Consider the following 115,343-nt stretch of genomic DNA (forward strand, 5'->3'; position numbering starts at 1 on the left):
ACACGTACAGGTCATCCTGCAGGTAACCGCCCTTGAGGGAATTGATCGCGGTCAGTGTGCCCTTCTCGTCCTTGGCCAGATCGGTCGCGGCTTTGTTCAACAGCGCCATCGCCTGTTCCGCTGACGCCCGTGGCAGGTAGTAACCGACCGCCAGAATCCGCTGACCGACGCGCTGATAGAACACATGTTTGCGCTCGACCTTGCCGTCAGACCAGTTCTGCCAGCGGTATTCCGCCTGCTGGATGCCATTGCCCTCCGGCACTTTCAAGGCGTCCTTGAAGGCTTTCTGCAAGTCCGGCCCGAGGGTCTCGGTGACATCCCGCCCGATCAATGCCGCCGACGGCCCGCCACTGGCGAGCATCACGCCCTTGGTATCGACCACGAACACATAGCGATCCTTGTCGACAAACTCGCCCTGACGGCTGAACGCCGCAAAGGCCTTGTCGCCATTGTCGTGGTAGTAAGCCAGGGCTTTTTCCAGCAAGGCTTTGGCGGCCTGGCTGTCATCCTTTTCCGCCGTGGCGGCGTGAACCTGCCCCAGGCACAGCAATAGCATCCCGCCCAATAAGGCCAGTTTGTGCAAAACCCCCATAGCGCATCCCTCGTTCTTGTCGGTGTTTCAAGAGCGTAGACGGCAATGGGAGATACACCCGGTCCTGAAGCAGCGGTCGAGCCTTGGCGAGGCTGCGTCTGCGGTCTACCTGAAAGACCGCTGGGTAGATTTTACGACTGCTTCGCAGCCGGACGCCGCCTCGCTGGAGCTCGACAGCGGCTACAGGGGCCCGGGGGTTACTGGCGGGCGCGCAGTTGCTGCTGCAGGTTCTGGATCTGCGCCTGAAGGGTGTTGATGTTGCGGGTGACCTGGGCGCGGAATGCGTCGAACTCGGCGGTATTGGTGGAGCCTTGCGCTGCGGCCGGGCGGTTGTCCTGCTCGCTTTTGAGCACGATCATGTCTTGTTCCAGGCGCTCGATCGCGGCGCTTGGGTTGCCTTGTTTTTTCAGCGCGACGATATCGGCGCCGAGGCTTTTAAGCTGTGCGTCGAATTTGCTGCTGTCGTCCGGGGCGCTTTTCAGGGCGGTCAACTCAGTGCTCAAGGCTTTTAGCTGCGCCTGCAACTGAGTATTGGCCGTCTGATGCTCGGTGCTCTGGGCGGCAAGCTGCGCCAGACGTTTATCCAGGTCGCTGGTTTGTGCGGTCATTTGCGCCAGGCGCTTGTCCAGATCGGTGGTCTGACCGACAACACCCTGCTGCTGTTTGCTCTGATCCAGCAGTTTGGTTTCCAGATCCTTGATTTGCAGTTTCAGCGCTTCGCTGTCGCTGGTGACGTTGGTCTGGCTGGCGACGACCTTGCCGGAAATATCCTGCAAGCGTCCCGCCGCTTCCTCACTGATGCGCGCGAAACTTTCCTGGGTTGCGACCAGTTGTTGTTCCATCAACGAAATCTGCTGAAAACTCCACCAGGCCAGGCCCGCAAACGCAAAAAACAACGCGCCGACCAATGCCCACAGCGGGCCGGTGCTGGCGCTTTTGACCTTCACCACCGGCACTGGACGGGAATGCACGCTGGTACGGACGGTGGGCGGAAAATCATCATCGTCGAGGCTGTCGGCACGCAGGCTCGGGACATCATCGAAATCGTCGTTGGCATCGTTACGCATGGACATTGAGTCAACCTTTGTGGAACGCGGTGATGGCTTTATGCGGCGAGTATAAACCCCACTGCCGCACCGATTGACTCTCTATACCCCACTCGGTTCAGTACGGGCAGGCAGGTCCTGGCACGTCAGCGGATGTCCTGGGCCTTCCACCAACTGCAAAATTCATCGAGGGCGGCCCAGACACTGACTTTCGGATCGTAGTCCAGATAATGCCGGGCGCGGCTGATGTCCAAGGTGAAATTTTTGTTCATGACCTGCATGCCCAGTCGCGACAAGGTCGGCTCGGGGCGCCCCGGCCACAGCTTGCACACCCCTTCGTTGAGTGCCGCGACGGTGTAGCCCAGACCGTAGGAACGGTAGCGCGTCACTTGTGGGACTTGCATGTTGCGCATGACGTAATTGACCACGTCCCACAACGGAATCGGCGTTCCGTTACTGATGTTGTAGGCCTTGCCCAAGGCCGAGCCACTGGCGAGCAAACTGCTGAGCAACGCTTCGTTGAGGTTTTGCACGCTGGTGAAGTCGACCTTGTTCAGGCCGTTGCCGATGATCGCCAAGCGTCCTTTGCGCTGCATTTTCAGCAGGCGCGGGAAGATGCTCATGTCACCCGCACCCGTGACGAAGCGCGGGCGCAGGGCCAGGGTTTCGAGGCCGAACTCCTGGGCGCCAAAGACTTTTTGCTCGGCGAGGAATTTGGTGGCCGCATAGGGATGCTTGAAGCGCTTGGGCACTTGTTCTTCGGTCAAACCCAGATGATCACGGCCATCGAAGTAGATCGACGGCGACGACAAGTGCACCAAGCGCCGAACCCGCTGTTTCAGGCAGGCTTCAACCACGTTTTCGGTGACCTGAACGTTGCCTTGATGAAAGTCCTGATAACGCCCCCACAGCCCCACCGCCCCCGCGCAATGGACCACGGCTTCGACGTCTGAACACAGGTCGCGCGCCAGTTCCGGGTCGCTCAAGTCGCCCTGAATGAACTCGGCGCCACGGCGCACCAGGTGTTCGACGCTTTCGGCCCGGCGACCGTTGACCCGCACGTCCAGGCCCTGCTCAAGGGCGAAACGCGCAAAGCGTCCGCCGATGAAGCCGCTTGCGCCGGTGACCAGAATTTTCATGTAGTGCTCCACAAATGCAGCGGTGAGCTTCAAGCCACAAGCTGCAAGTTAAAAACGATCCGCAAGCGCTTCACTTGCCGCTTGCAGCTTGACGCTTACGGCTGTGTCCAAGGCACCAGCCATTGCTTCGACGAACGCACCAATTGATCGGTCAACAACCCCAGAAGCTGACCGCCATTGCGCCAATGATGCCAGTACAGCGGCACGTCGATGGGCTTATCTGGCAAAAGCTCCCGCAAAACACCGCGTTCCAGTTGCTCACGCACCTGCAATTCCGGCACCAGCCCCCAGCCGAGACCGGCCTCGGTCAAGCGAATGAAGCCTTCAGACGAGGGACATAAATGGTGTTCAAAACCGCCGTCGACCCCAAGGGAGGCGAGGTAGCGATGCTGCAGGAAATCGTCCGGGCCAAACACCAAGGCCGGGGTTTTCGCCAGTTGATCGGCGCGCACACCTTCCGGAAAATGGCGCGCGATGAACGCCGGACTGGCCAACGCCCGATAACGCATCGCCCCCAGCAAAACGCTGCGGGCCCCGGCCACCGGGCGTTCACTGGCGCAGACACAGGCCGCCACTTCGCCGGCGCGCATGCGTTTGAGGCCGACGGTCTGGTCTTCGACCACCAGGTCCAGCAACAAATGTTGTTCGGCACAGAAATCGCCCACCGCTTGCGCCCACCACGTGGCGAGGCTGTCGGCATTCAAGGCGATGCGCAGACGCTCCGGCAGCCCTTCTTCATCCAGCGCTGGCACCAGGGTTTGCAAGTCGCGCTCCAGCAAACGCACTTGCTGCACATGGTTGAGCAGGCGCCGTCCAATTTCCGTCGGCGCCGGCGGTGTGACCCGCACCAGCACCGGCTGGCCGACCCGCGCCTCCAGCAGTTTGATCCGCTGGGAGATCGCCGATTGCGACAAGCCCAGCACCTGCGCGGCCCGTTCGAAACCGGCCTGCTCGACCACGGCGGCCAGGGCAGAGAGTAATTTATAGTCGAACATCAGTTTTCCTAATGAGCGATCAGCATGATTGGTTTTTCTTATACAGGTTAGCAGCGGAGAATGCCCAGCAAGATCTCTTCAACAAGGAACACCGACATGGCTGGCGAAACTTCATTGGCAACCCTGCTGCGCAGCATGAGCCCGCAACTCAACGCCGGCGAATACGTGTTCTGTACCTTGCGAGACGGCAAGCTGCCAGTGGGCCTTGAGATCGTCGGCAGCTTTCGCGAGCAGGAAGGTCTGACCGTGATCCTGGAACGTTCCCACGCCCAACAGGCCGGTTTCAGTTTCGACTACGTCGCGGCCTGGATCACCTTGAATGTGCATTCGGCGCTGGAAGCGGTCGGCCTGACCGCCGCCTTCGCCACCGCATTGGGCAAGGCCGGCATCAGCTGCAACGTGATCGCCGGCTATTACCACGATCACCTGTTTGTCGGTCAGGCCGACGCCGAACGCGCACTCCACGTGCTGCGGGACCTGGCGGCCAACGCGGAGTAAACCTTATGTGGCAAAGCTATGTGAACGGCCTGTTGGTGGCCGCCGGGCTGATCATGGCGATCGGCACGCAGAATGCGTTTGTGCTGGCGCAAAGTCTTCGTCGCGAACATCACTTGCCAGTGGCGGCACTGTGCGTCGCTTGCGATGCCTTGCTCGTGGCCGCCGGGGTGTTTGGCCTCGCCACGGTACTGGCGCATAACCCGACCCTGCTGGCGGTTGCCCGTTGGGGCGGCGCGGTGTTTCTGATTTGGTACGGCAGCCAGGCACTGCGCAGGGCTTTCTCGAAACAGAGCCTGCAAAAGGGTGAAAACCAGACCGTGCGTTCACTGCGCGCGGTGATGCTCAGCGCCCTGGCCGTGACATTGCTCAACCCGCACGTTTATCTGGACACGGTGTTGCTGATCGGCTCCCTCGGTGCCCAACAAACCGAACCCGGCGCTTATGTGGTGGGCGCGGCCAGTGCTTCGTTGCTGTGGTTCTTCACCCTGGCGCTGGGCGCGGCATGGTTGGCGCCCTGGCTCGCGCGGCCAAGCACCTGGCGGATTCTTGATCTGCTGGTGGCGGTGATGATGTTTGCGGTGGCGTTTCAATTAATCGTCACCCCCTGAATATTCCAAAAGGCTCTGGAACCTCTATCCCACACAGTTGTTGCGTGGTTATGCCGCACCCCCGGTGCTATGATCCGATCCGATGCGCCGCAAAGAGTACAAACTCCCCGGCGCTTGTCTGGCCGCCCGTGATCGGCCTTGCGCTCACCGCAACTGACCTGATTAGGAGAATCATCATGGCTTTCGAATTGCCGCCGCTGCCTTACGCACACGATGCCCTGCAGCCGCACATTTCCAAGGAAACTCTGGAATACCACCACGACAAGCACCACAACACCTACGTCGTGAACCTGAACAACCTGGTGCCAGGCACCGAGTTCGAAGGCAAGACCCTGGAAGAAATCGTTAAATCTTCCTCGGGCGGCATCTTCAACAACGCCGCTCAGGTCTGGAACCACACTTTCTACTGGAACTGCCTGGCGCCAAACGCCGGCGGTCAACCTACCGGCGCACTGGCTGAAGCCATCAACGCTTCGTTCGGTTCGTTCGACAAGTTCAAGGAAGAATTCAGCAAGACTTCCATCGGCACCTTCGGTTCCGGTTGGGGCTGGCTGGTGAAAAAGGCTGACGGTTCCCTGGCCCTGGCCAGCACCATCGGCGCCGGCAACCCGCTGACCAACGGCGACACCCCGCTGCTGACCTGCGACGTCTGGGAACACGCCTACTACATCGACTACCGCAACGTTCGTCCGAAATACGTCGAAGCGTTCTGGAACCTGGTCAACTGGAAATTCGTGGCTGAGCAGTTTGAAGGCAAAACCTTCACCGCTTAAGATCGATGCCAGACAAAAAACCCGGCTTTTATGCCGGGTTTTTTATTGCCTGGAGAAATGTGTCGACTATTCGGGCGCCTTCGCGAGCAGGCTCGCGAAGAACGATAACGCGGTCTACGCCGGATCGACTTTATCCAAGGCCCGGTTCACCGCCAACTCCGCCAGCATGATGATCTGCTGAATCGCCAACACCGTATTACGCTGCGGGCCGATCAGGTTCGCGGCGAAATCGCTGGTCATGACGCTGGCAGAGGCCAGTGACTCGCAGGCCTGGGCCAGGAGGCTTTCGGTGTCCATGTTGGGAGCGATCATGTACATCGTGCTGGGGCGGCGGGGTTTTTCGGTGTATTGGGACTGGGGGATCGAGGTAATAGTCGAGTGCGCGTTTGATGGCTTCGCGGTCTCGCAGGAGAGCTTCGGATTGGGTTTCTTCGGCGTCTGGGTCGGTGGTGTTCAAGGGTGGATCGGGAATCAATTTGTCCATTGTATTTCTCCAGCGTTGGGGCCCCCACTTGCCGCTTCTCACACGGCGAAGAGGTGGCAGCTATGTGCGAGGTGAGAAGACCGGTTATGGACACCCGGCCGGACCGAAGTCCGCCCGCACACAGCCGCCATAACGCAATTACTGGCAGCGAGTAAGCTGGCGGCGATTATGCGTGTACAGACACTGGATGACCATAAGTTGCCGGGCTCTCACACCCGGTCGCTGAGTTTTCAGCGACAGCCAGAGGTTAGAGACAGGGCTTCCTACCCAGCAACCTGAAAAATGCGTGGGAAATCTCTGCGTTTTTTACACATCGTTCAACACAAAAAATGGAACGCGGAGCGTCCCCGGCGGCATTCCCACGCGGGAGCGTGGGAACGATCATTCGGTGTACAGCCGCCGCTTCTCACCACTCATCAGGCCGAACGTTAGCTCGCCTGCCGCTTTTGATTCACCCGCCCCCTCGGGAGGCTGAGTGGAGGTGTGCATCCGGGGAGTGGCGCGTAGCGCCGTTCGACGCAGTCGAACACGCTGCATGTAGGTCGTAGCGGCCGAGCCTTAGCGAGGGGCCGGACGCTCGGGGCGAGACCTTTTGGTTCCTTTTGGGTCGTTCCGCGTTTGCCAAAAGGGACTCGCTGTAAGAGCGAAACCATTAGCGGCCGTTACCGCAGAAATGGATATGTACACCACCCCCTTGCCCCAACGCCATAGCCGGCTACCATCAACCGAGAAGGAAAAATTATCCCAATCCCCTCAAGTTGAAGGACCCAACTACCGACACAGTACTAATAGGACAAACACCCCGGACAACAGCAAATCGGCCACGCCCACAGACAAAATCCCCTGTGAATAAATGTCCCTTTGACTGCCAACACGGGATTGCCAATACTCATGGCAACTTGATGCTACCCGCACGGAACAAGGAATAACCCTTTGAAGCTGGAACTCAAGAACAGCTTGTCGGTGAAGTTGCTCCGGGTCGTGCTCCTGTCGGCATTGATCGTCGGCGTGGTCTTGAGCTGTGCGCAAATCGTTTTCGACGCCTACAAGACACGCCAGGCCGTAGCCAACGATGCCGAACGCATCCTCGACATGTTCCGCGACCCCTCTACCCAGGCCGTCTACAGCCTGGACCGGGAAATGGGCATGCAAGTGATCGAAGGCCTGTTCCAGGACGACGCCGTGCGCCAGGCCTCCATCGGCCATCCCAACGAAGCCATGCTCGCGCAAAAAACCCGCGAATTGCAGCATTCCCACAGCCGCTGGCTGACCGACCTGATCCTCGGCAAGGAACGCACTTTCACCACCCAACTGGTCGGTCGCGGCCCATATAGCGAGTATTACGGCGACCTGAGCATCACCCTCGACACCGCCACCTACGGCCAAGGGTTCATCATCAGCTCGGTGATCATCTTCATTTCCGGCGTGTTGCGCGCCATGGCCATGGGCCTGGTGCTGTACCTGGTCTATCACTGGCTGCTGACCAAACCGCTGTCGCGAATTATCGAGCACCTGACCGAAATCAACCCGGATCGCCCCAGCGAACACAAGATTCCGCAACTCAAGGGCCACGAAAAGAACGAACTGGGCATCTGGATCAACACCGCCAACCAGTTGCTCGAATCCATCGAACGCAACACCCACCTGCGCCACGAAGCAGAAAACAGCCTGTTGCGCATGGCCCAGTACGACTTCCTCACCGGCCTGCCCAACCGCCAGCAATTGCAGCAACAACTGGACAAGATCCTGGTCGACGCCGGCAAATTGCAGCGTCGGGTCGCGGTATTGGTGGTGGGCCTGGACGATTTCAAAGGCATCAACGAACAGTTCAGCTACCAGACCGGCGACCAATTGCTGCTGGCGTTGGCTGACCGGCTGCGCGCTCACAGCGGTCGCCTCGGCGCCCTCGCCCGTTTGGGTGGCGACCAGTTCGCCCTGGTCCAGGCCGATATCGAACAACCCTATGAAGCCGCCGAATTGGCGCAAAGCATCCTCGATGATCTGGAAGCGGCGTTTGCCCTCGACCATCAGGAAATCCGCCTGCGCGCGACCATCGGCATCACTCTGTTCCCCGAGGACGGTGACAGCACCGAGAAGCTGCTGCAAAAAGCCGAGCAGACCATGACCCTGGCCAAGACCCGCTCGCGCAACCGCTATCAGTTCTACATCGCCAGCGTCGACACCGAGATGCGCCGCCGTCGCGAACTGGAAAAAGACCTGCGCGATGCGCTGGCCCGCGATCAGTTCTACCTCGTCTACCAACCACAAATCAGCTACCGCGACCACCGGGTGGTGGGCGTCGAGGCGTTGATTCGCTGGCAGCATCCCGAGCATGGCTTGGTGCCGCCGGACCTTTTCATCCCCTTGGCCGAGCAGAACGGCACCATCATTGCCATCGGCGAATGGGTGCTGGATCAGGCCTGCAAACAATTGCGCGACTGGCACGATCAGGGCTTCCCCGACCTGCGCATGGCGGTGAACCTGTCTACCGTGCAACTGCACCACGCCGAGTTGCCACGCGTGGTGAACAACCTGCTGCAAATGTACCGCTTGCCACCGCGCAGCCTGGAACTGGAAGTGACCGAAACCGGCCTGATGGAAGACATCAGCACCGCCGCCCAGCACCTGCTGAGCCTGCGTCGCTCCGGCGCATTGATCGCCATTGATGACTTCGGCACCGGCTATTCATCACTGAGCTATCTGAAAAGCCTGCCGCTGGACAAGATCAAGATCGACAAGAGCTTCGTGCAGGACCTGCTCGATGACGACGACGATGCCACCATCGTTCGCGCGATCATCCAGCTGGGCAAGAGCTTGGGCATGCAGGTCATTGCCGAAGGCGTGGAGACCGCCGAGCAAGAAGCCTACATCATCTCCGAAGGCTGCCACGAAGGTCAGGGCTATCACTACAGCAAGCCACTGCCGGCCCGTGAATTGAGCGCCTACCTGAAACAGGCCCAGCGCAGCAACGCGGCTATTTTGTAGGCCTGCGAAAGATGCAGCCTCGTTTCACTCGACAGCTCCCACAGGCACACGTGGTCCTGTAGCAGCTGTCGAGTGAAACGAGGCTGCGTTTATTTTTGATCCCCGCCCCCGTGCGAATAAGAAATATTTCCACCTGCACTCTTTACACATAATGCGAAAGATTTGCATTATGTCGCAGTTTTGCGCGCGTGAAGCGCCCTTCCACCCCTCTCGAAGCAGGATGTTCGCCATGATTCGTATGCCTCTGGCTACCGCCAGTCTGTTGGCCATCGCTATTTCCCTCGCCGGTTGTGGCGAAGGCAAGGACAAGACCGCCGCCGCGCCAGCGCCGACTCCGGCCGCCAGCACCGTTGCTGCGCCAGCTGCTGCCAGCAAAGTCGATGAAGCTGCCGCCAAAGCCGTTGTCGCGCATTACGCCGACATCGTCTTCGCCGTTTACAGCGATGCCGAATCCACCGCGAAAACCCTGCAAACCGCCGTCGACGCTTTCCTCGCCAAGCCGGACGCCGACACCCTCAAAGCCGCCAAGGCTGCCTGGGTCGCGGCCCGCGTTCCTTACTTGCAGAGCGAAGTGTTCCGCTTCGGCAACACCATCATCGACGATTGGGAAGGTCAGGTTAACGCCTGGCCACTGGACGAAGGCCTGATCGACTACGTCGACAAATCCTACGAACACGCACTGGGTAACCCGGGCGCCACCGCCAACATCATCGCCAACACTGAAGTCCAGGTCGGCGAAGACAAGGTTGACGTGAAAGACATTACCCCGGAAAAACTCGCCAGCCTGAACGAGCTGGGCGGTTCCGAGGCCAACGTTGCGACGGGCTACCACGCCATCGAATTCCTGCTGTGGGGCCAGGACCTGAACGGCACCGGCCCAGGCGCGGGCAACCGCCCGGCTTCCGACTACCTGGAAGGCAAAGGCGCGACTGGCGGTCACAACGATCGTCGCCGCGCTTACCTGAAGTCCGTGACCCAACTGCTGGTCAGCGACCTGGAAGAAATGGTCGGTAACTGGAAGCCGAACGTGGCTGACAACTACCGCGCCACCCTGGAAGCCGAACCGGTGGATACCGGCCTGCGCAAAATGCTGTTCGGCATGGGCAGCCTGTCCCTTGGTGAGCTGGCGGGCGAGCGCATGAAGGTGTCCCTGGAAGCCAACTCTCCAGAAGACGAACAGGATTGCTTCAGCGACAACACCCACAATTCGCACTTCTACGATGCCAAAGGCATTCGTAACGTGTACCTGGGCGAATACACCCGCGTCGACGGCACCAAAATGACCGGCGCCAGCCTGTCGTCCCTGGTGGCCAAGGCCGACCCGGCTGCCGACACCGCGCTGAAAGCTGATCTGGCCGCTACCGAAGCCAAGATCCAGGTCATGGTTGACCACGCCAACAAGGGTGAGCATTACGACCAGTTGATCGCCGCCGGCAACACAGCGGGCAATCAGATCGTCCGTGACGCCATCGCTTCGCTGGTCAAGCAGACCGGTTCGATCGAAGCCGCCGCTGGCAAACTGGGTATCAGCGACCTGAACCCGGACAACGCTGATCACGAGTTCTGATCAACGCTGGCCAAACAAGAAGGCGACCTTAGGGTCGCCCTTTTTACGCCTGTTTTTTGGGTGATGCTGATGGCCTCATCGCGGGCAAGCCACGCTCCCGCAGGTTCGGTGCAAAACCCTGTGGGAGCGTGGCTTGCCCGCGATGGCCGCGACTCGGTCTCAAGTCAAACCTTGCCCCACATCAAGTAAACGATAATTCCTCTTATTCAAACTCCCGTGCCCTGTTAGACTTTGCGCCCTTGTTTTGCTCGTCTCGCAGGATGTCTGATGCCCCCGCTGCTGCTTCGCTTGTCCGCACTGTTAATGGCCCTGGGCCTGAGTGCCTGCGATGACGCCCCGCGTTTTACCAAGGCCGAACCCGGTGAAGCCCGGTCCGGTGGCAGCGCGACCGTGCGCAAGACCGATCAGAACTCGTTTTCCCTGCCGTCCGCCAACCTGCCGCCATCACGGCGTGTGGACTTCAGCGTCGGCAACAGTTTCTTCCGCAGTCCGTGGGTCATCGCGCCGTCGACCACCACTGCTCGCGACGGCCTCGGCCCCCTGTTCAACACCAACGCCTGCCAGGGCTGCCACATCAAGGACGGGCGCGGCCATCCGCCACCGCCCGACGCGCCAAATGCGGTGTCGATGCTGGTGCGCCTGTCGATCCCCAACGCACCGGCCTATGCCAAGGTTATCGAGCAGCTCGGCGTGGTGCCGGAGCCGGTCTATGGCGGTCAGTTCCAGGACATGGCCGTGCCCGGTGTTGCACCGGAAGGCAAGGTGCGCGTCGATTACACGCCCGTTGCGGTGCGATTCAAGGACGGCACCGAAGTCGAACTGCGCAAACCGAGCCTGAACATCACACAATTGGGTTACGGCCCGATGCACCCCGACACGCGGTTCTCGGCGCGCGTCGCCCCGCCGATGATTGGCCTGGGTTTGCTTGAAGCAATCCCCGACGAGGCGATCCTGGCCAATGCCGAAGCGCAGGCGAAGGACAAAAACGGCATCGCCGGACGCCCGAACCGGGTCTGGGATGACGCCCAGCAGAAAACCGTCCTCGGCCGATTTGGCTGGAAAGCCGGGCAACCGAATCTCAATCAACAGAATGTGCATGCGTTTTCCGGCGACATGGGCCTCACTACCAGCCTGAGACCGTTTGACGACTGCACCGACGCGCAAACCGCCTGCAAACGGGCACCCAATGGCACCGGCCCTGACGGCGAGCCAGAAGTCAGCGACAACATCCTGCGCCTGGTGTTGTTCTACAGCCGAAACCTTGCCGTACCGGCCCGCCGCGATGTCAGCGCGCCCGAAGTGCTGGCCGGCAAAAACCTGTTTTTCCAGGCCGGATGCCAATCCTGCCACACGCCGAAATACACCACCGCCGCCAACGCCGCCGAACCGGAACTGGCCAATCAAGTGATTCGCCCGTACAGCGATCTGCTGCTGCATGACATGGGCGACGGCCTCGCCGACAACCGCACCGAATTCCAGGCCAGTGGCCGCGACTGGCGCACCCCGCCATTGTGGGGCATCGGCCTGACGCAAGCGGTCAGTGGCCACACCCAGTTTTTGCATGATGGCCGCGCGCGCAATTTGCTCGAAGCCGTGCTCTGGCATGGCGGCGAAGCGACGGCTGCGCAGCAACAGGTTTTGTCTTTCAATGCCGAGCAGCGCGCTGCGTTGCTGGCATTTTTGAACTCACTTTAAACACTTATAAAACATCGGGAGCCCGACATGTTCCGCCCCAAATTGTTGTTCACCAGCCTTGCCGCACTCGCACTGGGCGCCTGCTCACCGCAGGACCCGCAAGCCGTGACGTCGGCCGCTATCGCCAAATCGGTGATCCTGCCGACCTACACCCGCTGGGTTGAAGCCGACCGCCAATTGGCCGCCAGCGCCCTGGCCTACTGCGAAGGCAAGGAAAACCTCGACACCGCCCGCACCGACTTCCTGCACGCGCAGAAAGCCTGGGCCGAGCTGCAACCGCTGCTGATCGGGCCATTGGCCGAGGGCAACCGTTCGTGGCAGGTGCAGTTCTGGCCGGACAAGAAGAACCTGGTCGGCCGTCAGGTCGAGCAATTGGTCACCGCGCAGCCGCAGATCGATGCCGCCGCCCTGGCCAAGTCCAGCGTGGTGGTTCAGGGCCTCTCGGCCTATGAATACATCCTGTTCGACAGCAAGCCGGACGTCGCCAACGACGCACAGAAAGCCAAGTATTGCCCGCTGCTGAAAGCCATCGGCGAACGTCAGAAACAACTGGCCGAAGAGATTCTGCAAAGTTGGAACAACACCGACGGCATGCTCGCGCAGATGAGCAAATTCCCGAATCAGCGCTACGCCGATTCCCACGAAGCCATCGCCGACTTGTTGCGTGTGCAAGTCACCGCCATCGATACCCTGAAGAAAAAACTCGGCACGCCAATGGGCCGCCAGAGCAAGGGCGTGCCGCAGCCGTTCCAGGCCGATGCATGGCGCAGCCAATCGTCCCTGACCGGTCTCGAAGCCAGCCTCGCCGCGGCCAAAACCGTGTGGGAAGGCGTCGACAACAAAGGCCTGCGCGGTCTGTTGCCGAGTGATCAAAAGCCGTTGGCCGACAAGATCGATGCCGCCTACGCCGCCTCGCTGAAACTGTTCGCCAGCAACCAGCGTTCGCTGACCGAAATGCTCAACGACGATGCCGGGCGCCAGCAACTCAACGATCTCTACGACAGCCTCAACGTTGTCCACCGCCTGCACGAAGGCGAACTGGCCAAGGCGCTGGGCATTCAACTGGGCTTCAACGCCAACGACGGTGACTGATGAGGACGAGTGCCATGCTGCGACGTCAGGTTCTGACTTTAGGTAGCTTGCTGCTGGGAGCAGTGACACTGGGCGGCTGGACGCTGTTCAAGCAAAAGGACAAAAGCCCGCTGCTGCTGTCGGCGCGGGACGACACCGACGGCAAGCATTACGCCGTCGGTTATCGGCTGGACGGCACCCGGGTGTTTGCCACCCAGGTCGGCCAGCGTTGCCACGACATCATCAACCACCCGACGTTGCCGATAGCGCTGTTCGTGGCCCGTCGTCCGGGCACCGAGAGCTACCTGATCGACTTGCGTGACGGCACGTTGCTGCAAACCGTGACGTCGCTGCCGAACCGGCATTTCTACGGGCACGCGGTGATTCACAAGAGCGGCGACTGGCTGTACGCGACCGAGAACGACACGTCCGATCCGGGCCGTGGCTTGCTCGGTGTGTATAAGTTCGAAGGTGAGCGGCTGGTGCACAGCGGCGAGATGTCCACCCATGGCATCGGCCCGCACCAGGTGTCGTGGATGCCCGATGGCGAAACCCTGGTGGTGGCCAACGGCGGCATTCGCACCGAGGCCGAAAGCCGGGTCGAGATGAACCTCAACGCCATGGAACCGAGCCTGGTGCTGATGCAACGCGACGGCACGCTATTGAGCAAGGAAACCCTCGCCCAGCAGATGAACAGCGTGCGGCATCTGGGGATCGCCAGCGACGGCACCATCGTTGCCGGTCAGCAATTCATGGGGCCGTCCCATGAGTCGTCGGAGCTGCTGGCGATCAAGCGTCCTGGCCAGCCGTTCGCGGCATTTCCAGTGCCCGAGCATCAGTTGCAGGCGATGGGGCATTACACCGCCAGCGTCGCGGTGCACAGCGAACGGCGCCTGGTGGCGTTGACCGCGCCACGGGGCAACCGCTTTTTCATCTGGGACCTGGACAGCGGCGAAGTGCGCCTGGATGCGCCCCTGCCCGATTGCGCCGGGGTCGGCGCCGTGGCCGACGGTTTTGTCGTGACCTCGGGCCAGGGCCGCTGCCGCTACTACGATTGCCGCCAGACAACGCTGGTTGCAAAACCATTGGAGCTTCCGGCGGGGCTTTGGGATAACCACCTTCACCTCATCTGAGCCCGTTTCCTGTGGCGAGGGAGCTTGCTCCCTCGCCACAGGTTATTCATCGTTCGTTAGTCCCCTTGAGTGACAGGCGCTCCAAGGCCTCGCCTGTAATTTCTTCCAGTTGGAATCACCCTGCGACTCAGATAATGTGCCCCACTGTCTCACCTGATTTTCTCCAAGGAACTGGAAATATGCTGCGTCGCCGCATGCTGATCATGTTGGGTGTTGTTCTGCTGATCGTGCTGGTCCTGGCCGGTTATAAAGCCTTTTCCATCTACACGATGATTCAAGGCTTCTCCGCGCCAAAACCGCCGATCAGTGTTGCCGTGGCCACCGCCACCGAACGGCCGTGGCAAGCCCGCCTGCCCACCGTTGGCACGCTCAAGGCGTTGCAGGGCGTGGACCTGAGCCTGGAGACCGACGGCACCGTCGTCGACTTGCAGTTCGAGTCAGGGCAGAAGGTCAAGGCCGGTCAACCGCTGCTGCAGCTCGACAGCGCCGTGGAAAGAGCCTTGCTGGAAACCGCGCTGGCCGACCTCGGGCTGGCCCAGCTCGATTACGGTCGCGGCAGCCAGCTGGTCGGCAGCCAGGCGATTTCCAAAGGTGAATTCGACCGACTGTCAGCCGTGCAGAAAAAGAGCAAAGCCACGGTCAATCAGCTCAGGGCCGCGCTCAGTAAAAAGAGCATCGCCGCGCCCTTCAGCGGGACCATCGGCATTCGTCAGGTGGACGTCGGTGACTATGTCGCCACTGGCACCATGATTGCCACCCTGCAAGACCTCAGCAGCCTCTATGTAGACTTCTTCGTGCCCGAGCAGTCGATCCCGAAGATCGCCCTCGGCCAACCGGTGCAGGTCATTGTCGCGGCCTACCCGACGCGGACCTTCCCCGGCACCATCAGTGCGATCAACCCGAAAGTCGAAAACAGCACGCGCAACGTTCAGGTCCGCGCGACCCTGGCCAATCCTGACGGCACGTTGCTGCCGGGGATGTTCGCCAGCCTGCAAGTGTTGTTGCCCGACCCGCAGCCGCGCATCGTCGTGCCGGAAAGCGCGATCACCTACACGCTGTACGGCAACTCGATCTACGTCGTCGCGCAGAAAAAAGCCGAAGACGGCAGCCTGGAAAAAGACGACAAGGGCCAACCGATCCTGATCGCCGAACGCCGTTTCATCGAAACCGGTGAGCGTCGCGACGGGCTGGTGATGATTACCAAAGGTGTGCAGAACGGCGAAAAAGTGGTCACGGCCGGCCAGATCAAACTGGACAACGGTGCGCACATCGCGATCAGCGACGACAAGACCCTAGCCGAGAAGAACAGTCAGCCGCGCGCGGACTGATCAAGGAATCCCCATGGCTTTTACCGACCCGTTCATCCGCCGCCCGGTCCTCGCAACCGTGGTCAGCCTGTTGATAGTGCTGCTGGGCTTCCAGGCCTGGAGCAAGTTGCCGCTGCGCCAATACCCGCAAATGGAAAACGCCCTGATCACGGTGACCACGGCGTACCCCGGGGCCAACGCCGAGACCATCCAGGGCTACATCACCCAACCGATGCAGCAGAGTCTGGCGAGTGCCGAGGGTATCGACTACATGACGTCGGTCAGTCGCCAGAACTTCTCGGTGATCTCGATCTACGCGCGTATCGGCTCCAACAGCGACCGCTTGTTCACCGAACTGCTGGCCAAGGCCAACGAGGTCAAGAACCGGCTGCCTCAAGACGCCGAAGACCCGGTGCTGAGCAAGGAAGCGGCCGACGCCTCGGCACTCATGTACATCAGTTTCTTCAGCAAGGAGTTGAGTAACCCGCAGATCACCGATTACCTGTCGCGGGTCATCCAGCCGAAACTGGCCACCCTGCCCGGCATGGCCGAAGCCGAGATTCTCGGCAATCAGGTGTTTGCCATGCGCCTGTGGCTGGACCCGGTGAAGCTGGCCGGTTTCGGCCTGAGCGCCAGCGACGTGACCAACGCGGTCCGCCAGTACAACTTCCTCTCCGCCGCCGGCGAAGTGAAAGGCGAATACGTCGTCACCAGCATCAATGCCAACACCGAGCTCAAATCCGCCGAAGCCTTTGCTGCGATTCCGCTCAAGGTCGACGGCGACAGCCGCGTGCTGCTCAGCGATGTCGCGCGGGTGGAAATGGGCGCGGAAAACTACGACACCATCAGTTCCTTCGGCGGCACCCCCTCGGTGTACATCGGCATCAAGGCCACGCCGGGCGCCAACCCGCTGGACGTGATCAAGGAAGTGCGCAAGATCATGCCGGACCTGGAAGCCCAGTTGCCGCCGAACCTCAAAGGTGAAATCGCCTACGACGCCACGCTGTTCATCCAGGCCTCAATCGATGAGGTGGTGAAAACCCTGTTCGAAGCGGTGCTGATCGTCATCGTCGTGGTGTTCCTGTTTCTCGGGGCGCTGCGGTCGGTGGTGATTCCGGTGGTGACCATTCCGTTGTCGATGATCGGCGTGATGTTTTTCATGCAGATGATGGGTTACTCGATCAACCTGCTGACGCTGCTGGCGATGGTGCTGGCCATTGGGTTGGTGGTGGACGACGCCATCGTCGTGGTGGAGAACATTCACCGGCACATCGAAGAAGGCAAAACGCCTTTTGACGCGGCCATCGAAGGTGCCCGGGAAATTGCGATGCCAGTGGTCTCGATGACCATCACCCTGGCGGCGGTTTATGCGCCCATCGGTTTCCTGACCGGGCTGACGGGCGCGTTGTTCAAGGAGTTCGCCCTGACCCTGGCCGGGGCGGTGGTGATCTCCGGCGTGGTGGCGCTGACACTGTCGCCGATGATGTGCGCCTTTTTGCTGCGCCACGACGAAAACCCCAGCGGCCTCGCCCACCGCCTCGACCTGATTTTCGAAGGACTCAAGCGTCGCTACCAAAGCCTGCTGCACGGCACCCTGAACACCCGGCCGGTGGTGCTGGTGTTTGCGCTGATCGTGCTCTGCCTGATCCCGGTGCTGCTCAAATTCACCAAGTCGGAGCTGGCACCCGACGAGGATCAGGGCATCATTTTCATGTTGGCCAACGCCCCGCAACCGGCCAACCTCGACTACCTGAACACCTACACCGACGAATTCATCACCATTTTCAAAGCGTTTCCCGAGTACTACTCCTCGTTCCAGATCAATGGGTTCAACGGCGTGCAATCGGGGATTGGCGGTTTCCTGCTCAAACCGTGGAATGAACGCCACCGCACACAGATGGCGATCCTGCCCGAAGTCCAGCGCAAACTGGAGAGCATCGCCGGGTTGCAGATCTTCGGCTTCAACCTGCCCTCCCTGCCCGGTACCGGCGAAGGCCTGCCGTTTCAGTTCGTGATCAACACGGCCAATGATTACGAGTTGCTGTTACAGGTCATGGACCGGGTGAAAAAGCGTGCCATGGAGTCCGGCAAGTTCGCCTTCGTCGACGTCGACCTGGCCTTCGACAAACCGGAAGTGGTGGTCGATATCGACCGCGCCAAAGCGGCGCAGATGGGCGTGTCCATGCAAGACCTGGGCGGAACCCTGGCGACGTTGCTGGGTGAGGCGGAAATCAACCGTTTCACCATCGAGGGCCGCAGTTACAAGGTCATCGCGCAGGTCGAACGCCCGTTCCGGGATAACCCGGACTGGCTGAACAACTATTACGTGAAGAACAACAAGGGCGAATTGCTGGCCTTGTCGACCCTGATCACCGTCACCGACCGGGCGCGACCGCGACAGCTGAACCAGTTCCAGCAACTCAACTCGGCCATCCTTTCCGGGGTGCCGCTGGTCAGCATGGGTGAAGCCCTCGACACCGTGCGGCAGATCGCCCGGGAAGAAGCCCCGGCGGGCTTCGCCGTCGACTATGGCGGCGCATCACGGCAATACGTTCAGGAAGGCAGTGCGCTGTGGGTCACCTTTGCCCTGGCGCTGGCAATCATCTTTCTGGTACTGGCTGCGCAGTTTGAAAGCTATCGCGACCCGCTGGTGATTCTGGTGACCGTGCCGCTGTCGATTTGCGGGGCGCTGATTCCGCTATTCCTCGGCTGGTCGAGCATGAACATTTATACCCAGGTCGGGCTGGTGACGCTGATCGGACTGATCAGCAAGCACGGGATCCTGATCGTCGAGTTCGCCAACCTGCTGCGCAAGGAAAAAGGCCTGACGGCTCGCGAAGCGGTGGAGGAAGCGGCGGCGATCCGGCTTCGCCCTGTGCTGATGACCACGGCTGCGATGGTGTTTGGCATGGTGCCGTTGATCCTTGCCACGGGCGCGGGGGCGGTGAGCCGGTTTGATATCGGGACGGTGATTGCTACGGGGATGTCGATCGGGACGTTGTTTACCTTGTTCGTGCTGCCGTGCATCTACACCTTGCTGGCCAAACCCGCCCCCAAAGAACACGTATAACTCCCCTGTAGGGGTGAGCCTGCTCGCGATAGCGGTGGATCAGTCGACTTCACTGGTGACTGGCACACCGCTATCGCGAGCAGGCGCACTCCTACAAGGGGATTTGTTTTGGGCAAAAAAAAGGCCTCGCACATGCGAGGCCTTTTATTTTGGCTTCAATCTGGTCAACTTTGCGGCCTCATTCCCTGGGCAAGCCCGAACATGAGCAACAGCAAATCATGGTCAGGTTGCGCAGCAACGGAGGCTTTGATAGCGCGTGGTAATGGACAGTGAGCATCGCTGCTCACTGAACTGAGGACCTGCGTGCGTGGCTGCTCCCAGGCAGCCACCGCCAATGAAGCAACTGCCAAGGCTCCAACTAAAAACAAACCTCGTGCAATTTCGAGTTTCATCGCTATAAACCTTTGATAGCGCTGCCAAACGCCGTCTCATAAAAGTAGACGAGTTTTTTCCAGTCCGCATCGCTGAATGACGAATGGCGACGCAGTTGCTTCATGTCATGCGCGGCCGCTTGGGAAGCGGTCATACGCTGTCGGCACTTCTCCAGATCGATCAAGGCGATTTCGACCTTGGCCGATTCGCCTTCGCCGGTCACTCGCAAGAACACGTGCTTGATGTAGATGCAGCTGTGCTGCCAACGCCCCTTGTGCATGCGGGCGAGGTTCTCGGCCAAATCCTTCAACACACGATCATTTACCGCCTCGCCATGGCGCTCGCGACCACCACCGGCGTACCAGTGTTCGATTTCCTCGAAGCCATCCAGCGACTTGGTCACCAGCAACGCGCGCCATTTGTGCACAGGGTCGCGCTGTGCGCCGCAGAAAACGATTTCAGGAACACGCACGCCAAGCTTGCGCAGGCCGATCAGTGCATCTTGCTCGCGCAACACAGTCGGACGGCCAAACGGATGCAGCCAGCTGCGATAGATGTGGCCGGTCTGGCGCTTGGCATAGAGCAGTTGTCCATCACTGCCCATGACGCGCTGCACGCCACTTTCCCCGCCACGGCGAACGTTGGGTTCTTCTACCCATTCACCACGCTGATTCCAGAAAAAGTCGAAGCGGTCCTTGGGAGCGACTTCCGTTTCTGCTGCACATTGCACTGCCATCCTGTTACCTCTTGCGTAATACGTAAACGCGCCACATGGCGTAGAGCGGTATAAAGTCCAGTTTTTCCTGGATGCGGAAACCCGCTTGCTCGAATTCTTTTTCTACCGTTGCAGCCGGTAACACAAAGCGGTTTTGGTAACCTTCCTGCCCACGCCGCGCTTCTGAACGCTTGCGTTTCCAGGCCTTGAAGTTGCCGTCCACCCACAACGAAATGATCACGCTGTCACGGGTGACACGTTCGAATTCGCGCAGAATCGCCAGTCGATGCTCGGCTTCACCGATGTGGTGCAACAAACGCATGCAGAAAATGCTGTCGACGGCGTTATCAGGCAAGGCGATGTCGAAGGCAGAAGTGTGCAAGGGTTGTACCCGTTTCACCACGTCGGCGGGTTGTGCCTGGCAAGCGATCTTCACCATTGATTCAGAGTTGTCGGCGCCGATGATTGCACGGTTAGCCTTTTCCGCCAGCATTGGCCAGAAACGCCCTGCACCGCAGGGCAGGTCGAGTACCAGTCCGGGCTCGCCGGCCATCGCCAGCGCCTTGCGTGCCAGCTGTACGTCGCGCCAGTGGGACAGTTTGCGACCGAGGCCATCCTGATGCTTTTGCAGATAACGCTTAGCGTGTTGATCGTCGTATTTTTCGGAAAAATCGAGTTTGATCGGGCCGTCCATCATCAGGTCTCCTGAAATGCTGATGTCACCAACCTTAGGTAGTCTAGTGTCAGAGTCAGGTCATTCATTTGTGAAAATTTCGTTGAGGGAAACCCCGAACTATTTCAAGGTTTTACAGGATAACAACGATAGCTCAGGGCCATCGAACTGCAACCGTTCACTCAACCAGCCTCCGATGCGTTTAACTCGACCTGAAAACGACAGCCATTGGGCTCCATGGTCGTCAGGCTGACGGTCCAGCCCTGGTTCTCACAAATCCGCTGCACCAGCGACAACCCCAGACCAAGACCCTCACCCCGTTTTTCCGAACCCCGCACGAACGGCTCGAACATCGCCTCGCGTTTTTCTTCGGGAATGCCCACCCCGCTGTCCTCGACCACAAACCCCGTGGCGGTGAGGGTCAGGCGGATGAAACCGTGTTCGGTGTAATGCAGCGCGTTGCGCAACAGGTTGCCCATTACCGCATGCAGGAGCGTTGCGTTGTAACGGGCAGATGGAGGGGGACCCGGTTCGAAAATCAGTTTCAGCCCCTTGGTTTCGATCGGTTCTCGCCACAGCGTGAGCAAGCCGTCGGCAACCTGTTTCAGGTTCTGCTGCGGCGACATGCTGGCGTCTTCACGCTGTGCACGGGCCAGCATCAGGAAGGTTTGCACCAGTTCACGCATCTCTTCACAGGCCCGGGCAATGCGTTCGACCTGGGCGTGGCCGCGCTGATCGATCCCGGGATTTTCCAGCAGTAATTCACAGGAACTGGCCAACACCATCAAGGGCGTACGCAGTTCGTGGCTGACGTCACTGGTAAACAGGCGCTCGCGGGTCAGCGCCTGGCGCAAACGCCCCAGGGTGGCGTCGAAGGCGACGGCCAGTTCGCCCACTTCGTCTGCGGCATAATCCGGTGCCAGCGGCGGCGCCAGCCCCAACAGTTGATCGCGATGGCGGACCTGGCGGGCCAGTCGTACCACGGGCGCCATGACTTTGCGCGCCAGGACCCAGCCGAGAAAAACCGCCAGCGCCAGGCTCAGGACGAAGCCGACCAGCACCACGGCAAACAGCACCCGCTCACGCTCTTCGAAATCGCTTTGGTCTTGAAGCAGCACATAGCGCCGACCGTCGACGATTTCGACCATGGCGTGATACGACAGCTGATCGCGGAAAACTTCGTGAAAACCCGAATCGAGGTTGCGCAGATCCTTGGGCAGCTCGAAATCCCCTGCCCCGCCACTGAAGTAGAACAGTTGATCCGGCTCGGGGCGGTGGCTCCAGTCCGACATGCTGTCCATCAGCAACAGACGCTGCAGATCGCCACCCAGTCCGGACGAAATCAGCTTTTCTTCCACCACGTGTACGGTTGCCACAATGCCCATGGCAAAGGCACCGGCCACCAATGCGCTCATCAGCGCAAAGGCGATGATGATCCGTTGAGCAAGGCTCTGCTTAAACTCCATCACGGCCCTCGGCCAAGCGATAACCCACACCGTGAACGGTTTGCAGCAATGGCTTGGCGAACGGCTTGTCGATCACCTGACGCAGTTGATGGACGTGGCTGCGCAGGCTGTCACTGTCCGGGCAGTCATCGCCCCACAGCGCTTCTTCGAGAATTTCCCGGCGCAGCACGTGCGGGCTTTTCTGCATCAGCACGGCCAGCAACTTCAGGCCCACCGGGTTGAGTTTCAGCAGTCGCCCTTCGCGGGTCACTTCCAGGGTGTCGAGGTCGTAGGCCAGATCGCCGACCTGCAACGTGCGACGGCCGCCACCTTGGGTGCGACGCATCACCGCCTCGATCCGCGCGGCCAGTTCAGACAGGGCAAACGGTTTGATCAAGTAATCGTCGGCGCCGGACTTGAAGCCTTGTAGCCGGTCGTCGAGTTGATCGCGGGCGGTGAGCATGATCACCGGCGTGTCGCGGCGGGCGTCTTCGCGCAGGCGTTTGCACAGGGTATAGCCGTCGATGCCGGGCAGCATGATGTCGAGCACGATCAAGTCGTAATGCTCGGTGGCCGCCAGGTGCAGGCCGGACAGACCGTCTTGTGCGCAATCCACGGTGTAGCCTTTGAGGCCCAGGTAATCAGCCAGATTGGCCAGGATATCGCGGTTGTCTTCAACCAATAGAATTCGCATGGGCACTCCTCGGTAACACAGTAACAGCCGTCTTGGCCCGCGCAGCTTAAGGCCAAGTGTGGCTGAGGACTAGGGTTTCGCTTCGCAGAATCAATTTGTGCACGCAAATGGTACGGTTGACACCTTTTTCACTATCGATTCACACCCTGGCAACAGCATCCAGGCGAGAATCCCGCGCTGAATGATAATAAGGAAGGTATACACAATGGACTTTTTCAGGACGGCGCCAATGCGCTTTCTCTTGCTGGTCACCGGTGCCTGGCTGGCGATTTTCTTTCTGACACGAACGGTGCTGCTCTTCACACACCTGGACGAGGCCGGCAGCGGCTTCCTGTCGGTGTTCGGCATCGGCTTGCTGTATGACCTGGGCTTTATTGCCTACGCGGCATTGCCCATGGGCCTCTACTTGCTGCTGTGCCCACCGGCGCTGTGGCGTCGCCGCGGTCATCGCTGGTTGCTTCAGGGCCTGCTGACGGTCAGCCTGTTCGCCATGTTGTTCACCGCAGTGGCCGAATGGCTGTTCTGGGATGAATTTGGCGTGCGCTTCAATTTCATCGCCGTCGACTACCTGGTGTATTCCGATGAAGTGCTGAACAACCTGCTCGAGTCCTATCCGATCGGCAAATTGTTGAGCCTGCTCGCGGTCCTGGCGGTCGGCTTGAGCTTCGTATTGCGTAAACCCTTCAATGCCGCGATGAGCGCCCCGTTGCCGCCGTTGCGCGGGCGTCTGCTGAATGCCTTGGGTTTATTGATCGTCGCCGGTTTGAGCCTGCAACTGCTCAGTCAGGATTCACCTCGCGCCCAGGGCGGTAACGCCTACCAGAACGAGCTGTCGAGCAATGGCCCGTACCAGTTTTTCGCAGCGTTCCGTAACAACGATCTGGATTACCCGCAGTTCTACAGCACGCTGCCGGCCGACGTTGTCGCTCAGCAGATTCGGGCCGAGCTCAGCGAGCCCAATGCACGTTTTGTCAGCAATGACCCGCAAGACATCCGCCGGGACATCGATAACCCCGGCACGCTGCGCAAACCCAACATCGTGCTGGTGACCATCGAAAGCTTCAGTGCCAAGTACATGGGCAGCAATGGCGACCAGCGTAACCTGACACCTAACCTCGATGCCCTGCGCCAGCAGAGCCTGTATTTCAACAACTTCTACGCCACCGGCACCCGTACGGATCGCGGCCTGGAAGCCATCACGCTGGCCATTCCGCCAACGCCGGGGCGCTCGATCGTCAAGCGCATAGGCCGTGAGAGCGGTTTTGCCAGCCTCGGCCAACAGCTCAAGGCCGTGGGTTACGACAGCGTGTTCGTTTATGGGGGACGCGGTTACTTCGACAACATGAACGCGTTCTTCAGCGGCAACGGTTACCGCGTGGTCGACCAGAGCAGCGTCGATGAAGCCGAGATTCACTTCAAGAACGCCTGGGGCATGGCCGACGAAGACCTGTACACACAGACGCTGAAACTGGCGGACGCCGACTATGCGAAGCAACAGCCGTTCCTGCTGCAACTGATGACCACGTCCAACCATCGCCCTTATACCTACCCGGATAACCGGATCGACATTAAATCCGGCAATGGCCGTGACGGCGCAGTGAAGTACACCGACTATGCCATTGGTCAGTTCCTCGATCAGGCACGCAAAAAGCCGTGGTTTGACAATACAATCTTCGTCTTCGTCGCCGACCACACCGCGGGCAGCGCCGGTAAAGAAGATTTGCCGATCACCAACTACCAGATTCCGCTGTTCATTTATGCACCGAAGTTGATCGAAGCCCGAGAGACGGCACAATTGTCCAGCCAGATCGACCTCGCCCCCACGTTACTGGGCTTGCTGAATCTGGATTACGAGTCGACATTCTTTGGTCGCAACCTGTTGCAGGACAATCCACTGCCGCCACGCGTGGTGGTTGGCAATTATCAACACCTGGGGTTGTTTGACGGCAAGGATCTGGCGATCCTTAGCCCGCGCCAAGGATTGCGCCGTCACGATGACGCGCTGACAGAGAGTCGCGAGTCCCGTGCCACGGCCAATGATCCATTGATCACCCGGGCGATTACTTATTACCAAACGGCCAGTTATGGCTTCAAGCAACAGCTGCTTGGCTGGAAGGCGCCCAAGGAGGGTGCCGGCCAAGTCAGCGAACGTTAACCGAATCGCCCCGGGCTGATGCCCCGGGGGTTTTTCCTTTGTTCAGGATCCACCATGTCATCAACCGTTGTCCGTCCTGCCTCACGCCCGCTCAATTTCTGGGTGTGCCTGGGCGTGCCCGCCGTCGCGGCGATCATTTTGGTACTGCTCGAACTGACGTCCCTGGACATGGACCTCGCCAAGCTGTTCTACGATCCAGTGGCAGGGGATTTCATCGGACGCCACAGTTACTTCCTGGAAGACATCCTGCATGACCGCGCCAAGCAGGTAGTCATCGCCTTTTCCGTGTTTGCGATCATCGGCTTTATCGCCTCTTTCTTCGTGGACAAGCTCAAGCCATTCAAACGGGAACTGGGCTGTCTGGTGCTGTCGCTGGGTCTGGCAACTTCTTTTGTCACCCCCATGAAAGCAGTGACGGCGGTGCAATGCCCATGGAGCCTTGAGCAGTTTGGCGGCCACGAGACCTACAGCGAATTGCTGAGCCCTCGCCCGCACACGAATAAACCTGGCCGCTGCTGGCCCGGTGGTCATGCCGCCACCGGTTTTACCCTGTTTGCCCTGTTCTTTGTGTTGCGTGACCGTCGTACGCGCATGGCGCGCGCGGCGTTTGTCTTCGCCTTCGCCTTGGGCTCGGTGTTCTCGATTGGCCGGATGATGCAGGGTGCGCACTTCTTTTCGCACAACGTATGGACTGCGATTTTCTGCTGGCTGATTTGCCTGGGATCGTATTACTACGTGCTTTACCGACCTGCTTCCAAAGTTGCGTCGATGGCCAAAGCGAAAACAGTCAACGCCTGAAACACAGATCAAAAACCTACAGGGATCACGCCGTACCTGTAGGAGCGTGGCTTACCCGCGAGGGCGGCGACGCGGTCTCCTGACTGGCCCGATATGAGGGGCAATAAAAAACCCCGCCTGCTTTCGCAGGCGGGGTTTTTTAGTACAGGGGTAAGGCTGGCTTACATCATGCCGCCCATGCCGCCCATACCGCCCATGTCTGGCATGCCGCCGCCAGCTGGTGCGTCGTCCTTGATCTCGGCGATCATGGCTTCGGTGGTGATCATCAGGCTGGCAATCGACGAAGCCGCTTGCAGAGCCGAACGAGTCACTTTAGCCGGGTCCAGGATACCCATTTCGATCATGTCGCCGTATTCGCCGGTCGCAGCGTTGTAACCGTAGTTACCCGAACCCTGCTTGACCTTGTCGACCACTACGCTTGGCTCGTCGCCGGAGTTGGCAACGATCTGACGCAGTGGCGCTTCAACAGCGCGACGCAGCAACTGGATACCAACGTTCTGGTCATCGTTGTCGCCTTTCAGCTCGGAGATAGCCTGCAGAGCGCGAACCAGTGCCACGCCGCCGCCAGGTACCACGCCTTCTTCAACGGCTGCACGGGTAGCGTGCAGGGCGTCTTCAACGCGGGCTTTCTTCTCTTTCATTTCAACTTCGGAACCGGCGCCAACCTTGATCACTGCAACGCCGCCGGACAGCTTGGCCAGACGCTCTTGCAGTTTTTCACGGTCGTAGTCGGACGAAGTGTCAGCCACTTGCTGACGGATCTGCAGAACGCGAGCCTGGATGTCAGCCTCAACGCCGGCACCGTCGATCACGGTGGTGTTTTCTTTGGACAGGATCACGCGCTTGGCATTACCCAGGTGTTCCAGGGTAGTGCTTTCCAGGCTCAGGCCGATCTCTTCGGAGATAACGGTACCGCCAGTCAGAACAGCGATGTCCTGCAGCATGGCCTTGCGACGGTCGCCGAAGCCTGGAGCCTTGACGGCTGCGACTTTAACGATGCCACGCATGTTGTTCACAACCAGAGTCGCCAGGGCTTCGCCTTCAACGTCTTCGGCCACGATCAGCAGTGGACGGCCGGCTTTGGCAACGGCTTCCAGTACTGGCAACATTTCGCGGATGTTCGAGATCTTTTTGTCGACCAGCAGGATCAGCGGACCGTCCAGCTCAGCAGTCATGGTCTCTGGCTTGTTGACGAAGTACGGGGACAGGTAGCCACGGTCGAACTGCATGCCTTCAACAACCGACAGTTCGTTTTCCAGGCCCGAGCCTTCTTCAACGGTGATCACGCCTTCTTTACCGACTTTTTCCATGGCTTCGGCAATGATGTCGCCGATGGAGTTGTCGGAGTTGGCCGAGATGGTGCCGACCTGAGCGATTGCCTTGGTGTCAGCGCAAGGCTTGGACAGGGCTTTGAGCTCTTTGACGATCGCGATGGTCGCTTTGTCGATACCGCGCTTCAGGTCCATCGGGTTCATGCCGGCAGCGACGGCTTTCAGGCCTTCGTTGACGATCGATTGAGCCAGAACGGTAGCGGTGGTGGTGCCGTCACCTGCGTCATCGTTGGCACGGGAGGCAACGTCTTTGACCAGCTGCGCGCCCATGTTTTCGAAGCGATCTTTCAGCTCGATTTCTTTGGCAACGGAAACGCCGTCCTTGGTGATGGTCGGAGCGCCGAAGCTCTTCTCGATGATCACGTTACGGCCTTTAGGGCCCAGGGTCGCTTTTACTGCGTCAGCCAGGACGTTCACACCGGCGAGCATTTTCTTGCGGGCGGAGTCGCCGAATTTAACTTCTTTAGCAGCCATGATCGATATTCCTTAAATACTTTGTAGTAGCGGGAAAATGAGCGGGGTATCAGCCTTCGATAACAGCGAGAATCTCGTTCTCAGCCATTACCAGCAGGTCTTCGCCGTCAACTTTCACGGTGTTGCTGCCGGAGTACGGGCCGAACACAACCTTGTCACCCACTTTAACGGCCAGTGCACGCACTTCACCGTTGTCCAGCACGCGGCCGGTACCGACAGCGAGGATCTCGCCGCTGTTGGCTTTTTCAGCAGCCGAACCTGGCAGGACGATACCGCCAGCGGTTTTCTTTTCTTCTTCGCTGCGACGGATGACGACGCGGTCATGCAGAGGACGAAGCTTCATTGTCGATCTCTCCTAATTGTGGTTTTCATCGGCCGGTGTATTCCCGGCGGGTTTAACAAATCCGGCGGTGCCGGGTGCGGCTCGACAAGCGAGACGCGGAAGTCTGTCTGGCGTGATCGCCAGAAACCTTGCGGTGACCGTTACATAAGGGCGCATAAGCTTATTACAAGGGCGGGGATCGAAATTTTTTACATCGATGACCCGAAACAGACACGGCACCCGAAGGTGCCGTGCAGGTGAAACGTTTTACTGGGGGTCGCGGTGTTCGAACTCGCCTTCGATCACATTGGGCTCACGGCCCAGCGGCTCGCGTGGAGCAGGACCGCCACGCGGCTGCAGGTCGTCGGCGAAGGCACGCTGACGGATCGCGGCTTCTTCGGCGCGCTGGCGCATTTTGTTGGCCAGCAGTCGACGGGAGATCGGCAGCAGCATGATCAGACCCAGCACGTCAGAGACGAAGCCCGGAAGGATCAACAGACCGCCTGCCAGGGCCAGCATCAACCCTTCCAGCATGGTCTGGGCCGGCAGCTCGCCGCGATTCAGGCTTTCACGGGCACGCAGCGCAGTGGCCAGACCGGCGATGCGCAACACGAACACGCCGAGCATCGAGCCGAGAATGATCAGCAGCAAGGCCGGGAAAAACCCGATGGCGCCACTGACTTTGACGAATACGAATAGCTCCAACACCGGGAACAGTACAAAGAGCAATAAAAAAGGGCGCATCAAATGGTTCCTCAACGCAAGAATGCCTTGCCAGTTAGCCTTAGATGACGTCGCCCTTTCGTGAATTCAAGCGTCGGCGACTTCTTTTTTGGGCCAATGCTCGGCGTGAGCCAGGAAAACCAAGGCTTCCCGGACTTGTGTCGGCGTATTACAAGGTGCTTGAAACGGCAACCAATACAGCGCCTGACCGATGCGTAAATGCATGCCTTCGGTGTCGATGCCGGCCAGTTGCGCCGGTTCGGTTTTCGGCAGGCCCGCCAGGTCGACGTAGTGCGCGATGGCTTTGGCGTGATCGGCATTCATGTGCTCGACCATGCTCACCTCGGCTTTGCCGGCAAACGGGTTGGCCAGAGTCAGGTGATCAACCCAGTGAATTGCGCCGAAGCCACCGATGTAGCGGTGACGCACGGGTTTGAGCACCCAGAAATCGAAATCGTGAGCCTTGTGATAGCTCTGCGATTCAGGGAAATAGCGGTAGTAACGCTCGGCGGCCGCTTCAATGGCCGCTTCGTCCTCGAGCTTTTCTGCTTCGGCAAGGTACGTCAGCCGACCAACGGCTTGCACGTCATCGGCCTCGCGCTCGCCCACGAACAGCGAACATTTCGGGTCTTTTTGCAGGTTGTGCGTGTGCTGGGCGATGCGGCTGATAAGGATCAGCGGCCGGCCCTGCTCGTCCAGGCAGTAAGGAACCACCGAGCCAAACGGGTACCCCGGCATCGACTTGGAGTGGGTCGAAAGCACTCCCCGGTATTCCTTGAGAAGCAATTCTCGGGCATTCTTGGCCGCTTCAACGCTCAATTTATGACTCCTTATATAGAATCCGTCGAAAAAACGGACAGGCGCCTGGGGATAAGTATCCAGTACGCCGTCGGGGCAGTTCTCATGTGCAGCCAGGCCACATCAGGCGCAGATCGAGAGGCCCTCTACTAGGAAACCACTCTGACCTGCTATTGGGGCATGCGAATGCAACTCACTGACAAAGTAATCATTATCACTGGCGGTTGCCAGGGTTTAGGCCGTTCGATGGCCGAGTATTTCGCAGGTAAAGGCGCGAAGCTGGCGCTGGTGGACCTGAACCAGGAAAAACTCGACGACACCGTCGCCGCGTGCAAGGCCAAGGGCGTCGAGGCGCGCAGCTACCTGTGCAACGTCGCCAATGAAGAGCAAGTGACCCACATGGTCGCCCAGGTCGCCGAAGATTTCGGTGCGATCCACGGCCTGATCAACAACGCCGGCATCCTGCGCGACGGCCTGCTGTTGAAGGTCAAGGACGGCGAAATGACCAAGATGAGCCTGGCCCAATGGCAGGCGGTCATCGACGTCAACCTGACTGGCGTGTTCCTGTGCACCCGTGAAGTCGCGGCAAAAATGGTCGAGCTGAACAACAGCGGCGCGATCATCAATATCTCCTCGATTTCCCGTGCCGGCAACGTTGGCCAGACCAACTACTCGGCCGCCAAGGCTGGCGTGGCGGCAGCGACCGTGACCTGGGCCAAGGAACTGGCGCGCTACGGCATTCGCGTGGCGGGCATCGCCCCGGGCTTTATCGAAACCGAAATGACGCTGGGCATGAAGCCTGAAGCGCTGGAGAAAATGACGGCCGGTATTCCGCTCAAGCGCATGGGTAAACCGGAAGAGATCGCCCATTCGGCGGCGTACATTTTCGAGAACGACTACTACACCGGCCGGATCCTCGAAATGGATGGCGGGTTGCGAATCTAAGGCAACACCCAAAACCCTGTAGCAGCTGCCGAGGCACGAGGCTGCGTTGTGTGTCCGCAGGACCGCCCTCGGGGGCCGCTGCGCAGCCCAACGCAGCCTCGTGCCTCGGCAGCTGCTACAACATCACCATCAGCGAATCAATCGTCGCTGATGGTGATGTTCGGCATCGCCGGCGACGCCGCTTCCTGCAACACGATCCGCGCGCCGACGTGGCGAGCGAGTTCCTGATACACCAACGCAATCGGGCTGTCCGGCTCGGCGATCACGGTTGGCTTGCCGCCATCGGCCTGTTCGCGAATGGCCATCGCCAGCGGCAACGAGGCCAACAGTTCGACGCCATACTGGTTGGCCAGCTTCACACCCCCGCCTTCACCAAACAGATGCTCGGCATGCCCGCAGTTGGAGCAGATGTGCACGGCCATGTTTTCTACAACGCCCAGCACCGGGATATTGACCTTGCGGAACATCTCCACGCCTTTGCGCGCGTCCAGCAACGCGAGGTCTTGCGGGGTCGTGACGATGACGGCACCGGCCACCGGGACTTTCTGTGCCAGGGTCAGCTGAATGTCACCGGTGCCTGGCGGCATGTCGATGACCAGGTAATCGAGGTCGCCCCATGCGGTCTGGGTGACCAGTTGCAGCAGCGCACCGGAGACCATCGGCCCGCGCCAGACCATCGGCGTGTTGTCGTCGGTCAGGAACGCCATCGACATCACTTCAACGCCATGGGACTCGATCGGCACAAACCACTTCTGATCCTTGACCTTTGGTCGGGTGCCTTCGGGGATGCCAAACATGATGCCCTGGCTCGGACCGTAGATGTCCGCGTCGAGAATCCCGACCTTGGCACCTTCACGGGCCAGCGCCAGCGCCAGGTTCGCGGCGGTGGTGGACTTGCCCACGCCGCCCTTGCCGGACGCCACGGCCACCACGTTTTTCACGTTGGCCAACCCCGGGATCTGCGCCTGAGCCTTGTGCGCGGCAATCACGCTGGTGATGTCGACACGGGCCGTCGTTACGCCGTCGAGGCCTTCGATAGCCATTTGCAGCATCTGCGACCAGCCGCTCTTGAACACGCCGGCGGCGTAACCCAACTCCAGCTGGACGCTGACACGATCACCCTGGATGTCGATATTACGTACACATCCGGCGCTGACCGGGTCCTGGTTCAGGTAAGGGTCGGTGTATTGGCGAAGGACGGCTTCCACCGCTGCGCGATTGACGGCGCTCATGGGCAACTCCGATAGCAAGACTGGAAAATCAGGCGGGTATCCTACGCCGGACATACATTTGTGGCGAGGGCGCTTGCTCCGGCTCGGCTGCGAAGCAGTCGCAATCAGGCAGACGCACTCCTTCCGCCGAAAACGGGTTGCAGGGTTTGGGGCGGCTTCGCCACCCAGCGGGAGCAAGCTCCCTCGCCACACACAAGCATTTTCACGCTGTTACTGCCTGTTCACAGGTTTGGGCATTCGATGCAACCGGAAACAGGCTGACGGGGTGAAAAATATGCGCCGGCGCTTTATAGTGGCCGACCTCCGTTTCATCAAGTAGCCGAGCCCCATGTCCGAGCCACGCAAGATCCTCGTCACCAGCGCCCTGCCCTATGCCAATGGTTCGATCCATCTTGGCCACATGCTGGAATACATCCAGACCGATATGTGGGTGCGTTTCCAGAAGCACCGCGGCAACCAATGCATTTATGTCTGCGCCGACGACGCCCACGGTTCGGCGATCATGCTGCGCGCGGAAAAGGAAGGCATCACCCCGGAACAACTGATCGCCAACGTCCAGGCTGAACACAGCGCCGACTTTGCCGAGTTCCTGGTGGACTTCGACAACTTCCACTCCACTCACGCCGAAGAAAACCGTGAGCTGTCGAGCCAGATCTACCTGAAGCTGCGCGACGCCGGGCACATTGCCCAGCGCTCCATCACGCAATACTTCGACCCGGAAAAGAAAATGTTCCTGGCCGACCGCTTCATCAAGGGCACTTGCCCGAAGTGCGGCACCGAAGACCAGTACGGCGACAACTGCGAAAAATGCGGTGCGACCTACGCGCCCACCGACCTGAAGGACCCGAAGTCGGCGATCTCTGGCGCCACGCCGGTGCTCAAGGATTCCCAGCACTTCTTCTTCAAGCTGCCGGACTTCCAGGAAATGCTGCAAGCCTGGACCCGCAGCGGCACCCTGCAAGACGCCGTGGCCAACAAGATCGCCGAATGGCTGGACGCCGGCCTGCAACAGTGGGACATCTCCCGCGATGCGCCGTATTTCGGCTTCGAGATTCCAGACGAGCCGGGCAAATATTTCTACGTGTGGCTGGATGCGCCGATCGGCTACATGGCCAGCTTCAAGAACCTGTGCGACCGTACGCCGGAACTGGACTTCGACGCGTTCTGGGGCAAGGACTCCACCGCCGAGCTGTACCATTTCATCGGCAAGGACATCGTTAACTTCCACGCCCTGTTCTGGCCAGCGATGCTTGAAGGCGCGGGTTTCCGCAAACCGACCGGCATCAACGTGCACGGCTACCTGACCGTCAACGGTCAGAAAATGTCCAAGTCCCGTGGCACCTTCATCAAGGCCCGGACGTACCTGGATCACTTGTCGCCGGAATACCTGCGCTACTACTACGCGGCCAAGCTGAGCCGTGGCGTCGACGACCTCGACCTGAACCTCGAAGACTTCGTGCAGAAGGTCAACTCGGACCTGGTCGGCAAAGTCGTCAACATCGCCAGCCGTTGCGCCGGCTTCATCCATAAAGGCAACGCCGGTGTACTGGTGGCCGGTAATGCCGCACCTGAGCTGACCGACGCGTTCCTGGCTGCTGCGCCCAGCATCGCCGAGGCTTACGAGGCTCGCGACTTCGCCCGCGCCATGCGTGAAATCATGGGCCTGGCCGACCGTGCCAACGCCTGGATCGCCGACAAGGCCCCGTGGTCGCTGAACAAACAGGAAGGCAAGCAGGACGAAGTCCAGGCCATCTGCGCCTTGGGCGTCAACCTGTTCCGCCAGTTGGTGATTTTCCTCAAGCCGGTCCTGCCGTTGCTGGCCGCCGACGCCGAGGCGTTCCTGAACGTCGCACCGCTGACCTGGAACGACCACGCCACCCTGCTCAGCAACCACCAGCTGAACGAGTTCAAGCCGTTGATGACCCGTATCGACCCGGTGAAAGTGCAGGCCATGAGCGACGCGTCGAAAGAAGACCTGACCGCCAGCGCAACCGATACCGGCGAAGCTGCACCGGCCGGCAACGGCGAACTGGCCAAGGATCCGCTGTCGCCAGAGATCGAGTTCGACGCGTTCGCTGCGATCGACCTGCGCGTCGCACTGATCGTCAAGGCTGAACACGTGGAAGGCGCCGACAAGTTGCTGCGCCTGACCCTGGACATCGGTGACGAGCAACGCAACGTGTTCTCCGGGATCAAGAGTGCTTACCCGGACCCGTCCAAGCTCGATGGTCGCCTGACCATGATGATCGCCAACCTCAAGCCACGAAAAATGAAGTTCGGCATCTCCGAAGGCATGGTGATGGCGGCCGGTCCTGGCGGTGAAGAAATCTACCTGCTCAGCCCTGACAGCGGCGCCAAGCCGGGTCAGCGCATCAAGTAAGGTCGTGCTGTAAACCGATCCCACAGTCGTGCCTGACGCGACTGTGGGATTTTCATATCTGGCCCACCCTCCGTCCTTGCCGGATAATGCCTAAGCTTTTTAGACCACTCGTTAAAAAGCCCCCGTTCTTGCCGGCACGATCATGACCGAGATACTTCTTACGCTTATCAGCGCTGCCCTGATCAACAATGTCGTGTTGCACTGGCCGCTGGGCGCCGATCCGCTACTGGGCAACGCGCATCGGCAAGTTCATGCACTGGGCATTGCGACCACCTGTTTGATGCTGCTGGTTGGCACGCTGGGCTATAGCGCTGACCGTTGGATGCTGGTGCCGCTGGAGCTGACCTCGCTGCGTCTTTTCGTGTTCCTGTCCTTAAGCGTGTTGCTGATCTCACCATTGTTGAAAGCGCTGTCGCGGCTGTTGCCCAGATTGGTGTTCGACGGGCTCTGGCCGCTTCTTTTGGGCAATGCTGGCGTGCTCGGGTTGACGTTACTCAACGCTCAGGACGACAAGGGATTCTTTCACGCCGCCTTCCTGTGCCTCGGCGCCGGGCTGGGGTTTTGGCTGGTGCTGAGCCTGTTCAGCGATTTGCGCCAGCGCACACTCGATAACGATATCCCCCTGCCCTTTCGTGGCCTGCCGATCGAGCTGATCGGCGCCGGACTGATCGCAGTGGCATTTCTCGGATTTAGCGGACTGATCAAAACATGAGTCTGATTCAACGCATCGACGCCCTCCTGCCGCAGACTCAATGCGGCAAGTGTGGCCACCCCGGATGCAAGCCCTACGCCGAAGGCATCGCCAGCGGCGAGCCGATCAACAAGTGCCCGCCCGGCGGCAGTGAGACCATTGCGGCATTGGCCGACCTGTTGAAAGTACCGGTGCTGGAACTGGACACCAGTCGCGGTTCAGCCCCGGCGCAGATTGCCTATATTCGCGAAGCCGAATGCATCGGTTGCACCAAATGCATCCAGGCCTGCCCGGTCGACGCCATTGTTGGCGCGGCCAAGTTGATGCACACGGTAATCATCGACGAATGCACCGGTTGCGACCTCTGCGTGGCGCCCTGCCCGGTGGACTGCATCGAGATGCGCCCGTTGCCGCTGGCCACGGTACTGCCGATTGTCGGAGGCCTGGCCTTCAGCCTTGAAGAGCAACGCGCTCGCGCCACCAAACGCAACCATGCAAGGCGCCGCTTTGAACAACGCAACGCCCGCTTGCAGCGCGAGGAACAACAGAAAATCGCAGAACGTCAGGCCCGCGCCCAACGCGCTGTTGCATACAGTGAAGTGACGACGGCTGACCCGGTGCAAGCGGCGCTTGAACGCGTGCGCGCACAAAAAGCGGCGAACGCTGATGCGGCGTTGAAAAAGGCCAAGATCGATGTGGCGATGAGTCGGGCGCAGCTGAACAAGTCGCTCAAGGCCTTCGGGCATCCACCGACCTTCGAGCAGCAATCGCAACTGATCGTGCTGCAACAACAGTTCGAGGCCGCCGAACAGGCTTTGGCGCAACTGGAAAGCACTTCAGCAGCCCCCCCGACGCCAGTGGTCCCGGCGAAGGATGCCGAGTTGAAGCGGGCGAAGATTCAGTTGGCCATGCGTCGCGCCGAACTCAAGAAAGCCCAGACCAACGAAGCACCGGCCGAACAGCTCGAAGCCCTGCAACAAGCGCTCAATGAGGCGGAACAGGCGTTGCACGTCGCGGAAGCGGCGAGTGAACAACCGCTGCCGGACCTGACACGCATCGAAAAGCGCCCCATCGACAGCCAGCTTCGACAGCTGAAAACCGAATTGGCCTACGCCCGTGCCGACGTCAGCAAACTCGAACGAGGTGCGGACACCCCGAACGAATTGATCGCCAAGGCCCGCGCGCGGCTGCTGGAAGCCCAGCGCCAGGTGGATGCCTATGTCGCCCCTTGAATCGGTGGACGAACGCCTCCAGCAGGCCATGAAGCTGGTGTTGCTGGCCACCGTGCCGGGGATGCTGACGTTGTTTTGGCTGTATGGCTGGGGCGTCTTGATCAACCTGATACTGGCGGCCGCCACCGCGCTGGCGGTTGAAGGTGCCGTGTTGCGACTTCGCCGGCGTCCGCTCAAACCCACGTTGAGCGACGGTAGCGCGCTGGTCAGTGCGACGTTGCTGGCGCTGGCATTGCCGCCGTACTGTCCGTGGTGGTTGACGGTCTGTGCAGCGGCGTTCGCGATACTCGGCAAACAGTTGTATGGCGGGGTGGGCAAGAATCCGTTCAACCCGGCGATGCTCGGTTTCGCTCTGGTGCTGGTGACGTTTCCCCAACAGATGACGCACTGGCCATCCTCCCACGGCATGGACTTGCTCGGCGGCCTGCAACAGATATTCGGCTTCAACCTCAGCGCGACACCAGACGCCTGGGCCCAGGCCACCGCACTGGACAGCCTGCGCATCAACAAAAGCCTGACCATGGACGAACTCTTTGCCGGCAACCCGGCATTCGGTCATTTCGGCGGACGCGGCGTGGAATGGGTCAACCTGGCTTTTCTCGCCGGCGGCCTCTTTCTCCTGCAACGTCGAGTGTTCAGCTGGCATGCACCGGTCGGCATGCTCGCCAGCCTGTTTGTCATCAGCCTGCTGTGCTGGAACGGTTCGGGCTCCGATTCCCATGGCTCACCGCTGTTTCATCTGCTCACCGGAGCCACCATGCTGGGGGCTTTTTTCATTGTCACTGAACCGGTGTCCGGGGCAAAAAACGCAGGTGCCCGATTGCTCTTTGGTCTCGGTGTCGGCTTGCTGACTTACCTGATACGGACCTGGGGCGGTTATCCGGACGGATTGGCATTTGCCGTGCTGCTGATGAACCTTTGTGTACCGGCGCTGGAGCGTTTTATCGCGTCCAGGCAGGAGCCAGTGACCCCATGAACCGAGCGTCCAGTGTGGTGATTCTGGTGTTACTGGCCGGATTGGGAATCGGCGCGACTTACTTCGCGCACCACAGCAGCGCCCCGCGCATTGCGGCAGAACAACGGCTGATCGACAGTCGCAACCTGCTGGACCTGCTACCGCCGGAAAACTACGACAATCAACCACTGGAACAGCCGCTCGACCTCGCCAACATCCCGTTGGCCAACAGCACGCTGCTGGGCGGCAACCTGGCGACCAAGGCCGGCCAGCCGAGCGCGGTATTGCTGCGCAGCCAGACTCTGGGCTATGAAGGCAAAATCGAGTTGATGATTGCCATCGATGCCAACGGTAAGTTGTTGGGGGTCAAAACCCTCAAGCAATCGGAAACGCCGGGGCTGGGGGGCAAGATCGCCGACTGGCCGAACGCATGGCTTCAGGTGTTTACCGGTAAGTCCCGCAACGACCCCGGCGACACGGGCTGGGCCTTGAAAAAGGATCAGGGACAATTCGATCAGGTGGCAGGGGCGACCATCACTTCAAGGGCGGTGATCAGCGCCATTCATGACGCCTTGCGCTACTTCGATGAACACCGCGATCAATTGATCGGGAGTGGCGCCCATGACTAAGTCATCGACCCTGCAAAACTCGCTGTTGCTGGCGCCCCTGATCGGCGCCACGACCTCCTGGACGGCGGCGCTGGGACTGTGGCTGATGTTCATCGTGGTCATCAGTGCTTACGGCATTGGCATGTGGGCCTTGCGATCGCGACTGGTGCCGTCCGCCCGCTTGCTTGCCAGTATCCTGCTGGCCGCCACGCTCACCAGCTGCGCGCAAATGGCCGCACAAGTGTTGTCACTTCAATCGCACCAGCCTGTGGCCCTTTACGCAGGACTGATCGCCCTGCAGTGCGTTGTGCTGGAATACAACGGTTTCTTCCAGAGCCCGCGCCTTGATCGCTTGCGCCTATGCGCCGTGTTTGGCGCATTGATGCTGGGCCTGGGCCTGCTGCGAGAGCTCCTTGGCAACGGTGGTCTGCACCTCGCCACGCTAGTCCCCGGCGGGTTCATCCTGCTGGGAGTGTTGATCGCCGCACGTCAGGCCTGGGCTCGCTCGACGCCCTCACATTGATTGACTGATTTTTAGGGAAACGCATCGCCCATGAATGCCGCAAAACGTTTGGAAATTTTCCGCCGGTTTCACGAAGACAACCCGGAACCCAAGACTGAACTGGCCTATTCGTCGCCCTTCGAATTGCTGATTGCCGTCATTCTTTCTGCTCAGTCGACCGATGTCGGCGTCAACAAGGCCACCGCCAAACTCTATCCCGTGGCCAACACCCCGGCGGCGATCTACGCGCTCGGCGTCGAAGGGCTGTCGGAATACATCAAGACGATCGGCCTGTTTAACAGCAAAGCGAAAAACGTGATCGAAACCTGTCGCTTGCTGGTGGAACGCCACGGCGGTGAAGTCCCGCAAACCCGCGAGGAACTGGAAGCGCTCCCGGGCGTCGGCCGCAAGACGGCGAACGTGGTGCTCAATACCGCCTTTCGCCAACTGACCATGGCCGTGGACACCCATATCTTCCGGGTCAGCAACCGCACCGGAATTGCTCCCGGCAAGAATGTCGTCGAGGTTGAGCAGAAACTGATGAAATTTGTACCCAAGCAATACCTGCTCGACTCGCATCACTGGCTGATCCTTCACGGGCGTTACGTTTGCCTGGCCCGCAAGCCCCGCTGCGGCAGCTGCCGGATCGAGGACTTATGCGAATACAAGCAAAAGACCTCGGACGATTGAGGCGCTATTAAAATTATTGATGCATCGATTGAAAAAATCTTTTTTACCCGCCGGGCGATTATCGATATAAGGGGCGCCAAAGGCAGTCTTAGCCTGGAGTTGACCTATGAGCACTGGCAAAGAGCAATTGGACGTAGAAGACGACTTCACACCCGTTGAGGCCGAAGACGCTGAACCGGTGGTAGAAGTGGCAAAGACCAACCTGAGCAAACGTCGCACCATCGACAACCTGCTGGAGGAGCGCCGACTGCAAAAGCAATTGGCCGACTACGATTTTGACCTGTAACCCCTAAAAGCCTCCCGAAACGGAGGCTTTTTACTAAGCGCCAATCGCTGATGAGCACGGCGTCATCAGACGTGGGTGGCACTTATACCAGGCCATTGCGTTGAGCCAGTTCGATCAGGTCGACCAGGGAGCGAGCATTAAGCTTCAACAACAGGCGGGTTTTGTAGGTACTGACGGTTTTATTGCTGAGAAACATTCCATCGGCAATCTCCTTATTGGTCTTTCCTCTGGCCAACTGTTGTAAAACCATCATTTCACGTCCGGACAAACGATCCACCATATCGGCTTCACTGGCATTGCCAAGACTTGACCGCACGGTATGCAACGCTTGATTCGGAAAGTAACTGTAGCCTGACAGCACGGCTTTTATTGCACTGAGCAACTCAGTCAGGTCCTGTTGTTTACATACATAGCCAGCAGCCCCCGACTGCATGCAACGCATGGAAAAATGCCCCGGCGCCTGTGAAGTCAATATCAGCACTTTAAGTGGCATCGCCGTCGATGTCAGTCGCGCAATGACCTCCAGCCCATCCAGCTTGGGTATTCCAATATCCAGAATGACAATGTCCGGCATTAGTTCACGGGCCAGTTGTAATGCGTCCACGCCGTTATCTGTTTCTGCAATGACTTCGTAGCCATGGCGCTCCATTAGCATACGCACCGCAAGACGAATGACGGGGTGATCATCCACGATCAGCACTTTATTCATGGGCAAGTCCAATTTCGCTGTTCGAATTTTTAGAGCCCGCACAATAGCCTAGTCGCTTCATCCATGGCATGCCGCCGCCCTCAGCCACCCACAACCAGAGACATTTCTTACAAATTTAAAAGATTGGTCCTACAAATTTCTTAAAACAAATTGCATCCTGCACGGTATCAAATTTCGCGCACCCAGCCTTCCGGTCATTTTTCCGTACCGAATTACGGCAATAAAAAACATTAATCCATCACGCGCGCGCCTCCGACAAAAAAACCAGTACTCAGCTACACTCGAAAACTGGCAAGACGCTCCCCTCGATAGAAAACCTTACACAAAAAATATCATCTTCCGGCACAACAAATTACTTATTTCAGGACACACTTAAAAATCAGACAACCCACAATGTTTTCCAGCAAAACATGCCACACAAAAAAAAACAACACTCAAACACTTACGCCAGCTCACCAAAACTTTAAAACATACAACTCGAAATCGGAGAATCCCACAACTATATTGCCAACAGCTTTCGCACAACAGATTCCAACAACCCAACAAACAAACCTTTAAACCATAGAGCAAAAGTTAATACCACAATGAGCAAAGACCATTATGAAACCCAAAAGAAAAATGACGACCCCCATGACTATCATTGCAATATTCGCGACACTGTCTGAAGCATCCGCGGCTCTTTCATTGCCCTTTCTCGGCGATGAAGAACGAGCGCTGTACATCTGGTTTCTGATCAGCTTTCCGTTTTATTTGCTTTTCCTGTTCTTCGTGACCCTTAACTTCAATTATCGGTCGCTTTACGCGCCTTCTGATTTTGAAAAGGGAGAGCACTTTTTAGCTGTCATGAAAAGCGCTGATCGCAAGGACAACACTGCCTCCATGCCTAATCTTGCGGCCCGGCATTACGTCTGCCTGCCTGAACGGCTGAAGGATCTGCACATCGTCGATGCGCGCGTAACGGGTCAGCCGTTAGCGTTCAGCTCGCTGCTGGAGAGCATTCAGCCCCCACAGAAAAACCTCGCGCAAGTGATCGTATTTCTCACGTGCGGCGACTCGGAGACATCGCTGAAAGAAAGCGTGCTCAAGCATTCGAAACTGACAAGGAAGCGCAGCGGTTCTATCTTCTGCGTTGCTTATAATTCGAGCTCTCAAGCGCTGACAATCATTGGGCAAACGTTTTATCCGGCAGAGACCGGCAGGTAGCTCTTGAAGAGCAAAAGGAGAGAAAAGCAGCAGAAAGGTGTAACAGGCATCAAGAACAAGCTGAATGCTCGAAGAATGCCAGGTAGAACATCCCCATTACGAGGTGTGGCCTTGTCACCGACAAGGCCACACTTCTATTACCAACGGCAAAGGTCTCAGAACAGCTTGCGGCCTTTGTTCGCGGCAATGCGCATACGCAGGGCGTTGAGCTTGATGAAGCCCGCTGCGTCGGCCTGGTTGTAAGCACCACCGTCTTCTTCGAAGGTCGCGATATTGGCGTCGAACAACGATTCGTCAGACTTGCGACCGGTCACGATCACGTTGCCCTTGTACAGCTTCAGGCGAACAACGCCGTTCACGTGGGCCTGGGACGCATCGATCATCTGTTGCAACATCAGACGCTCAGGGCTCCACCAGTAACCGGTGTAGATCAGGCTGGCGTATTTCGGCATCAGCTCGTCTTTGAGGTGAGCCACTTCGCGGTCCAGGGTGATCGATTCGATCGCACGGTGAGCGCGCAGCATGATGGTGCCACCAGGCGTTTCGTAGCAACCACGGGACTTCATGCCCACGTAACGGTTCTCGACGATGTCGAGACGGCCGATACCGTGTTCACCACCGATACGGTTCAGGGTCGCCAGCACGGTGGCCGGGGTCATTTCGACGCCGTCCAGTGCGACGATGTCGCCGTTACGGTAGGTCAGTTCCAGGTATTGCGGTTTGTCTGGAGCGTTCTCCGGGGAGACGGTCCATTTCCACATGTCTTCTTCGTGCTCGGTCCAGGTGTCTTCCAGCACGCCGCCTTCATAGGAGATGTGCAGCAGGTTGGCATCCATCGAGTACGGGGATTTTTTCTTGCCGTGACGCTCGATCGGGATGTTGTGCTTTTCAGCGTAATCCATCAGCTTTTCACGGGACAGCAGGTCCCATTCGCGCCACGGAGCGATCACTTTCACACCTGGCTTCAAGGCGTACGCGCCCAGTTCGAAACGAACCTGGTCATTGCCCTTGCCGGTGGCACCGTGGGAAATGGCGTCAGCACCGGTTTCGTTGGCGATTTCGATCAGGCGTTTGGCGATCAACGGACGAGCGATGGAAGTACCCAGCAGGTACTCGCCTTCGTAAACGGTGTTGGCGCGGAACATCGGGAAAACGAAATCACGCACGAATTCTTCGCGCAAGTCGTCGATGTAGATCTCTTTGACGCCCATGGCCTGTGCCTTGGCGCGCGCAGGTTCGACCTCTTCGCCCTGACCCAGGTCAGCGGTGAAGGTCACCACTTCACAGTTATAAGTATCCTGCAGCCACTTGAGGATCACCGAAGTGTCCAGGCCGCCGGAATACGCCAGAACGACCTTGTTTACGTCCGCCATGCCATCACTCCACGGGGTTCTACGGAAAGCCGTGAAGTCTACCGGTCATACGAAATAATTTACAGTGTCGCGACAGCTTATGACGACGAAGCGACAGATTCTGTCGATCGGGCGACGATTTCAGCAGGCTCAGGAGGTCGTCGCAGCGCTTCCCGGTGTCGCCCCTTGAGGCGCGACTTTCTCCGTCGGCGCGACGCGTTCCAGACGCACGGCAACCCGGCGGTTCTTCGCGCGGTTGGCGGCGTTGGTGTTGGGCGCTAAAGGGTAACGCTCGCCGTGGAAGCGCATGGTGATCTGCGATTCCTGAATGCCGTTGGCCTTGAAGTAATCCATCACCGCCAATGCACGCCGGCGTGACAGTTCACGGTTGGCCAGACGATTGCCGCTGTTGTCGGAGTGCCCGTCGAGCTCGATGTGATTGACCGATGGATCAGCCTTCATGAACTCCAGCATCACTTGCAACTGCGCCTTGGCATGCGCATCGAGATCGATGCCTTCAGCACCCGTGAAGGTGATTTCGGACTGTTTGACCTGTTCGAAATTCTTCGGCAGCAGTTTCGCCACGCAGCTTTGGTAATCATTGAACGCCTTGCTGAACTTGACCGGCAACAGCCGTACCTCCGAGACCCTGCCATCACCTGAGGCATGCCGGATCACTGGACTGCGGCCATCGATCAAGCCACTGATCAAGCGCCCGGCCTGAGCTTGCGAGCTGTTGAACAGCACATTACCGCTGCCCAGGCGTACCAAACCCAGATTGATGTCGCCACGCCCTGGTTGCCACGGCGCGGCGGCCGCCAGCAAGGTTGCCGAACCGCCCCCAATCATCGCGTTGTAGGTGTTCAGACGAAATATCGCCTGCTCACCGGCACGGCGTACGAATTCACCCGACCCGAAATCGGTGATCGGCTGAGTCAGGCGGCATTCGAACTTGTCACCTTCGACCGTCCACTCGATGCTCTCCAGACGCGTCTGGAAAGTGAGCGCCATCGCAGGAAGGCTGGCAAACACGCTGAGCAAGGCTAAATAACGCTGGCGCACGGGAGGCTCCACTGGCTTCTACAACAAAAAGACCGACACACGCATGTTTCCGGCATACCTGATTCATATCGGTAGGTTCCTGTAAAACTTGATAGCGAGTGCCTGCAAGAGTCTTTTCCGGTAGCATTCCCCTGAGTTTGACCCGCCTGGAATCCCCTCATGTCCGACCGCCTGACCCTGCTGCGTCCCGACGACTGGCACATTCATCTTCGCGATGGTGCCGTGTTGACCAATACCGTTGCGGATGTTGCGCGCACCTTTGGTCGCGCCATCATCATGCCCAACCTGGTACCTCCGGTGCGTAACGCCGCTGAAGCCGACGGCTATCGCCAGCGAATCCTTGCTGCACGCCCGGCCGGCAGTCGCTTCGAACCGTTGATGGTGCTTTACCTGACCGACCGCACCCAGCCCGAAGAAATTCGCGAGGCCAAGGCCAGCGGTTTCGTGTACGCCGCCAAGCTGTACCCGGCCGGCGCGACCACCAACTCGGATTCTGGCGTCACCAGCATCGACAAGATCTTCCCTGCGCTCGAGGCCATGGCCGAAGTCGGGATGCCGTTGCTGATTCACGGTGAAGTCACCCGTGGCGATGTCGACGTGTTCGACCGCGAAAAAATCTTCATCGATGAGCACATGCGCCGTGTGGTCGAGCGTTTCCCGACGCTTAAAGTGGTGTTCGAACACATCACCACCGCCGATGCCGTGCAGTTCGTCAACGAGGCTTCGGCCAACGTCGGCGCAACCATCACCGCGCATCACCTGCTGTACAACCGCAACCACATGCTGGTGGGCGGGATTCGGCCGCACTTCTATTGCCTGCCGATTCTCAAGCGCAATACACACCAGGAAGCCCTGCTCGACGCCGCCACCAGCGGCAGCGAAAAGTTCTTCCTGGGCACCGACTCGGCCCCCCATGCCCAGCACGCCAAAGAAGCCGCGTGTGGCTGCGCCGGTTGCTACACCGCGTATGCGGCCATCGAGATGTACGCCGAAGCGTTCGAACAGCGCAACGCGCTGGACAAGCTCGAAGCCTTCGCCAGCCTCAACGGCCCGCGTTTCTATGGCCTGCCAGCGAACACCGACCGCATCACCCTGGTCCGCGATGAGTGGACCGCCCCAACCAGCCTGCCATTTGGCGAGTTGACCGTTATCCCGCTGCGCGCCGGTGAAAAACTGCGCTGGCGCCTGCTGGAGGAACACGCGTGAGTGAAGACCATTTCGACGACGAACAGGACGGTCAAGGCGGTGGAGGCGGTCCTCGTCATCCAATGGCAGCCAGATTCCGTGGCTACCTGCCGGTCGTCGTCGACGTAGAAACCGGTGGTTTCAACTCGGCCACCGACGCCCTGCTGGAAATTGCTGCAACCACCATCGCCATGGACGAAAAAGGGTTTGTGTACCCCGATCACACCTACTTCTTCCGTGTAGAGCCTTTTGAAGGCGCAAACATCGAAGCAGCGGCGCTGGAATTCACCGGAATCAAACTCGATCACCCGCTGCGCATGGCCGTGAGTGAAGAAGCGGCGCTGACCGATATTTTCCGCGGCATCCGCAAGGCCCTGAAAGCCAACGGCTGCAAACGGGCGATTCTGGTCGGCCACAACAGCAGCTTCGATTTGGGCTTCCTCAACGCAGCCGTCGCACGCCTGGACATGAAACGTAACCCGTTTCATCCGTTCTCCAGCTTCGACACCGCGACCCTTGCCGGCCTGGCCTACGGTCAGACCGTGCTGGCCAAGGCCTGCCAGGCAGCGGATATCGACTTCGACGGTCGCGAGGCCCACTCGGCTCGTTATGACACCGAGAAGACGGCAGAGCTGTTCTGCGGCATCGTCAATCGCTGGAAACAAATGGGCGGCTGGGAAGATTTCAACGACTGATCTGTCGCTGATGAATCCCGCGCATAAAAAAACCGGCCACTGAGGCCGGTTTTTTTTATGCCTGACGCTTGGGCTTACAGCGCCGCAGCGTGCTCGGTCAGGTAAGCAGCAACGCCTTCTGGCGAAGCGTTCATGCCCTTGTCGCCTTTTTTCCAGTTGGCAGGGCAAACTTCGCCGTGCTCTTCGTGGAATTGCAGAGCGTCGACCAGACGGATCAGCTCTTCCATGTTACGGCCCAGCGGCAAGTCGTTGATGATCTGCGAACGGACAACGCCTTTGTCGTCGATCAGGAACGCGCCACGGAAAGCCACGCCGTCAGCGGACTGAACGTCGTAGGCCTTCATGATTTCCTGCTTGATGTCGGCAGCCATGGTGTAGCGAACCTGGCCGATACCGCCATTGTTCACCGGGGTGTTGCGCCAGGCGTTGTGGGTGAAGTGCGAGTCGATCGACACGGCAACCACTTCAACGTTGCGGGACTTGAAGTCAGCCATGCGGTTGTCCAGAGCGATCAGCTCGGACGGGCAAACGAAGGTGAAGTCCAGTGGGTAGAAGAACACCAGGCCGTATTTGCCTTTGATGGCCGACGACAGGGTGAAGCTGTCTACGATTTCGCCAGTGCCGAGGACGGCTGGAACGGTGAAGTCCGGGGCTTGTTTGCCTACGAGTACGCTCATTGGATATCTCCTGGTCTATTAACGTGAAGAACTGGATTCGCATCAGCCTGCCACCCTCAGGCGACAGCCCTGTGACACGATCCCCTTCGAAGGACCGACCATCATACACGGCGTTTTTAGGCTGTCCTCAACGGTTTTTTTCAGGAGGAGCAAAATTGCCGTAATGACCGTTACTGGCAGATTGCCTGATTGAAAACCGTTCGTCGGTCACGCCCGCTTATATCGCAAAGCTTTCAGAAACCACTTTGACAATCATTCTCGTTAACATTAAGATCCATCGCAATTGAGTCACAACCAGCGACGGTTTTTTCTTATGTATGTCTGCCTCTGCACTGGCGTCACCGACGGTCAAATCCGCGATGCAATCTATGAAGGTTGCTGCAGCTATAAGGAAGTCCGTCAGGCCACCGGCGTAGCCAGCCAATGCGGCAAATGCGCCTGCCTTGCAAAGGAAGTGGTTCGCGAAACCCTGACCAAATTGCAATCGGCCCAGGCAGCCATTCCTTTCCCGGTAGAATTTACTGCCGCGTAAAGCCCCTGTTTCAAAGAACCGGACTTGATGTCCGGTTTTTTTATGTCTGAAAATCAATCGCTTACGCTCCAGACGCGGAACACAAACATTCTTATTCAGATTAATTTTCATATAAGTTTCAATAACTTAGGTTTGACACCCTTACATACGCAGCTCAAACTCAGTCTTATTGACAGCTACTCAGGGCAGGACCCCATCATGAAAGGCGACGTTACAGTCATCCAGCATCTCAACAAGATCCTTGCCAATGAGCTGGTCGCGATCAATCAATACTTCTTGCATGCGCGCATGTATGAAGATTGGGGCCTGAACAAGCTGGGCAAGCACGAGTACCACGAATCCATCGATGAGATGAAGCACGCGGACAAGCTGATCAAGCGCATCCTGTTCCTTGAAGGCCTGCCGAACGTCCAGGACCTGGGCAAGTTGCACATCGGCGAGCACACCAAGGAAATGCTTGAGTGCGACCTGCGTATCGAGCGCACCGGCCATGCCGATCTGAAAGTCGCCATCGCTCATTGCGAAACGGTCGGTGACTTCGGTAGCCGTGAACTGCTCGAAGACATTCTCGAATCCGAAGAAGAACATATCGACTGGCTGGAAACCCAACTGGGCCTGATCGATAAAGTCGGTCTTGAGAACTACCTGCAATCGCAGATGGGCGAAGACGAGTAAGTGAGCGCCCGCTAAACTCGAGACATTAAAAAGCCCCGCACTCTTTTAAAGAGGCGGGGCTTTTTTATTGCCTACAAATACCGAATCAAGCTTCGGTCTTGTTGGCAGCGGCCGCTTCAACAGCGGCTTTGATCGTGGTCTGCAACGAACCGTCAGCAGCCATTTCAGTCATGATGTCGCTACCGCCGACCAGCTCACCACCGACCCACAGTTGCGGGAAGGTTGGCCAGTTGGCGTATTTTGGCAGGTTGGCGCGGATTTCCGGGTTCTGCAGGATGTCCACGTACGCAAACTTTTCGCCACATGCCATCACGGCCTGCGCGGCTTTCGCGGAGAAGCCACACTGCGGGGCATTCGGCGAACCTTTCATGTAAAGCAGAATGGTGTTGTTAGCAATCTGCTCTTTAATCGTTTCGATGATATCCATGGAGCACCTCGGCTGAACTTTCCGACTCAGAGGTCGGCACGGTGGCGCATTGTAACGGAAACCCGAGCGCCATGCTCGGTCTCCCCGACAGACACGATCACGCCGCCGCCACGGTGACCGGCACGCCGTTCAACGCCGCATTCCCCGACAACTCGTCGAGCAGACATTCATCGGTCAGGTCATTGGCGCTGGATCCCGGCTGGCCACTGGCAATCGTCATCTGCACACCCGGCCGGGCATGCCCCCAGCCGTGCGGCAGGCTGACCACGCCTTTCATCATGTCCAGGCTGGCGACCACTTCCACTTCAATCATGCCCACCCTCGAACTCACCCGCACGCGCTGCCCGTCGCTGAGTCCGCGACTGGACAGGTCGTCGGGGTGCATCAGCAATTGATGACGTGGTTTGCCCTTCACCAGGCGGTGATAGTTGTGCATCCACGAGTTGTTGCTGCGCACATGACGGCGGCCAATCATCAGCAACTGATCAGCGGCCGGTGCTTGTAGTGCGGCGAAACGTGCGAGGTCGGCAAGGATCGCCGGCGGCGCTGCCTGCACTCGCTGATTGGCGGTTTTCAAACGTGGCGCGAGGTTGGATTTCAACGCGCCCAGGTCGACCCCATGCGGATGGTCGAACAAGGTGGCCAGCGACAGTTTGTGTTCCGACGCATCGCCATACAGCCCCATCCGCAAGCCAAGGTCGATCATTTGCGCGGGCGCAATCGTCGGTTTCAGTTCTTTGCCAGTCTTCGCCGCAAACGCCTTGGCCAGGCCGACAAAGATCTCCCAGTCATGCAACGCACCTTCCGGCTTGGCCAGAATCGCCCGGTTGAAACGCGTCACGTTGCGTACCGCGAACATGTTGAACGTCGTGTCGTAGTGATCGTTTTCCAGCGCCGAGGTCGAGGGCAGAATCAGGTCGGCATAGCGCGTGGTTTCATTGATGTACAGGTCGACGCTGACCATGAATTCCAGACCATCCAGCGCTTGTTCCAGTTGCCGGCCATTGGGTGTCGACAGCACCGGATTGCCGGCGACGGTGATCAGGGCGCGAACCTGCCCTTCCCCTTCGGTGAGCATTTCTTCGGCCAGCGCCGATACCGGCAACTCGCCGGCGTATTCCGGACGTGCGGACACACGGCTTTGCCACCGATTGAAATGCCCGCCCGAAGTCGACGCCACCAGGTCCACCGCCGGCTCAGTGCACAACGCACCGCCGACGCTATCAAGGTTGCCGGTGACCAGATTGATCAATTGCACCAGCCAATGGCACAGCGTACCGAATGCTTGGGTCGAGACGCCCATGCGGCCGTAACACACCGCGGTCGGCGCCGCCGCAAAATCCCGCGCCAGTTGGCGGATCTGTTCGGCCGGTACGGCGCACAACGGGCTCATGGCTTCGGCGGTGAACGTGGCGATGGCTTGGCGCACGTCATCCAGACCGTCGACCGGCAAATGACTCTCACGCGTCAGGTTTTCAGCGAACAAGGTATTGAGCAGCCCGAACAACAACGCCGCATCGCCACCGGGACGCACGAACAGGTGCTGATCGGCCATCGCGGCGGTTTCGCTGCGACGCGGATCGACCACCACCACTTTGCCGCCCCGGGCCTGAATCGCCTTCAAGCGCTTTTCCACATCCGGCACGGTCATGATGCTGCCGTTGGACGCCAGCGGGTTACCGCCCAGGATCAGCATGAAATCGGTGTGATCGATGTCCGGAATCGGCAACAACAATCCATGGCCGTACATCAAATGACTGGTCAGGTGATGCGGCAACTGATCGACGGACGTCGCGGAAAAACGGTTACGGGTTTTCAGCAGCCCCAGGAAATAATTGCTGTGGGTCATCAACCCGTAGTTGTGCACGCTGGGGTTGCCTTGGTACACCGCCACCGCGTTCTGCCCGTGACGCTCCTGAATCGCTGCGAGGCGTTCGGCTACCAGGCTGAAGGCGTCTTCCCACGCGATAGGTTGCCATTCGCTGCCCACTCGCAGCATCGGCTGACGCAGACGATCCGGATCGTTCTGAATATCTTGCAGGGCCACCGCCTTGGGGCAGATGTGCCCACGGCTGAACGTATCCAGCGGATCGCCCTTGATCGAGGTGATCTGCACCGCGCCGTCGGCTTCAGTGGTTTCGAGGGTCAGGCCGCAAATGGCTTCACACAAGTGGCAGGCACGGTGATGGAGAGTCTTGGTCATGGCCAGTCTCTGTCTTGTTCTGAGCGGGCAATAGCGGCCGCGGGATCAAAACTATGGCGCCAGACACGCTCCTGCGCCAGCGACGTTCGTCTTGTGAATCGGCGCCCATCAGGCCAGCCGATGGCCGTTTGCACTCAGTTCGGCGGCAAACCGGGTGCCGCCTGCAACTGGAGTTCCTGAAGGGTTTCGACTTGTTCCTGGGGAACATGCACGCCGGTGAGCTCGCCGATCAGTCGCCAATGCTCGTCGAGCCCGGTGCTGATGGTTGCCATGCGATCAATCATTCGTCGACCGGCGGCTTTGGTCACTTCGTCTTCGCTGCGCATCAGCTCGAAGCACATCGAGGTCATTGAGGCGGTGAGGTGGGTCAGGGAGCGGGCCGTGAGGCCGAGTAAATCCATTAACAGCTGTTCTTTCGATTCCATTTCGAAGGCTTCCTGCGTCACTCGTCAGGTAGTTATAACCCAGCACTTTGCATTAGCAAGTGTTTCAGGCCAGACACCGAGAAAGCTCGGAGATGAAGACACACCTCACTGACTGGCGAGGCATTCCTCGAATCAATCTGCACTCGTGTCGCCCTTGAAATTCTTCACGCCAATAAAAGCACCGACGATGGCCCCCACCACGGCGCTCGGAACGCCGGGGTAAATCGTGCTGGCGATGATCGCGAAGCCCATGACCGTGGACAGCACTGCCGTATCAAACGCCGGAGAGACCCGGCGAAGCCGTGTCAGGCCTGCGTATCCGGTTTTATTGATCGACATACGGCGGGGTCCCTCCTTGGGAGTGTCTGACTAGATTCAGTCGACTTTACGTAATGAGGTGCAGATTACCTGAGTGCCGCCTGATTCCCGCACGCAAAACCCTAACAACAGACAACGTAGCCCTTGAGAAAACAGGCCATCTTCGGCGCATAGCCCCTGGGCAGAAGCACGCGCTCAATGCGCGAGCCTGAACAAAGGGGTGGTTGCATACCCGCTTCGGCACCGTGTACAAATGCTGAGCGACGAGGATCAAAAAACCTTCGCTTGCATCGAACGGTTGCAGCGCTGCAACCTTTCGAAGCGGTAAAAATGAGCCCCCTATTGGTAAGACGCGACATTTAATTATAAGATCGCGCCTTCCCCTATTTCGTCGCCCCGTGCGGCTTACGCCGCAGGTCTCGCCCGTTGTTCCGTTAAACAAGGCTTTGAGCATCTGCGGTTTGTAGCAAAAAGGTAGTCAATGATGAGCGCAAGGCACTTTCTCTCCCTGATGGATTGCACGCCCGAAGAGCTGGTCAGCGTGATCCGTCGAGGCGTTGAGCTCAAGGACCTGCGTAACCGCGGCGTACTGTTCGAGCCTCTGAAAAACCGCGTCCTGGGGATGATTTTCGAGAAGTCCTCGACCCGAACCCGGATCTCATTCGAAGCCGGCATGATCCAGCTCGGCGGCCAGGCGATCTTCCTGTCGCCGCGCGACACGCAACTGGGCCGTGGCGAGCCGATCGGCGACTGCGCGATTGTCATGTCGAGCATGCTCGACGCCGTGATGATCCGGACCTTTGCCCACAGCACCCTGACTGAATTCGCGGCCAACTCCCGCGTGCCGGTGATCAACGGCCTGTCCGATGACCTGCACCCGTGCCAGTTGCTGGCCGACATGCAAACCTTCCTCGAACATCGCGGTTCGATCCAGGGCAAGACCGTGGCCTGGATCGGCGACGGCAACAACATGTGCAACAGCTATATAGAAGCGGCGATCCAGTTCGACTTCCCGCTGCGCATTGCCTGCCCTGAAGGTTACGAGCCCAACCCTGATTTCGTGGCCAAGGCCGGCGATCGCGTGACCATCGTCCGCGATCCAAAGGAAGCCGTGCGCGGCGCTCACCTGGTGAGTACCGACGTCTGGACCTCCATGGGCCAGGAAGAAGAAACCGCCAAGCGCCTGAAGCTGTTTGCGCCCTACCAGGTCAATCGCGCGCTGCTCGACCTGGCTGCGGACGACGTGCTCTTCATGCATTGCCTGCCGGCCCACCGCGGCGAAGAGATCAGCGTCGACCTGCTCGACGACAAACGCTCGGTCGCCTGGGATCAAGCCGAAAACCGTCTTCACGCGCAAAAGGCCTTGCTCGAATTTCTCGTCCCGCCTTCGTATCACCACGCATGAGCCAGCCATTACTGCTTAACCTGCGTAACCTCGCCTGCGGCTATCAAGACCAGCGGGTCGTGCAGAACCTCAACCTGCATCTGAATGCCGGTGACATCGGTTGCCTGCTCGGCTCTTCGGGCTGCGGCAAAACCACCACGTTGCGGGCGATCGCCGGTTTCGAACCGGTGCACGAAGGTGAAATCACCTTGGCCGGCGAGACCATTTCCCGCGCCGGTTTTACCCTCGCCCCGGAGAAACGCCGGATCGGCATGGTGTTTCAGGACTACGCTCTGTTCCCACATTTGAGCGTGGCCGAGAACATCGCCTTCGGGATCCGCAAGCATCCGCAAAAGGAGCGCGTGACCGAAGAGCTGCTGGAACTGGTCAACCTGAAGAACCTCGGCAAGCGCTTCCCGCATGAACTGTCCGGCGGTCAGCAGCAACGTGTTGCACTGGCCCGTGCACTGGCGCCGGAACCCCAACTGCTGTTGCTCGACGAACCGTTCTCCAACCTTGATGGCGAGCTGCGACGCAAGCTCAGCCATGAAGTGCGCGACATTCTCAAGGCCCGTGGCACCAGCGCGATTCTGGTGACCCACGACCAGGAAGAGGCGTTCGCGGTCAGCGATCATGTCGGTGTGTTCAAGGAAGGTCGGCTGGAACAGTGGGACACGCCTTACAACCTGTATCACGAACCGCAGACACCGTTTGTGGCCAGCTTCATTGGCCAGGGTTACTTCATTCGTGGCCAGTTGAGCAGCCCGGAATCGGTACTGACCGAGCTGGGTGAATTGCGCGGCAATCGGGCTTACACCTGGCCGATGGGCGGCGCGGTGGACGTGTTGCTACGCCCGGACGATATCGTCTATGCCCCGGACAGCCCGTTGAAGGCGCGAATTGTCGGCAAGTCCTTCCAGGGCGCGTCGACGTTGTATCGGTTGCAGATGCCAACCGGGGCGCAGCTGGAATCGATTTTCCCGAGCCATGCTGATCATCAGGTCGGTGCTGACGTCGGCATTCGTGTGGCGGCTGATCACCTGGTGTTGTTCCAGGCGTCCGGCAGCGTTGCCGCGCAGATTCCGGCCGTCGAATCGGGTGTGCGCCGCTACAGCAACGCCAACTGATACATACGGACCACCTGTAGGAGTAAGCCTGCTCGCGATGGCGATATGTCAGTCAACGAAGATGTCGACTGATATACCGCCATCGCGAGCAGGCTTACTCCTACAGGTGTTTTGCGTTAAGCCAATATCAGTGTGCCGCTCGCAACGAGCGTCGCATTGCCGCCAATCTTCACCCGATCACCTTCCAGCCGGCAGAACAACTCCCCCCCCCGTTTCGAACACTGATACGCGGTCAGGGCCGATTTACCCAGCCGTTTCGACCAATACGGAATCAGGCTGCAATGGGTCGAGCCGGTCACCGGGTCTTCGTTGATACCAATCGCTGGCGCGAAATAGCGAGAGACAAAATCATGCTTGCTGCCTTTGGCGGTCACGATAGCCCCGGGCCACGGCAGCTTCGCCAATGCGAGCATGTCTGGCTGGCAATCGAGCACAGCCTGTTCTGACTCCAACACCACAAACAACTCGTTTGACCCCAGCACATCGACCACTTCGACCCCCAAGGCGCGCTCGACGTCCAGAGTGACGCCGACCTCCGAAGGCGTGATCGCCGGGAAGTCCAACCATAAACGCCCACCTTCGCGGCTCACGCTCAACGGGCCGGACTTGCAAATGAAGTCCAGGCGTTCGGCAGGTTCTTTATAGATCTCAAACAACACATAGGCGCTGGCCAGCGTCGCATGGCCGCACAACGGCACCTCGGTGGTCGGGGTAAACCAGCGGATGTGCCAGCCCTGCCCTTCACGCACCACAAAGGCGGTTTCGGCGAGATTGTGTTCGGCGGCGATTTTCTGCATCAACTCATCGGCGAGCCAGGCATCGAGTCGATAGACCATCGCCGGGTTGCCACTGAACGGCCGATCACTGAACGCGTCGACCTGGTGAAATTCAAGCTGCATGACCTTCTCCCTTTGTCAGATCCCCCAGCATGCCGCGCCAGGCTGACTCACACCAGTGACAGAGAAACCGAATTTCCACCATACAGACCCGTCTGGATAAGCCTCAATCAGACGCGACTGATATCGGCGAACTTGGCTTGGGTATGTTCGGCCAGCACCGCTGGCGCCAATTCCACTTCCAGACCACGTCGCCCCGCACTGACAAAAATACTGGCGAAAGGCTGAGCCGAGTTATCGATGAAAGTACGCAAACGCTTCTTCTGCCCCAACGGACTGATTCCGCCCAGCAGATAACCCGTCGCTCGCTGTGCAGCCGCCGGATCAGCCATTTCGACTTTTTTCACGCCCGCCGCATGCGCCAGATGCTTCAAGTCCAGACTCCCGACGACCGGTACCACCGCCACCAGCAATTCACCTTTTTCACTGGCCGCCAGCAAGGTCTTGAACACCTGCGCCGGGTCGAGCCCAAGCTTCTCTGCGGCCTCCAACCCATAGGACGCGGCCTTTGGATCATGTTCGTAACTGTGCACGCGATGTTCGGCTCGAACTTTTTTCAACAAATCCAATGCGGGGGTCATGACAGCTCCAGACTGGGCGGCAGTAGAAAAATCCTGCGCTGGATTCTAGGACATTGCCTCGCAAAAGGCTCTATTGCGGCCCTGTTTTAAAGGGCTGGCGCCGACTTTTACCGTTCGTCCGCGCAGGAACCACTGCGTGAACAATACGATCATTCACCTGACTAATAGTTGGATTGTGACCGACAGTTCACTTTCGACCTTTGACAGCAGTGTTTCTTGTCTATATTTTTTCGAATCTGAATACAGCACGAAAAGTCCTACAGCAGCACCCGGCAGTAAACCAAGTCCAGGATGGGGATCCTGCCTTGGTGGAAATCGCGCTTGGACCATGATGAAAAAAGCGCCAGACAACAAAAACAATTGAGGTTTTCAATGACAACTGCTTTACAACAACCGTCGCTCTCGAGCCAATGCATGGCCGAGTTTCTGGGCACTGCCCTGCTTATCTTTTTCGGCACCGGTTGTGTTGCCGCGCTCAAGGTCGCGGGTGCCAGCTTTGGCTTGTGGGAAATCAGCATCATCTGGGGCGTCGGCGTCAGCATGGCAATCTACCTGACCGCCGGGGTTTCCGGGGCGCACCTCAATCCTGCCGTGAGCATTGCGCTGAGCATTTTCGCGGACTTCGAAAAGCGTAAATTGCCGTTTTATATCCTTGCCCAAGTGGCAGGCGCCTTTTGCGGCGCACTGCTGGTCTACACGCTGTACAGCAATCTCTTCTTCGATTTCGAACAAACCCACCATATGGTCCGCGGCACTCAGGCCAGCCTGGAATTGGCGTCGGTGTTCTCGACCTTCCCCAATCCAGCCCTGACCACGGCCCAGGCGTTCCTGGTGGAAGTGATCATCACCGCGATCCTGATGGGCGTGATCATGTCCCTGACCGATGACAACAACGGCCTGCCCAACGGTCCGATGGCACCGCTGCTGATCGGCCTGCTGATTGCGGTGATTGGCAGCTCGATGGGCCCGTTGACCGGCTTCGCGATGAACCCGGCGCGTGATTTCGGACCGAAGTTGATGACTTTCTTCGCCGGCTGGGGTGAAATTTCCTTCACCGGCGGGCGTGATATCCCGTACTTCCTGATTCCTGTTTTTGCACCGATTGTCGGTGCCTGCCTCGGCGCTGCCGCCTATCGCGGGCTGATTGCCCGCCATCTGCCCAGCACCACACCTGCTACAAAGGAAGCAACACCGGCCATTGACGGCAAACCAAGAACTTCTTGATACCGTAGGCGCGTGACCCTGCCCCTGTGGCGCGCGCCTGACCTCACTCCCTTTTTTCGTCCAAGGCAATCGACATGACCGACACTCAGAATAAGAACTACATCATTGCCCTCGATCAGGGTACGACCAGCTCGCGCGCGATCATTTTCGACCGCGATGCGAACGTGGTCTGCACCGCCCAACGCGAATTCGCCCAGCATTACCCGCAAGCCGGCTGGGTCGAACATGACCCGATGGAAATCTTCGCCACCCAAAGCGCCGTGATGGTCGAGGCCCTGGCACAAGCCGGCCTGCATCACGATCAGGTCGCAGCCATCGGTATCACCAACCAGCGCGAAACCACCGTGGTCTGGGACAAGACCACCGGCCGCCCGATCTACAACGCGATCGTCTGGCAGTGCCGCCGCAGCACCGAGATCTGCCAGCAGCTCAAGCGTGACGGTCACGAGCAATACATCAGCGACACCACGGGCCTGGTCACTGACCCGTACTTCTCCGGTACCAAGCTCAAGTGGATCCTCGACAACGTCGAAGGCAGCCGCGAGCGTGCGCGTAACGGCGAGCTGCTGTTCGGCACCGTCGACAGCTGGCTGATCTGGAAATTTACCGGCGGCAAAGTCCACGTCACCGACTACACCAACGCCTCGCGCACCCTGCTCTTCAACATCCACACCCTGGAGTGGGACGCGAAGATGCTGGAGGTGCTGGATATTCCGCGCGAAATGCTGCCGGAAGTTAAATCCTCGTCCGAAATCTATGGTCACACCAAAAGCGGCATCGCCATCGGCGGTATCGCCGGTGACCAGCAAGCCGCGCTGTTCGGCCAGATGTGCGTCGAGCCAGGCCAGGCGAAAAACACCTACGGCACCGGTTGCTTCCTGCTGATGAACACTGGCGACAAAGCGGTGAAGTCCAAGCACGGCATGCTGACCACCATCGCCTGCGGCCCTCGCGGCGAAGTGGCGTATGCGCTGGAAGGCGCGGTATTCAACGGCGGCTCCACGGTTCAGTGGCTGCGTGATGAACTGAAAATCATCAATGACGCCCATGACACCGAATACTTCGCCAACAAGGTCAAGGACAGCAACGGCGTATACCTGGTGCCGGCCTTCACCGGCCTGGGCGCGCCGTACTGGGACCCGTATGCCCGTGGCGCCCTGTTCGGCCTGACCCGCGGTGTGCGCGTGGATCACATCATTCGTGCTGCCCTGGAGTCGATTGCCTACCAGACCCGCGACGTCCTCGACGCCATGCAACAGGATTCCGGCGAACGCCTCAAAGCCCTGCGCGTGGACGGTGGTGCGGTAGCCAACAACTTCCTGATGCAATTCCAGGCCGACATCCTCGGCACTCACGTTGAACGTCCGCAAATGCGTGAAACCACGGCACTCGGCGCCGCTTACCTGGCCGGTCTGGCGTGTGGCTTCTGGGGCAGCCTGGAAGAACTGCGCGGCAAGGCCGTGATCGAGCGCGAATTCGAACCGACCCTGGACGAAGCCGCGAAGGAAAAACTCTACGCTGGCTGGAAAAAAGCCGTCAGCCGCACCCGCGATTGGGAACCCCATGAAGGCGCTGAATAAGCCAACAACAGGTTCACAGTAGGTTGTAACTGGTCGGGAGCGGATTCCTGCGGCATCATGGGCAAATTTTGCACGGCAGCCCAAAGGAAGCCCCATGAATCTGCCTCCCCGTCAGCAGCAAATCCTCGAACTGGTTCGCGAACGCGGCTACGTCAGTATCGAGGAAATGGCCACGCTGTTCGTCGTCACACCGCAAACCATCCGCCGCGATATCAATCAGCTGGCGGAAGCCAATCTGTTGCGTCGCTACCATGGCGGCGCGGCCTACGATTCCAGTGTCGAAAACACTGCCTACGCCATGCGCGCCGATCAGATGCGCGATGAAAAACAGCGCATCGGCGAAGCCATTGCCGCCCAGATCCCCGATCACGCCTCGTTGTTCATCAATATCGGTACCACCACCGAATCGATTGCCCGGGCGCTGCTCAACCACAATCACCTGAAAATCATCACCAACAACCTGCACGTGGCCTCGATGCTCAGCGCCAAGGACGACTTCGACGTTCTGCTGACCGGTGGCAACGTGCGGCGCGACGGCGGTGTGGTCGGTCAGGCGAGTGTCGACTTTATCAACCAGTTCAAAGTCGACTTCGCGCTGGTGGGCATCAGCGGCATCGATGAAGACGGTAGCCTGCTGGATTTCGATTATCAGGAAGTGCGGGTGTCGCAGGCGATCATCGCCAATGCGCGGAAAGTGATTCTGGCGGCGGACTCCAGCAAATTCGGGCGCAACGCCATGATTCGCCTGGGGCCGATCAGCCTGATCGATTGCCTGGTCACCGATCAGCAGCCAGTGCCGGCGTTGGCGCAATTGTTGAGTCAGCACAAGATTCGACTCGAAGTCGTTTAACCCTCTCCGCAACAGATCATTCCCACGCTCCGCGTGGGAATGCCCGTCTCACCTCAACGCCGACGCAGAGCGTCTTTTGATGCATTCCCACGCAGAGCGTGGGAACGATCTGTGCGCGAATGTTCGAAAATTTTCCTTTAACCGCCCTTCGATCAGTTTTTTCAATCGAAGTTAGCTGGCTGTGGGCGTCTTTATGGGCTACCATTTTCGCAAATGAACATTAATGTTCGAATTCAAATACATAATACAAGCACCGAGGCCAGCCGATGCCCACTTCTACCTTGCCTACGCCCCCTCTCGCTGAGGTCTACGACATCGCCGTCATCGGTGGCGGGATCAATGGCGTAGGGATTGCAGCGGATGCCGCCGGCCGCGGTCTTTCGGTGTTCCTTTGTGAAAAGGACGACCTGGCCAGCCACACGTCCTCAGCCAGCAGCAAGCTGATCCACGGCGGCCTGCGCTACCTCGAACATTACGAATTCCGCCTGGTGCGCGAAGCCCTTGCCGAACGCGAAGTGTTGCTGGCCAAGGCGCCGCACATCGTCAAGCAGATGCGCTTCGTGTTGCCGCATCGCCCGCACTTGCGCCCGGCGTGGATGATTCGCGCCGGCCTGTTCCTGTATGACCACCTCGGCAAACGGGAAAAACTGGCAGGCTCGAAAAGCCTCAAGTTCGGTGCGGACAGCGCACTGAAAAGCGAAATCACCAAAGGCTTCGAATACTCCGATTGCTGGGTCGATGACGCGCGCCTCGTTGTGCTGAACGCCATGGCCGCCCGCGAAAAAGGCGCCCACGTTCACACCCAGACCCGTTGTGTCAGCGCTCGCCGCACCAAAGGCCTGTGGCACCTGCACCTGGAACGCGCCGATGGCAGCCTGTTTTCGATCCGCGCCAAGGCCCTGGTGAATGCGGCCGGCCCATGGGTGGCCAAGTTCATTCGTGACGACCTGAAGATGGAATCGCCGTACGGCATCCGCCTGATCCAGGGCAGCCACCTGATCGTGCCGAAGCTGTACGAAGGCGAACACGCGCACATTCTGCAAAACGAAGATCAGCGCATCGTCTTCACCATTCCGTACCTGAACCACTTCACCCTGATCGGCACCACCGACCGTGAGTACACCGGCGATCCCGCCAAAGTGGCAATCACCGAAGGCGAAACCGATTACCTGCTCAAAGTGGTCAACGCCCACTTCAAGAAGCAGATCAGCCGCGACGATATCCTCCACAGCTATTCCGGTGTGCGCCCACTGTGCAACGACGAATCCGACAACCCGTCGGCCGTCACCCGCGACTACACCCTGGCGCTGTCGGGCACTGGCGAAGAAGCACCATTGCTGTCGGTGTTCGGTGGCAAGCTGACCACCTACCGCAAACTGGCCGAATCGGCGCTGGCACAACTGGCGCCGTACTTCACGCACATCAAGCCAAGCTGGACCGCCAACGCCACGCTGCCGGGCGGCGAAGACATGACCACCCCGCAAGCCTTGTGCGCCCTGATTCGCGACAAGTATGACTGGGTACCGACCGAAATCGCCCGCCGCTGGGCCACGACTTACGGCAGCCGCACCTGGCGCATGCTCGAAGGCATACAGAACCTGAGCGACATGGGTGAACACATCGGCGGCGGCCTCTATACCCGCGAAGTCGATTACCTGTGCAGCGATGAGTGGGCGACCACCGCGCATGACATCTTGTGGCGCCGCAGCAAGCTCGGGTTGTTCACCACCCCGGCGGAACAGCAGAAGCTGGCGGATTACCTGAGCAAGGTCGAACAGAACCGCAGCAAGATTGAAGCGGCCTGATTTTTTGGCGGCTTAAACGAAAGCCCCTGAATCCTGAGATTCGGGGGCTTTTTTGCTGAGGGTGTTCAGCTCGCCAGGTGCAACAGTAGAAAATCAATAAAGGCCCGTGATTTGTGCGGCAGATGCGCGGTATTGGGGAACACCACGTTGATCGATTGCGAAGGCAGCGAATACGCCGGCAACAACCGCACCAGACGCCCGTCGGCGATGTCCTCTTCGACCACCCACGCCGGCAAGACCGACACGCCCAGCGACGACAATGTCATCGAGCGAATGGCCGTAGAGGAGTTCGATTCAAAATGGCTGGTCCCTCCAATCTCGACATTCAGCCCTTCGCCGTCGCGAAAAACCCACTGCGTTGGCCCCTGCATATTGCTGTTGGCGATCCACGGCACAGCGCTCAGGTCCTGTGGTTCATGCACAGGATAACGAGCGAGAAACGTTTCCGTGGCCACCAGTACAATTTCATAGTCCGCCAGCTTGCGACTCTTGAATGCCGAGTCTGCCAAGTTGCCCAGCCGGATAACCAGATCGAGCTTTTCGGCGACCAGATCATTCAGGGAAGAGTTGAAGTTATAACACAATCGGATTTCCGGATAACGCTCAGAGAACAACGGTATCAGCGGGAGAATAAACTTCTCACCGTATTCACTGGTTGAACTTATACGTAACTTTCCGGACACCCGATTATTGCCTTCCAATACATGATCAAAGGCATTATCGATATCCGCGACAATCCTCTTGAACTCTTCATAAAAATCCTGACCTATTTCAGTCAGAGATATAGTGCGCGTATTGCGGATCAACAAGGTCGCAGACAGCACCTCCTCCAGCGCCTTGACATGCAGGCTGGCCATGGCCTTGCTGATACACAGGTAATTCGCAGCCTTGGTAAAAGAACCAAAATCGACCACCGCGAGAAATGTCTGAACCCGATTAAGATGAGAGTGCATGGTGATATGGCTCACTGTTAAATCCTGTCAAACACTGTTTTAAGCATCGTCATATCGACACTTCAAGTCTATCGCCCCTATGCTGCACGGCAAAGGGGATACACCATGAACTATCGCTATAAAATCGCGCTCATTTTTCTGATCGGCTTCTTTATTGACTGCATCAATATATTCATGTCCGCCGTGGCATTGCCAAGTATATCGGCAACTTTAAAAGTCAGTACTGCTTCCGTGGCATGGGTCGCCAATGCTTACATTCTCGGTTTGACGTTGATCATTCCGGTGAGCACCTGGCTGGCCGGACGTTTTGGCAGCCGGGAAATGCTCACCGCATCGATGCTGGTGTTTACAGGATCGGTATGGATGTGTGGATTGGCCGACAGCTTCCACGAACTGGTTATCTGGCGTTTCGTGCAAGGGGTTGGCGGTGGCTTGTTGATCCCGGTCGGCCAGGCGCTGACCTTCAACCTGTTTCAGGGCGAGCAGCGGGCGAAGATTTCCACGCTGGTGATGGCTGTCGCACTGATCGCGCCGGCGATTTCGCCGACCGTGGGCGGGATCATCGTCGACAGCAGCTCCTGGCGCTGGGTGTTCTACAGCAACATTCCGTTTTCGCTGATCGCCGCCGGGCTGTCGTGGTTCTGGATCAAGGAGACCAAACCGAGCAGTCTGCCACGTCCGGATATCAAAGGTCTGTTGCTGGTCAGCGCTGCACTCGCCAGCCTGTTGATGGGCATGTCGCTGTACGGCGGCGACTACCCGGCGCTGGCGGCGCTGGCCTGTGTAATGGCAGGCCTGATGTTCATCGCTTTGTACTTGCGGCACTACCGCCGTTGCGGCAACGCGATCATCGAACTGAGCCTACTCAAAAGTAAAAAGCTCAGTACCTCGATCTTCATCTATTACGCGATTCCCGGTGTGTTCACCGGGGTCAACCTGATGAGCATTTTCTTCCTGCAGAACACCCTGCAGTTCAGCGCCAGGCTGACCGGAATGTTCATGATTGTCTACGCCATCGGCGCGTTCATCGCGATGACCATTTGCGGTCGAGTCTACAACCGGATCGGCGCCAAACGCTTGTTCACCCTCGGCATGCTGCTGCACAGCGCTGGCATCGCCACGCTGATGCTGGTGAATGCGCCATCGGATCTCTGGGTAATCGTCATCGCGTACAGCCTGATGGGGATCGGCGGCGGCATCGGCGCCAACACCGCGCAGACCACTTCACTGATGGACTTTGCCGGGGGCGATACACACAAGGCCAGTGTGATCTGGAACATCAACCGACAGATGTCCTTCAGCTTCGGTGCCGCGCTGTTTCTGATGATCTTCAACCTCCTGCTCAAGCAGCTCGACATCACGGCGGCCTACCACGCGACGTTTGCGATTGCGGCGCTGATCGGGTTGTTCCCGCTGTTTCAGATGAGCCAATTGAACCCTCCAAAGGAATGCCATGAACAACAACCTGGTTGAACAAGCACACCACAGTATTCATCACGTCCATGAACTGATTCATCGCGTGTTTACCGATGAAGACGGTGCCGGTGAAGCGACCCTTACACCGCTGATGGAGGTCTTTGCCGAGCACTTCAGCATGGTCACCACTTCAGCTGCAGTGATCGGACACGTTCAGGTCGAGCAGCTGTTCAAAGGCGCGGTCGGCGCCCGAAAAGGCCTGGAGATCATGATCAGCGATCTGCACACGGTCTGGCACGAAGGCGTGACCGTGGCGCTGCGCTACAAGGAAATCCATCGTCTGAATGACGTCGAAACGTCGCGCATCTCGCTCGCGATCCTGCGTGTTCAGCACGACCACGTCCAATGGGTGTATCTGCACGAAACGGATGTGCGCCCCGTCGCACCTGTTATTCGTATTTGATTGCTTGCCGGTCTGGCACGGAGTTCAACACGTTCGGTTTTCCGAACGTGACCTTGCAGTCGATTCGGTTAACCGGATCATTTGAGCGGACAAATAACGCCATAAATATTTAATTTCCTTACAAATCAACACGTTGACCTGTCTCACCTGGCCTGGCACGAGTCATGCTCTACACTTCTTCGACGAATGCCTGTTGCGCCTCTTCAGGAGCCCACCAGCATTCGAAGCACAAAAGGGCCGACCAACTGGCTCCATAAAAAAAACAATGTCGAGGAAAATTTGATGCGCATCGTTCCCCATATCCTGGGCGCAGCCATTGCTGCCGCTCTGATCAGCACTCCGGTTTTCGCCGCCGAACTCACCGGCACCCTGAAAAAGATCAAAGAGTCCGGTGTCATCACCCTCGGGCATCGTGACGCTTCCATTCCGTTTTCCTACATCGCGGATGCTTCCGGCAAACCGGTCGGCTACTCCCACGATATCCAGCTGAAAATCGTTGAAGCCATCAAGAAAGACCTGGACATGCCCAACCTCCAGGTCAAATACAACCTGGTGACCTCGCAGACCCGTATCCCGCTGGTGCAGAACGGCACCGTGGACGTCGAGTGCGGCTCCACCACCAACAACGTCGAGCGTCAGCAGCAAGTTGACTTCTCCGTCGGCATCTTCGAAATCGGCACCCGTCTGCTGTCCAAGAAAGATTCGCCGTACAAAGACTTCACCGACCTGAAAGGCAAGAACGTCGTGACCACCGCCGGCACCACGTCCGAGCGCATCCTCAAGTCGATGAACGCCGACAAGCAAATGGGCATGAACGTCATCTCTGCCAAAGACCACGGCGAGTCCTTCCAGATGCTGGAATCGGGCCGCGCAGTTGCCTTCATGATGGACGACGCCCTGCTGGCAGGCGAAGCCGCCAAAGCCAAGAAAGCCGATGACTGGGCCGTCACCGGCACTCCACAGTCCTACGAAATCTACGGCTGCATGGTCCGCAAGGGCGACGAGCCGTTCAAAAAGGCTGTGGATGACGCCATCGTCGCCACCTACAAGTCGGGCGAGATCAACAAGATCTACGACAAATGGTTCATGGCACCGATCCCACCTAAAGGCCTGAACCTGAACTTCCCGATGAGCGACGAGCTCAAGGCCCTGATCGCCAATCCGACCGATAAAGCGGCTGACGACAAGAAGTCCTGATTTTCTGACTAACCTTATCTCCTGAGAGGGCCGCTGCCCTCCCAGGAGTTTGTCACTCCCTGCTGGCATTTTTGGAAACACTCGAACCGGTGGCTGTCGAGCCGGTGGCGTGTGCCCGACTTTCAAGTCGGGCGGGAACGGAGCTTCCCCAGGCGGGCACTTGTACATCGATCGATCTGAGGGGAGACCCTAATGAATTACAACTGGGACTGGGGCGTGTTCTTCAAGTCCACCGGCGTTGGCAGCGAGACCTATCTCGACTGGTACATCGCCGGCCTGGGCTGGACCATTGCCATCGCCATCGTGGCCTGGATCATTGCCCTGACACTGGGCTCGATCCTGGGTGTCATGCGCACCGTGCCGAATCGCATCGTATCGGGCATCGCGACTTGCTACGTCGAACTCTTCCGTAACGTGCCGCTGCTGGTTCAGCTGTTCATCTGGTACTTCCTGGTGCCCGATCTGCTGCCGCAAAACCTGCAGGACTGGTACAAACAGGACCTCAACCCGACCACTTCGGCTTTCCTCAGCGTCGTTGTCTGCCTGGGCCTGTTCACTACCGCTCGCGTTTGCGAACAAGTGCGCACCGGCATTCAGGCCCTGCCCAAAGGTCAGGAAGCCGCGGCCCGCGCCATGGGGTTCAAGCTGCCGCAGATCTACTGGAACGTGCTGCTGCCCCAGGCCTACCGGATCATCATTCCGCCGCTCACCTCGGAATTCCTCAACGTGTTCAAGAACACGTCCGTGGCCTCGCTGATCGGTTTGATGGAGCTGCTCGCGCAGACCAAACAGACCGCCGAGTTCTCTGCCAACCTGTTCGAGGCGTTCACCCTGGCGACCCTGATCTATTTCACCCTGAACATGAGCCTGATGCTGCTGATGCGTCTGGTCGAGAAGAAAGTCGCCGTACCGGGCCTGATCTCCGTAGGGGGTAAATGATGGAATTCGACTTCTCGGGCATCATCCCTTCCCTGCCGGGCTTGTGGAACGGCATGGTCATGACCCTGCAACTGATGGCGCTGGGCGTGATCGGCGGGATCATCCTCGGCACCATCCTGGCGCTGTGCCGTCTGTCCCACAGCAAACTGCTGTCGAACCTGGCCGGCGCGTACGTTAACTACTTCCGCTCGATCCCGCTGCTGCTGGTGATCACCTGGTTCTACCTGGCGGTGCCGTTCGTACTGCGCTGGATCACCGGCGAAGACACCCCGATCGGCGCATTCGCCTCGTGCATCGTGGCCTTCATGATGTTCGAAGCCGCGTACTTCTGCGAAATCGTCCGGGCCGGTGTGCAGTCGATTCCCAAGGGCCAGATGGGCGCAGCCCAGGCGCTGGGCATGACGTACGGCCAGATGATGCGTCTGATCATCCTGCCGCAAGCGTTCCGCAAGATGACCCCGCTGTTGCTGCAACAGAGCATCATCCTGTTCCAGGACACCTCGCTGGTTTACGCGGTCGGCCTGGTGGACTTCCTCAACGCCTCGCGTGCCAGCGGCGACATCATTGGCCGCTCCAATGAGTTCCTGATCTTCGCAGGTCTCGTGTACTTCACAATCAGCTTTGCCGCCTCGCTGCTGGTCAAGCGTCTGCAAAAAAGGTTTGCCGTATGATCTCTATCAAGAACATCAACAAGTGGTATGGCGACTTCCAGGTACTGACTGATTGCAGCACCGAGGTCAAAAAAGGCGAAGTGATCGTGGTGTGCGGGCCGTCCGGTTCCGGCAAATCCACCCTGATCAAATGCGTCAACGCACTGGAACCGTTCCAGAAAGGCGACATCGTGGTCGATGGCACGTCCATCGCCAACCCGAAGACCGACCTGCCGAAACTGCGTTCGCGCGTGGGCATGGTGTTTCAGCACTTCGAACTGTTCCCGCACCTGACCATCACCGAAAACCTGACCATCGCGCAGATCAAGGTGTTGGGCCGCAGCAAGGAAGAAGCCACCAAAAAAGGCCTGCAACTGCTTGAGCGCGTCGGGCTGTCGGCCCATGCGCACAAGCATCCGGGCCAACTGTCCGGTGGTCAGCAACAGCGTGTGGCGATTGCCCGTGCGCTGGCGATGGACCCGATCGTCATGCTGTTCGACGAACCGACCTCGGCGCTCGACCCGGAAATGGTCAACGAAGTGCTCGACGTCATGGTGCAACTGGCCCACGAAGGCATGACCATGATGTGCGTGACCCACGAAATGGGCTTCGCCCGTAAAGTGGCGGACCGTGTGATCTTCATGGACGCGGGCAAAATCATCGAGGACTGCCAGAAAGAAGAGTTCTTCGGCGACATCAGCCACCGTGCCGAGCGGACACAGCACTTCCTCAACAAGATTTTGCAGCACTAAGCACCGGGCACTCGCTCGAGACCACACAAATCACCTGTGGGAGCGAGCTTGCTCGCGATGGCGGTCTGACATTCAACATCAATGTTGACTGGGCTGGCCTCATCGCGAGCAAGCTCGCTCCCACAGGGGGCGCCGGTGGTTCGTGATCAAGTGTTGTGGTTGACCCAAGGCATCTGTGATGAAATGCGACCCCTCTCTCCATCGCGCAGCGCCGCCATCACTCGCCGTGAAACCCCGTCTGATTCGCCATCTGTTCCTGCCGCCGCTGATCATCACCCTGATGATCGGACTGGGTTACGCCGGCTTCTGGATCAGTGAACACTACGGCATTCGCAGCCTCAGCGAGAACGGCCAGCGGCAGCTCGAACTGCACGCCCGCGCCGTCGAGAGCGAGATCAGCAAATACACCTACCTGCCCAGCCTGCTGGAACTCGAATCCAGTGTGTCGAAACTGCTGGCCGACCCATCGCCGGAACACCGGCAAACGGTCAATGATTACCTTGAAGGCCTGAACCGGCGCAGCCGCAGTCGGGCTATCTATGTGATGGACACCACCGGTCGCGTCATGGCCACCAGCAACTGGCGCGATGTCGACAGTTACCTCGGTGAAGACCTGTCCTTCCGCGCCTATTTCCAGGACGCCATTCGCGGCCAGCCAGGTCGTTTCTACGGCATCGGCAGCACCAACGGCGAACCCGGTTACTACCTGGCCCACGGTCTGGAAGAGCACGGCAAGATCATCGGCGTTGCGGTGGTCAAAGTGCGCCTCGAAGCCATGGAAGAGCGCTGGCAGCGGGCGCGCCTCGAAGCGTTTGTCAGCGATGAAAACGGCATCATCATCCTCTCCAGCGATCCGGCGCGGCGCCTGAAGTCAGTCGTGCCGTTGAGCGACGAGACCAAGGAAAAACTCGCCCGCAGCCTCCAGTACTACTGGTTCCCGCTGAACGAACTGCAACCGCTGGCCCGTGAAACCCTGGCCGAAGGCGTGGAAAAACTGACCTTCCCGGCCAACAGCGAAGTGGAGTCCGACGAAGAGGACATCAGCTACCTGGCCCAGACCCGGCCCCTGAGCGACACGCCGTGGAATTTCACCCTGCTCACGCCGCTGCAGGATTTGCGCCGCGAGGCGATCAACCAAGGAATTCTGGTGGCGGTGGCCTTTGCTCTGGTGGCGTTCCTGCTGATTGCCTGGAACGAGCGGCGCAAGGTCATCGCCACCCGCCTCGCCGCCCGGGAAGCCTTGCAGGAAGCCAACAATCAACTGGAGCGTCGGATTACCGAACGCACCACCGACCTGCGCGCCAGCAACGAGCGGCTCAAAGGTCAGATCCGCGAGCGCCGACAGGCTGAAGAGACGCTGCGCCGCGCCCAGGATGAACTGGTGCAAGCCGGCAAACTCGCGGCCATCGGCCAGATGTCGACCAGCATTGCCCATGAATTGAACCAGCCATTGGCAGCGCTGCGCACCTTGTCCGGCAACACCGTGCGCTTTCTGGAGCGCGGTCAGCTGGATGTCGCCAGCACCAACCTCAAGACCATCAACGAATTGATCGACCGCATGGGCCGCATTACCGCCAGCCTGCGCTCCTTCGCCCGTCGTGGTGACGACAAAGGCCAAGCCTGCCTCGGTAAAGCCGTGGACGCGGCCTTGCAACTGCTCGGCGGTCGGGTGGAAAGTGTTCATCTGCAACTGCATCGGGAGTTTTCCGATGTGCAGGTGCAGATTGACCAGACCCGCCTCGAACAGATTCTGGTCAACCTGATCGGCAATGCCCTCGACGCCATGCAAGCCCAGCCGGTGCCGGAACTGTGGCTGGAAGGCGACGAATTCGACGGCAAATATCGCCTGCGCGTGCGAGACAACGGCCACGGCATTGACGCCGAAGCGCGCAAGCACCTGTTCGAACCGTTCTTCACCACCAAACCCGGCGAACAAGGGCTGGGCCTCGGCCTGACCCTGTCCGCCAGCCTGGCCGCCGCCACGGGCGGACATTTGGGTGTCGAACACCCGGCCAGCGGTGGTACCACCTTCGTCCTCAGTTTACCGTTGGTAAGCCCCATTCTCGCCGAGCCAATATGAACAACGACCTTAGTGTGCTGATCGTCGAAGACGACCCTCATGTACTGCTCGGCTGCCAACAGGCGCTGACCCTGGAAGACATTCCCTGCGTCGGAGTCGGCAGCGCCGAAGAAGCGCTGGAACGTGTCGGCGACAACTTCGCCGGTATTGTCATCAGCGACATTCGCCTGCCCGGCATCGATGGCCTGGAACTGCTGAACCGGCTCAAGGCCCGCGACCGCAGCCTGCCGGTGGTGCTGATTACCGGTCACGGCGACATCTCCATGGCGGTCGGCGCGATGCAAAAAGGCGCCTATGACTTCATGGAGAAACCCTTCTCCCCGGAACGTCTGGTGGACGTTGCACGCCGTGCATTGGAACAACGCAGCCTCGCCCGCGAAGTGTCTTCGTTGCGCCGGCAATTGGCCGAGCGCGACTCGCTGGAAGGCCGGATCATCGGCCGTTCGCCGGCCATGCAGAACTTGCGCGAGTTGATCGCCAACGTCGCCGACACCTCGGCCAACGTGTTGATCGAAGGCGAGACCGGCACCGGTAAAGAACTGGTCGCGCGTTGCCTGCATGACTTCAGTCGCCGCCACACCAAACAATTCGTCGCGCTGAACTGCGGCGGCTTGCCGGAGAACCTGTTCGAAAGCGAAATTTTCGGTCACGAGGCCAACGCCTTCACCGGCGCCGGCAAGCGGCGAATCGGCAAGATCGAACACGCCGACGGCGGCACGCTGTTCCTCGACGAAGTCGAAAGCATGCCCCTGCCGTTGCAAATCAAATTGCTGCGGGTGTTGCAGGAACGCACCCTCGAACGCCTCGGCTCGAACCAGAGCGTGGCGGTGGATTGCCGGGTGATCGCGGCCACCAAATCCGACCTCGCCGAAACCAGCAAGGCCGGCGAATTCCGCAGCGACCTGTATTACCGCTTGAACGTGGTGACCCTGGAACTGCCACCGTTGCGCGAACGGCGCGAAGACATCCTGCAATTGTTCGAGCACTTCCTGCAGCAGTCCTCCCTGCGCTTTGATCGCGCAGTGCCAGAACTGGACAACCAGACCCTGTCGAACCTGATGAGCCACGACTGGCCGGGCAATGTGCGGGAACTGCGCAACGTCGCCGAGCGCTTCGCCCTCGGCCTGCCGGCCTTCAAGAAAACCGGGGCCAGTGGCAGCAATCAGGGCCTGGCGTTCGCCGAAGCGGTGGAAGCCTTCGAACGCACCTTGCTCGGCGACGCCTTGCAACGCAGCGGCGGCAACCTGACCCAGGCCAGCCTGGAACTGGGCATGGCCAAGACCACGCTGTTCGACAAAGTCAAAAAGTACGGGCTGAGCCACTGATGGATTTGATGCTCAAAGCGGCACTGGGTGCGGCGGTTGTATTGATTCTGGCGGCGCTGGCCAAGACCAAAAACTATTACATCGCCGGGCTGGTGCCGTTGTTTCCGACCTTTGCCCTGATTGCGCATTTCATCGTTGGCAAAGGGCGCTCGATGGAAGATTTGAAGACCACCATCGTGTTTGGGATGTGGTCGATCATTCCGTACTTCGTTTACCTGGCGACGTTGTACGTGATGGTGGACCGGATGCGGTTGGAGGCTTCGTTGGCCGTGGCGGCAGTGGGTTGGTTGATCGCGGCCACCGTCCTCGTCACTGTCTGGGTCCGCCTCCACTCCTGACACCTCGCAATTCCCAGTGGGATCTCCATCAGGCTCACTGGCCCGTCCCTTGCATTTACCACCCAAAGCCCTCCCGGCCGGTCTTCATGTTCGATGACGCCGGTGTCCGGGAGGATCCGCCAAGGGTGAATCCTGACCGTGCCTATCCTAGATCCCGACCTGACCGTCACTGTCATTCTGCTGGTCGCCTTTTCCATCGTGCTGGACGTCATCGGCCAGCTCTGTTTCAAGCTCGGCCTGGACCGTTTGCCGGAACTCGAAGGCGGGTTCCGGCTGAACGCCTTCTGGGGCCAGGTGTTCAACGCACCGCTGCTGTGGTGCGGAATCGGCGCTTATACGCTGGAGTTTTTCGTCTGGCTTGAAGCCTTGTCCCGCGCCCCGCTGAGCCTGTTGTTCCCGGCCGGAGCGCTGGCCTATTGCGGCGTGGTGCTGGCGGGCAACGTGGTGCTGGGCGAAACCGTCAGCCGCCGACGCTGGCTGGCAACCTTGGTGATTACGGTGGGCGTGATGCTCGTGTGTGCCGGCCATGCCTGATTCCAGACCGATGGATTGGCTGCACGGGCGGCTCGGTACCGTGGTGCTGTGGGCGCTGCTGATTGTTCTGGAAAGTGCCGGGCAGATTGCGACCAAGGTCGGCGGCGATCAATTGGGGCAGATGACGTTCACCCTGCAATGGCTCCAGGCCGTGGTGGTCGACCCCGGCGTACTGAGTGCCGTGGGCTGCGGTATCGGGGCATTTTTTGTGTGGATGCTGATTTTGCGGCGCAGCAGTTTGTCGCTGGCGTTTCCACTCAGTTCATTGGTGTTTGTCGGGGTTCTGCTCGGCTCGTGGCTGGGGTTGGGGGAGCAGATCAGCGGGCTGCACTGGCTGGGGGTGGCGGTGATTATTGGCGGGATTGCGTTGCTGGCTGAAGGTGAAGAAACCTGAGACCTCACTTCTCCCACAGGGATTGCGCGTCCCGGTCACTGGAACTTGTAAGCAATAGCCGCCTGCACTGCCCCCTGATTGCTATCCCCAACCTGTTTGACGATGCTGCTATCCGCCGCCGAACCCGTCAGGTGTATCCAGCTCGCACTGGTCAGCAACGACCAGTGCGGCGCCAGCGGAAACTCAAAGCTCTGGGTCAGCGCCACATTCTGCCAACCGCCCCCAGCGTTATACGACCGAACCCCGGAAGCCAACGACTCATCCCCACTCACACCAAAAAACGCCTGATTCTGCCGGGCATTGGCGAAGTGCGCCGTCACATTGGAGCTGCCAATCACCCCGCCCCCCACGGGATAACCCACCTCCCCGCCGACCCGGCCCAACACCCCGCCACGGGCGCCGACCGCTTGCCCGACCGAGGCAAACACCCGCCAGAAATCAGCCGGCGCGTACTGCACAAATCCGCCCACTTCGCCCATGTCCGGCACGTCGTGCAAGCCTTGCAGCTCACCGTTGGCAGTCCGTCCCGGCAGGTAATTTACGAACGGTCCGGCGCTGAAACCGTTGGCCTTCAACGCATTCCAGGTCAGGCCGTCATCCGTGTTGAGGCTGACATCCCCCCAATCCAGATCTAGGTACGGCACCGGCCGCACTTCGTAGCGACTGCCGCTCGGATCGTGTGGCTGATAGCTGAGACCCGCCCCGGCCTCGCCGGTAATGCCAGCCGCTGAAACACTGGCCGACAGGCACGTCAGCGCGGTGAATAGAACAACAGTGATCCTCGACATGAGGCCATTCCTTGTACGGGACAGGCGCGCATCAATCCCCTTTTCACCTCCCCCGCGCAAGCACTCATGTTGTTTGTAGCGACCTACAAAAATTGTAGCTTCGCAGCACCCAACTCCTGCAAAAACCCCAGCACTGCTGGGCCAAACCCGGTTGGCACAGTCTCTGCTCTATCCCTTTGGCAAGCGCAGACAGCGCGCAACGCCCAATAGGTACTGCAGATGATTGACTGGCATATCGTGTGTGATTTCGACGGGACCATCACCCGCACCGACGTGATCGACAGCATCCTCCAACGTTTTGCCGACCCGAGTTGGGAAGCGATCGAAAACGAGTGGCTGGCCGGCAATATCGGTTCCCGTGAATGCCTCAGCCGCCAGCTCGCGCTGGTCAAGGCCACACCCAATGAACTGCTCGGGTTCTTCGACTCCATCGAGATCGACCCGGACTTCCCCGACTTCGTCGACCACACCATCGGCCTCGGCGCTTCGTTTGAAGTGGTCAGCGACGGCATCGAACAAGGCATCGCCCGGATTCTGGCGCGCAACTATGTGAGCCTGTTGCCGATCCTCGCCAACCGCTTGCGTCAGCTCGACCACGACAGCTGGCGCATCGATTTCCCCCACGCCAGCGACGCCTGCCGCGCCGCTTCCGGCAACTGCAAATGCAAATCCACCCCCAGCACTAAACGCGTGCTGGTGATCGGCGATGGCCAGTCCGACATGTGCGTCGCCGCCACCGCCGATTTCGTGTTCGCCAAGGATCGCCTGGCCGAGCACTGCGAGCGCAACGGCATTTCTCACGCGCGCTTCGACAGCTTCGCCGAACTCCCCGCGTTGCTGGCCCTGCTTCCCAACGCCAGCGCTGCCAATGCCGAAACTTTCAACACAGAAAATCAGGAACTCTTCCACCATGTCTGATAGCCGAATCGCCACCCCTGAAGACCAGATCCTCCTGGATAAAGAAGCCAAATACTGCTCGTACGGCGACACCGTTCACTACATCGACCCGCCGCGTATTTTCAGCCGTTGCAAAGGCTCCTACGTCTGGGACACCGAAGACCAGGCCTACCTCGACCTGCAAATGTGGTACTCGGCCGTCAACTTCGGCTACGCCAACCCACGCCTGAACACTGCACTGAAACAACAGATCGACACCCTGCCGCAGATCGCCAGCCAGTACCTGCACAAAGGCAAGATCGAGCTCTCGGAAATGATCGCGGTCGATGCCAAGAAGAAGTTCGGCCTCGACGGTCGCGTGCACTTCAACGTCGGCGGTTCGCAGTCCATCGAGGACTCGCTGAAAGTCGTGCGCAACGCCACCAACGGCAAAAGCCTGATGTTCGCCTTCGAGGGCGGTTACCACGGCCGTACGCTGGGCGCCTCGTCGATTACCTCCAGTTACCGCTATCGCCGCCGCTATGGCCACTTTGGCGAGCGCGCCAATTTCATCCCGTTCCCGTACCACTTCCGAGGCCCGAAAGGCATGACCAAGGAAGAGTACGGCAGCCAGTGCGTGCAGCAATTCGCCCGCCTGTTCGAGACCGAATACAACGGCGTCTGGGACCCGAAAGTCGGCCAGAGTGAATACGCAGCCTTCTACGTCGAGCCGATCCAGGGCACCGGCGGCTACGTGATTCCGCCGATGAACTTCTACAGCGAACTCAAGCATGTGCTGGATCAGCACGGCATCCTGATGGTGGTCGACGAAATCCAGATGGGTTTCTACCGCACCGGCAAGCTGTGGTCGATCGAGCACTTCGACGTCAAACCGGACGTCATCGTCTTTGGCAAAGCCTTGACCAACGGCCTCAATCCGCTGGGCGGCATCTGGGCCAAGGAAGAGCTGATCAACCCGAAAATCTTCCCGCCAGGTTCGACCCACTCGACCTTCGCCTCCAACCCGTTGGGCACGGCGGTGGGCCTGGAAATGTTCAAGATGACCAGCGAGTTCGACTACGGCGCCATGGTGATGAACAAGGGCAAGTACTTCCTCGAAGGCCTGAAAGACTTGCAGAAGCGCTACCCGATCATCGGCGACATCGACGGCCTGGGCCTGGCCCTGCGCTGCGAAATCTGCGGCCCGGACGGTTTCACACCGGACAAGGCGACCCTGGATTTCATGGTCGAAGAAGGCATGAAGGGCGACATCGAAATCGACGGCAAACGCCTCGGTTTGATTCTCGATGTGGGCGGTTACTACAAAAACGTGATCACCCTCGCGCCTTCGCTGGAAATCAGCTACCCGGAAATCGACCTCGGCATCGCCCTGCTCGACCGCTTGCTTGATCGGGCCATGAAACGATGAATGCCGCAGAGATCGACATGGGCGAAGGCAGCGCCGGTTTCGTTCTCGGCTCAGGGGAGGTCGCGGTGTTGTTGATCCACGGCCTCACCGGCACCCCGACGGAGTTGCGTCGGGTGGCCATGGGCCTGGCCAAGGCCGGGTGCACGGTGTATGTGCCGACCCTGGCCGGCCATTGCGGGAACAACGCCGACCTGCAAGCCACCGGTTGGCGCGACTGGTATGAGAGCGCGCGCAACACCTTCGTTGGCGTGCGACGCAAGCACCCGCATGTGTTCGTCGGCGGTCTGTCCATGGGCGCGGTGTTGTCGATGTACCTGGCCGCCGAACATCCGGGGCAGATCGAAGGGTTGTTGCTGTACTCGACGACCCTGCGCTACGACGGCTGGAACATGCCCTGGGTGGCGAAATTGAGCAGCCTGGTGATGTCGATTCCCTACGGCGTGCACCTGTGCCGCTTCAACGAAAAATCACCGTTCGGCATCAAGGACGAACGCTTGCGCGCCATCGTTGAACGACAGATGAAGGCCGGTGAAAGCAGCAATGCCGGACTGCTGACCATGTCCGGGGTCAGTGTTCGCGAACTGCATCGGCTGGTGGCGGCGGTGAAAAAACGCATGCCGCAGATCACCACTCAGGCGTTGGTGCTGCACTCGAAGGAAGACGACATCACCAGCGCATGGAATGCCGATTACGTGGAGCGAAAACTCGGTGGTCCGGTGGTAAAGGTGCTGCTCGACGATTGCTATCACATGATCACCGTCGACCTGCAATACCGCCGCGTGGTGGAGCTGAGCGCCGATTTCATCCAGCACCGTTTCATGCAACAAGGCTACGCCCCGCAACCCGTGCGCAAGGAATATCGCCAATTGGCCTGAACACGACCTGTAGTTGACTCATGTAGCCGCTGGCGAAGCCTGCGGCTACAGGGATCGGTGGCGCCTTTTCCGGGGCGAAGTCGGCTACTGTATTGAAACGGTTTATCCAATCGGACCTGCTGCGATAAGCGAAACCCAATGCCTAAAGAATCACCCGTCATCGCCCGACCGTTCACCCTCTCCGGCTGGAGCCTGCAGCGCAAACTGGTGCTCGCCTTCTGGTTGGTCAGCGTGATCCCGACCATGATCGCCGCCGAACTGGCCGCCACCACGCTGTCGCAGATTTTCGACAGCAACGTGCGCATCTGGCTGCAGGAATCGACCAAGATTGTCGAAGACGAAATCAGCGAAATTCTCCACGAAAACGCCCGAGCGGCGCAGTTGTTCCTGCGATATACCCGCCCGCCCACGGATCGACTATCGACCCGACACGATCAACTGACCGCCGACATCGCTGACTCGATGGGCATCGACGTGGTGGCCCTGGTGCGTAACAGCGATCACCAAGTGCTGTTCAGCACCGTCTCCGACGACATCACCCGCCAGATCAGCACCGCCCCCAAAGCGGTGTTGCAGACCCTGCAAGTCGGCGGCGTGGCAACCGGCACGGTGGTCTCGACCTTCGAGACCGAACAGCAAGGCATCGACTACAAACTGGTGGTCGCCACTTACCTGGACAGCAGTTTCCTCACCAGTGTGGCCGATGTGCATTCCCTTGATTTGCGTTTGTACCTGGCCAAGGCCAATGACTTTTCGGAAGTCTTCTCGACACAGCGCTTCGAAGATCACCCGGCGACTGTGCCGGAGAACATCGAACAGATCCTGCGCACCACCAAGCAACCCATCGAACAATTCACCAACCGCTACAGCGGTATCTATCAGCCGATATTCAACGAAAACGGCCAGTTGCAAGGCGTGATTTTCAGTGGCCTACTGCGCCACTCCAGCCTGGTCGGGCTGGTGAACCAGAGCAACCTGTTCATCCTGATTTTTCTGCTCAGTTCGGCGGCGTCCCTGGCGGTCGGCTGGCTGGTGTCGCAGCGCCTGACCAAGCCGTTGCGCGGCCTGGCTAAAGGCGTGCAAGCGGTGATTGCCGGTGATTACCGCCAACGCCTGGTGGTCACCGGCGGCGACGAACTGGCGGAACTGAGCAGCACCTTCAACCACATGAGCGAACGCCTCGGCGAGTTGCAACACCTGGAATCACAGCTGCGCCGTCGCGACCGTCTGCATGCACTGGGCGAAGTGGCGATGGGCCTGGCCCATGAAATCCGCAACCCGCTGGGCATCATCAAAACCGCCACGCAATTGCTGCACCGGCGCGCCGATTTGCCCGAGACCGACAAGCGTCACCTGGAATACGTGGTCAGCGAAGTCAGCCGCATCAACGACCTGATCACTGACTTTCTCGACTTCGCCAAGCCCAGCGCACCGATGCGCTCGACACAACTGGCGCGTCCGCTGGTGGATGAGCTGATCGGCTTCTGCGCCCCGGAACTGGCCAGCCACCACATCGAGGTGCGCATCGACGACCAGGCGCCGACCGCGACCCTATATGCCGATGCGCGGCAACTCAAGCAGGCCGGGCTGAACCTGATCGTCAATGCCATCGACGCCATGCCCGAGGGCGGTCGACTGACGGTCGGGATCAGCAGCGAACAGCACTACACCGTCATTCGCATCAGCGACACCGGCCAGGGCATCGCCCCGGACATGCTCGAACGGATCTTCACGCCGTTCGTCACCACCAAGGCGTCCGGTACCGGGCTGGGTCTGGCCAAGGTCTTCTCGATCATGGAAAGTCATGACGGACGCATCGAATGCGTCAGTGAAAAAGAGGCCGGGGCGACCTTCACCTTGTACATCCCGGCCAACGACGAACACTTCGACAGGGGCAGTGATGACACATAACGTACTGGTGGTCGACGACGAACCCAAACTGTGCGACCTGCTGGCATCGGCCTTGAGTCAGAGCGGCATTCAGGTGTTCACCGCCAGCAATGGCCTGCACGCACTCAAGGTGCTGGAGTGCGATGACATCGACCTGGTGATCAGCGACTGGCGCATGCCCGGCATGGACGGCCCGCAATTGCTCGCGGAAATCAAAACCCGCTACCCGCACTTGCCGGTGATCGTCATGACCGCCTACAGCACGGTGAAAAACGCCGTGCAGTCAATGCGCAACGGTGCCTTCGACTACATCGCCAAGCCGTTCGACATCGACGAACTGGACATCACCGTCAACAAAGCCCTGCAATTTCGCGACATCCTCAAAGACAACCAGCGCATGCGCGCCGAGCTCGACGAACACCAGCAGATCGACAGCCTGATCGGCGACAGCCCGAACTTCCGCCGGGTGCTGCACGCCATCGACTCGGTGCGTGAAAGCAACGCGACCATCCTGCTGACCGGCGAGAGCGGCACCGGCAAGGAAATGGTCGCCCGCGCCATCCACAAACACGGCAATCGCGCGGACAAGCCCTTCGTCGCGGTGAACTGCGCGGCGATTCCGGAAGGCCTGCTGGAAAGTGAAATGTTCGGCCACCGCAAAGGCGCGTTTACCGGCGCCGTGGCGGATCGGGTCGGGCGTTTCATGCAGGCGGACAAAGGCACGCTGTTTCTCGATGAAATCGGTGAAATGCCGCTGGCCTTGCAGGCGAAAATCCTGCGGGCGTTGCAGGAGCGAGTGATCGAACCGGTGGGCGATCCGCGCGAGCGCAAAGTGGATGTACGGGTGATCGCGGCGACCAACAAAAACTTGCTGGAGGCGGTGGCGAACAAGGAGTTTCGCGAAGACCTTTACTACCGCCTCAATGTGTTCCCGATTCCGTTACCGGCGCTGCGCGAGCGGGTCGAAGACATCGCGCCACTGGCCCGGCATTTCGCCCATACGCTGGGGGTCACGGCGGGCAAACGCATCACCGGTTTCAGCGCCGAGGCGTTGCAGGCAATGGCCAATTATTCGTGGCCGGGGAATATTCGAGAACTGCAAAACTGCGTGGAACGCGCGACCATCGTCGCGTCGGCGGCGGTGATTGAAGAGGAGGATCTGCCGGCGTATTTGTTTGCTTCACGATCGGCTGACCGTGGTGTTCTGGTCGCAGAAGGCAGCGTGCCGGCGGACCTGGAAGCGGCACTGGCGCAAGTGGAGAAATCCTACATTCTGGCGGCGTTGGCGCAGAGCAATGGCGTGCAGGCGGCGGCGGCGCAGTTGATCGGCATCTCCGAGCGCAGCTTTTGGTATCGGCTGAAAAAGCTCGGTATCCACGTCGACAAAATCGTCCGCTGAATCTTGTGGGAGCGGCCTCGCTCCCACAAGGTCGCATCAATGCCCGTAAACCTTCTGCAACTGCGCTTGGGTCAACGCGTCCTCAAACGGCACCGGCACCGATTTCACTGCCCCGTAAAGGTTGCGATAACGCCAGTAACTGCCATTGTTGGCCAATTGATAGCCCCGCTCGACCACACGCTGGCCATCGAGGCTATAACGCAAGGTTTCCTGGGCTGCCGCTGGCGGTGTCGGTTGCATCAGGTCGGTGGACAGAACGCGCATCGATTCATCGATACACTCGTCGAGCACCGCCGTGACCTTCGCCAAATCGAGGCTGCCGTCATCGATGCATTCCTTGCCACAGCGCCGAATCGGCTGGCTGACGACTTCGATGCGCATGCGATACAGCGCCGAACCGGCAATGTCCTGGACTTGCACCTGATTGATCAACACAAAGCTGCCACGATCCGGGGTCAGCATCAGCTTGGGTTCAATCACCAGCCGCGCGGTGACCTGCCCCTCTCCCTGCTTGAACCCGGCCACTTGCGATGCCTGTTGATAACGCTGTTGCAGACGCTCCTGCAACGGAACGCCTGCCAGCAAGTCGGCCATCGGTCGCGCCTCGTTGAGCGCGGCTTTTTCCGCGTCGCGCTGCAAGCTGCCGCTGCCCATCTGGGTGTTGATCAGGCTGGCCAACAACAAGCCTGCCACCCCGGCACTGTTGCCTGAACTGGCCACCAGATTCTGACTCGATGAAGCTGCTTGCAGGGCGGCCTTAGAGTCAATCACGGTGCTGGCACCGACAAAGGTTCGCGGCAGCTGCACGTCGACCTTAAGCCCGTGGGCCTGCACGTAAGGCAAGGCACTTTGATCCTTGAAACCGGCCTCAGGGGCCGGTTTTTGCGCACACCCGGCCAGCATCAGCAGGGCCAGGGCACCGGCCACCGTGGGCAGACGCATCATTGCGCGAACGGGGTGATCATTTGCTGACGGCTATTGTCCATTGCCTGATAGAACGCGTTGGACAGGTTGGCATAGGTCGGCTCGTCCCACTCGCCCTGGGCGGCCTGGGTAGCGACAAAGGGTTTGAACCACAGCAGTTTGTTGTCGGCCAGATCGATCACCATGCCCTGCCCGCCCACCTGCGCCATCGGCACGCTGGTCGGCACGACGCTGTAGTAGCTGCGGGTAGCGCCGGTGGCGTAGACATTCACCAGCAGCAGGCGATCGACGCCGTAGGCGTTCTTGACCGGCGTCATGTCCCGGGTCATGTAGCCTTCGCGGAAACTGGTTTCCTTATAGGCCTTCAAGTCGACCGGCTCGTTGATCCGTTTGGCTTTGTAACCCTTGGCCTGCAGCTTGGCGACAATCACATCCGGCAAGGTTTTAAGATCGCTCACTTGCCATTTTTCGACGTTGTCACTGAGTTTGCTGTTTACGCCCTTGTTGATGGCGTAATCGATAATCCCCTGATTGCCGGTCAACGCCAGCACCGGTTCCGGCACCACTGTAATCGCCACGCCGATAGTCGGTTCCTTGGCATCCCAGAATTGCTGGTCCAGCGGTACAGGAGGTTGCACGTGAGCACAGCCAGTGAGGGTCAGGCAGGCGAGCACTGTCAGCGCAGCCCAGGTGCGTAGAGCGTGAAAAGTCATGGATCAAGTCCCTATGATTATTAGCGGTGCTGTCTGTGTCGGCAGCACCACTGACAACTGTAGTGGCACATTGATATTTTTTGCCCAGCCGTCGTCAGTTGACCGTTCCGCCCTTCGCCTCACTCATGATCTGCCGGATCGCCCCGACAAATGTCTCCACCGGCTGCCCGCCAGTGACGGCGTACTGCCCGTTGAACACCACCGTCGGCACTGAACTCACGCCACGGGTCAGCCACAACTTCTCTTCCGCCACCACCTCTTTGGCGTATTCACCCGACGCCAGAATCGCCTCGGCCCGTTGCCGATTGAGGCCGACGCTTTCAGCAATCTGCGCCAACTGCCCGTGATCGGACGGGTTGCCGCCGTCGGTGAAATACGCCTTGAACAGCGCCTCTTTCAGGTTGAACTGCAAGCCTTCCAGCCCTGCCCAATACAGCAAGCGATGAGCATCAAAGGTGTTGTAGATGCGGCTATTGCCGTCGGTGCGAAACGCAAACCCGACCTCGGCGCCACGGGCGCGGATCATTTCGCGGTTCTTCTGCGATTGCTCGGGCGTCGAGCCGTATTTTTCGCTGATGTGTTCGGTGATGTTCTGCCCTTCGGGGCCCATCTTCGGATTCAGCTCGAACGGCTGGAAGCGGATCTCGGCCTGGACCTCATCGCGCAGAATCTCCAGCGCCCGGGTCAGGCCGTACAGGCCGACAACGCACCAGGGGCAGGACACATCGCTGACGAAATCGATTTTCAAAGGGGTACTCATCACACACCTCGCTGGCTGAATTGTGCGGGAAAGCTGGAACGATACACCTGACTGAGCCGAGGTGGCAGCCGTTGTACTGATCCCACAGGTTTTGCCGTGTTTTGGGGCGTGTGTTTAGTTCTGTTTAGGGTTACTTCCTGAAAGCTACAGCGCCTTGCGCCGTCGCCTACAACCACGTCAGAATCCGCCGGCTTGTGCGCCTGGAGGGCCGTCGGTAACTTGGTCCTGTCACTGATTTCCAGTGATCGGGTTTAGTAGCCCGGGTAGGTTTTATTGGATGCACAAGTGTCATTCAGTCAGGTATCCGCCTGCACTTGATGGTGGCTGTGCGCTTGGCGCCCTCGGGCGCGCCGGTTTGATTCCTCCCGGTCTACTAACCTGCGCACAGCCGCCACCCATTCCGTTTAGTAGCGAGAAGGTAGCGGCTCTACTAGAGGAATTTACATATGTTCAAAGTAACGTCGAACCCACCGGAAACCGACGACGTTTCCCCCTACGAAACCCCTGAGTCCAAAAAACTCAACAAAGCCGCCGACCGCGCCCTCGATTACTACCTCAAACCGGTCATCCCCAAAGACACCCCGCGCAAACCCAGCACGATCTACTTCGTCGCCCCCGACACCGACCACGAAACCCTGCTGGTCAATGCCAGTGAATCCCTGGCGTCAGCGAGCGTGCTGTTGAGCAACTACGCCGCAACGGTTGACGGCACCCAGCGCAACACCGTGCTTGGCATTCAGAACTCCGTCATGTTGGGCGAACTGGCGGTGAACCTGATGCTGGATAACGTCGTCCCCACGTAATACAAAACAGGCTCGCTCCTACAGTTTGGATGGGGGTTACAGGAGATTGGGGGATGGAACCGGGTCGATCTGCGCCCAATGCGAAGTGTCTTCGCGGTGGGTCTGCAAGTACGGCAACACCGCCGCCAGCAGCGGTGCCTTGAACGCTTCCTGGAAGCGATGCGCCAACCCCGGAATCAGCACCAGTTGACTGCCCCGAATGTGCGCCGCCAGATGCACGCCATGCATCACCGGCAACAACGGATCAGCCGTGCCGTGCACCACCAGCGTCGGCACGCGCAAGTGGTTGAGCAAATCCACACGACTGCGCTCGGCGAGGATCGCCATGATCTGACGCTTCACGCCTTCGGGGTTGAACGCCCGGTCGTAGGACAGCGCCGCTTGATGCAGCAATGCTTCGCGGTCATCCGTCTCGGAAGGACTGCCCAGCGCCGCGAGCAAGTCCGCCTGCTGTTCCAGCGCCACTTCCCGATTCGGCGCGCCGCGGCGCGACAATAACTGCACCAGCGCCGCACTCGGCGCCGGCAAGCCTTCGGCCCCGGAACTGGTCATGATCAGCGTCAGGCTTTCCACACGCTGCGGCGCCATCGCCGCCATGTGCTGGGCAATCATCCCGCCCATGCTCGCGCCCAAAACGTGGAATTGTTCAACGTGCAGCGCGTCCATCAAACCCAATGCATCGTCGGCCATGTCGGTCAGGGTGTACGGCGCCGACACCGGCAAGCCGAGTTTGTAGCGCAAGGCTTCGAAAGTCAGGTTGGCCTCGGCCGGGGTCTGGCGCCAGGTGGACAGGCCGACATCACGATTGTCGTAACGAATCACCCGAAACCCCTGCTGACACAGCGCGACCACCACCTCGTCCGGCCAATGAATCAACTGCCCGCCCAGGCCCATCACCAGCAACAACGCAGGGTCCGACGCACGGCCGATGCTCTGGTACGCCAGGCTCACCTGCGCCAGATCAACGTGTTCGGTGGGTACGTTGACATCACAACGAGACGCCGCGAAAGACGGCAGGCCGAACAGCAGCGCGGCCAAAAAGACAATTCTTGAAAAAAATCCAGTACCCATGAAAACACCAAAACGCAGAACCCCAGTAGAGCGCGAGTCTGATGAAGTTTGTTCAAGCGCGCTGCCACAGTTACGTGACAGTTTGATGAAGAGTGCTGAACGGTCGCGAGATGCGTCGACCGCTACCGCTGGTCAGAAAACAGTCTGAACCTGTTATTTCTGACAGTAGCCAGTCGGCGACTTTAAGCGTGCAATCTGCCTCTGACGCGACACCACCGAACCGGTTCGCGCGCGTGTGTGGATTGGAGAACGTCATGACGGCACTGTTCATTTACTCGCCACAACAACTGGTGGCGCTGCAAAAGGAAAGCCCGCAGCAACAGGTCGATGTGTTCGCCGAGGTCAGGTCCAATGGCCTGTTCACGGAGGATGGCGTACTCAGAATATTCCCGATCATGATTGCTGGCTGGCATGCGGTCGACTACCCCCGGGCCTTGCGTGGGGTCAACGCCGATGAAACCGCCGGCCCCGGACTGGGGTGGTGGGTGCTTTTCCCCTCCTACACGTTAATGGACGCGTTTGACACGCTGCGCCTGTATTTAGGCAAGCGATTGCTGCCCGGTGAGGAGCCGGATCCGGCAGACACCGGCCAACTGATCAAGACTGTCATTGTCCCTGTCGATCACGGTCACCAGAACATCGCCAGCGTCATCGCAAGGATCACTGTCGAAAAACCGGGTATCCATCACATGTGGTACACCGTCGAGCGTACCAGCGGGAATGGCCCGGAACGCTCGGACCCCATCACCGTATGGTTCAAGCCGACCTTCCCGGACAGCCTCGATCCAACCGGTCAATCCAGTGAGCGCGTGCCTCTTGAAGCCCCACGCTTCCCGCAGGTGATTGATAAAGAGATGGCCGGCGCCGGTGTTGACTTCATCATCCCTGCCTGGCCAGTCATGACTTCGGGCGACCGGATCAAACTGATGATCGATACCCAGATCGTCGAATTCGTCATCACTGCCGAACACGTCGGTCAGGACATCGTGGTGTTCGTCTCCTCGACGATCCTCAAGTCGATCGGCCCGGCCGACCCGCTGCTGGTGAGTTACACCCTTCATGACCAGGTACACAACAGCAGTTTGACGTCCAACATCGGCGTGGGTGCGCTGCAACCGGACACGACGTACCTTGAAGCGCCTTCAGTGCCGCTCGCCGTTGACGATGTTCTCGCCATTGATGATCTCGACGGCGCAGCCATGGACGTTGACGTACTGGTAAGGCGTGCAGACGTCGTCGCGGGCGACAAAGTCGAATTGACGCTTTATGACGCCTCGACCGGGATCAGCGAAGTCTTTGGCCCGCAGGATTACAAGGCCGGGGTCGTGACATTCAGGGTCCCTATCGAACTCGTGAAGAAACTGGCCCCGACCACCATCAAGCTGAGCTACCAGCGAATCCGAATGGTTGCGGGTTCACCGGTACGGACATCGTCATACCCCTACTCTCCACAGCTTATTGGCGAAAAGTACCGCGCGCCGGCCCCTACGGCTCCGCAAGCCCATGGGGCGGTCTTCCCTCCAGGACTGGTAGACACTGTTGTCTATGCCGGCCCCGGAATCGAGGGCCTGGAAGTCGGTGACAAGGTGACACTGAACTGCCTGAGCACCAGCGCTGGCGGCACCACTCGGCTGCAAACCTTCGAGCGATTTGTCACCCGTTCAATGGACATTCCCGGTGTAGGTATCGTGGTGCCGTTCGATTGGGAAACCGCCCACTTCGATACTTACCCGAACGGTTCGGTGGAGCTGTCGTATACGGTGACCGGCATCACGCATGCGGCACCATTGGAGTCTTATGTCCGGCGCCTGCGCATCGGTCAGGTGACGGATATCCTGGAAGTCATCGATATCGGCAAGGATGAAAACGGCGTACTTGACCCCAAAGATATTCCCTTCGGCACACCTGCCATTTGCCCGGCCAAGGCCCACACGCGCATTGGCGATACGGTGCACCTGGAGGTCTGGAAGCAGGGCAATCCGCTCGATCCGCAAGATGCCCTCGTTTTTGAGGATTCGTTACCCATTACCGCCAGCAATGTCAGCAAAGACATTGAGTTTCGGCTGGCGCAGGAGCTGATCAATCCACTGCTCAATCGAATTATCGGTGTGGACTGGTACATCGCCCGTCACCGCGAACTCCCGCTGACAGCCCCCGAACGGGTGCTGCGAATCGGGGCCAAAGCCTTGGTACTGCCGGCGCCTGAACTGTTGCAGGCATCGCCTGGCAATATCATCAACCCGCAAAACACCCAGCAAAACGCCACGGTCAAAGTCACCTATACCGGAATGAACCCCACACACCGTGTCAGCCTTTTCGTCAAAGGACGTGAGGGGTTTGGCAGCCCTGCACTGGCGACACTTCAAGGCAGCGCCAGTGGTTCATTGCTGTTCACCCTGCCGCTGACCGCCGTCCCCGCCAACATGGGCACATTCATGTCCTTTTGGTATGTCGTGACGCAGGAAGGCATACATGACCAAAGCTCCGCGCCCACGAAGTATGAGGTCACCGCTATTTCCAACGAGGATATCAACTACCCGCGCATGACCATCAAGGAGGCGCCGGATCACAAGACGCTGAACCTCAACCATTTCACGGGGGATGCACACTGGACACTGACTCCATGGATCTTCATGGCCATAGGGACACGGATGCGCGTGGCGTTGAGTGGCCAACAATCCGACGGTAGCGAATACGTCCTCCTGTTGTTCGACGGGGTGATTAACGCCAACCATGTGAACACCGGATTAAGCGGTGTCATCAGCCGGGAGCCACTGAAACTGTTCAAGGACGGTACTCAAGTATTCGGCCTGTCGATTGCCAACTTCAGCGACAAGGGAGGCGTTGATACGTTCTTCCCCCTGCGGGAACTGACGATCAAATCGGAAATGCTGGCAGCGCCGATGATTACCCAGTTGATCGACAATCAAGGCCCACTTACCGGGCAGGTCAGAGAGGGTGGGACATGCGATGACCCCACTCCTGAATTGGTCGGTACCGCAACACCCGGAAGCGCGGTGAGCCTGTTCAACGGTGCGGCCCCCTTGGGGTCAGCTGTCGCAGACGATAATGGCATCTGGAGGACGCAAGTTTCTGTCGGAACGGGCAGCCATGGCTTGATCGCAAAAACGGTGGATGGACAGCAGGCGTCGACGCCCTGGCATGTCACGGTGCAGGCAGACCTGAATTCCGTGACCGATTTTTTAAACGGCAATTTCAATGGTTGGGCATTGGGCGCTGGAGCGCAAACCGGCCGATTGCTGGGCACAGCCCCCAACTATCTCTTTCACATCTGGACACCTGGAAAAATAAATAACTCAGGCGTGTTGTTCACCCGCAACTTTGCGTTGGTGAGTGGCGCGCAATACCAGTTTTCCTGCCAGCTATACAACACCGCCGTGAACGGTTACGACGTCGACCCGAAAATAAGTCTGCATGTCGACAACATGCTCAATACCCCCGTCGTCAATATTTTCAAACATACCGGCTGGATTACGGTGGCAGGCAGTTTTACTGCCTCCGCGGCTACCGCCAACTTCCACATCACCAATCACGAGCCTGGAGACATCGGCAATGATTTTTACATTCACGCACTGACCGTCAGGCAGCTTTCGAATTAACCGATTGATCGACACGGCCTAGCCACCAAAGCCACTGCTACCCCGCTGAACAGGGAGGGTTCAGCGGCTTTGGTCGTACTCGCTTGGCAATGCGATAACTATGTAGTGCCATGGACCCGGACAGATTTTCTTTAATGGCGCTCTTCAAGAGCGGATACGCCGCTCCCTGCACAGAGCCACGTTGTCATGAAAGAAAGTGCGTTCAGTCCCCTGCCCGTCTCTCCGCCAATCACGATGGCGGCCCATCCGCCCCTGAAGCACAACCCCGATGAAAGCCTGTTACTCAGCGCTACGGCGCGCTGGCGCGACAGCAGCCAGGGCTTGCAAGCGTTGTTTGCCGCCGCCCCCCTGAGAAACCACCGTCAGGACCCATCGCTCAACCAACGCTGGATGGCCTATTGGGACGCCCGGGCACCCGGTACGCCAGTGTCGCGACGCGAGCGGGCGGGTCAGTTGTACTGCAGCCATTTCGAGGCCTGTGCCCAAGTGGCGTTCGCGCGCAGAACCCTGACGGCAGAGCAGTTGCAGACGCTAGTGCTGATCCCTTCCCCTCCCGATTCCGGTCTGCGCCTGAATGATCAACCCATCCACATCGAGCAGTTGACCCTGATACTGAGCGACAGCGGCACCCTGAAACTCCCGGCTGCCTGGGTCATCAGCGTGGGCGAACGCCAACCCGTCGCGCAGTGGCTGTATTTGCCGAGCCGGGCGGTTCCCATTCAGGTCTTCAACCAGCGCAGTGACATGGAAGACTGGTTGTCTGAACAATCTCTCGTCCCGCAGGGCCTGCCTGATGATGACGTGCGTTTTGAATACGGCGCGAAAGATCAGCCTCTGACGGTCGGCATCACTGAGCGGCTGTTACACCCGCAGTACGCGGACGCCGTCGTTTTCGCCTTACCTCCAGACCATGAAACCCTGCCGCCAGACAACCCTGCCGGGGAGGATGAACAGCCGCTGTTCGACAGCCTGTTTGCCGATATCCCCTGGCCCCAGCGCCAGGCTTCGCTGAACCGCCAGCGCGATGCACTCGAGACGCTGCTGGGCGATCAACTCGAAAGCGACCGTCAACAAACATTCAAAGAGGCCTTGAAGACGCTGGAGACGGCAGAGCAAGTCGCTGATACGGCCGCGTCCACCCTGCTTTACAGGGCGCGCACCTTCGACTTCGTGACCATCAACCGCGAGTTCAGTGCGCTCTATCAGGCGCACAAGGATGGCCTGCGTGCCGAGGCCCAGCTTCAACTGGCGCTCAAACAGCTCAACAGCGACGAATTCAGCCTGCTTGAAGCGGTGCTGGACTCGCCGCTCGCGGCCGATCGTGACTCAGCCATTACCGCCGCCAGCTTGACGCTGTCGATGACAGAGGCAAACACCGGCGTCAAAACCGAAGAACTCATCGGCCCTTTCGTCATTACCCGAGCGCCGCTCGATGCCGCATCGCCGCGCAGTCTGTTGCTGTACTGGCCCGGCGCCGGCGGCGGTTTGCAACGGTTCGCCAATTGCACAGAACTGGAACGCCAGGTGTTCAAGATTCAGGACGGGGACACGGTTCTGGGCTTGAAAATGAACACAATCGAGACCGACCCGCTGCACTACAGCCTCAACAAAAAAACGAGTCATTTCGAAGAACAAGCAGCGCACATACGCCAACAATTTCCTGATGCAGCCCAGGCTCAACAGCGTGCAGATGAACTGGAAAAGCTGCGCAAAAAAACGCTGGCCGCCTTGCAAGTCCCGGTGCCGGCCGCCAGGAGCCAGGCCTTCTCTCACCTGTTGGAACAAAGCCGTAGCGCGACCCTTTTCTCTTTGCTGCCCACCTGGATGGCCAGGTTATCGGGAGCCGAACGCGTTGAGCTCAAGGGTTTGTTCGAGGGCTACATTCTGGCGATGCGCCGTAGTCATGAACAGCTGGAGATCGCCCTCCCCTCCCGTGACGATTTCACCCGCCAGCATGTGCAAGCCCGTCTGCGCAAAGACTTCTCGCTCAAGGGGCACTTTGACGTACAAATTGACCTGCCTGACTCGGTCCTGCTGAAAAAACAACTGTCGGATGGCGCAGCTCCGGGAACCCCGCAGAAACTCGTCGCAGTGCCCAGTGCAAGCCGCAGCAAAATGTCACTCGAAGAACTTGTCCAGCTCAACGTCGACAATACGCCCTCGATGCGGCTGGACCCCCTGTCACTGCGATTGGGATTTATGCGACTTGAAATCACGGTGACGGATGAAACCGAACGCCAGGCGTTGGCAAGGGGTATCACCCAGCCCTGGCTGCGCAAGATGGTGCCCGAGCTGGACTTGCCCCAAGGCTACGAAAACCTGATTCGCGATGCCTTCATGGGCTCGACCAGCGAGACCGCTTTCGTAAAAGAGCACCGGCGTGAATGCCTGATCGAGCCCTGGCGCCTGATGCTGCAATTGCAGGGAGCCTGCGCACGCCTGCAAAAGCGGATCAATCAACACGAATGGCAGATATTGAACATCGCCATTGATGCCGACACCCCGCAGGCCTGGAACGTTGAAGGCAAGCGCATTGTGCTCCTGCCGGCGTACCTGAGCGCCGGTGGCAAGGACACACCAAACGAGGGCCCCACCACGTTGTTGGGGGTGACGTTCATTCAAGAGCAAGTCAGCGGGATTACCCTGCTGTATCTGCCGGACAGTCCTGACGGCCAGTGCCTGCGTCGCTACGACAATCTTGAGGCGGCTCGCCAGGCCTTGTTCAATGCGTGCCTGCGCAGTGAGATGGTCAGTTATCTGGCAGGACGCGCCTTGCAAGGCACGGTGAGCGCTCATGAAAGCCGCATCAACCAGGCTGTGCTCAAGCATTTCAACGCGATGATCGGGATCGGGCTGCCCTGGCCGAAAACCACATCACTGTCGTCCCATTTGCTCAACGCGCACATGGGGCGACTGATCGAAGCGCATCGCGCAACCTCCCGTTCCAACGATGCCTTGTACCTGGAACGCTACGCGCTCAGCGGTCCGAGGGCGTTCAACTACATGAAAATGGCCTTGAGCATGGTGCCCTTTGTCGGCGCGGGCATCGCACTCTACGATGCCTGGCACAGCGCCAACCACGCCGTCGCGGCCCTGTTGCGCGGTGAGGCAGGCGACGGCCTGACGGAGATTGAATCGGTGTTGCTGTCGCTGATCGATGCCGCCATGGACGTTCTTCCTGGCGCGTCCGCAGGATCCCGGTCAGCCAAGGGCGCCCGTTCACTCACGCGGCTTCGTCAAATCCAGGCATTGGGCAAAAGCGCAGGAGCGTTGCAAGGAAGATCAAGGCGCCAAGCGCGGCATGGCTTCAATCGCTTCGCCGGTTACGACTACCAAAAGCCGATCTCTCTTGCCGGCTTGCAACCGGCCACCCACGGGATGTACCGCAACATTTACCGGCACGCAGACGGCGACTTTATCGTTCGCCAGGGGCGCATCTTTCAGGTTGAACGCAGCACGGATTCACGTAACTGGCGACTGACCGGCACGCCCCAAAAAACCTATAAACAACCCATCGGCCTTGATGAGGCGGGCCGTTGGGACACTTACTTCGGTGTCTACGGAGTGACCTTTGAGGGTGGCGGACTGGGAGGCGGTGGGGTGCTCGGGCATCTGGCGGACGGGCTAGACCCGCTCTGGCCGGCGGCCATTCGCGCACGCCTGCCACGCTGGTGGGCCGATCATGCCTTTCGCCGCCATCACCAATTGACCGAAGCCGTCGATGAATTTGCTCCGACACTCGACGCCCAAGTCCTGCGGACCAATGCCTTGATCGAGCAGTACAACATCAGTATCGAAACTCATCGCCCGACGCTGATGCCGGCGACAGAAGCCGCGTGTATCGGCGACATCGAACTGGCCAGCAGGCACTACCAGACGCTGGTTGAACTTTCGCCCCTCACTCACGGCAACAAAAAGCGCGTGCTGCGGGACATGCAGAGCCATGACGCTTCGTTGATCGCTGACCGGTACAAGCAACGGGTGTTCTTTGCCAATCATCGAGCCGATCCGTTGGTCGGCAGGATCGACGATCTCATCGGGCGCCTGGACGCACTGCCTAACTCCGCGCTCAGCGAACGCTTCCGTATTCTGCAAGACATCAGAAAGGTGCGTGTGGACTTCATGCACGAGCTGGATCAAATCGATGCCGCCATGCGCAATCTCAACCTGTGGTACGAACGCATAACGGTCAGCAGTCACAAGGCACAACTGACCGGCGAAGTCATGATGTTGAACAAGCGGCTCAGCGAGACCAACCTGCTCTACTTGAGAACCGGCCACCTGCTGGAAATCGTCAAGCGCTATGACACCACCCGGGAGATCTCCTGGTTTTATCTGCAAGGACAGGCGGAGAATCTGCGGGCCAAAGTCGATCGCGCCTTGTTCACCCAATACAGCCTGCCGGAAGTCACCGCCACCAGAACCCAGCGCAACCAGATCTTGCTGGAGTGCCTCGATCTCTACAGAGAATTTCGTCGCAACATGAACGCCTGGACCGCCAGCTATCCGCAACACTTCCATCTGGACGCCGTGGCGCCACTGCTGGAGGGTATCGAGAAAATGGCCGAACGAGCGCGCAGGGCCATCGATCAGCCGGTCCCCCCTTCCCCCGGCGGGCAACGCAGTAAAAAAGTCTTCACCACCGAAGATGGTCATTTGCTGATCGGGGTGGAGCATTGGGAGTCGACCACCCAGACGCACCGATACACGCTGACGGGGCGGGGCGGATACGAGGAAATCTGGGAACTGGGCGTCAACGGCAAGTCTCGCCTGCTGAATCCGCAGACACAGACGTCTAGAGCGCCACAAAGAAACCTTCAGGCCTTGGTCGAAGATGCCAATAACCGTCTGCAGTCCCAGGAAACCTACAAGGCCAGGGTTCAAGCGTATGCGGCTCAGGACATGCTTGGAGTCGATCTGGAGCACATGATGGTCAGCGAGGCCAGCGAGCTGAACCGTCGCGCCCTCACTATCGAAGAACTTGCCCCGCACAATTCCATCATTGAGCAACTGCGCGACAAGGCCACGGAACTCACGGCTACCGGTCGTCAAATGCGTACCCGCCAGTCGATACGTACGCAAAAACCTACCGATAGCATGCTCGACGACCTGATCAGCCAAAACGCAGTGCAGATTCGCAAAACGGCGCCGATGAAAAATCTTGGCAAACGCCCTGACGGACGGATCGATTACCTGCAGGAGTACCAAGTGTGGGACCTGACGGCCACGCCGCCCAAGGTGCTGTGGTACGCCCACTTCCACTACAGCAAACCCGCACCGGCATTCGCTGAATTCGAGAAAGCGCACTTGAAACTGCCCCAGCACCGGTATCTGACCCACGCCGACAACGCTGCCCTGCCCTACGCCGATATCGGCAAAAGATCAGTAGCACTAAAGCATTTCGAGCCGCTGTAAAACGGGAAACGGGAGCGGTTTTCCGCTCCCGTTTTGGGATTTTTATGCCAACTGGCTGCGCAATTGTCGCGCCGCCGCCACCATATTCACCAACGCGGCTTCGGTCTCCGGCCACGCTCGGGTTTTCAATCCGCAATCGGGGTTCACCCACAGGCGCTCGGCCGGAATCCGCTTCACGGCTTTGCTCATCAACTTGACCATCTCGGCGGTGTCCGGCACCCGTGGCGAGTGGATGTCGTAGACGCCCGGGCCGATGTCGTTCGGGTAGTCGAAGGCTTCGAACGCTTCCAGCAACTCCATGTCCGAACGCGAGGTTTCGATGGTGATCACGTCAGCATCCATGTCGGCGATGGCCTTGATCACGTCGTTAAATTCGCTGTAGCACATGTGGGTATGGATCTGGGTTTCATCCCGCACGCCGGACGCGCTCAAGCGGAACGCTTGCACCGCCCAATCGAGGTATTCCTGCCACTGCGCCCGACGCAGCGGCAAGCCTTCGCGGAACGCGGCTTCATCGATCTGCACGATCTTGATGCCGGCGTTTTCCAGGTCCACCACTTCATCACGCAGGGCCAGCGCCAACTGCTGCGCCTGGATTTTGCGCGACACGTCTTCACGGGGAAACGACCACATCAGCATGGTCACGGGACCGGTGAGCATGCCTTTCATGACCTTGTCGGTCAGGCCCTGCGCATAGGTGATCCAGTCGACGGTCATCGCCTTCGGACGGCTGAGGTCGCCGTAGATGATTGCCGGTTTGACGCAGCGCGAACCGTAGCTCTGCACCCAGCCGAAACGGGTAAACAGGTAGCCGTCCAGTTGCTCGGCGAAGTACTCGACCATGTCGTTGCGTTCGGCTTCGCCGTGTACCAGTACATCGAGGCCCAGGCGTTCCTGGATTTGCACGGCGTGGCGGATTTCACTGTGCATGGCGTCGGTGTAGTCGTTGGCCGACAGCTTGCCTTGCTTGAACGCCTGACGTGCCAGACGGATCGAACCGGTCTGCGGGAACGAACCGATGGTGGTGGTCGGGAATGCCGGCAATTTCAAACGTGCGCGTTGCTGTTCGATGCGCTGGGCAAACGGCGAATGGCGTTGGCTGTCTGCTGCGCCGATGGCGTTGATGCGCGCCTGCACGGCGGCTTTATGGATACGCGGCGACTCGGCGCGACTGGCTTGAATCGCCCGGCTTTCGGCCAGTGCGGTGTGAACTTTGGGTGATTGCGGATCGTTGAGGGCGTCGCGTAACACGGCGATTTCGCCACACTTCTGCACGGCAAATGCCAGCCAGCTTTTCAGTTCCGGGTCGAGTTTGTCTTCGCGCTCCAGATCCACCGGGCTGTGCAGCAACGAACAGGAACTGCTGACCCACAGGTTGTCGCCAAAGCGTTCCTGGGCCGGTTGCAGTTGCGCCAACACTTGTTCCAGTTCACAGTGCCAGACGTTGCGACCGTTGACCAGACCGACCGAGAGAATCTTGTAGGTCGGCAGACGATCCAGCACCTGGCCCAGTTGATCCGGGGCGCGCACGGCGTCGATGTGCAAGCCTTGCACCGGCAGGCCGACGGCCAGCCCGAGGTTGTCTTCCAGACCGCTGAAGTAGGTCGCCACGAGTTTTTTCAGCGGTGAGTATTGAAGGATGTGGTAAGCGCGTTCGAACGCATTTTTCCAGGCTTGCGGCAGGTCGAGGGTCAGGATCGGTTCGTCGATCTGCACCCATTCCACGCCTTGTGCGGCAAGGCGGCCGAGGATTTCGTTGTACACCGGCAGCAGGTGTTCCAGCAGGTCGAGTTTGTCGAAGTCGTTGCCTTTGGCCTTGCCCAGCCACAGGTACGTCAGCGGGCCAATGATGACCGGTTTGACGTTGTGACCGAGGGCCTTGGCTTCATCCACTTCGTCGAACAACTGTTCCCAGCTGAGTTTGAATTGCTGGTCAGCGCTGAATTCCGGGACCAGGTAGTGGTAGTTGGTGTCAAACCACTTGGTCAGTTCCTGGGCGTATTGCGCGGTGCCGTGGTCGCCGCCGCAGCAGTTCGCGCTGGCACCTCGGGCCATGGCGAACAGGGTGTCGAGGGTCGGCTGGCCGCTGGCATCCCTGGCGCTGTCGAAACGCTTGGGGATCACACCGAAGGTCAGGGAATGGGTCAGCACCTGGTCGTACCAGGCGAAGTCGCCGACCGGCAGCAGGTCGATGCCGGCGTCTTTCTGCAGTTGCCAATGGGTGGCGCGCAGTTGCCGGCCGACACGGTTCAGCGCGTCCTGATCGAGATCGCCCTTCCAGTAGGATTCGAGGGCTTTTTTCAGTTCGCGGTCCGCGCCGATGCGTGGGAAACCGAGGGTGTGGGCCAGCGCCATGGTGAATTGCTCCTGTAAAAGATGGCGCTATTGTCGACAGCCAAGCCAACATGAGACAAACTCAACCTTTTCGTGTTGATCACAAGTTTTCCTCATGGAGCCATCCGGTGCTTGAAATCCGCCACCTCAAGACCCTGCACGCCTTGCGTGAAGCCGACAGCCTGGTCGATGCCGCCGACCGTTTGCACCTGACGCAATCGGCGCTGTCCCACCAGTTCAAGGAACTGGAGGAGCGCATGGGCATGCCGCTGTTCGTGCGCAAGACCAAACCGGTGCGCTTCACCAGCGCCGGCCTGCGCCTGCTGCAACTGGCCGACGCCACCTTGCCGCTGCTGCGCGGCGCCGAGCGTGACATCGCGCGATTGGCCGGTGGCACCGCCGGGCGTTTGCACATGGCGATCGAATGCCACAGTTGCTTCCAGTGGCTGATGCCGACCATCGACCAGTTCCGCGATGCGTGGCCGGAAGTCGAACTGGACCTGGCGTCAGGGTTTTCCTTTGCACCGCTACCGGCGCTGGCCCGTGGCGATCTGGACCTGGTGGTGACCTCTGACCCGCTGGACATCGCCGGGATCACCTACGTGCCGTTGTTCACCTATGAAGCCATGTTGGCGGTGGCCAACCAGCACCGCTTGGCGAGCAAGGCGTACATCGTGCCGGAAGACTTACTCACGGAGACGCTGATCACTTATCCGGTGGAACGAGATCGGCTGGACATCTTCACCCGTTTCCTCGAACCGGCCGACATCGAACCGGCGCAGGTCCGTACCTCGGAACTGACGGTGATGATGATGCAACTGGTGGCCAGCGGTCGCGGCGTGTGTGGCATGCCGCATTGGGCGCTGCATGAATACAGCTCGCGGGGTTACGTGAAGGCCAAGCGGCTGGGTGAAAAAGGATTGTTTGCGACATTGTATGCGGGGATACGCGCGGACATGCTGGATGCGCCGTACATGCGTGATTTCTTGCTGACGGCGAAGGACACGTCGTTCTCGACACTGGATGGTGTGAGCGCCGTCAGATAACACAACACTCCTACAGGGGAATTGCGGTGGGTTCAGATTTCCCGCCACATGTGGATTTTGTCGAAGTATTCCTCGCCCACCCGCACCGCCAACGGTTCCAGGCCGAACTGGATAAAGCCGCAACGCTGGTACAGGTTGAACGCCGCGTCATTACCGGCAGTGACGGTCAGCTGAATCACCTTCAGCGCCGGATGCTGCTGCGCCTCGGCCAATGCCGCCTGCACCAGTTGAGACCCCAACCCGCGCTGGCGAACCGTACCGGACACGTACATGCCAAACAGTGTCGCCTTGTGCCGGGCCTTTTCCCGAGGCTCGAAGGCGAGACCGACGATGCCGGCCAACTTGCCCTCCTCGAATGCCCCGAACACCACATCCAGCTTGCTGGTCAGGCGCCCTTCCCACCAGCTCAGCGGCATGGCGGCGCGTTCGCGCACACTCGACGTAAAAGCCTGCGGATGACGGTCATAGGCTTCGAGCATCAGCTCCCGGTAAGCCAGCGCATGACTGGCGTCCAGCCGTTCAATCCACATGATCAAGCCGCCCTGCGTTGCTCAAGCATCAGCCGCACCGCCAGCGCCGCCAACACAAACCCCATGACATAACGCTGCAGCGCCAGCCAGGTCGGGTTCCTGACGAACCACGAGGCGATGCCCGCCGCGAACAGCGCGATGAGCAGGTTGACGCAGAAACTGACGCTGATCTGGGTCAGGCCGAGGATGATGCTTTGGCTGAACACCGAGCCGTGTTCAGGGTTGATGAACTGTGGAAACACCGACAGGTAAAACACCGCAATCTTCGGGTTCAACGCGCTGGTAAGAAAGCCCATAGTGATCAGTTTGCGCGATGAATCCGGTGGCAACTGCTGCGGTTCGAACGGTGAGCGGGCACCGGGTTTGACTGCCTGCCAGGCCAGCCACAGCAAGTACAACGCCCCCGCCCACTTCAACACTTCATAAGCCATCGGCACGGCCAGGAATACCGCGGTCAAACCGGCCGCCGCCGCGAACAAATGCACGAAGAACCCCGCGACCACGCCGAGCAAAGACGTCACACCCGCCTTGCGCCCCTGGCAGATCGAACGGGAGATCAGGTAGATCATGTTCGGCCCCGGCGTCAGCACCATCAGCAACGCGGCAGCGGCAAAAATCAGCAGGTCTTGAAGCGGGATCATGGGCAATCCTTCGTCCGGAAATGATCAGGCAGGTTCGGTCAGCGATGCTCGATAAAACGGCAGGATCAGGTCCCGTGTCAAGGGTGCCAGCCTGACACCGCCGTCGGTGGCCGGGTCAATCCAAATCACTTCTTCGATCTCGGCTGCGGGGGTGACGTCGGCATCGATGGTCAGCAAAAACAGCTCGGCCTGTACGACAAACCCCGGCTCGTTGGCCGCCGGTGCCGAGAATTGCCCAAGGTAACTGGCGTGCGCGGGGTCGATGAGCAAACCCAGCTCTTCTTCCAGCTCGCGGGCCAGGGCGTGAACCGGTTGCTCATGGGCTTCGATCTTGCCGCCCGGTTGCATGAAGGCTTGGGTGCCGCGCTTGCGCACCAGCAACGTACGGCCGTCGGGACCGATCAACAGGGCAGCGGCGATGCGGATGATGCGTGGCGAATCAGCGGATGCAAGGGTCATGGATCGCAATGGGCCTTGGGTAAAAGCCGCAAGGTTCACATAACCCTTGAGCATCGTCACGGGGAATATCCGCACTCACCGCCGATCCCCTTGTAGGTGTGAGCCTGCTCGCGATAGCGGTGTATCAGTCGACATCAATGGTGAATGCCGGACCGCTATCGCGAGCAGGCTCACTCCTACAACGGTTTTTCGGTGTCAGGAATTCAGGTGGCTTCCTGGAAATCCATTTCCGGAGGCTGGCGACGGAAACCGCCAGTCAGCACCGCCAGGTACACCACGCCAATCGCCAGCCAGCTCAGGCCCAGGTAAATCGCCAGGTGATCGAGACTGACCATCAGCCACAAGTCTGCCGCCAGGCCGATGAACGGGAATATCAGGAACAGCAGCAGTTCACGCGGGCCTTTTTTCTCGCCGCCGATCCAGTAGTGAAAGATCACCGACAGGTTAACCAGGCTGAAGGCGAGAAATGCGCCGAAGTTGATGAACGAGGTCGAGGTGGTGACGTCCAGTTTCAGCGCCAGCAACGCGACGACGGCGCACAACAGGATGCTGTTGACCGGGGTGCCGAAGCGTTCGTGCAAGGTGCCGAAGAACGATTTCGGCAGCACACCGTCGCGGCCCATGGCGAACAGCAGGCGCGAACCGCTGGCCTGCGCCGACAGGCCCGAGGCGAACTGGCCGACGATCAGGCCGATCAGGAAGATCGAGACGAACAGGTCGCCGCCGATGTTGCGGGCGATTTCATAGGCCGCCGAGTCGACGTTGTCGAACTGGAATGACGGGTGTGCGACCTGTACGAAGTAGGAGACGCTGACGAAGATCAGCCCACCGATCAGGGTGATCAGCATGATTGCCCGTGGGATGGTGCGGCGCGGGTCGCGGGTTTCTTCGGTCAGGGTGCTGACCGCGTCGAAGCCCAGGAACGAGTAACAGGCGATGGCCGCGCCGCTCATGATCAGCGGCATCTGCATGTCGCCGTTGAAGAACGGTTTGATCGACCACAACGGCGTGCTCGCATCGCCACCGACGTAGTGGATGCACAACACGACGAAGGCGATCAGCACCAGGGCCTGCACCAGCATCAGCAAGGCGTTGATGCCGTTGGCCAGCTTCAGGCCGACGATGTTGATCGCGCTGGTGATGCCGATGAACGCCAGCACCCACAGCCATTGCGGCACCGCCGGGAACGCGGAGTTGAGGTAGGCGGCGCCGATCAGCCAGATCGCCATCGGCAAAAACAGGTAATCGAGCAGCACCGCCCAACCGGCGATGAAGCCGAGCTTCGGGCTGATGGCTTTGCGTACATAGCTGTAGGCCGAGCCCGCGACGGGGAATGCCGAGGCCATTCGGCCGTAGCTCATGGCGGTGAAAAACATCGCCACCAGTGCCGCGAGGTACGCGGCCGGCACCATGCCGGCGGTGGATTGAGCGAGGATGCCAAAGGTGCCGAGCACAATGATCGGCGTCATGTAGGCAATGCCAAACAGCACCACCGAACCCAATGACAGGGTGCGTTGCAAACGAGCCATGAGCGACTACTCCGAATTTATTAGATTTATGGCAGAGCCGAGTTCGGCGCTAAATTTCGGGGGTTACGTTGTTGTTTTTGGTTCAAGGGACAAACAGGTGTGTCGTCTGTCAGGGCCTCATCGCGGGCAAGCCCGCTCCCACAGGGATCCTTGTGGATACAGATTTTGTGAATGACATAAATCCTGTGGGAGCAGGCTTGCCCGCGAAGGCGTCAGTCCCGACAACACAGAATCCGGATCAGCGCGAAGGAATCAGCAGCTCCCGAACCCCGCAAGCCCGCTCCACAATCTCCCCCGGCAACTTCAGCCGTTGATCATCCAGATACCGGTAGTCCTTGCGTGCTGCCTGCAACCGGTTGAAATCCAGCTCAACCGTGAATTGCCCCTCATGGCGTCCCGCTTCGAACAACAGCGTGCCCAGCGGATCCACCAGCGCACTGCCGCCAGCGAACACCAACCCGTCATCACCCGCTTCCACCCGATTGACCATCAGCGCAAACGCCTGGTTTTCCTGGGCACGGGCCATGATCGCGGTGCGATGCGTCGGGCCGTAGGGGTCCATGTTGCCGTTGGTGACGATCAGCAATTCGGCGCCCAGTTGCGCAAGGGCGCGGGCGGTTTCCGGGAATTCGATGTCGTAGCAGATCAGCAGGCCGACCCGCACACCGTTCCACTCGCAGGTGGCGTAACGGTCGCCGGGCTCGAACACGCCGCGATCCGAGGCCCACAAATGCGTCTTGCGGTATTTCAGCGCGATGCCTTCGGGGGTGATCAGCAGCGTGGTGTTGTAGAAGCGACCGTTGTCGTTCTCGGCCATGCCGATCACCACGGCGATGTTGCGCTCACGGGCGGCGGCGAGCACTGCGCTGACGGTCGGGCCGTCCAGTGGTTCGGCGGTTTGCGCCACGGTGTCGGCGGTCGGAAAGCCCATCAGGTGGGTTTCCGGGAAGACGATCAGTTGCGTGTCGGCAGCGCAGGCCGCAATCGCCACCAGGGCGCGTTCGAGGTTGTACGCGGTGCCGTTGTCACGGCCCGCCAACTGGGCGAGTTCGACTTTCATCGGTATTCCTTGTTCTTGGGGAGGCCGGGCGGCAGAAAGATTGCCCGGCCGGTTTCTGTGCGCCAGTATGCGCAGCAAGCCAGCGGCCGGGGAATCACGCCGCTGGGGTAACCCGATAGGGGTAGAGGCATGACACTTTCGCTGGACGACATCGCTTGGCACCGCTCGGTCGGTCAACTGATCGACGCCCTGGACAAGCCCAATTTCTGGACGCAACTGGTGCGTCTGCTGGATCAGTACGTGACCTTCGACAGTTGGGTGGCCCTGCTTTTCAGCGCCGACCAGCACCCGCAAGTGTTCGCCGAATGCCCGGGTGAGGACGGCAGCCCGGATCAGTTGTTTCAGGATTATCTGCGCGGTTTGTATCTGTTGGACCCGTTCTACATCGCCTGTCGCGAGCAGTCGCGCACCGGCCTCTATCGCCTGTCGGAAGTGGCACCGGAGCACTTTGAGCTGACCGAGTATTACCAGCGCTACTTTCGTCTGAATGTGGTCGCTGATGAAATCCAGTTCAATTGCCAGCTCGAAGGCGACCGCACGTTGTGCCTGTCATTGGGCAGCAAGCAACGTTTCAGTGGCCAGCAGATAGCCTTGCTGTCGCTGATCCAGCCGTGGGTGCTGGGCCTGTTGCGCCAGCGCCTGCCCTATGAAATCAACGAAGTCGTGGCCCTCGCGCCGTCGCCACCGCAACCCGACTGGCGCGTGCAGCTGGAAGCGTCGGTGCAGCAACTCAAAGGCGCGCAACTGACCGCCCGGGAACTGGATGTCGGGCGGTTGATGCTCAGCGGTTGCTCCAGTAAAGAAATCGCCCGTAAGCTGGAAATCTCCGTGGAAACCGTGAAAGTCCATAAGAAACACATGTACAGCAAGCTGGGGATCAAATCCCAGTCCGAGCTGTTTTCGATTTTTCTGCAGGCACAGAATGCCTGATACACCGCTCTCCTACAGAGATCTCTGTGGCCACAACCGAGTCCGACCCCAAGGAAACCGTATGAGCCTGTCACTCCTGAGCCGCTACGCCTTCTTTGCCGCTTGCGTGATCTTCACCCTCGCCAGTCTGCCTTTTCTCGAATACGACTGGCTCTGGCCGATCACCGCCGTCACCGGTGTGCTCAGCCTGATCGGCCTGTTCGATCTGCTGCAAAGCCCCCACGCGGTGCGCCGCAACTACCCGATCCTCGGCAACATTCGTTACCTGGTGGAGGGCATTCGTCCGGAAATCCGCCAGTACCTGCTCGAATCCGACAGCGATGCCCTGCCCTTCTCCCGAGCCCAGCGCTCGCTGGTCTATTCGCGCGCCAAGAACGAAAGCGCCGACAAGCCCTTCGGCACGCTGATCGATGTGTATCAATCAGGCTTCGAGTTCATCGGCCACTCGATGCGCCCGGCGCCGTTGAGCGACCCGAGCAGTTTTCGGGTGATCGTCGGCGGCCCGCAGTGCACGCAACCGTACTCGGCCTCGGTGTTCAACATCTCGGCCATGAGTTTCGGCTCGCTCAGCGCCAACGCGATTCGTGCGTTGAACCAGGGCGCCAAGCTCGGCAATTTTGCCCATGACACCGGCGAAGGCAGCATCAGTGCTTATCACCGGGAAAACGGCGGCGACCTGACCTGGGAACTCGGCAGCGGCTACTTCGGTTGCCGCACCGCTGACGGGCGCTTCGACCCGGAACGCTTCGCGGCCCAGGCGCAAACCCCGCAAGTGCGCATGATCGAAATCAAGATGAGCCAGGGCGCCAAGCCCGGCCACGGCGGGATTCTGCCCAAGCACAAAGTCACCAAGGAAATCGCCGAAACCCGCGGCATCCTGATGGGCGAAGACTGCATCTCGCCGTCGCGGCACAGCGCGTTTTCCACGCCGATCGAACTGATGCACTTCATCCAGCAACTGCGAGAACTGTCCGGCGGCAAACCGGTGGGCTTCAAGTTCTGCCTCGGTCACCCGTGGGAATTCATGGGCATCGCCAAAGCCATGCTGGAAACCGGCATCCTCCCGGATTTCATCGTCGTCGACGGCAAGGAAGGCGGCACCGGCGCCGCGCCGGTGGAATTCACCGACCACATCGGCGTACCGATGCGCGAAGGTCTGTTGTTCGTGCACAACACACTGGTCGGCCTGAACCTGCGGGACAAAATCAAACTCGGTGCCAGCGGCAAGATCGTCAGCGCTTTCGACATCGCCAGCGTCCTGGCCATCGGTGCCGACTGGGCCAACTCGGCACGCGGTTTCATGTTCGCCATCGGCTGCATCCAGTCGCAGAGCTGCCACACCAACAAATGCCCGACCGGCGTCGCCACCCAGGACACCTTGCGCCAGCGCGCACTGGTGGTCCCGGACAAGGCCCAGCGGGTGTTCAACTTCCACCGCAACACGCTCAAAGCCCTGGCTGAAATGTTGGCGGCGGCGGGTCTCGATCACCCTTCGCAGTTGTCGGCCAAGCATCTGGTACGACGCATGTCGGCGACCGAGATCAAGTTGTTCTCGCAGCTGCATGTGTTCCTGAAACCCGGGGAGTTACTCACCGGTGAAGTGAACGGCGAGTTTTACTCGCGGATGTGGCAGATGGCGCGGGCGGACAGTTTTGAGCCTAATGAGGTGGTTGCTGCGTGAGGAATGGTCGCGCGTCAGCCTCGCGAGAGGTTGGCGTTGCAGCGCGTGTAAACAGTCGAGCTTCTACGTCACCTCCATCAATCATCATTGTTTGGTTCCAGTATTGCGCGAGTACCCTTTCATCTTTCGCTGGAGTTTTATCTGTTATCCACCAGACTCGTTTGGTCGTGGGTGCCCACACCGTAAAGTCCTCGAAGATGATGTGATTCGAACGTCGGGGCAGAAGCGCCCAGCCACCCTGATCAGGATAGCCCCAGAGCACCGGTTTATTTGAAGGGGTGTAAATCCTCGGTTGCGTGCCTGTGGTGTTGTAGTACGTAAACGGCAAGTACCAGGACAAACTGTCGATCATGATCTCGTCACCCGGTCGCCAACTACGGTTAATCATGGCCGCCACCCTATCCATTTTAATATCCATGCCATTGCCATCTTGGTAGTACTTGAAAAGCCCCAGCACTTCTCCGGTTAAAAACACGGTCAAAACGCCCATAGCAAGAACACGCTTTTGCGGTAACCAGAAACTTAGAGCAACAGCAACAATAAGCGGTAACCCGAGGGCTGCGAATAAAAGGTATCTGGGGACAAACGCAGGTGCTAACAGAGCGATCAAAAAAAGCGTAATAGCCGGTACAAAAAAATACCCGACCAGAAGCCCCCTGTAACGACGGTCACTCTGATCGTTCAACAACACCGATGCTGCGCACACAAGGATCAACAGTGTCGGCAGCACGCGCCATCCTGACTCTTCCGCTACCACGTTACTCATCACCATGAACGGCCAGACGACCGTCAAAACGGTGTGCCACGTAAGCGGTGGTATCCATTCGAACCCGCACCTTCGTAGCAGATGCTCAAGGAAATGAGGCAGCCACGGCAGGAACAGCAAGACAATCAAACCGTTGGCCAATACCCATGCCCGATCAGATACCCCTCGCGCTCGCCACCAGAAAAGCCAATGCACCAAGACACACAGCCCGGCGAAGTAATGCGTATAGAAAGCCGCGGTCATCAACAGCACATACAGGATCGCAAAGCGTTTTCGCTGCGGTGCATTGACCCAGCACACCAACGCCACGGTCGCGGCCATGAGCCAAAAACCGAGCGTCGTGTACATGCGGATTTCCTGGCTATAGCGAACCGAAATCGGCAGCAATGCCAGCAACACAGCCGCAATCCAGGTCGCCCTGCGCGTCGCTATCAGGCTCATCAGTTTGATGCTGAGCAACAAGGTGCCGACATCGGCCAGGGCACTCAGCGATCGCGCTGACAACACACCATTGCCGAACACCAACATCCAGTAATGCAGCAACACATAGTAGAGCGGAGGATGAACATCCCGCGCCGTGGTGGACCAGATTTCCGCAGGCGAACGCTCGGCTAGCAGCAGGCTGTAGGCTTCGTCGTACCAGACACTCGGCGTGGTGATGGCGTGAAATCTCACGAATAACGCGATCGCCACCACCACAGACAGCGCCGCCACCTCCCCAGTACAGCGCGAAATTTTCACGCCTCGCGCTCGTGCAACAAGACCAATCTCGAAAAGATGATTCCGCAGATCAGACTCAAGACCGAAAACGAGCCGACGGTCAACAGCCCATGGACCTTCCAGACATCGGCGTAATGTCCAACAACGAAACTCATGACGCCCATAAAGAAGACATACAGCAGATAACGAAGTACCGACGTCCCGGCTTCAAACGTGTACAGCGCATGAACATAGAAGGAAAACGTAGCTGCCACACAAAATGCCGAAAGGTTACTGGCCGCCTGACTTATTCCGGCGGCTGTGTTCAGAATATAAAAGAGCTGCCAATGAATCAGTGTATTGGCCACGCCAACCACCGCGTAGGTGGAAAACTCTTTCCATAAGGCTTTCATGTCCGTTCCCTGGCTGTTTGCTGTTTCAGGCGTCAACCTAAAGCCAGCGCAAGATGTGCGTCTACTGTCAGAACTAACAGGTAGCGCAGCCTTCCAGACCAACGGTCGATTACCACTGCAGCGTGGTCACCCGAGGCGGCTCCTTCATGACGATGAATCCGTAATCCCCCAGCAGATAAATGCGATAGAACAGGCTGTCCACCAGCGGTGGATAACCCTGGTACCCCACCCACGTGGCGTTACGCCGTTCCTTTTCCCTGACCACGTTGGTGATGCCTGTTTTCGGCAGGTTTTCCGCGAGCATGTAGAAGTCGATGTTCAACAGGTAGTGCAATACCGGCAGTTGCTTGAATGACCCGGCGGCGGCCACCAGCCAGTGATCCGAATAACTGACCGACAGGTAAATGCGCTTGGCGTTGCGCAATGCGGGGCGGGAGGCGATGTCGGCACTCAAGGCATACAGCGCGTTGGTCGAGAAGGTCTTTTGCAAGGTCAGTACGCGGCCATAAGCGAAGGACAACGAGAGCGTCGCCAACAGCGGGATTAACAACAGCAAGGGCAGCTTTCCATGCAATGACGCCAGCACCCGATGACTCAGGTAGAACAGTAAAACCAGCACAACGCCAAAGCCCATCAAGGTTCGGGCGCCTTCATTGAAGTCGCGGAAAAACAACGAGATGCCGGGAACGAGCAACATCAAAACCGGCAGCATCAACAGACACGCAATACCGATCACCGCTTTGTGCAGGCCGGTGTCCCATCGCGCCAGCACACCCCGCCCCACGCACACACCACCGGCGATGGCGCACAACAACAGCGCGCCGAATACCCAGGCAAACCCGCCATGAAACAGCAGCACGATTTTTTCCAGGACCCGGCCGGCATTGATTTCAACTTGCAGCAGCGGCGCGGCCGCACCGTTCAACATCGAGGTGCGGGTTTGACTCATGCAGGCAAACGCCGTGGCGTAATAGATCAAGCCTGCCAGCACCAACTGCGCGACTTTCCAGCCGAGCAATCGGCACCACGCGGGCCACGATAATCGATCGTTGGCGCCCCGCAGCAGCTCCAGGCAACAGAGCCCGAGAAACACATTGATGCTGACCTGATAAAGGCCGATGGCCAATGCGATCAACAGTGCCGGAACCGTGAGTTGCTGGACGCGCGAGAGGCTGCGGAAGGTAATCGCGTAGATCACCGCCACCACGCTCAGCGCCATGGTCGGGCCGTCGTATTGGTACGACAGGTTTTGCAGGAAAAACGGGTTGTACCAAAGTGGCAGCAACACCAGGCAATGGCCGAACGTCGGTTCGGGGAAATAATGGAACGTCAGGCGCGTCAGGGCGGCGCTCATGGCCAGGGTGGCAATCAACAGGGGCAACGGAAAAATATTGGGCGCGGCACCGCTGAAGGTCAGCAGGTAATAGAACCATTGCGCGAACAGGCGGCCCTCCTCCGTCCACGCCGCACCGGCAGCGAGGGAACGCCAGTTGTCATCGATATAGGGGTAATCCGCGAGGATCAGCGGCAGGGCATACAGCAGCGTCGCGAGAAGAAACAACAACCAGACCTGACGGCCTGCGAGTTCTTTGTCGAGCCAATCGCTGATCTTCATGCCGGCGCCTCATGGGAATTCCGCCTTCAATCGATAAAGCTTTGAACCCGACGGTAGCCAGAGATCGCGGGGCCGCGCGGCTTTTAGACAGGCGGTTATCGTTCGGCGATGCTCAGAGACATTCGGTAATACCCGGACTTTTGCAATTAACCGTAAATCACGGCACCCTGCGCGCCGCCGATGTGCGGCGCGTTACCCTTTGTGGCGCCGTTCGCTCCTACTTCAAAACCGTTCAAGAGCCCGCCGCCATGACGACTGAACGCGATCACCGAATCGACTTTTTCCGAGGCCTGGCACTGATCTTCATTTTCTGGGATCACGTGCCCCACAACCCCATGGGTCAAATCACCCTGCGCAATTTCGGCTTCAGCGATGCGGCGGAAATCTTTGTGTTCCTGGCCGGTTATGCGGCAGTCCTGGCCTACGGCAAGATCCTCGCGCGCGACGGTTATCTGATCGCCTGCGTGAAAATCCTGCGCCGCGCCTGGGTGCTGTACGTGGTGCACATTTTCCTGCTGGCGATGCTGATGGGCATCGTGTTTTTCGCCAACAGCCATGTGGAAACCCGTGATCTGGTCGAGGAAATGGGCCTGCACCACTTCATCAGCAACCCGCAGCAAGCATTGACGGATGAACTTCTGTTGCGCTTCAAGCCGAACCTGATGGACCCGTTGCCGCTGTACATCGTGCTGCTGGCCGGGTTGCCGCTGGTGCTGCCGATGCTGGTGCGCAAAGCGTGGGCGGTGGTGGCGGTGTCGTTGACTGTTTACCTGCTGGCGCCTTCGTTTGGCTGGAACCTGGCCGCGATCAAGGACGGCGTGTGGTACTTCAACCCTGTCACCTGGCAACTGCTGTTTGTGCTCGGTGGCGCAGCGGCGATTCACGGGCAAAAGCCCCGGGCGGCCGAGACGCGTCCGCTGCTGCGCCAGCCGTTGTTTGTCGGTGCGGCGATGTATGCGGTGCTGGCCGGGGTGATCACCGTGTCCTGGCGCTGGCCGGAAATACATGATGCCGTGATGCCAACGATGCTGAGTAATCTGCTGTACCCGATCAGCAAGACCGACCTGTCGCCGGTGCGCCTGCTGCACTTTCTGGCCCTGGCGTATGTCACGGCGAAACTGTTGCCGGACACGGGCTGGACGCAACACTGGCTGGCCCGGCAATGCTCGCGCATGGGGCGTTATTCGCTGGAGGTGTTCTGCCTCGGCGTGTTACTGGCGCCGTTGGCCGACATGGTCAACGCCCTGACCGACGATGCGTTTGCCATGCAAATTTTCACCGCACTGGTGGGGGCCGGGTTGATGGGGTTGTTGGCGGTCTGGCTGGAGTTCAATAAACGCCTGACGCGATCACCGCAAAACGCAATCGCCTGAAACCAAAAAGCCCCGGTCATCTCGACCGGGGCTTTTTGCATTTCAAACGTTACGTCTTACGAAGCCGAATGCACCGCGCCTTGCGACGCATTGGTCGGTTGCAACTTGAACACGTAGAACAACACCGTCAGCAGCACCAGGAACGCCGGGCCCACATACAGCGCCACGCGGGTGTCCGGGAAGTACGCCATCAGGCCGACCACCAGCACCAGGAACGCCAGCGCCAGGTACGAGCTGACCGGGTACAGCCACATTTTGTATTTGAGGCCGGCACGTTCGCTGGCGCTCAGGCCTTGGCGGAATTTCAGCTGGGCCAGCAGGATCATCACCCAGGTCCAGATCGCACCGAAGGTGGCAATCGCGGTGACCCAGACGAAGACCTTCTCCGGCACCAGGTAGTTGAGCAACACGCCCAGCAGCAATGCGCCCATCGACAGCAGCAAGGCGCGACGCGGCACGCCGTTGCTCGAAGTCTTGGCGAATCCGGCCGGGGCCTGGCCGTTCTGCGCCAGGCTGTAGAGCATGCGCCCGGTGCTGAAGATGCCGCCGTTGCAGGACGACAGCGCGGCGGTGATCACCACGAAGTTGATGATACCGGCGGCGGTCTTGATGCCCAGACGCTCGAACGTCATCACAAACGGGCTGCCCTGGGTGCCGATTTCGTTCCACGGGTAGATCGACAGAATCACGAACAGTGCGCCGACGTAGAACAGCAGAATCCGCCAGAACACCGAGCCGATCGCATCCGGGATGGTCTTCTGCGGGTTCTTGGCTTCACCGGCGGTCAGGCCGATCATCTCGACGCCAAGGTAGGCGAACATGACCATTTGCAGGGACATCAACACGCCTTGCACGCCATTAGGCATGAAACCACCGTGAGCCCAGAGATTGGAAACCCCAAGCGCCACGCCGTCGTTACCGAAGCCGAACGCGATCACGCCGATGCCGCCAACCACCATCGCAATAATGGTGACGATCTTGATCAGGGCGAACCAGAATTCGAATTCACCGAAGGCTTTGACCGCGATCAGGTTGATGGTGCCCATGCTGATCAACGCCGACAGCGCCCAGATCCAGCGCGGCACATCGGGGAACCAGACGCCCATGTACACCGCTACCGCCGTGATTTCCGCGACGCAGGTTACCAGCCACAGGAACCAGTAATTCCAGCCGGTCAGGAAGCCCGCCAAGGGGCCGAGGTAGTCTTGGGCGTAACGGCTGAACGAGCCGGCGACCGGGTTGTGCACGGCCATCTCGCCGAGGGCGCGCATAATCACCAGGATCGCCAGACCGCCGATGATGTAGGAGAGCATGATGGCGGGGCCGGCCATTTCGATGGCCTTGGCCGACCCCAGGAACAGACCGACGCCGATACAGGCACCGAGTGCCATCAAGCGAATATGCCGTTCGCCGAGTTCGCGTTTAAGCGGGCCGCCCTGAGCGGTCTCGCCGTGGGGCAGGTGATTGCCAGCTGGCATAGGGACATCCTCGTCTTGTTATTGGATATAGCCACCGAGTGTCGAAGCGCTGACCGATAAGCCATTGCTTGCCTGAAACCGGCCGTACTTCGTGAGCAGGACCGTCCTGTAGGACAAAACCTCCAGGATCAGCGGGACGTGCAGTATAAAAAGCATTGCCCAGGTGTTTTCACTCAATAAACCACAAAATGCAGCCACAACTCTCGGCAAAAGACGGTTTTGCGGAGAGGGTTTAACTGGCTAAAAGTGATTTCACCCGTGACAGAAAACGGCGCCGAGTATTGCACAGCATTGGTGCATCGTCATGCCCAGACCTTCGCCGCATTTACCTTGGGAGGTGTCTAGCTCAGCCATTCCAGACACCAACCCCCTGTGGCGAGGGAGCGTGCTCCCGCTCGACTGCGTAGCAGTCGCAATTCTGTGTTCAAAGGATTATCTGAAAGAACGTCATTGCGCTTATTAGTCTGCTTCGCAGACCAGCGGGAGCAAGCTCCCTCGCCACAGAGACTGTTCCTTCAGATGATTCAGACATTTCACTCAGAACTTGAAGCCACGCAGAAACGAAAGCATGGCGAAGGTGAACTGGACTATCAGCTCAAGGACGCAAAGGAATGCATCCACGCCCAAATTCGCACCTGCTGCGCCATGGACGCTGTTCGGAACCTGGCAGGGCCTATCTCATCACTGCAGTTACTCATCAGCGCCGTCGAATCTTCACTGATTGGCAAAAGGGCCGTTTGCTGGTCGCCGAGCTCAGGCGAGCCCACGAAGAGAAGTGGGTCAATTCGATAGCCTGGGTCGTCATGCCGGATCATTTCCATTGGCTGGTGCAACTCGAACAGCGCACCATGGCGCAACTCATGCAGGCCATCAAATCACGCAGCACGCTCACCATTAACCAGGCCTCAAACAGTCGAGGAGCCTTCTGGCAAACCGGCTATCACGATCGTGCAATCCGCGATGGCGAAGAACTCCTGCCGTTCGCCCGATACATAGTTGCCAACCCGTTGCGTGCCGGGCTGGTGGAAAAAATCGGTGATTACCCCCTCTGGGATGCCTGTTGGTTGTAACACTACCCAAAGGCCACTACGGCCCTGTGGCGAGGGAGCTTGCTCCCGCTCGGCTGCGCAGCAGTCGCAAAACCTACGACCCCATTTACCTGAAAAACCACGATTGCCAGGTTTGGGGCCGCTTCGCAGCCCAGCGGGAGCAAGCTCCCTCGCCACAAAAAACAAAACAGATTGGAAAATTGTGCACTCACAATTTTTTCACCATCGCCAACCACCGTCTAAGCTTCAGACAAGTCAGATCAATCTGCGTGAATGGATCAATCGGCTATGGGCGCTTTGTGGCAAACCGATACGAGTAAAACTGTGGTCCCGACTGAACGTGTGGATGAAGCGCCGTCACCTGAAAAACCTCGCCCCAGTCGTGTCAAACACGGCTGGAAGGCGTTTTGGTTGTTGCTGCTGATCATCGCGATTGTCGTGGGACTGGCGGCAGCCAAGGAAATGCGCACCTCCAAATTCCAAGCCCGGGAAGTCAGCAAGTTTGCGGCGTCCCTGAGCTATTCCCTGGAACCAGGCCCCAGCGATGCCATCCGCTACCCTGGCGCCGGGCCTTTTGATTTGCGTCTGGGCTACAGCTCACTGGATGAGTTCCTGCCCCGGCTGCTCAAGCGCAATTACGTGATTGCCGCCCAAACCCGTTTTTCCCAAAAGTTGATGGACTACAGCGGCAAGGGCCTTTTCGTGCCCTACGCCGAGAAAATCCAGGCCGGCCTGTCGATCACCGACTGTCGCGCGATGCCGCTGTACCAGTTCAAATACCCACAACAGCTTTATTCAAGCTTTGATGCGATCCCGCCGGTGGTGGTCAACAGCCTGCTGTTCATCGAGAACCGCTTTCTGCTTGACCCCAAGCAACCCTTGGCCAACCCCGCCGTGGACTGGCCGCGCTTCGGCATGGCCGCGTGGTCGCAGGTGGCCAAGTTGATTCACCTGCCGGGTCAATCGGCGGGCGGCAGTACCCTGGCGACACAGCTTGAAAAGTATCGGCATTCGCCCGATGGCCTGACGGTGTCGGGTGCGGAAAAGATCCGGCAGATGATCTCCGCCACCGTGCGGGCCTATCAGGCAGGTCCGGACACCCTCGAGGCCCGGAAAAATGTGGTCCGCGACTACCTCAACAGCGTGCCGCTGTCCGCCGTGCCCGGTCACGGTGAAGTGCATGGCATGGCCGAAGGGTTGCGCGTCTGGTACGGCGCCGACTTCGACAAGGCCAACGAAACGCTGGCCAGCCCTGCCACCGATCCAAAGACGATGGCCGCCAAAGGTCTGGCCTTGCGTGAAATACTGTCATTGATGATTGCCCAGCGTCGCCCTTCCCACTACCTGACCAAGGGCCGTGATGAACTGGCTGACCTCACCGACAGCCACATTCGCCTGCTCGCCCAGAACAACGTGATCGATGCGCCTTTCGCGGCAGCGGCACTGGCCAGCAAGGTGACTTACCGCGACTGGCAAACCCAGCCGACCATTCAGCCGATCGAAACCAACAAAGGCATCAGCGTGGCGCGCAGCCGTCTGGGCGGGTTGCTCAATCGTCCACTGTACGACCTCGACCGCCTCGACCTGTCCGCCACCAGCACCCTGCAAGGTGAATTGCAAAGCCAGGCTACCGAGTACCTCAAGCGCCTGGCCGACCCGGTGTTCGCCACGCAGATCGGCTTGATGGGCGAACGCCTGCTCACCCCCACCAGCACCACTCAGGTGCGCTACAGCTTCACCCTGTTTGAACTGACGCCGGACGGCGCGCGCGTGCGGGTGCAAACCGACAGCACCGACCAGCCGTTTGACATCAACGAAGGCAGCAAGCTGGAACTGGGCTCCACCGCGAAAATGCGCGTGCTCACCACCTACCTGCAAATCATGGCGGAACTGCACGATAAATACGCCGGGATGAGCATCCCGGAACTGAAGAAAGTCGATGTCCCCGATCAGGACCGCCTGAGCCGCTGGGCGGTTGACTACCTGATCGAAAACAAGGATCGCAACCTGCCCGCGATGCTCGGTGCCGCGCTGGATCGCAAATACTCGGCCAGCCCTGGCGAAGCGTTTTTCACCGGTGGCGGGTTGCACGTGTTCCATAACTTCCGCAAGGAAGACAACGGCCGCATACCGACCCTGCGCGATGCCCTGCGTGAGTCCATCAACCTGCCGTTCATTCGGCTGATGCGCGACCTGGTGCGCTACACCACCTATTCCGGCCCCAACAACAGCGCCGAACTGCTCAAGGACGACCGCGATCCCCGGCGTCAGGAATACCTCGCCGATTTCGCCGACAAAGAAGGCACTTCGTTTCTGCTGAAGTTCTGGAAAAAGTACAAAAACAAGGACACCCAGGCACGGCTCGACACCTTCCTCGACGGCATGCGCCCGACGCCGATCCGCCTGGCAGCAGTGCACCGGTATCTGCTGCCACAAGCCAGCCAGGAAAGCTTTAACACCTTTGTGCGCTCGCACCTCAAAGGCGCCAAGCTCACTGAAAAACTCACTGACGAACGCCTGCAACGGCTGTACGAAAGCTACAGCCCGGGCACCTACGACCTGCCGGACCAGGGTTTCATCGCCAAGGTTCACCCGCTGGACCTGTGGCTGATGGGTTACCTGCTGAACAACCCTGACGCCAAGTGGAGCCAGATTGTCAAAGCCAGCCAGTTCGAACGTCAGGAAGTCTATAGCTGGCTGTTCAAAAGCAAGCACAAGGGCGCCCGCGACAGCCGTATTCGCACCATGCTCGAGATCGAAGCATTCCTCGACATCCATCAACGCTGGCAGAAAGTCGGCTATCCGTTCGATCACCTGGTGCCGTCGCTGGCCACCGCCATTGGCAGCTCCGGCGACCGTCCGGCAGCGCTGGGCGAGTTGATCGGCACCATTCTCAACGATGGCGTGCGCATGCCGACATTGCGTATCGACACGCTGCATTTCGCGGCGAATACGCCATACGAAACCAAACTGATCAATGACCCGGTCGCCGGCAAACGGGTGATGCCGTCCGAAGTGGCCACGGCCATGCGCGAGGCCTTGTCGCAAGTGGTGGACGCCGGTACCGCCAAACGTGTTTCCGGCAGTTTCATCACCCCCGATGGCAAACCCCTGGCGATGGGCGGCAAGACCGGGACCGGGGATAACCGCATCGAAGCCATTGGTTCCGGCGGGCGGATCCTGAGTTCGAAGTCAATCAACCGCACGGCCACCTTCGTGTTCTATATCGGTGATAGCCACTTCGGTACGTTGACCGCCTTCGTGCCCGGGCGCACCGCCGAGGCCTTCAAGTTCACCTCCGCGCTGCCCGTGCAGGTGCTCAAGGGCATGGCACCGATTCTCACGCCTTATCTGCAACCGGGTACGCATACGCAATGCCTGCCAGTGGAGGTCGCACGGCGCTGAAAAAAGGTGGTAATTACCTATTTTCGGCATTGGTAATTCCAATGCTTTTGGGCGGCTGACACTGATTAAGCAGCGGTAATTCAGGCTTTTACTTTGAGCCTCGGGCGTTAGGCTGGTCACTCCACTTAACGCTCAAGGTTTATTAAAAGCATGACTGACTTACACGGACGTATATCAGCGCGACCGACACCGGGGGCCAATGACAAAAAAGGTCGCCACTACGATTTCATCAAAAGCCGTATCCATCCCACGTTCAAGGACGCGTCAGTGCGACGGATCCGGGAACTGAGCCTCACGCAAACGGCTTCAGGGTATTGGGCACAGAACATCAGGGGGTTCGATCACACCCCGCTACAACACGCCAACCTCGACCTCTGGTCCGCTCAAAACACCGTCGACCGGGTCATGGACAAGGTCCGAGGCGTTTACGAGTTCGCCGAACCGTTGCTGACCAGAGCGTTGCTGGAACAGTTCGGTGTCGACGTCGATGTAAAGACCACTTACCTGCACCTTTATCTACCCAAACAGCTTCCCTGGTATGCCAGCCACCTCAACGGCGTGGTGACCCGCACCGTTTCACTACTCGACGCGGCCCTGCATAACTTCGCGAGCCACGAAACCTGCGAGGCGGACTCGAACTTCATCAGCCAGCCCGATGCCCGCGGGCATTTCGACACCCTGGCGATCAAACGAAAAATGTCCATCGCCCAGTTCCAGACCCTGTGTCGCACGCTGGACATTGGCGCGCGCTACACGAAATACCTCGAAGAACAGTTGCGGCCCAGGGATGGCCTCGCCCAGGTGGTTTTAAAACACAAGATCATCGAGAACGAGAAAGCCGCGTTTAAAGCCGCCGCCAGACTGGCCGTCCTGAAGGGCGACATCGACGCCGATGCCGGTGACCTGATCCTGATGATGCTCGATGGCCAGCGCAACCTCACCCGCAAAGGCCGAATCATGCAGTTCGCCAAACTGTCCATGCTCGACAGCCAGCTGACCGGCATCGTCTTGATTACGCCGGATCTGAACCGGGTCCATGAGGTGGTGCCGATCTTCGCGTATGTCCCACAAGACCCCGAGCACCCGCTGAAAGAGTACCCCTCGACCCTCGCGCTGATGAAAGAACTGACGCGTCAGCTGCGCGACAACGATGTCATCTCCTCCACCGGCATGACCTACCAGCAATTCTTCAGCCGGTTCGTCGATCAATCCGATCGGGGGCATTTTTTCGGCGGGCTGCCACAACGCCTGTTTCAAGTGAAATGGCATCGCAAAGAGCCGCTGGACCCGAGGCCGAGCTGGCGCGAAGAGGCTATCACCGCCCCTCGTCTGCAGTTCAACACCGCACCGATCAGCGGCGAACTCTGGCAGTACCTGTTCGAGCAAAAGCTCAACAAGGTCCTCAATGACGCCCGTCACATCGCCGTATCAACCGCCGATGCCGATACTCATGCACGATGGGCCTGGTGGGAGAACTTCAAGAAAATCGTCTCGGACATCTTCAACATCGCCCTGATGGTCGTCACGCCGTTCGTGCCCGGACTGGGTCAGCTGATGATGGGCTACATGGCTTATCAGATGGCCAGCGACGCCATTGAAGGCCTCGTCGACATGACCCTGGGACTGTGGACTGAAGCCACCGAACACATTGTCGGCCTGGTCACCGATGTTCTTCAGCTGGAAGCGTTCGCCGCCGGTGCGCAGATCGGTGCGCTGGCACGCCTGAAACTGTCGCCGCTGATCGAAGGCATGAAACCGGTCACGCTGCCCAACGGCGAACCCCGGTTGTGGCACCCCGACCTGAAACCTTATGAATGGCCCAATGTGCAGTTATCGCCGGACTCCAGACCTGACGCGCTGGGGCTGCACGCTCACGAGGGCGAGGCTGTTCTGCCGCTGGATGACAAGCACTACGCCGTGCAAAAGGATCCGCAAACCGGCAACTACCGGGTCAAACACCCGCATCGCGACAATGCTTACCTGCCCGAGTTGAAACACAACGGCCTCGGCGCCTGGACCCATGAAGCCGAGAACCCGCGAGCCTGGGATCGTCCGACGTTGATGCGCCGTCTCGGCCACACCGTGGAGGGCTTCAGCGACGCGGAACTCGAAGCCGTTCGCATCGCCAGTGGTACCGACGACGGTGCGCTGCGCCGGATGTACGTCGACAACACGGCCCCGCCACCGTTACTCGACGACAGCCTCACCCGCTTGAACATCCAGCGCCAGACCCGCCAGGCCATCAGGAGGATTCGCTCAGGCCAGCCTCTGGATCCTTCCTCCTACTGGTTTGAACCGCTGGCGACTTACCTGGACGGCTGGCCCGCGGATAAAGCCCTGAAGGTCTACGAAAACGCCGACATGAGCGGCCGGTTCCGCCAGTACGGCAACGCCGATGCGACGGCCGAACAGACCCTGTCCACCAGTTTGTCGAACCTCATGAGCGAGCAATTTGCACCAGACCTTGTCGGGTTTCTCAACGAAGAAGAGCTGCACGCCGTGCTCGGTCGGTCCACCGCCCAACGTGAACGGGTGCAAGCCTTGCGCAATCGTCTGGCGGACGAAGCCGATCGACTGACCCCAGACATCATCAATCAGCTTTACCAAGGGGCCCAGGCGTTCGACGATCCGCCGCTGCGACTCATGCGCCACACCTTTCCCGAGTTGCCGTCCCGTGCCGCAACGACGCTGCTGAACACCACCGACGCTGCCGACCTCAAGCGCATGATTCAAACGCAACGACTGCCCTTGAGCCTCAAGAGCCGCACCCGTGAGGCGGCCTTCGAAGCCCGGACCAACCACGCCTATGAAGGTTTCCATGACGGCGCGCAGTGGGT

At 59.2% G+C, this 115,343-nt stretch carries 99 protein-coding genes and 1 pseudogene (2 of these 100 running past the window's edge); 59 read left to right on the plus strand and 41 right to left on the minus strand.

The genetic code is table 11. From position 1 onward, the window contains the following. The 4 genes from SB725_RS18470 to SB725_RS18485 all read right to left on the minus strand — a co-directional run. Positions 1 to 592, minus strand: the 5' portion of a protein-coding gene (locus SB725_RS18470; RefSeq protein WP_027922879.1) for a cache domain-containing protein. Its footprint begins 257 nt before the window's first position; the window shows 592 of its 849 coding nt (coding positions 1–592); its start codon is at positions 590 to 592; the stop codon falls past the left edge of the window. 197 nt (positions 593 to 789) lie between these two features. Next, a complete protein-coding gene (locus SB725_RS18475; protein ID WP_027922878.1) occupies positions 790 to 1,665 on the minus strand; it encodes an ATPase in 876 nt (291 codons plus the stop codon). A gap of 119 nt (positions 1,666 to 1,784) precedes the next feature. Further along, entirely contained in the window at positions 1,785 to 2,777 is a 993-nt protein-coding gene (locus tag SB725_RS18480) for an NAD-dependent epimerase/dehydratase family protein (protein ID WP_027922877.1), read from the minus strand. Positions 2,778 to 2,872: 95 nt separating this feature from the next. Further along, complete coding sequence (locus SB725_RS18485) at positions 2,873 to 3,772, minus strand: LysR family transcriptional regulator ArgP (RefSeq protein ID WP_059182246.1); 900 nt, start codon at positions 3,770 to 3,772, stop codon at positions 2,873 to 2,875. A 96-nt stretch (positions 3,773 to 3,868) separates the two neighbouring features. On the opposite strand from SB725_RS18485, the gene SB725_RS18490 reads away from it, so the two are divergent. From SB725_RS18490 to SB725_RS18500, 3 genes are all read left to right on the plus strand, one after another. Next, positions 3,869 to 4,270 (plus strand): ACT domain-containing protein, encoded by a 402-nt coding sequence (locus SB725_RS18490; protein ID WP_027922875.1) that lies wholly within the window; start codon positions 3,869 to 3,871, stop codon positions 4,268 to 4,270. 5 nt (positions 4,271 to 4,275) lie between these two features. Continuing rightward, complete coding sequence (locus SB725_RS18495; RefSeq protein ID WP_027922874.1) at positions 4,276 to 4,878, plus strand: LysE/ArgO family amino acid transporter; 603 nt, start codon at positions 4,276 to 4,278, stop codon at positions 4,876 to 4,878. Between the two features lie 176 nt (positions 4,879 to 5,054). Then, complete coding sequence (locus tag SB725_RS18500) at positions 5,055 to 5,651, plus strand: superoxide dismutase (RefSeq protein WP_008034365.1); 597 nt, start codon at positions 5,055 to 5,057, stop codon at positions 5,649 to 5,651. Between the two features lie 114 nt (positions 5,652 to 5,765). On the opposite strand, the pseudogene SB725_RS18505 reads toward SB725_RS18500, so the two are convergent. After that, positions 5,766 to 6,135 (minus strand): annotated as a pseudogene (locus SB725_RS18505) (DUF6124 family protein). Positions 6,136 to 7,068: 933 nt separating this feature from the next. On the opposite strand from SB725_RS18505, the gene SB725_RS18510 reads away from it, so the two are divergent. The 7 genes from SB725_RS18510 to SB725_RS18540 all read left to right on the plus strand — a co-directional run bounded on the left by SB725_RS18510 (position 7,069) and on the right by SB725_RS18540 (position 18,963). Next, positions 7,069 to 9,120 carry a putative bifunctional diguanylate cyclase/phosphodiesterase gene (locus tag SB725_RS18510; protein ID WP_027922873.1) on the plus strand — a complete coding sequence of 684 codons (2,052 nt, stop codon included), beginning with the start codon at positions 7,069 to 7,071 and terminating at the stop codon, positions 9,118 to 9,120. Positions 9,121 to 9,349: 229 nt separating this feature from the next. Then, positions 9,350 to 10,687: an imelysin family protein gene (locus SB725_RS18515; RefSeq protein WP_059182244.1), complete on the plus strand. Its 1,338-nt coding sequence runs from the start codon at positions 9,350 to 9,352 to the stop codon at positions 10,685 to 10,687. 267 nt (positions 10,688 to 10,954) lie between these two features. Next, entirely contained in the window at positions 10,955 to 12,382 is a 1,428-nt protein-coding gene (locus tag SB725_RS18520; RefSeq protein WP_027922871.1) for a di-heme oxidoredictase family protein, read from the plus strand. Between the two features lie 27 nt (positions 12,383 to 12,409). Then, positions 12,410 to 13,474, plus strand: coding sequence for an imelysin family protein (locus SB725_RS18525; protein ID WP_027922870.1), 1,065 nt, complete (start codon positions 12,410 to 12,412; stop codon positions 13,472 to 13,474). A 14-nt stretch (positions 13,475 to 13,488) separates the two neighbouring features. Then, positions 13,489 to 14,586, plus strand: a complete 1,098-nt coding sequence (locus tag SB725_RS18530) for a DUF1513 domain-containing protein (protein ID WP_410922458.1) — start codon at positions 13,489 to 13,491, stop codon at positions 14,584 to 14,586. A gap of 179 nt (positions 14,587 to 14,765) precedes the next feature. Next, entirely contained in the window at positions 14,766 to 15,914 is a 1,149-nt protein-coding gene (locus SB725_RS18535) for an efflux RND transporter periplasmic adaptor subunit (protein ID WP_027922868.1), read from the plus strand. A gap of 13 nt (positions 15,915 to 15,927) precedes the next feature. Further along, the gene (locus SB725_RS18540) at positions 15,928 to 18,963 is read left to right on the plus strand and encodes a multidrug efflux RND transporter permease subunit (RefSeq protein WP_027922867.1); all 3,036 of its coding nucleotides are present in this window, start codon (positions 15,928 to 15,930) and stop codon (positions 18,961 to 18,963) included. A gap of 164 nt (positions 18,964 to 19,127) precedes the next feature. Here SB725_RS18540 and SB725_RS18545 read toward each other — a convergent pair whose 3' ends face one another. The 5 genes from SB725_RS18545 to colR all read right to left on the minus strand — a co-directional run bounded on the left by SB725_RS18545 (position 19,128) and on the right by colR (position 22,862). Next, entirely contained in the window at positions 19,128 to 19,355 is a 228-nt protein-coding gene (locus SB725_RS18545; protein ID WP_081743926.1) for a hypothetical protein, read from the minus strand. Positions 19,356 to 19,357: 2 nt separating this feature from the next. Next, positions 19,358 to 20,071: a lipopolysaccharide kinase InaA family protein gene (locus tag SB725_RS18550; RefSeq protein WP_027922866.1), complete on the minus strand. Its 714-nt coding sequence runs from the start codon at positions 20,069 to 20,071 to the stop codon at positions 19,358 to 19,360. Positions 20,072 to 20,075: 4 nt separating this feature from the next. Further along, positions 20,076 to 20,744, minus strand: coding sequence for a class I SAM-dependent methyltransferase (locus SB725_RS18555; RefSeq protein WP_059183060.1), 669 nt, complete (start codon positions 20,742 to 20,744; stop codon positions 20,076 to 20,078). 161 nt (positions 20,745 to 20,905) lie between these two features. Then, on the minus strand, positions 20,906 to 22,189 hold the full coding sequence (locus SB725_RS18560) for a sensor histidine kinase (protein WP_059182242.1): 1,284 nt from the start codon (positions 22,187 to 22,189) through the stop codon (positions 20,906 to 20,908). Then, on the minus strand, positions 22,179 to 22,862 hold the full coding sequence (colR, locus tag SB725_RS18565) for a two-component system response regulator ColR (RefSeq protein WP_007948597.1): 684 nt from the start codon (positions 22,860 to 22,862) through the stop codon (positions 22,179 to 22,181). The genes SB725_RS18560 and colR overlap by 11 nt, the downstream gene beginning before the upstream one ends. Positions 22,863 to 23,067: 205 nt before the next feature. Between colR and SB725_RS18570 the strand changes: the two genes are divergently transcribed. Together SB725_RS18570 and SB725_RS18575 are read left to right on the plus strand one after the other, a co-directional pair. After that, complete coding sequence (locus SB725_RS18570) at positions 23,068 to 25,017, plus strand: LTA synthase family protein (protein ID WP_410922459.1); 1,950 nt, start codon at positions 23,068 to 23,070, stop codon at positions 25,015 to 25,017. Between the two features lie 54 nt (positions 25,018 to 25,071). Continuing rightward, entirely contained in the window at positions 25,072 to 25,815 is a 744-nt protein-coding gene (locus tag SB725_RS18575; RefSeq protein WP_194940571.1) for a phosphatase PAP2 family protein, read from the plus strand. A gap of 161 nt (positions 25,816 to 25,976) precedes the next feature. Here the strand turns inward: SB725_RS18575 and groL are convergent, their stop codons facing one another. From groL to SB725_RS18595, 4 genes are all read right to left on the minus strand, one after another. Next, a complete protein-coding gene (gene groL / locus SB725_RS18580; RefSeq protein WP_027922861.1) occupies positions 25,977 to 27,620 on the minus strand; it encodes a chaperonin GroEL in 1,644 nt (547 codons plus the stop codon). A 49-nt stretch (positions 27,621 to 27,669) separates the two neighbouring features. Continuing rightward, a complete protein-coding gene (locus tag SB725_RS18585) occupies positions 27,670 to 27,963 on the minus strand; it encodes a co-chaperone GroES (protein ID WP_019827816.1) in 294 nt (97 codons plus the stop codon). Positions 27,964 to 28,209: 246 nt separating this feature from the next. Continuing rightward, the gene (locus SB725_RS18590) at positions 28,210 to 28,686 is read right to left on the minus strand and encodes an FxsA family protein (RefSeq protein ID WP_027922860.1); all 477 of its coding nucleotides are present in this window, start codon (positions 28,684 to 28,686) and stop codon (positions 28,210 to 28,212) included. A gap of 66 nt (positions 28,687 to 28,752) precedes the next feature. Beyond that, the gene (locus SB725_RS18595; protein WP_027922859.1) at positions 28,753 to 29,484 is read right to left on the minus strand and encodes a HugZ family protein; all 732 of its coding nucleotides are present in this window, start codon (positions 29,482 to 29,484) and stop codon (positions 28,753 to 28,755) included. Positions 29,485 to 29,649: 165 nt separating this feature from the next. Here SB725_RS18595 and SB725_RS18600 point away from each other — a divergent pair, with 165 nt between their 5' ends. Then, entirely contained in the window at positions 29,650 to 30,408 is a 759-nt protein-coding gene (locus SB725_RS18600) for an SDR family oxidoreductase (protein WP_027922858.1), read from the plus strand. A 137-nt stretch (positions 30,409 to 30,545) separates the two neighbouring features. Here SB725_RS18600 and apbC read toward each other — a convergent pair whose 3' ends face one another. Then, positions 30,546 to 31,640, minus strand: coding sequence for an iron-sulfur cluster carrier protein ApbC (apbC, locus tag SB725_RS18605; RefSeq protein ID WP_410922460.1), 1,095 nt, complete (start codon positions 31,638 to 31,640; stop codon positions 30,546 to 30,548). Positions 31,641 to 31,968: 328 nt separating this feature from the next. Here apbC and metG point away from each other — a divergent pair, with 328 nt between their 5' ends. The 8 genes from metG to SB725_RS18645 all read left to right on the plus strand — a co-directional run bounded on the left by metG (position 31,969) and on the right by SB725_RS18645 (position 38,984). Beyond that, a complete protein-coding gene (metG, locus tag SB725_RS18610; RefSeq protein ID WP_410922461.1) occupies positions 31,969 to 34,020 on the plus strand; it encodes a methionine--tRNA ligase in 2,052 nt (683 codons plus the stop codon). A 142-nt stretch (positions 34,021 to 34,162) separates the two neighbouring features. Further along, entirely contained in the window at positions 34,163 to 34,732 is a 570-nt protein-coding gene (locus tag SB725_RS18615) for an electron transport complex protein RnfA (protein ID WP_410922462.1), read from the plus strand. After that, complete coding sequence (gene rsxB / locus SB725_RS18620; protein WP_410922463.1) at positions 34,729 to 35,943, plus strand: electron transport complex subunit RsxB; 1,215 nt, start codon at positions 34,729 to 34,731, stop codon at positions 35,941 to 35,943. The genes SB725_RS18615 and rsxB overlap by 4 nt, the downstream gene beginning before the upstream one ends. Next, positions 35,930 to 36,919, plus strand: coding sequence for an RnfABCDGE type electron transport complex subunit D (locus tag SB725_RS18625; protein WP_059182239.1), 990 nt, complete (start codon positions 35,930 to 35,932; stop codon positions 36,917 to 36,919). The genes rsxB and SB725_RS18625 overlap by 14 nt, the downstream gene beginning before the upstream one ends. Next, a complete protein-coding gene (locus SB725_RS18630; protein WP_027922852.1) occupies positions 36,916 to 37,527 on the plus strand; it encodes an RnfABCDGE type electron transport complex subunit G in 612 nt (203 codons plus the stop codon). The genes SB725_RS18625 and SB725_RS18630 overlap by 4 nt, the downstream gene beginning before the upstream one ends. Next, positions 37,520 to 38,029: an Rnf-Nqr domain containing protein gene (locus SB725_RS18635; RefSeq protein ID WP_027922851.1), complete on the plus strand. Its 510-nt coding sequence runs from the start codon at positions 37,520 to 37,522 to the stop codon at positions 38,027 to 38,029. Before SB725_RS18630 ends, SB725_RS18635 begins: the two co-directional genes overlap by 8 nt. Positions 38,030 to 38,059: 30 nt before the next feature. Further along, positions 38,060 to 38,698, plus strand: coding sequence for an endonuclease III (nth, locus tag SB725_RS18640; protein WP_027922850.1), 639 nt, complete (start codon positions 38,060 to 38,062; stop codon positions 38,696 to 38,698). A gap of 106 nt (positions 38,699 to 38,804) precedes the next feature. Beyond that, positions 38,805 to 38,984, plus strand: a complete 180-nt coding sequence (locus tag SB725_RS18645; protein ID WP_059182237.1) for a PA3496 family putative envelope integrity protein — start codon at positions 38,805 to 38,807, stop codon at positions 38,982 to 38,984. 82 nt (positions 38,985 to 39,066) lie between these two features. Here SB725_RS18645 and SB725_RS18650 read toward each other — a convergent pair whose 3' ends face one another. Then, positions 39,067 to 39,693, minus strand: coding sequence for a response regulator transcription factor (locus SB725_RS18650; RefSeq protein WP_007943575.1), 627 nt, complete (start codon positions 39,691 to 39,693; stop codon positions 39,067 to 39,069). A 597-nt stretch (positions 39,694 to 40,290) separates the two neighbouring features. On the opposite strand from SB725_RS18650, the gene SB725_RS18655 reads away from it, so the two are divergent. Further along, the gene (locus SB725_RS18655) at positions 40,291 to 40,896 is read left to right on the plus strand and encodes a hypothetical protein (protein ID WP_027922849.1); all 606 of its coding nucleotides are present in this window, start codon (positions 40,291 to 40,293) and stop codon (positions 40,894 to 40,896) included. A 155-nt stretch (positions 40,897 to 41,051) separates the two neighbouring features. Here the strand turns inward: SB725_RS18655 and SB725_RS18660 are convergent, their stop codons facing one another. Together SB725_RS18660 and SB725_RS18665 are read right to left on the minus strand one after the other, a co-directional pair. Next, entirely contained in the window at positions 41,052 to 42,269 is a 1,218-nt protein-coding gene (locus tag SB725_RS18660) for an argininosuccinate synthase (RefSeq protein ID WP_027922848.1), read from the minus strand. 129 nt (positions 42,270 to 42,398) lie between these two features. Then, entirely contained in the window at positions 42,399 to 43,310 is a 912-nt protein-coding gene (locus SB725_RS18665; RefSeq protein ID WP_027922847.1) for a flagellar protein MotY, read from the minus strand. Between the two features lie 159 nt (positions 43,311 to 43,469). Here SB725_RS18665 and pyrC point away from each other — a divergent pair, with 159 nt between their 5' ends. Beyond that, entirely contained in the window at positions 43,470 to 44,516 is a 1,047-nt protein-coding gene (gene pyrC / locus SB725_RS18670) for a dihydroorotase (protein ID WP_027922846.1), read from the plus strand. Continuing rightward, positions 44,513 to 45,190 carry a ribonuclease T gene (gene rnt / locus SB725_RS18675; RefSeq protein ID WP_027922845.1) on the plus strand — a complete coding sequence of 226 codons (678 nt, stop codon included), beginning with the start codon at positions 44,513 to 44,515 and terminating at the stop codon, positions 45,188 to 45,190. Before pyrC ends, rnt begins: the two co-directional genes overlap by 4 nt. Positions 45,191 to 45,264: 74 nt before the next feature. On the opposite strand, the gene SB725_RS18680 is transcribed toward rnt, so the two are convergent. Beyond that, positions 45,265 to 45,867, minus strand: coding sequence for a peroxiredoxin (locus tag SB725_RS18680; RefSeq protein ID WP_194940574.1), 603 nt, complete (start codon positions 45,865 to 45,867; stop codon positions 45,265 to 45,267). A gap of 313 nt (positions 45,868 to 46,180) precedes the next feature. Here SB725_RS18680 and SB725_RS18685 point away from each other — a divergent pair, with 313 nt between their 5' ends. Next, positions 46,181 to 46,399 (plus strand): bacterioferritin-associated ferredoxin, encoded by a 219-nt coding sequence (locus tag SB725_RS18685; protein WP_007943567.1) that lies wholly within the window; start codon positions 46,181 to 46,183, stop codon positions 46,397 to 46,399. A 198-nt stretch (positions 46,400 to 46,597) separates the two neighbouring features. Beyond that, positions 46,598 to 47,074: a bacterioferritin gene (gene bfr, locus SB725_RS18690; protein ID WP_027922842.1), complete on the plus strand. Its 477-nt coding sequence runs from the start codon at positions 46,598 to 46,600 to the stop codon at positions 47,072 to 47,074. An 85-nt stretch (positions 47,075 to 47,159) separates the two neighbouring features. Here the strand turns inward: bfr and grxD are convergent, their stop codons facing one another. From grxD to SB725_RS18710, 4 genes are all read right to left on the minus strand, one after another. Then, positions 47,160 to 47,501 (minus strand): Grx4 family monothiol glutaredoxin, encoded by a 342-nt coding sequence (gene grxD, locus SB725_RS18695; protein ID WP_007943565.1) that lies wholly within the window; start codon positions 47,499 to 47,501, stop codon positions 47,160 to 47,162. A 97-nt stretch (positions 47,502 to 47,598) separates the two neighbouring features. After that, positions 47,599 to 49,704, minus strand: a complete 2,106-nt coding sequence (locus SB725_RS18700; protein WP_027922841.1) for a molybdopterin oxidoreductase family protein — start codon at positions 49,702 to 49,704, stop codon at positions 47,599 to 47,601. Between the two features lie 134 nt (positions 49,705 to 49,838). Continuing rightward, entirely contained in the window at positions 49,839 to 50,129 is a 291-nt protein-coding gene (locus tag SB725_RS18705) for a hypothetical protein (RefSeq protein WP_194940576.1), read from the minus strand. Positions 50,130 to 50,261: 132 nt separating this feature from the next. Further along, positions 50,262 to 50,468, minus strand: a complete 207-nt coding sequence (locus SB725_RS18710) for a hypothetical protein (RefSeq protein WP_059182233.1) — start codon at positions 50,466 to 50,468, stop codon at positions 50,262 to 50,264. A gap of 463 nt (positions 50,469 to 50,931) precedes the next feature. On the opposite strand from SB725_RS18710, the gene argF reads away from it, so the two are divergent. Beyond that, a complete protein-coding gene (gene argF / locus SB725_RS18715) occupies positions 50,932 to 51,852 on the plus strand; it encodes an ornithine carbamoyltransferase (RefSeq protein ID WP_027922839.1) in 921 nt (306 codons plus the stop codon). Then, positions 51,849 to 52,958 carry an ABC transporter ATP-binding protein gene (locus SB725_RS18720; protein ID WP_027922838.1) on the plus strand — a complete coding sequence of 370 codons (1,110 nt, stop codon included), beginning with the start codon at positions 51,849 to 51,851 and terminating at the stop codon, positions 52,956 to 52,958. The genes argF and SB725_RS18720 overlap by 4 nt, the downstream gene beginning before the upstream one ends. 116 nt (positions 52,959 to 53,074) lie before the next feature. Here the strand turns inward: SB725_RS18720 and SB725_RS18725 are convergent, their stop codons facing one another. Beyond that, a complete protein-coding gene (locus tag SB725_RS18725; protein ID WP_027922837.1) occupies positions 53,075 to 53,857 on the minus strand; it encodes a PhzF family phenazine biosynthesis protein in 783 nt (260 codons plus the stop codon). A gap of 107 nt (positions 53,858 to 53,964) precedes the next feature. Beyond that, complete coding sequence (gene ybaK, locus SB725_RS18730) at positions 53,965 to 54,435, minus strand: Cys-tRNA(Pro) deacylase (RefSeq protein WP_027922836.1); 471 nt, start codon at positions 54,433 to 54,435, stop codon at positions 53,965 to 53,967. 136 nt (positions 54,436 to 54,571) lie between these two features. Here ybaK and SB725_RS18735 point away from each other — a divergent pair, with 136 nt between their 5' ends. From SB725_RS18735 to glpD, 5 genes are all read left to right on the plus strand, one after another. Continuing rightward, positions 54,572 to 54,799 (plus strand): hypothetical protein, encoded by a 228-nt coding sequence (locus tag SB725_RS18735; RefSeq protein WP_155953711.1) that lies wholly within the window; start codon positions 54,572 to 54,574, stop codon positions 54,797 to 54,799. An 8-nt stretch (positions 54,800 to 54,807) separates the two neighbouring features. Then, on the plus strand, positions 54,808 to 55,659 hold the full coding sequence (locus SB725_RS18740; RefSeq protein ID WP_410922464.1) for an MIP/aquaporin family protein: 852 nt from the start codon (positions 54,808 to 54,810) through the stop codon (positions 55,657 to 55,659). Positions 55,660 to 55,733: 74 nt separating this feature from the next. Further along, the gene (glpK, locus tag SB725_RS18745) at positions 55,734 to 57,239 is read left to right on the plus strand and encodes a glycerol kinase GlpK (RefSeq protein WP_027922834.1); all 1,506 of its coding nucleotides are present in this window, start codon (positions 55,734 to 55,736) and stop codon (positions 57,237 to 57,239) included. Positions 57,240 to 57,333: 94 nt separating this feature from the next. Continuing rightward, positions 57,334 to 58,089: a DeoR/GlpR family transcriptional regulator gene (locus SB725_RS18750; protein WP_027922833.1), complete on the plus strand. Its 756-nt coding sequence runs from the start codon at positions 57,334 to 57,336 to the stop codon at positions 58,087 to 58,089. Between the two features lie 266 nt (positions 58,090 to 58,355). Then, on the plus strand, positions 58,356 to 59,894 hold the full coding sequence (gene glpD / locus SB725_RS18755; protein ID WP_194940577.1) for a glycerol-3-phosphate dehydrogenase: 1,539 nt from the start codon (positions 58,356 to 58,358) through the stop codon (positions 59,892 to 59,894). 65 nt (positions 59,895 to 59,959) lie between these two features. On the opposite strand, the gene SB725_RS18760 is transcribed toward glpD, so the two are convergent. After that, positions 59,960 to 60,847 (minus strand): LysR family transcriptional regulator, encoded by an 888-nt coding sequence (locus SB725_RS18760; protein WP_410922503.1) that lies wholly within the window; start codon positions 60,845 to 60,847, stop codon positions 59,960 to 59,962. Positions 60,848 to 60,952: 105 nt separating this feature from the next. On the opposite strand from SB725_RS18760, the gene SB725_RS18765 reads away from it, so the two are divergent. From SB725_RS18765 to SB725_RS18815, 11 genes are all read left to right on the plus strand, one after another. Beyond that, positions 60,953 to 62,320, plus strand: coding sequence for an MFS transporter (locus tag SB725_RS18765; RefSeq protein ID WP_027922830.1), 1,368 nt, complete (start codon positions 60,953 to 60,955; stop codon positions 62,318 to 62,320). Continuing rightward, positions 62,301 to 62,726 (plus strand): hypothetical protein, encoded by a 426-nt coding sequence (locus SB725_RS18770; protein ID WP_027922829.1) that lies wholly within the window; start codon positions 62,301 to 62,303, stop codon positions 62,724 to 62,726. The genes SB725_RS18765 and SB725_RS18770 overlap by 20 nt, the downstream gene beginning before the upstream one ends. Before the next feature lie 282 nt (positions 62,727 to 63,008). Continuing rightward, the gene (locus tag SB725_RS18775) at positions 63,009 to 63,923 is read left to right on the plus strand and encodes a glutamate/aspartate ABC transporter substrate-binding protein (RefSeq protein ID WP_059182230.1); all 915 of its coding nucleotides are present in this window, start codon (positions 63,009 to 63,011) and stop codon (positions 63,921 to 63,923) included. 192 nt (positions 63,924 to 64,115) lie between these two features. Beyond that, positions 64,116 to 64,862 carry an amino acid ABC transporter permease gene (locus SB725_RS18780; RefSeq protein ID WP_027922827.1) on the plus strand — a complete coding sequence of 249 codons (747 nt, stop codon included), beginning with the start codon at positions 64,116 to 64,118 and terminating at the stop codon, positions 64,860 to 64,862. Beyond that, positions 64,862 to 65,533, plus strand: coding sequence for an amino acid ABC transporter permease (locus SB725_RS18785; RefSeq protein ID WP_027922826.1), 672 nt, complete (start codon positions 64,862 to 64,864; stop codon positions 65,531 to 65,533). The genes SB725_RS18780 and SB725_RS18785 overlap by 1 nt, the downstream gene beginning before the upstream one ends. Next, complete coding sequence (locus SB725_RS18790; protein WP_027922825.1) at positions 65,530 to 66,264, plus strand: amino acid ABC transporter ATP-binding protein; 735 nt, start codon at positions 65,530 to 65,532, stop codon at positions 66,262 to 66,264. Before SB725_RS18785 ends, SB725_RS18790 begins: the two co-directional genes overlap by 4 nt. Positions 66,265 to 66,442: 178 nt before the next feature. Then, positions 66,443 to 68,344: a sensor histidine kinase gene (locus SB725_RS18795; protein ID WP_027922824.1), complete on the plus strand. Its 1,902-nt coding sequence runs from the start codon at positions 66,443 to 66,445 to the stop codon at positions 68,342 to 68,344. After that, positions 68,341 to 69,669, plus strand: a complete 1,329-nt coding sequence (locus tag SB725_RS18800) for a sigma-54-dependent transcriptional regulator (protein ID WP_027922823.1) — start codon at positions 68,341 to 68,343, stop codon at positions 69,667 to 69,669. Before SB725_RS18795 ends, SB725_RS18800 begins: the two co-directional genes overlap by 4 nt. A gap of 8 nt (positions 69,670 to 69,677) precedes the next feature. Then, positions 69,678 to 70,007, plus strand: coding sequence for a GlpM family protein (locus SB725_RS18805; protein WP_410922504.1), 330 nt, complete (start codon positions 69,678 to 69,680; stop codon positions 70,005 to 70,007). Between the two features lie 159 nt (positions 70,008 to 70,166). After that, the gene (locus SB725_RS18810; protein ID WP_194940635.1) at positions 70,167 to 70,541 is read left to right on the plus strand and encodes a transporter; all 375 of its coding nucleotides are present in this window, start codon (positions 70,167 to 70,169) and stop codon (positions 70,539 to 70,541) included. Next, positions 70,534 to 70,935, plus strand: coding sequence for a transporter (locus tag SB725_RS18815; protein ID WP_059183058.1), 402 nt, complete (start codon positions 70,534 to 70,536; stop codon positions 70,933 to 70,935). Before SB725_RS18810 ends, SB725_RS18815 begins: the two co-directional genes overlap by 8 nt. Before the next feature lie 35 nt (positions 70,936 to 70,970). Here the strand turns inward: SB725_RS18815 and SB725_RS18820 are convergent, their stop codons facing one another. Then, entirely contained in the window at positions 70,971 to 71,723 is a 753-nt protein-coding gene (locus tag SB725_RS18820) for a MipA/OmpV family protein (RefSeq protein WP_027922819.1), read from the minus strand. 219 nt (positions 71,724 to 71,942) lie between these two features. Here SB725_RS18820 and SB725_RS18825 point away from each other — a divergent pair, with 219 nt between their 5' ends. The 5 genes from SB725_RS18825 (at position 71,943) to SB725_RS18845 (ending at position 78,192) form a co-directional block, all read left to right on the plus strand. After that, positions 71,943 to 72,641 carry an MtnX-like HAD-IB family phosphatase gene (locus SB725_RS18825; RefSeq protein WP_059182228.1) on the plus strand — a complete coding sequence of 233 codons (699 nt, stop codon included), beginning with the start codon at positions 71,943 to 71,945 and terminating at the stop codon, positions 72,639 to 72,641. Beyond that, positions 72,634 to 74,028 (plus strand): aspartate aminotransferase family protein, encoded by a 1,395-nt coding sequence (locus tag SB725_RS18830; RefSeq protein ID WP_027922817.1) that lies wholly within the window; start codon positions 72,634 to 72,636, stop codon positions 74,026 to 74,028. Before SB725_RS18825 ends, SB725_RS18830 begins: the two co-directional genes overlap by 8 nt. Then, positions 74,025 to 74,903, plus strand: a complete 879-nt coding sequence (locus SB725_RS18835; protein WP_027922816.1) for an alpha/beta hydrolase — start codon at positions 74,025 to 74,027, stop codon at positions 74,901 to 74,903. Before SB725_RS18830 ends, SB725_RS18835 begins: the two co-directional genes overlap by 4 nt. Positions 74,904 to 75,041: 138 nt before the next feature. Then, a complete protein-coding gene (locus SB725_RS18840) occupies positions 75,042 to 76,814 on the plus strand; it encodes an ATP-binding protein (protein WP_410922465.1) in 1,773 nt (590 codons plus the stop codon). Continuing rightward, on the plus strand, positions 76,804 to 78,192 hold the full coding sequence (locus SB725_RS18845) for a sigma-54-dependent transcriptional regulator (protein ID WP_027922814.1): 1,389 nt from the start codon (positions 76,804 to 76,806) through the stop codon (positions 78,190 to 78,192). The genes SB725_RS18840 and SB725_RS18845 overlap by 11 nt, the downstream gene beginning before the upstream one ends. A gap of 36 nt (positions 78,193 to 78,228) precedes the next feature. On the opposite strand, the gene SB725_RS18850 is transcribed toward SB725_RS18845, so the two are convergent. The 3 genes from SB725_RS18850 to SB725_RS18860 form a co-directional block, all read right to left on the minus strand. Continuing rightward, the gene (locus SB725_RS18850; RefSeq protein WP_027922813.1) at positions 78,229 to 79,137 is read right to left on the minus strand and encodes a hypothetical protein; all 909 of its coding nucleotides are present in this window, start codon (positions 79,135 to 79,137) and stop codon (positions 78,229 to 78,231) included. Then, a complete protein-coding gene (locus SB725_RS18855) occupies positions 79,134 to 79,829 on the minus strand; it encodes a hypothetical protein (RefSeq protein ID WP_027922812.1) in 696 nt (231 codons plus the stop codon). Before SB725_RS18855 ends, SB725_RS18850 begins: the two co-directional genes overlap by 4 nt. A gap of 94 nt (positions 79,830 to 79,923) precedes the next feature. Further along, a complete protein-coding gene (locus tag SB725_RS18860; protein WP_027922811.1) occupies positions 79,924 to 80,589 on the minus strand; it encodes a DsbA family oxidoreductase in 666 nt (221 codons plus the stop codon). 446 nt (positions 80,590 to 81,035) lie between these two features. On the opposite strand from SB725_RS18860, the gene SB725_RS18865 reads away from it, so the two are divergent. Beyond that, the gene (locus tag SB725_RS18865; protein WP_027922810.1) at positions 81,036 to 81,392 is read left to right on the plus strand and encodes a DUF6124 family protein; all 357 of its coding nucleotides are present in this window, start codon (positions 81,036 to 81,038) and stop codon (positions 81,390 to 81,392) included. Positions 81,393 to 81,428: 36 nt separating this feature from the next. Here SB725_RS18865 and SB725_RS18870 read toward each other — a convergent pair whose 3' ends face one another. Further along, a complete protein-coding gene (locus SB725_RS18870; RefSeq protein WP_410922466.1) occupies positions 81,429 to 82,463 on the minus strand; it encodes an alpha/beta fold hydrolase in 1,035 nt (344 codons plus the stop codon). Between the two features lie 254 nt (positions 82,464 to 82,717). On the opposite strand from SB725_RS18870, the gene SB725_RS18875 reads away from it, so the two are divergent. Next, positions 82,718 to 86,083, plus strand: a complete 3,366-nt coding sequence (locus tag SB725_RS18875; RefSeq protein WP_410922467.1) for a hypothetical protein — start codon at positions 82,718 to 82,720, stop codon at positions 86,081 to 86,083. A gap of 186 nt (positions 86,084 to 86,269) precedes the next feature. After that, entirely contained in the window at positions 86,270 to 91,498 is a 5,229-nt protein-coding gene (locus tag SB725_RS18880) for a dermonecrotic toxin domain-containing protein (protein WP_410922468.1), read from the plus strand. A gap of 42 nt (positions 91,499 to 91,540) precedes the next feature. Here SB725_RS18880 and metE read toward each other — a convergent pair whose 3' ends face one another. After that, the gene (metE, locus tag SB725_RS18885) at positions 91,541 to 93,853 is read right to left on the minus strand and encodes a 5-methyltetrahydropteroyltriglutamate--homocysteine S-methyltransferase (protein WP_410922469.1); all 2,313 of its coding nucleotides are present in this window, start codon (positions 93,851 to 93,853) and stop codon (positions 91,541 to 91,543) included. Between the two features lie 107 nt (positions 93,854 to 93,960). Here metE and metR point away from each other — a divergent pair, with 107 nt between their 5' ends. Beyond that, on the plus strand, positions 93,961 to 94,878 hold the full coding sequence (gene metR / locus SB725_RS18890; protein WP_007944922.1) for a transcriptional regulator MetR: 918 nt from the start codon (positions 93,961 to 93,963) through the stop codon (positions 94,876 to 94,878). Positions 94,879 to 94,910: 32 nt separating this feature from the next. Here metR and SB725_RS18895 read toward each other — a convergent pair whose 3' ends face one another. The 5 genes from SB725_RS18895 to SB725_RS18915 form a co-directional block, all read right to left on the minus strand. Next, positions 94,911 to 95,408, minus strand: coding sequence for a GNAT family N-acetyltransferase (locus SB725_RS18895; RefSeq protein ID WP_027922805.1), 498 nt, complete (start codon positions 95,406 to 95,408; stop codon positions 94,911 to 94,913). Between the two features lie 2 nt (positions 95,409 to 95,410). Then, on the minus strand, positions 95,411 to 96,049 hold the full coding sequence (locus SB725_RS18900; protein ID WP_027922804.1) for a LysE family translocator: 639 nt from the start codon (positions 96,047 to 96,049) through the stop codon (positions 95,411 to 95,413). Positions 96,050 to 96,073: 24 nt separating this feature from the next. Next, positions 96,074 to 96,508 (minus strand): NUDIX hydrolase, encoded by a 435-nt coding sequence (locus tag SB725_RS18905; protein WP_027922803.1) that lies wholly within the window; start codon positions 96,506 to 96,508, stop codon positions 96,074 to 96,076. 203 nt (positions 96,509 to 96,711) lie between these two features. Next, positions 96,712 to 98,037 carry an APC family permease gene (locus tag SB725_RS18910; protein ID WP_059182220.1) on the minus strand — a complete coding sequence of 442 codons (1,326 nt, stop codon included), beginning with the start codon at positions 98,035 to 98,037 and terminating at the stop codon, positions 96,712 to 96,714. A gap of 238 nt (positions 98,038 to 98,275) precedes the next feature. After that, the gene (locus tag SB725_RS18915; RefSeq protein ID WP_059182219.1) at positions 98,276 to 99,097 is read right to left on the minus strand and encodes a carbon-nitrogen hydrolase family protein; all 822 of its coding nucleotides are present in this window, start codon (positions 99,095 to 99,097) and stop codon (positions 98,276 to 98,278) included. Between the two features lie 129 nt (positions 99,098 to 99,226). Here SB725_RS18915 and SB725_RS18920 point away from each other — a divergent pair, with 129 nt between their 5' ends. Continuing rightward, a complete protein-coding gene (locus SB725_RS18920) occupies positions 99,227 to 100,027 on the plus strand; it encodes a helix-turn-helix transcriptional regulator (RefSeq protein ID WP_027922800.1) in 801 nt (266 codons plus the stop codon). A gap of 61 nt (positions 100,028 to 100,088) precedes the next feature. After that, on the plus strand, positions 100,089 to 101,708 hold the full coding sequence (locus SB725_RS18925; protein WP_410922470.1) for an FMN-binding glutamate synthase family protein: 1,620 nt from the start codon (positions 100,089 to 100,091) through the stop codon (positions 101,706 to 101,708). On the opposite strand, the gene SB725_RS18930 is transcribed toward SB725_RS18925, so the two are convergent. From SB725_RS18930 to SB725_RS18940, 3 genes are all read right to left on the minus strand, one after another. Next, positions 101,686 to 103,215, minus strand: a complete 1,530-nt coding sequence (locus tag SB725_RS18930; protein WP_410922471.1) for a glycosyltransferase family 39 protein — start codon at positions 103,213 to 103,215, stop codon at positions 101,686 to 101,688. The two genes, SB725_RS18925 and SB725_RS18930, sit on opposite strands and share 23 nt — an antisense overlap. Continuing rightward, the gene (locus SB725_RS18935; protein WP_027922798.1) at positions 103,212 to 103,586 is read right to left on the minus strand and encodes a GtrA family protein; all 375 of its coding nucleotides are present in this window, start codon (positions 103,584 to 103,586) and stop codon (positions 103,212 to 103,214) included. Before SB725_RS18935 ends, SB725_RS18930 begins: the two co-directional genes overlap by 4 nt. Before the next feature lie 109 nt (positions 103,587 to 103,695). Further along, positions 103,696 to 105,201 (minus strand): glucosyltransferase domain-containing protein, encoded by a 1,506-nt coding sequence (locus tag SB725_RS18940; RefSeq protein ID WP_059182217.1) that lies wholly within the window; start codon positions 105,199 to 105,201, stop codon positions 103,696 to 103,698. Between the two features lie 248 nt (positions 105,202 to 105,449). On the opposite strand from SB725_RS18940, the gene SB725_RS18945 reads away from it, so the two are divergent. Further along, the gene (locus tag SB725_RS18945; protein ID WP_027922796.1) at positions 105,450 to 106,574 is read left to right on the plus strand and encodes an OpgC family protein; all 1,125 of its coding nucleotides are present in this window, start codon (positions 105,450 to 105,452) and stop codon (positions 106,572 to 106,574) included. A gap of 56 nt (positions 106,575 to 106,630) precedes the next feature. On the opposite strand, the gene SB725_RS18950 is transcribed toward SB725_RS18945, so the two are convergent. Then, positions 106,631 to 108,052, minus strand: a complete 1,422-nt coding sequence (locus SB725_RS18950; protein ID WP_027922795.1) for an amino acid permease — start codon at positions 108,050 to 108,052, stop codon at positions 106,631 to 106,633. A 611-nt stretch (positions 108,053 to 108,663) separates the two neighbouring features. Here SB725_RS18950 and SB725_RS18955 point away from each other — a divergent pair. The 3 genes from SB725_RS18955 to SB725_RS18965 all read left to right on the plus strand — a co-directional run. Next, a complete protein-coding gene (locus SB725_RS18955) occupies positions 108,664 to 109,122 on the plus strand; it encodes an REP-associated tyrosine transposase (protein ID WP_059182216.1) in 459 nt (152 codons plus the stop codon). A gap of 267 nt (positions 109,123 to 109,389) precedes the next feature. Beyond that, positions 109,390 to 112,506: a transglycosylase domain-containing protein gene (locus SB725_RS18960; RefSeq protein ID WP_027922793.1), complete on the plus strand. Its 3,117-nt coding sequence runs from the start codon at positions 109,390 to 109,392 to the stop codon at positions 112,504 to 112,506. Positions 112,507 to 112,656: 150 nt separating this feature from the next. After that, positions 112,657 to 115,343, plus strand: the 5' portion of a protein-coding gene (locus SB725_RS18965) for an NEL-type E3 ubiquitin ligase domain-containing protein (RefSeq protein WP_410922472.1). 2,386 nt of this gene lie beyond the right edge of the window; 2,687 of the gene's 5,073 nt are visible here — the first part of the coding sequence; it begins with the start codon at positions 112,657 to 112,659; the stop codon falls past the right edge of the window.

The organism is Pseudomonas sp. SIMBA_041, assembly GCF_046535095.1.
Classification (GTDB): Bacteria; Pseudomonadota; Gammaproteobacteria; order Pseudomonadales; family Pseudomonadaceae; genus Aquipseudomonas; species Aquipseudomonas mucoides.

What these genes read in the sequence shown, in the direction of transcription:
- SB725_RS18540 (WP_027922867.1), top strand. Translation starts at nt 15,928, where the DNA reads ATGGCTTTTACCGACCCGTTCATCCGCCGCCCGGTCCTCGCAACCGTG.
- SB725_RS18525 (WP_027922870.1), top strand. Translation starts at nt 12,410, where the DNA reads ATGTTCCGCCCCAAATTGTTGTTCACCAGCCTTGCCGCACTCGCACTG.
- glpD (WP_194940577.1), top strand. Translation starts at nt 58,356, where the DNA reads ATGCCCACTTCTACCTTGCCTACGCCCCCTCTCGCTGAGGTCTACGAC.
- SB725_RS18860 (WP_027922811.1), bottom strand. Translation starts at nt 80,589, where the DNA reads ATGAGTACCCCTTTGAAAATCGATTTCGTCAGCGATGTGTCCTGCCCC.
- SB725_RS18635 (WP_027922851.1), top strand. Translation starts at nt 37,520, where the DNA reads ATGACTAAGTCATCGACCCTGCAAAACTCGCTGTTGCTGGCGCCCCTG.
- SB725_RS18485 (WP_059182246.1), bottom strand. Translation starts at nt 3,772, where the DNA reads ATGTTCGACTATAAATTACTCTCTGCCCTGGCCGCCGTGGTCGAGCAG.
- SB725_RS18725 (WP_027922837.1), bottom strand. Translation starts at nt 53,857, where the DNA reads ATGCAGCTTGAATTTCACCAGGTCGACGCGTTCAGTGATCGGCCGTTC.
- SB725_RS18875 (WP_410922467.1), top strand. Translation starts at nt 82,718, where the DNA reads ATGACGGCACTGTTCATTTACTCGCCACAACAACTGGTGGCGCTGCAA.
- SB725_RS18915 (WP_059182219.1), bottom strand. Translation starts at nt 99,097, where the DNA reads ATGAAAGTCGAACTCGCCCAGTTGGCGGGCCGTGACAACGGCACCGCG.
- SB725_RS18945 (WP_027922796.1), top strand. Translation starts at nt 105,450, where the DNA reads ATGACGACTGAACGCGATCACCGAATCGACTTTTTCCGAGGCCTGGCA.
- SB725_RS18780 (WP_027922827.1), top strand. Translation starts at nt 64,116, where the DNA reads ATGAATTACAACTGGGACTGGGGCGTGTTCTTCAAGTCCACCGGCGTT.
- apbC (WP_410922460.1), bottom strand. Translation starts at nt 31,640, where the DNA reads ATGAGCGCCGTCAATCGCGCAGCGGTGGAAGCCGTCCTTCGCCAATAC.
- SB725_RS18815 (WP_059183058.1), top strand. Translation starts at nt 70,534, where the DNA reads ATGCCTGATTCCAGACCGATGGATTGGCTGCACGGGCGGCTCGGTACC.
- SB725_RS18495 (WP_027922874.1), top strand. Translation starts at nt 4,276, where the DNA reads ATGTGGCAAAGCTATGTGAACGGCCTGTTGGTGGCCGCCGGGCTGATC.
- SB725_RS18955 (WP_059182216.1), top strand. Translation starts at nt 108,664, where the DNA reads ATGCATCCACGCCCAAATTCGCACCTGCTGCGCCATGGACGCTGTTCG.
- SB725_RS18905 (WP_027922803.1), bottom strand. Translation starts at nt 96,508, where the DNA reads ATGACCCTTGCATCCGCTGATTCGCCACGCATCATCCGCATCGCCGCT.
- SB725_RS18720 (WP_027922838.1), top strand. Translation starts at nt 51,849, where the DNA reads ATGAGCCAGCCATTACTGCTTAACCTGCGTAACCTCGCCTGCGGCTAT.
- SB725_RS18850 (WP_027922813.1), bottom strand. Translation starts at nt 79,137, where the DNA reads ATGATGCGTCTGCCCACGGTGGCCGGTGCCCTGGCCCTGCTGATGCTG.
- SB725_RS18515 (WP_059182244.1), top strand. Translation starts at nt 9,350, where the DNA reads ATGATTCGTATGCCTCTGGCTACCGCCAGTCTGTTGGCCATCGCTATT.
- SB725_RS18825 (WP_059182228.1), top strand. Translation starts at nt 71,943, where the DNA reads ATGATTGACTGGCATATCGTGTGTGATTTCGACGGGACCATCACCCGC.
- pyrC (WP_027922846.1), top strand. Translation starts at nt 43,470, where the DNA reads ATGTCCGACCGCCTGACCCTGCTGCGTCCCGACGACTGGCACATTCAT.
- rsxB (WP_410922463.1), top strand. Translation starts at nt 34,729, where the DNA reads ATGAGTCTGATTCAACGCATCGACGCCCTCCTGCCGCAGACTCAATGC.
- SB725_RS18545 (WP_081743926.1), bottom strand. Translation starts at nt 19,355, where the DNA reads ATGAAACTCGAAATTGCACGAGGTTTGTTTTTAGTTGGAGCCTTGGCA.
- SB725_RS18900 (WP_027922804.1), bottom strand. Translation starts at nt 96,049, where the DNA reads ATGATCCCGCTTCAAGACCTGCTGATTTTTGCCGCTGCCGCGTTGCTG.
- SB725_RS18820 (WP_027922819.1), bottom strand. Translation starts at nt 71,723, where the DNA reads ATGTCGAGGATCACTGTTGTTCTATTCACCGCGCTGACGTGCCTGTCG.
- SB725_RS18785 (WP_027922826.1), top strand. Translation starts at nt 64,862, where the DNA reads ATGGAATTCGACTTCTCGGGCATCATCCCTTCCCTGCCGGGCTTGTGG.
- SB725_RS18740 (WP_410922464.1), top strand. Translation starts at nt 54,808, where the DNA reads ATGACAACTGCTTTACAACAACCGTCGCTCTCGAGCCAATGCATGGCC.
- SB725_RS18475 (WP_027922878.1), bottom strand. Translation starts at nt 1,665, where the DNA reads ATGTCCATGCGTAACGATGCCAACGACGATTTCGATGATGTCCCGAGC.
- SB725_RS18950 (WP_027922795.1), bottom strand. Translation starts at nt 108,052, where the DNA reads ATGCCAGCTGGCAATCACCTGCCCCACGGCGAGACCGCTCAGGGCGGC.
- SB725_RS18840 (WP_410922465.1), top strand. Translation starts at nt 75,042, where the DNA reads ATGCCTAAAGAATCACCCGTCATCGCCCGACCGTTCACCCTCTCCGGC.
- SB725_RS18845 (WP_027922814.1), top strand. Translation starts at nt 76,804, where the DNA reads ATGACACATAACGTACTGGTGGTCGACGACGAACCCAAACTGTGCGAC.
- SB725_RS18795 (WP_027922824.1), top strand. Translation starts at nt 66,443, where the DNA reads ATGAAATGCGACCCCTCTCTCCATCGCGCAGCGCCGCCATCACTCGCC.
- SB725_RS18870 (WP_410922466.1), bottom strand. Translation starts at nt 82,463, where the DNA reads ATGGGTACTGGATTTTTTTCAAGAATTGTCTTTTTGGCCGCGCTGCTG.
- SB725_RS18625 (WP_059182239.1), top strand. Translation starts at nt 35,930, where the DNA reads ATGTCGCCCCTTGAATCGGTGGACGAACGCCTCCAGCAGGCCATGAAG.
- SB725_RS18920 (WP_027922800.1), top strand. Translation starts at nt 99,227, where the DNA reads ATGACACTTTCGCTGGACGACATCGCTTGGCACCGCTCGGTCGGTCAA.
- SB725_RS18500 (WP_008034365.1), top strand. Translation starts at nt 5,055, where the DNA reads ATGGCTTTCGAATTGCCGCCGCTGCCTTACGCACACGATGCCCTGCAG.
- SB725_RS18680 (WP_194940574.1), bottom strand. Translation starts at nt 45,867, where the DNA reads ATGAGCGTACTCGTAGGCAAACAAGCCCCGGACTTCACCGTTCCAGCC.
- SB725_RS18960 (WP_027922793.1), top strand. Translation starts at nt 109,390, where the DNA reads ATGGGCGCTTTGTGGCAAACCGATACGAGTAAAACTGTGGTCCCGACT.
- SB725_RS18910 (WP_059182220.1), bottom strand. Translation starts at nt 98,037, where the DNA reads ATGGCTCGTTTGCAACGCACCCTGTCATTGGGTTCGGTGGTGCTGTTT.
- SB725_RS18835 (WP_027922816.1), top strand. Translation starts at nt 74,025, where the DNA reads ATGAATGCCGCAGAGATCGACATGGGCGAAGGCAGCGCCGGTTTCGTT.
- SB725_RS18765 (WP_027922830.1), top strand. Translation starts at nt 60,953, where the DNA reads ATGAACTATCGCTATAAAATCGCGCTCATTTTTCTGATCGGCTTCTTT.
- SB725_RS18480 (WP_027922877.1), bottom strand. Translation starts at nt 2,777, where the DNA reads ATGAAAATTCTGGTCACCGGCGCAAGCGGCTTCATCGGCGGACGCTTT.
- SB725_RS18925 (WP_410922470.1), top strand. Translation starts at nt 100,089, where the DNA reads ATGAGCCTGTCACTCCTGAGCCGCTACGCCTTCTTTGCCGCTTGCGTG.
- SB725_RS18600 (WP_027922858.1), top strand. Translation starts at nt 29,650, where the DNA reads ATGCAACTCACTGACAAAGTAATCATTATCACTGGCGGTTGCCAGGGT.
- ybaK (WP_027922836.1), bottom strand. Translation starts at nt 54,435, where the DNA reads ATGACCCCCGCATTGGATTTGTTGAAAAAAGTTCGAGCCGAACATCGC.
- SB725_RS18805 (WP_410922504.1), top strand. Translation starts at nt 69,678, where the DNA reads ATGCTCAAAGCGGCACTGGGTGCGGCGGTTGTATTGATTCTGGCGGCG.
- SB725_RS18705 (WP_194940576.1), bottom strand. Translation starts at nt 50,129, where the DNA reads ATGGAATCGAAAGAACAGCTGTTAATGGATTTACTCGGCCTCACGGCC.
- SB725_RS18550 (WP_027922866.1), bottom strand. Translation starts at nt 20,071, where the DNA reads ATGGCAGTGCAATGTGCAGCAGAAACGGAAGTCGCTCCCAAGGACCGC.
- SB725_RS18575 (WP_194940571.1), top strand. Translation starts at nt 25,072, where the DNA reads ATGTCATCAACCGTTGTCCGTCCTGCCTCACGCCCGCTCAATTTCTGG.
- SB725_RS18770 (WP_027922829.1), top strand. Translation starts at nt 62,301, where the DNA reads ATGAACAACAACCTGGTTGAACAAGCACACCACAGTATTCATCACGTC.
- SB725_RS18585 (WP_019827816.1), bottom strand. Translation starts at nt 27,963, where the DNA reads ATGAAGCTTCGTCCTCTGCATGACCGCGTCGTCATCCGTCGCAGCGAA.
- SB725_RS18535 (WP_027922868.1), top strand. Translation starts at nt 14,766, where the DNA reads ATGCTGCGTCGCCGCATGCTGATCATGTTGGGTGTTGTTCTGCTGATC.
- SB725_RS18865 (WP_027922810.1), top strand. Translation starts at nt 81,036, where the DNA reads ATGTTCAAAGTAACGTCGAACCCACCGGAAACCGACGACGTTTCCCCC.
- colR (WP_007948597.1), bottom strand. Translation starts at nt 22,862, where the DNA reads ATGCGAATTCTATTGGTTGAAGACAACCGCGATATCCTGGCCAATCTG.
- SB725_RS18775 (WP_059182230.1), top strand. Translation starts at nt 63,009, where the DNA reads ATGCGCATCGTTCCCCATATCCTGGGCGCAGCCATTGCTGCCGCTCTG.
- SB725_RS18615 (WP_410922462.1), top strand. Translation starts at nt 34,163, where the DNA reads ATGACCGAGATACTTCTTACGCTTATCAGCGCTGCCCTGATCAACAAT.
- groL (WP_027922861.1), bottom strand. Translation starts at nt 27,620, where the DNA reads ATGGCTGCTAAAGAAGTTAAATTCGGCGACTCCGCCCGCAAGAAAATG.
- SB725_RS18935 (WP_027922798.1), bottom strand. Translation starts at nt 103,586, where the DNA reads ATGAAAGCCTTATGGAAAGAGTTTTCCACCTACGCGGTGGTTGGCGTG.
- SB725_RS18560 (WP_059182242.1), bottom strand. Translation starts at nt 22,189, where the DNA reads ATGGAGTTTAAGCAGAGCCTTGCTCAACGGATCATCATCGCCTTTGCG.
- SB725_RS18520 (WP_027922871.1), top strand. Translation starts at nt 10,955, where the DNA reads ATGCCCCCGCTGCTGCTTCGCTTGTCCGCACTGTTAATGGCCCTGGGC.
- SB725_RS18855 (WP_027922812.1), bottom strand. Translation starts at nt 79,829, where the DNA reads ATGACTTTTCACGCTCTACGCACCTGGGCTGCGCTGACAGTGCTCGCC.
- SB725_RS18555 (WP_059183060.1), bottom strand. Translation starts at nt 20,744, where the DNA reads ATGGACGGCCCGATCAAACTCGATTTTTCCGAAAAATACGACGATCAA.
- SB725_RS18530 (WP_410922458.1), top strand. Translation starts at nt 13,489, where the DNA reads ATGCTGCGACGTCAGGTTCTGACTTTAGGTAGCTTGCTGCTGGGAGCA.
- SB725_RS18700 (WP_027922841.1), bottom strand. Translation starts at nt 49,704, where the DNA reads ATGACCAAGACTCTCCATCACCGTGCCTGCCACTTGTGTGAAGCCATT.
- SB725_RS18790 (WP_027922825.1), top strand. Translation starts at nt 65,530, where the DNA reads ATGATCTCTATCAAGAACATCAACAAGTGGTATGGCGACTTCCAGGTA.
- SB725_RS18710 (WP_059182233.1), bottom strand. Translation starts at nt 50,468, where the DNA reads ATGTCGATCAATAAAACCGGATACGCAGGCCTGACACGGCTTCGCCGG.
- metE (WP_410922469.1), bottom strand. Translation starts at nt 93,853, where the DNA reads ATGGCGCTGGCCCACACCCTCGGTTTCCCACGCATCGGCGCGGACCGC.
- SB725_RS18590 (WP_027922860.1), bottom strand. Translation starts at nt 28,686, where the DNA reads ATGCGCCCTTTTTTATTGCTCTTTGTACTGTTCCCGGTGTTGGAGCTA.
- SB725_RS18685 (WP_007943567.1), top strand. Translation starts at nt 46,181, where the DNA reads ATGTATGTCTGCCTCTGCACTGGCGTCACCGACGGTCAAATCCGCGAT.
- SB725_RS18830 (WP_027922817.1), top strand. Translation starts at nt 72,634, where the DNA reads ATGTCTGATAGCCGAATCGCCACCCCTGAAGACCAGATCCTCCTGGAT.
- nth (WP_027922850.1), top strand. Translation starts at nt 38,060, where the DNA reads ATGAATGCCGCAAAACGTTTGGAAATTTTCCGCCGGTTTCACGAAGAC.
- glpK (WP_027922834.1), top strand. Translation starts at nt 55,734, where the DNA reads ATGACCGACACTCAGAATAAGAACTACATCATTGCCCTCGATCAGGGT.
- SB725_RS18895 (WP_027922805.1), bottom strand. Translation starts at nt 95,408, where the DNA reads ATGTGGATTGAACGGCTGGACGCCAGTCATGCGCTGGCTTACCGGGAG.
- SB725_RS18490 (WP_027922875.1), top strand. Translation starts at nt 3,869, where the DNA reads ATGGCTGGCGAAACTTCATTGGCAACCCTGCTGCGCAGCATGAGCCCG.
- metG (WP_410922461.1), top strand. Translation starts at nt 31,969, where the DNA reads ATGTCCGAGCCACGCAAGATCCTCGTCACCAGCGCCCTGCCCTATGCC.
- SB725_RS18880 (WP_410922468.1), top strand. Translation starts at nt 86,270, where the DNA reads ATGAAAGAAAGTGCGTTCAGTCCCCTGCCCGTCTCTCCGCCAATCACG.
- SB725_RS18750 (WP_027922833.1), top strand. Translation starts at nt 57,334, where the DNA reads ATGAATCTGCCTCCCCGTCAGCAGCAAATCCTCGAACTGGTTCGCGAA.
- SB725_RS18760 (WP_410922503.1), bottom strand. Translation starts at nt 60,847, where the DNA reads ATGCACTCTCATCTTAATCGGGTTCAGACATTTCTCGCGGTGGTCGAT.
- SB725_RS18800 (WP_027922823.1), top strand. Translation starts at nt 68,341, where the DNA reads ATGAACAACGACCTTAGTGTGCTGATCGTCGAAGACGACCCTCATGTA.
- SB725_RS18660 (WP_027922848.1), bottom strand. Translation starts at nt 42,269, where the DNA reads ATGGCGGACGTAAACAAGGTCGTTCTGGCGTATTCCGGCGGCCTGGAC.
- SB725_RS18570 (WP_410922459.1), top strand. Translation starts at nt 23,068, where the DNA reads ATGGACTTTTTCAGGACGGCGCCAATGCGCTTTCTCTTGCTGGTCACC.
- grxD (WP_007943565.1), bottom strand. Translation starts at nt 47,501, where the DNA reads ATGGATATCATCGAAACGATTAAAGAGCAGATTGCTAACAACACCATT.
- SB725_RS18940 (WP_059182217.1), bottom strand. Translation starts at nt 105,201, where the DNA reads ATGAAGATCAGCGATTGGCTCGACAAAGAACTCGCAGGCCGTCAGGTC.
- argF (WP_027922839.1), top strand. Translation starts at nt 50,932, where the DNA reads ATGAGCGCAAGGCACTTTCTCTCCCTGATGGATTGCACGCCCGAAGAG.
- bfr (WP_027922842.1), top strand. Translation starts at nt 46,598, where the DNA reads ATGAAAGGCGACGTTACAGTCATCCAGCATCTCAACAAGATCCTTGCC.
- SB725_RS18650 (WP_007943575.1), bottom strand. Translation starts at nt 39,693, where the DNA reads ATGAATAAAGTGCTGATCGTGGATGATCACCCCGTCATTCGTCTTGCG.
- SB725_RS18630 (WP_027922852.1), top strand. Translation starts at nt 36,916, where the DNA reads ATGAACCGAGCGTCCAGTGTGGTGATTCTGGTGTTACTGGCCGGATTG.
- SB725_RS18645 (WP_059182237.1), top strand. Translation starts at nt 38,805, where the DNA reads ATGAGCACTGGCAAAGAGCAATTGGACGTAGAAGACGACTTCACACCC.